We start from the raw sequence: 115343 nt of genomic DNA on the forward strand, positions 1-115343 counted from the left end.
CTGTGGCCCTGTCGCACCAGTTTCTCCTTTGTCTCCCTTATCCCCTTTCGGACCTGTAGCCGGCACACCAGTATCTGTGTCGCCAATGTACCAGTTTCCATTCATTCCGATATGAGGTGTGATACCGTCGTCACCTCTTGCCTTGACTCCCGTATCGTAGTTGTTGATAAACCAGTTCCCATTTTCACCGATATAAATTTCCGGTATGAAGCTTGTGTTTTCTTCCATTTTGTGTTCCTCCCTTTATTTTTGTAACTGCATATTACCAGTTTATTGGGGGACAAGGAGGGACAGATATTAATTACTATAACAGATATTTTCCACGTGATCGTCGTTATCCTTACCATTTTATCCTAATGTATAACTGCTGTGTTTGGTTTTACAAAGAGAGCCCGTCCCCAAGCTCTCACAGATTCTAAAAACTGTATTAAATTATCAAGCTTTTGTGGACAAATAAAAATACATATGTACCTGTTATGGTGTTTGCACCTATCCCCCAATTATTTGCGTTATAAATCCATCCATTATCATATAATATAACTCCGCTCTGCCCGTCTGGTCTGGCTGATACAAAATATGTATTATAGCCGGGCAAATCAGGTACAAAGTCAGTCCATTCAACACCCCAAAACTCATTAAACGATTTGGCAGCATTTGCAGTAACCATTCCAACATTCTGATTTGTTGTTTTAACGCTTATTCTGATCATTTTACTGTTTAATATATTCCCCTGCCGTGCATCGAGCGCATACCCTTCTTCCGTCGTCTCAAGGTTATTCGCGATATTTACCGGCCCGGCCGGTCCCTGTTCCCCCTTATCTCCCTTGTCACCTTTTGGACCTGTGGCTCCCTGTGGACCTGTGGCACCGGTCGGACCTTGTGGACCTGTCAGGCCCTGAGGACCCGTCAACCCCTGCGGGCCTATGGCGCCAGTTACACCCTGTGGCCCCACCGGACCGGGCTCTCCTTTGTCCCCCTTATCGCCTTTCGGACCGGTTGCCGGCACTCCTGTGTCTGTTTCGCCGACATACCAATTGCCGTTGGTACCGATGTGCGGTGTGATACCGTCGTCACCTCTTGCTTTGACTCCCGTATCATAGTTGTTGATAAACCAGTTCCCATTTTCTCCGATATAGATTTCCGGTATGAAGCTTGTGTTTTCTTCCATTTTGTATTCCTCCTTGTCATTTGATAGTCGTATATTACCAGCAACTGCCGGGACAAAGAGGGACACGTATTGAGTTTATTTCTCCAAAATCCATTCGTCGTTTGCATATTCATCAAATTTATTATCGCCAATTCATATATTTTGTAAATTCTTTACTTTTGTTTTTGTCCATGTCCTTCTATTTTGCAACAAAACGTTTACAATATGCCTGTAAGGTCAAAAGGAGCTAATATGGGCAAGGCCAGAACTTTATTACTTAGGCTCGGGATACGTTCTACACTGAAGGGATTTCACTTCCTGCTGTATGCGATGCAGCTTTGTTTATCGGACGACATGTACTTGCTGTCCGTCTATAAACACCTGTACGTAGACGTGGCTGCACATTTTGGTACAACCAGGGACAACGTAGACCACTGTATCCGCACTGCTATTTCAAACTGCTGGTATAAAGGCAACCGGGAACTGTTTATCAGCATTGCCGGTTATGAACTTAAACAAAAACCAGCAAATGGAGAATTCATAGACATTCTCTACAACTACTTATGTCAGAAAGGATAGGCCCGCACCGCGGGCTCTTTCCTTTTTCCAGTTAAGATTCAGCCATTTTCAATATATTTGTTACACCAATCTGTGACATCTCCTGTGTCTGTTTGTTCCTGTACTGCCGTCACTGCTGCAGATCTGTGGTAACATCCTTGTTTTCCACTGAATTCCCGATATCTTTTAATGTTTAAGTGCTTTGTCAAATGATTCTATTTCTATTTTCCTCCTGTCTTGTCATCTGCTTTTATGATTACTGAGTATTTTTTTATTTCTTTCATGTTATATACGTATTATGTCTGTCAGAGTATAATAAAAAAGTAGAGAGGGGTGCCTATGAGAAATAACATTAATCACGCTGACGATTACATTAAACTTGGACTGAATATTGCATATTACAGGAAACTTGGAGGTCTTACACAACTTCAACTGGCAGAGGCAGTCAAAATAAGCCGAACCCATTTAAGTAATATTGAAGCCCCGAATATGCCAACCTCTGTTTCCTTAGATACTCTGTTTGAAATTGCTAAAGTATTGGATATACCTGTCTGCATGTTACTTATGTTTAAAGAATAAAAAACTATTGTCAGCATCCTATATGCTGGCAATAGTTGAAATGCTATATATTCATATTGATGTTTTTAATATAAATGACTACTACCTCTTTTCGGTCCTCTAATATTGTATAAATAATCAGGTGATTTTTAATTATCAGTATCTTATATCCTCTATTGGCGAAAGTTCCTGTAACGACTTCTGAACCTCTCCATGGCATGACAGCTAGGGAGAGAATCCCTTGTTCAAGGGCAGAAATAAGATTTTCTGCTGTAGTATTATCTAATTATCTTTGACAGATATTAAAACAAATCAAATCTAACATTTCTAATGCTTCAGGCCTGATGGTAACAAGGTACTTATCCAAGATGTTTCCTCCTCAGTCCGTCAAGAACTTCTTGAGCGTTAAGAAACTTCGTGTCGGATACAACTTCGTTCTCAAATTTCGTAATAGAAGTATCAATTTCACTCTGCATTGTCATGGCATTATAAGTTTCCATACTCATCAAAACCATATCGCCGTAACCATTTTTTGTAATGAATATAGGTTCATCTGTATTATGGCAGGTTTCAGATATTTTGGTCGTATCACGTAATTCCTTTATTGGTATAATTGATGGCATGAATAGCACCTCCTTACTTTGTGTCATAATTATAGCATAATTATGTGCTATTTATAATTAAACTATTCGTTTTATCTAATACTAGATATCAAGAGATTTTTTTGACGGCCGCCATATAGCAGTCATCTGCCGGCATCCGCATACTTTAATAAGGATTTATCTCATCGTTCCTGTTCCAATGATCTTTTATGTGCTTCAGATACCCCTGGCATAGAAAAAGGCACAACTCCTGCCTCCTGCAGTTGTTGTGCCGATAACCGGGTTAGCTGCCCATACTCGGGAGTCATACCCAGCTGCCAAGGATTCCTTTTTCCGGTAGCAGCCGTATGGTAGCCGTAAATTCCCAGTTATTTTTATTCTCTATACCAATGCATCTAAATACTCTGTTACTCTTTCCAATATCAATCTTGCAGTTTCCACCTGAATTAGCGCCTGTTCTCTGGATGCTATGTAAAAATCATCATAGTCACTTTTTTCTCTTAATTGTTTCAATGTTGCAAGTTTTCGCCCCAATTCTCTTTCAAAAATTCCTGCTGCAACATAATGCTGATTAAAATATGCAATAACATCTTTATGCCGTTTAAAATCCACAGTGCCTAAAGCAAGAACCGCCTTGACTGCATAAAACGCAGAATAATAAGAGCGGTTAATAGAATCCTTATATAATTCTTCTCTCAAACAATGCTCTGCTACACGAAGACTGTCCTGCGCTTCTCTTAATCTATATCTGCTTAAATCTTTCTGTCTGTCATCCATTTATTAAAATCCCTTCTTTCTTCACATTATCATAGAATGGCAGTGCACCCAGCCAATAGTTAAAATGTTCTTCATTTTTTATAATTACACTGATTTCCACAAAATATCTCATCTCATAATCAAATGCAAGATCAAAAACTGTTGTCTCTACTTTCTCTATCTCGGCTTCCGTAAGCGTCGTCAAAATCATAATATCAATATCTGAGTTTACTCTTTCCTCACCGCGGGCATAAGAACCATAGAGTATAATCTTTGTAAGTTTATCTCCCAGTATTCTCTTAACATCCTGTGAGAAGCCCAAGAGAATGTCATGTATGCTATTCATAAAATATTCACTCCTTTATTTGCAAGTCTTTCCATGTTCATATTAGTTTCATTCAACATTTTATACTTTCGTAGTCCCATTATACCATGCAGATAAGCGATTCTCAATTTCAAACTTTTGGAACAGCAGCCGAAGGTTAGCCACATACTGGCAGCCATATACTTTAGAAAATTTATTTCCTCTTACATGCACCAACACTTTTACATGGTTCTCACCTGTCCCGGAGTATAAAAAAGGCACAACTCCTGCCTCCTGCAGTTGTTGTGCCTGTAATCGGGGTAACAGGATTCGAACCTGCGACCTCACGGCCCCCAGCCGTGCGCTCTAACCAAACTGAGCCATACCCCGTCACTTTTATCATTATACTCGAATCTTGTCGTATTTTGCAACCCTTTCGTCTATTTTTGTACCTCTTTTTTCATTATGCTCAGATTACGGAAAATCAAACCCAAAAATACAGCACATTTTACATAACTATGTTAAAATGTATTTATTACAGCATGCAATAAATTATACTTATGGAACTGTTCAGGTTCAATAAGATATGCGAAAGGAGTACGCATTATGAAAGTTATCGTAGTAGGCCCGAGAGGAAAAATGGGAAAATTGATCACACAGATTGCCGCAGGCCGTGAAGACATGGAACTGATCGCCGGTGTCGCGCCAAAGGGCAGGGATTACATAGGCCGCGACCTCGGGCAGGTTGCAATGACAGGCTGTGACCTGGGAGCGCCGGTCGTAGATGATCTGGCCTCTGTAATTGATTCCTGTGATGTTATCATAGACTTTTCCACGAAAGAGATGGCCATGGAGGTACTGGATCTGGCAATTGCATCTAAAAAGGCGCTTGTGTGCGGCACAACAGGATTTAATGCCGAAGAGATGCAGCGTTTTAAGGATGCGTCAGTCCATATACCAATGCTCTACGCCGCCAATACTTCAAAACTCGTCAATGTTATGAATAAGCTTCTCGAAGTGGCCGCGGCAGCGATTGGAGAAGAAGCTGATATCGAAATTCTCGAGATGCATGACCAGTGGAAAAAGGACGCCCCGAGCGGCACTTCAAAAGAAATGGGCGAGATCATGGCCCGCACCATGGGCAGGGAGCTGGATGATATAGCGGTATATGGCCGTCACGGCGTCTCTCCGAGAGAAAACGGTACGATCGGTTACCATTCTCTGCGGGCAGGAAACATACCGAGCAGCCATACTGTTTTCTTTGGCTTTATGGGCGAACGCCTCGAAATAACGCACCACTCTTATAACTGGGAATGTTTTGCCCGTGGAGCATGCGACTGCGCGGCATATTTAAGCGGGAAACAAGCCGGCTTTTACACGATCAAAGATGTTTTAAATTTATAGCTCACATAGAATGATAAATCACTTGCAATATCTGTTTCTAAGAGGTACAATTGTATTAATCAAATAATACAATCTATTCTTCAAGGGGGTAACGACATGATTTTAGTAAACACAGATTATATAACAGGTAAGAAATTTGAAATGATCGGGCTTGTCCGGGGTACAACTATACAGTCTGTACATATGGGCAAAGATATCATGAACAGTTTCAAAACACTCGTAGGCGGAGAACTTACTTCCTACACAGAGATGATGAACGGAGCCAGAGCTATTTCCACAAAGAGAATGGCAGATGATGCAGAAGCTATGGGTGCAGATGCGATCATCAATATCCGTTACACTTCCAGCCAGGTAATGCAGGGTGCCGCAGAGATAATGGCTTACGGAACCGCTGTAAAATTTATCGATTAGAACAAAGATTTAAAAGGGACACACTAAATATCAATTGGGGACGGAGGTATTTGAAAATACCTCCGTCCCCAATTGCATTCAGCACTATATTCTGTCTTTCACCAGGCTCATATCTTTCTCTGCCATGCGGATCAGTTCCAGCCGTTTGATTCTCAGATCCAGATCATTTCCGATCAGATATTCATAGACACTCTTCGGTACGAGATGTGCCCATTCTTCGTCTGTAGCGATACAGCTTCTTATCCACGACGCCGTAACCCCCTTCTCTTCCGGTTCCCTGCGCCAGAGGATCTCTGTCTCAAGTCCCAGACTCCGCAATATTTTGAACTTCTCCTCATCCCACTCGTCACAGACCCCCATATAATACACAGCGTCCTGCGGGGCATACTGCAGTATATATTCGGGACGGTTGATAGGAAATGGAATAAACTCATATTCCAGATCCGGCACATTAAACTCTCGGAGCGCGCCGCGGATCATCTGGCAGCGTTCGTAATATGTCAGCGGATTGGCCGATCTGGCGGAACGGTTTTCATCATTTACCGTTTCTCTCACATAAGTATTATCTGGATTAGTCAGTCCGATGTACAGCTTATTACAGCGCATTTTGGCCGCGAGCAGATACTCCATATGTTTTAGGTGGAATACCTGGAACCTTCCATTGACAACCCCTGTCTCTATCATCTGCATCTCCCCTTTTTATCAGCACGTATTCCGTCATATCTACTCTTTTAGTATACTCCGTTATTCCCGTAAAATGCAAGCAATGTACAAGTTTCGCTATTTCCGGTTTGCCGGTTCCACTTCCACCGGTTTTCCTTTTATCTTTGTGTGATTTACAGCACTTAAGACTTCCTTTGCATATTCCCTCGGGACCTCAACGAACGTATACTTGTCATACATATCGATCGTTCCGACTACCTTACCAGGCATACCGCTTTCTCCTGCTATCGCGCCAAGAATGTCTCCTGGTTTCGCCTTGTGCTTTTTGCCGATATTGATAAACAGACGCACCATTCCCGGTTCTTCTGCACCTGTATCTTCAAAATTGTCCACGTCCGTTTCTTCCGCCGTTCCGGTGCACATCTTAAGAAGCGCCGCTGCGATATCCATGCTCGTATAATCCGTATCGTTGATCTCTTCCTGCACAAGCTGGATAAATGTCCCGAGATCTTCCTGCTCTATGATGCGGGAAGCCTCTTCCATGACTTTTTCCATCTTCGTGTTGGCTACATCATCCAGAGACGGCACCTTCTGCGCATATATCTTTGTTTTGCAGTATCGCTGGATCTCCCTGAGCTTATACACTTCTTTGCCCGATACAAATGAGAAAGAACGTCCCACGCGGCCCGCGCGGCCGGTTCTTCCGATACGGTGCACATAGTATTCATCATCCTGCGGAAGGTCATAGTTAAATACTGCCTCCACTTCGTCTACATCAATTCCTCTTGCCGCAACGTCCGTTGCCACAAGAATATCCGTTTTACCGCTTCGGAAGCCCTGCATAACGCGGTCACGCTGCGCCTGCTTCAGATCACCGTGAAGTCCGGCGGCAAAATAGCCCCTGCCGAGCAGTCCGTTTACAAGAATATCCACCTGCTTCTTCGTATTGCAAAATACGACCGAGAGCTTTGGATTATAAATATCCAGAAGTCTTGACAGCACTTCTTCCTTATTTTTCGGCTTTACTTCATAATAGAACTGTTCAATATTAGGAACTGTCAATTCCTTTTTTGTCACTTTTACAATTTCAGCATGTTTCTGAAACTTCTTTGTGATATCCAGGATCGGCTTCGGCATCGTTGCCGAAAACAGTACAGTCTGGCGCTCCTGCGGAACACCTTCCAAAATGGTCTCAATATCCTCACGAAATCCCATGTTCAGCATCTCATCCGCCTCATCGAGGACTACCGTGTGCACATGCTCCATCTTCACTGTCTTGCGGCGCATATGATCCATGACCCGTCCCGGCGTACCTATCATGAGCTGCACACCACTCTTCAGTGAACGGATCTGCTTCACGATCTCCTGCCCTCCGTATATCGGAAGCACTTTGATCCCGTGCATATATTCCGCCAGCGTACGGATCTCATCCGCCACCTGGATGGCAAGCTCTCTCGTCGGACAAAGGACAACTGCCTGGAGTTTCTTATTCTTCGGGTCGATCTTTTCAAGCAGCGGTATGCCAAAAGCCGCTGTCTTTCCTGTTCCCGTCTGCGCCTGGCCGATGATATCCCTGCCTTCGCGCACAAGAGGGATAGCCTTTGCCTGGATCGGCGAAGCCTCCTCAAATCCCATCTTCTTAACTGCCTTCATGATCTCAGGGCATAATTCTAATTCTTCAAATCTCACTGTATCCATCTACAATTCCTTTCATTTTTCAAAGGGGTCAGACCCCTGCTGCGTCAGGGGTCTGACCCCTTTGGAAATTCTTTAAGTTATCTGATAATTCATGGAACAAAGCCTCTTATATCATAAAAATACTCTTTACCTGTTAACCAAGTAAAGAGCATTCACAAAGTCCCAAACATTATAATAACACATTTATCTTCCATCTGTCTACAGTTTTTTCTAACCGCATACCAGGACTTCTTATACTTCGCCTGTGGCCGGAACTTGACTTACCGTATTCTTCTCTTCCGTCCGCAAGGATGAATAGAGGGCAACTCCGAGTATGACGATCCCGCCGGCGATCTCCCGCGCTGTCGGCATCTCACCAAGGAGTATGAGCGCATACAAAACGCCATACACCGTCTCCATCCCTGAGATAATTCCCGCTGTCTGGGCTTTTACCCCTTTTTGCGCGGACACATACAGAGAATAGGCAAATGCCGTACATATGATTCCGATAAATGCCACGCCGAGGACATCTTTAAACTGCCAGCTCACTTTGACCCACGCAAGTGCCGGAAGCAGAACGACCGCGGCTGTCCCCTGTTCATAAAGACATATGATCCGGCCCGCGTACCGGCCGGAAAAGTACCGGTTGGCGAGCGTCATCACCGCATATGTCACACTGCACAGCATCCCCCATATAATGCCGACTGTTATATGATTGTCCAACGAAAATTCCGGAATAGTGATCACCACACCGATCAGCAGTATGACAGCTTTCATAATATTTCCCGCGCTGATCCTTTCACGGAAGACGAGCGGCTCCAGAAATGTCAGAAATAACGGAAATGTAGAAAATGTGATCGTCCCGACCGCCACCGTAGACACCTGGATCGACTGAAAAAACGTAGTCCAGTGCACTGCCATAACGATACCGGTCAGTATGATCAGTATATAATCCTTCCTGCAGTTCAGCCTGAGCCGTTCCTTTTTCACCAAAGCGATGACAAGAAGCAGCAGAGAAGAGCTTACTACCCTTCCAAGAGCTACCATGATGGCCGGGACATCCACGAACTGGGCGATCACCCCCGACACCCCGAATAACATTACTGCAATGTGCAGACATATCACATTCTTTTTATTCTTTTCTGTTTTTTTACTCTTCTCAGTTAGATCCCGTTTTCTGCTCATTTTTGCCCCACTCCTAATAATCGTTTTCTTTTACTATTTTATATCAAATCAAAGACTATAATAAAAGCCGAAATTATATAAAATGTATTGTATTTTTCAAAAATTCAATCAGCTTAATTTCTTGTTTAGTAAGTGTAGTATCAGAAAGAAAAACCGCACATACATTCATTTTAAACTCATTATCTATTATCGGAATATAACAAAATTCTGGATTTTTTGAATTAGATGTAAGAGTTAAAAGAGAAAAATATTTGTTATTCTTCAGCACTAAAAATAATTCATCTCTATTCTGTACCTTTAGAGAAAATTTAGAGTCATATATATTACTAAGTACAGATTTTTTGGGTACTGCTGTATAATAAGTCAAAGGATATTTTAGAGTTTCACTGATAGAAATACTTTTTTTGTTGGCGAGGGGATGAGTCTTACTGACAACAGCGTATATTTGTACAGCTTCAAAAAGCATAAGATATTGCAAATTATATTGCTTTATCTTCTCTATAAAGCCGTTTAAATCTAATTGATATATTGGCAAAATCCCGATACGGACTTTTTGGCATATGACATCACTTATTGTTTCAAGCGGTTCCGTTCTACGAAGCAAATTAGAAAGTAAAAGACCCTGTTCTTGAAATTCAAGAAGTGCTTCGAGTATATAAGATAAATAAATAAATGAAATAGAAACCATTTTATCTGAGGAAGACAACGCTTCTATTTTTTTATATTCCGCAATAATATTTTGGGCTATTTCAACAAATTTTTTTCCATTTTCCGTTAATTTAACTCCTTTAGGCGTCCTCATGAAAACTGTAAATCCCAATTCCTGCTCACATCGTTTTACGATATTGTTTAGCGAGGGTTGAGAAATGTACAGTTTTTGTGAAGCACTGTTAATCGAACCGCATTGAGAAATAGTAATTAGTTGTTTTAAATGATGTATTTCCATATTTTGATTTCCTTTTAGTTATAACATATTTGTTATAACAGATATAAAACTAAACTTCAAGACAAACATATGAAAAAGGGATAAAATAATTATCGTAAGAATTTTAAGAAAGAGAGGGAAAATATGTATTCTTCAATTTATGCTGAAAGCAGAAAAATGTATAACGAACTTATAAAATGGCGTAGAGAACTTCACAAAGTACCTGAATTGGGGCTTGAACTTCCTAAAACAGTTTCTTTTATAGAACAAAAATTGACGGAATGGGATATTCCATTTGAAACAAAAGTCAACGGAAATTGTGTTATTGGTTATATAGGTACAGGGGATAAATGTTTGCTTCTTAGAGCAGATATGGACGGACTTCCTATTCGTGAAGAAAGCCAACTGCCTTTTGCTTCGCAAAACGATAATATGCACGCTTGCGGACATGATATACATACGGTCGCATTGTTAGGGGCTGCCAAAATAATAAAAAAACACGAAAAAGAGTTAAAAGGAAGAATTAAACTATTATTTCAGCCCGGAGAAGAAACGTTCGAGGGAGCTAAGGCAGTTATTGCGGAAGGAGTATTGGAAAATCCTAAAGTAGACGCGGCTTTTGCAACTCATGTGGCGTCCGTTATCCCCGTAGGAACAATCGTTTATGGAACTATGACAGGAACATCCGTCTTTGGCTTTAAGATAACAATAACAGGAAAAGGTACACATGGTGCTATGCCTCAGAACGGAATAGATCCTATCAATGTTGGTGTTCATATTTATCAAGCATTGCAAGAGCTAATTGCACGTGAATGTACCCCGAGTAAAGAAGTAACTTTGACAATAGGGCAATTTAACTCTGGAACAGCAAATAATATTATTCCGGAAACAGCGATTTTACAAGGTTCACTTCGTACATTTGATAGTGAATTAAAACAATATTTAATTACGAAAATTGAGGAAATTGTAAATAATATTTCCAATGCTTTTCATGCAGAAAGTAAGATAGATGTTTTAACAGATATACCTGTACTATGCTGTGATGAAAAAAGAAATATGGAAATCGCTAAGGCGTTAAGTTCTATGAATACAGAATTTAACATAGTATCCGGGTTACATACAACTGGTTCTGATGATTTTGCAGTATATGCAAGTAAAGTACCATCTTCTTATTTTATAGTAGGCGCTAAAGCTGATTCAGATAATATTTATGCACATCATAATCCTAACGTATGTTTCAATGAACAAGTTTTGCCGATTGAAACTGCGGTATATGCATGTGTAGCTATGGACTGGAAATAGCTTAGGTTCGTGCAAAAGTCTCTGCATCAGCCGGCTGTAATGTATCCGTTCACGGATTATAGAAATCCCGCGTCAGCAGCGTGTCATCTCTGAGCAGTTCTTCTACTGTTTCAATGCCAAGTTCTTCCAGTATCTTACGCACATACGGATTCTCAAGAGGCGTTCTAAACGGCGACTCCTGCCCGTATTCATCTACAAGCTGCGTCCCGGTCTCTCTGTCGAGGATCGCCTTCGGCCCTCCGACACATCCTCCGACGCAGCCCATCCCCTCAAAAAAGTTGGCGTCTGTCTCTTTGTTTTTGATTCTCTGGATCATAGCCATACACTCTTTCGTACCGTTCGCCTGTTCACCGCGCACCGCAATGCTTCTATCCGGCCTTAACTGCTCCACCATCTCGGACACGGCTCTGCTCACCCCGCCGGTCCTCGCATAGAGGCGGCCGGCCTTAGAGGCATGTTCTTTCCGGCTGTCCTCAAATTCTTCCGGACGGATATCCGCCGCCTTAAAGATATCCAGCACTTCCTGGAACGTAAGCACATGATCCACTGCGTCACAGATATCCGGTTCCCTGGCCTCCTTCTTTTTCGCCAGACAAGGCCCTGCAAATACAGTGACCGCATCCGGGTGTATTCTCTTGATCATCCGCCCGCAGGCCACCATCGGCGACACGGCTCCCGGTACATGGGGCATCAGTTCATGGTAGATCTTTCGTATCATAGCGATCCATACAGGACAGCAGCAGCTTGTGAGCTGATAGTCTCCCTGCTTTTTCACATGCCGGTCAAATTCCAGCGCCTCCTTCAAGGTCAGTATGTCTGCAAACAGGGCAACTTCCACCATTCCGGTGAACCCCAGCGCCTTAAAAGCCATCCGCAGCTGACCGGGAGAAATACCGTCTCCAAACTGTCCGAGGAACGCCGGCGCGACCATCATATAGGCCGGCCCCTCGGCCTCTCTCACAGCCTTCATGGCAGGGAGTACGTCTCTGCCTGCGCTCAGGCGCTTCTCTTCGCACGCATCAATGCATACACCGCATCCGGTACAAAGAGACGGGTTGATCCTGGCTTTTCCGTCCCCGTCAATCTCAATCGCGTCAAAGATACAGCTTCGCAGACATGCACGGTCAAACGCACATTCCCTGCACTCCTTTTCCTGTACTACAGGCGCATACCGCTTTGGATGAAGCAGGCAGTCCAGATGCCGCGGGTCATATTCTGACGGCAGAGGCTCCTTAAGTGTTATCTTACGCTCAAGCACAGCCTGGTAAAGTTCTTCAAATGTCTTCATAGTCTATTCCTCTTTCTTTTCCGGCAGGGCAGTAAAAACACATGCCTTCACAGACATTATGGACCAAAAAAGGCATTTTCATCCACCCTGAAGGCACGTTTTCCCAACGTGCGCCAAATCATGCATTCACCGCGGGCCGCAGACACAGCGCGCACAAAACGATACCCCGGCAGAGGGAACTGCCGGGGTATCTGTCTATTTCTCATCGTACATCTTAACTTCTAACTCCTTTTTTTCAAAATCAATAAATAACTGGAACGCATAACCGTCGTCACTCGTATCCCATATTTCCACATATTTCGGCGACACCTCTATGAGGATCTCCGTATCTTCATGGCTGTATTTATTGTAACTCTGCCAGAGATATTTCCGGTAGCCCTGCGCGAACCGCTGTCCCGGCTCCTCTGCCACAAGTCCCTTGTTGACAGCTGTTCCTTCCACCTGCACTCCGCTCCAGCACATGGCCACATTCGGATTCTCAAGCAGCTGTTTTGTCTTGCGGAAATTCTTATCCGTCTTAAAATAAATCTTTTCGTCATAGAACAGGCAGCTTACATTTCTCACCATGACATAATCGTTCAGGCTGGAGGCAAGCGCCATGATCTGACTGTTCCCAAGCATCTCAAACATGCGGCTCACCGCCTGCTCGTACGTAATATCTTTGTCCAATGTAAATTTCATGATTTCTCTCCTTTATTTGTTTATGACCCCTTTTATCACACGGCTCAGCCTCTTATAAATGATAAATGTAACAAGAGAGGTGACGCCGTATTTGATCAGATTGAACGGCAGAATGCCAAACACTGCCATCGTGGCCGCGTTTTTCACTGCCGGGTTCACCGTACTGCACATGGCTATAATGTCGTCCATGGACATGCCGAACAGTTTTACATAAAATGGAATGATCAGATACAGATTTGTAAATACAGCCACGACCGCCACAAGCAGCGAACTGACCGCCATGCCCGCGACCGCCATCTTCCTGGACTTGTTCCTGTGATAGAGCAATAAGGCCGGCAGTACATAAGTACAGCTAAGTATCAGATTCTGCAGTTCACCTGTTCCGAGAGAAAAACTGCCCTGCATCACAAGCTGCAGCATGATCTTCACAATAATAATGCACAGAGCAGCCACCGGGCCGAACATAAAGCCGCCCAGCATCTCCATCAGGCCGGAAAAATCAAACGACAGGAACGGCGGCATAAAGGGGATCGGAAATCGGAACAGCATCAGCACCGCGCTGACCGCCCCCATCAGACCGATAAAAGCTATCTTCTTTACCCTCATCCGCGCGTCATCCCGCGTCTGTACTTTCCCGCCTCCGGTTACATTGATCGTCTCATTTGTCTCGTTCATACTGAATCCTCCTCAAAAAAATAACCCGGCACATCAAATACAATGTCCCGGGCGTGATTACGCAGAAAATGTCTTTTCTCATCCGGACTATACCGTCGGTTCTGGAATTCCCTTTACGGGTCACCAGATCAGCCGCTTTACGCGGGTCATGGACTATACCATCGGTAGGGACTTGCACCCTGCCACAAAGACTTCTTTATTCTTTTTTGAATAGGTGATTGCAGTAACATCATCTGCTGTTTCTTATTATATACCTGTCTTAAGTACGTGTAAACCAAAATTTTACATTACTGGATATTTACCGGATATCTCAGTCTTCCTGCTCCGGGGCGATCGCCCATACCCGCGCCGGAAGACCTGTTGCGCCTTCTATAGGCGGAAATGCCGCGATAACGATGGCGCCCGCCGGGGGCACCTGGTCGAGGTTACACAGAACTTCCACCTGCAGCTTCCCGCTGCCAAGCACATACCTCTCACACGCAAGGTCTCCGGCCCGCTCCGCAAGCGCCGAAGCGTCCGTATCCAGCGTCTCATGGCCGTTCGCCGCCGCATTCCGCTCCTCGTAGATATATTTCAGCGCCTCCATCGACCATCCGGGGGTATGTTCTCCCCCATCCTTGTCAAAATTACAGACCGCATCCATGGACGGCCAGCGTTTTCCCCAGTCTGTGCGGAGCGCGACGAAAGCGCCGTCCGGAATGTCTCCATACTGCTCTTCATACGCCTTGATATCCTCCACGGTGACCGCATAGTGCACATCTTCCTTAACCTTATCCGAGATATCGATCACGACAAGCGGATATACCATATCTCTGACGCCATACTTCTCAGACAGCTCTCTCCCTTTTACAAAATGTCCGGGAAAATCGATATGAGTTCCAAACTGTCCCGGAAATTTAAATGTCTGGATGAGACAATCCAGCATATCATTGCCCCAGTCAAAAACAGTCCGGGACAGATCCACCGCTCCGTCCGGAATTCCGCCCCAATACGGGCTTTCATTGTTCAGCGGATGAGACAGCTCGATCCACCGGCAGCGTTTCAGCCGCTCCAGGTCCTTCCACAATTGATACATCTTAACGCACCTCCTTTACTATGCATTATAACCTGATTATGAAGGTGCGGCAAGACGCCCGGCAACAATATTGATCAGAGCAGCCTTCCTTATACGACTCTCGTCATGGGCAGTTCATTATTGATCCCGTTCGTCATGACTATCTGGTGCAGATCTATGATGCCGTTGTGGAACGTCGCGGCGCAGGAGGCAAGATACAGTTCCCACATGCGCATAAATTCTCTCCCGTACTTCTCCGTTATCTCTTCTCTGTGCCTGAGCAGGTTCTCCCGCCAGCAGAGCAGTGTCTTTGTATAATGACGTCTCAGACTCTCCACATCCGTCGCATACAGCTTTCTGTCGCCCATCAGATGGATGATCTCCCGCAGACTCGGTATGACGCCGCCCGGGAAAATGTATTTCTTGATGAACGCATCTCCCGGAAATTCCTGAAGCGCGCTGATATAATGCAGCAGAAACAGGCCGCCCGGCTTCAGGACCGACTGCACACATTCGAGAAACAGCGGATAATTGCCTCTGCCCACATGCTCCAGCATACCGACACTCACCACTCTGTCAAACGAAAGACCCGATGCCTTCAGTTCACGGTAATCCATAAGACGCACGTCCAACCGGTCCCCGAGTCCCTCCTCCTCAATATCCTTACGGAACTTGGCGTACTGCTCCCGGCTCAACGTGATTCCGATTCCTTTCACTCCGTAATTTTTCACTGCGTGTTTCAGGAGAAATCCCCAGCCGCATCCGATATCGAGCACGGTCATTCCCTCTTCCAGATACATCTTATCCAGAATATGCTCCACCTTATTGACCTGCGCCTCATAGAGCGTATCAGACTCTTCCTTAAAGTAACCGCAGGAATAGCTCATCGTCTCATCCAGCCAGAGCCTGTAAAAGTCATTTCCGATATCATAGTGGGACGTCACCTCTTTTTCCTGGCTGCGGATGTTCTTTGACGTATATAAAATACGGCGCAGCGCTCCCCGGTTTACACGGAACTTTCCCATTTCCCCGAGAAAACTGTCAAGCACCTCAAACAAATCCTTATCCACATCAATATCTTCCCGCATATACGCCTCGCCGAGGGCAAGCGACGTACTGTTAAGGAGCGCCCGCTTTGGAATATCACGATTGATCTTTACGGTAAACTCAGGGACAGCGTCCCCGATCGTGATAAATTCTTCCGCCGTCTCCAGATTAAAACTGACCGGTATGATCTTCTGTAAGTATTCTGTAAAAAATTCATTCATAGCTCTCTCCTTTGCCAGACCGAATATACTTTTGGATTATTTCCATTTCTTCCAGAAAAATACACAATACGATTGACATACAGCTATCTTGTGATACAATATAGTTAAGAACATTGTAATGCAAGGTAGATGAAAGGAAGTAGCGGAAATGGACAAATCACAGCTTATGAAAGGTATACTGGAAGGCTGTATCCTGAAGATCATCGACCAGTCTGAGACCTATGGATACGAAATTGTCGTCAAGCTGCAGGAAAATGGATTCCAGGATGTAAAAGAAGGCACTCTGTATCCGCTGCTTCTGCGGCTGGAAAAGAAAAAGCTGATCCTGGCCTCCTACAAGCCAAGCCCCCTTGGCCCGAGCAGGAAATATTACTCCCTCACCCGGGACGGCCGGGAATATCTTGACAGCTTCTACGTTAACTGGCAGGAAACCTGCCTTTCTGTGAAACGAATTTTTAAGGAGGATAAAGTATGAACCCATTCAGAAACGAACTGAAGAAGTTAGACAGAGAAAACGATGAACAGTCTGCCTATATAGAATGCAGGGATAATTACGTGGCGGTCCAGAACATGGTCCGTTACCTATCCTCCTCTTCCCTGTCTCTTTTCCAGGTACAGATCATACGGAAGGACTTGATCGGCATGGCGGTTGAGGGTGAAAAGGAAGGACTTACAGTCCGGGAAAAGCTCGGCGTGGAACCGAAAGAATTCTGCGATGATATCATTCAGAGCGGAGACAATAACGCGCGCCGCGAGCATCTGCTCAATGCCGTTGTAAATACCGCCCAGTTTGCCGCCTTCTGGTTTACGTTCCGGTTCCTCGGCTTTTACGCAAACCCCGCCAGCTACACACTCACATGGGGAGACGTTCTGACCATCTTTTTGTATTATTTTATAGGCATCTTTCTGGCGACATACATCCGCAACAGGCTGTCCATATGCTCCAGTCCTGTGCTGCGCTGGCTTCCGTATCTAACGATCTTTTTCGTCGTCATATGCGGTTATACACTGTCAATGAAGTTTTACACTCCGATCAATGAGTCGTTCATCATCATGATAAACGGCTGGTATGTCGAATGCGCGGCCGTAGCGCTGGCCCTCGCTGTAACTTTGCTCGCCAACATGCACTGGCGCCGGTGCGCCCGGAAATATGCATGCTGACTGTCATCCGTCATTCTTTTTTCATCTTCCGGCCGGATCTGTGATATACTGTTTTAAAACAGTATAAATGGAAAGGAAAGGATGGTTCTATGCTGAAACAACAAGAAGATATTAAATTATTGAAAGAAACACTGACTTTCTGGAACCAGCTTACCGATATACAGCAGAAAATGCTCATTGAAAGCGCCGTGTCCAGTTCATACCCAAAGGGTAAAATACTCCACAGCGCCGACTACGAGTGCATCGGAACACTCATCGTCAAATCCGGCTCTTTGAGAGTCTACATACTCTCTGAGGACGGAAGGGAGATAACCCTGTACCGGATAAACGACGGTGAGATCTGCGTACTGTCCGCATCGTGCGTTCTGCAGTCCATCACCTTTGATGTCTACATCGACGTCGTATCTGACTGTGAACTGATACAGCTTTGCTCCAAAGCGTTCTCAGCTATCATCGAAGGCAACATATATGCGGAGGCATTCACATACAAGCTCACGACCGAACGTTTCTCGGACGTCATGTGGGCCATGCAGCAGATACTGTTCATGAGCTTTGACAAAAGGCTTGCCATATTTCTGCTCGATGAGGCGGCGTCTCTTCACTCCGATGAGATCAGGCTGACTCATGAACAGATCGCCAGACTCATGGGAAGCGCCAGAGAAGTCGTGACCCGTATGCTGAAATACTTTTCCTCCGAAGGATATGTGGAGCTTTCCAGGGGAACGGTCAGGATCACCGATAAAAACAGACTCAAAGCTCTCGTCTGACAGCAGAGATACAAGAAAGCCTGCCGGCTTTTACATACCGGCAGGCTTTCTTCTCTGCATTTCACTCTGTCCATACGGACTAGCTGTTATATATCTCTTTATTCAGTTCTTTCTCTTTTGCGTTCACGATCACATTTGTTGCGGCATCGCCGATAACGTTCAGCGGAAGCAGCGCCATCTCGACCGGACGGTTGATGGCGACCACAAGCGCATAACCGATGAGGCAGGCTTCGGTCGTCCAGCCCATTCCCGACAATACGGTAAATATCATCGTCGTACCTGCGATCGGTATGGCCGGCGTCCCCGCCGCCGCGCAGATAGATAAAAATGCCATGACGATAAGATTGGCCGGCGTTACGTCTATTCCCGCGGAAGTGGCGATGAAAGTGACCGCAAACATGTGCATGACCGTCGTTCCGTTCATGTTGATCGTCATACCGGTCGGAAGCACAAAGCTTGTAACTTCCTCACTGCATCCAAGCTCGTCTATACACGTCCTCGTGTTCAATGGAAGACATGCAGCCGAAGAATTGGTCGAGAATCCGAACACACCCACTTTTGCGATCTTCTTTAAAAATTTGAACGGATTCATCTTTGTCGCCAGATAGATGCCTGTGGGATAGAGTATGACAACGAGCAGGAACAGTGTCAGCATTGCCGATACAACGTAAGCTGCTGCCGGCGCAAGGTATTCAACACCGTAGATCGCGAATGTTCTGGATATGAGACAGAAGATCGCCACCGGACCTACCTTGTTGATAAGGAATGTCAGATACATCTGGATCACTTCATTCGCACTTTCCAGCACCTTTTTAAGAGGCGCCGCCTTGTCTCCAAGCTTGTTCATGCACAGGCCGATGATGATCGCCACGACAACGACCGCCAGAATACTGTTGTTCGTGCTGAACGCCTCCGTGATGTTGGAAGGCACCGCATTGACAATGACCGCCAGCGGATTAAAAGCGTCGATGGTAGACGCCTCGGTGACCGCTTCGCTCGGAAGTGTGACGTTAAAGAAACCGAGCGTCTTTACGGCATAGGCCACGACACATCCGAGAAAAGCGCCGCACACGTAAAAGCTGAAAAATCCGGCCAGCGTACGTCCCGCGATCCGGCCAAGCTTTGTAGAATTTGAAATGCTGCACATGGCAAGGCTCAAAGACACAAGCACAAGCGGTACGATCGCAAGCTGCAGACCCCTCATAAATATCTGCCCTACGATATAGAAGATACCAACTGCTCCGACACCGTCCTCCACCGTGATATCCTGGAAGAGGATCTTGTTGATGACATTCCATGCGGCTTCATTCCCGGAAGAGGTAAGCTGCTGGCGGATCAGCAGAAAACCGATACCGACGACCAGACCGCCTGCAAGGGCAATCATCATTTTCTTTACTACTGACATAGGTTCCTTTTTTGTCGCTTCTTTACTCATCTTTTTCTTTCACTCCTTTATCATTTTCATCTGTTTTTTTCGGAAAAAAGGTTGAAAAAAGCACCGGAATAAATCAACGCTGATTTTTCCACATCTTTCATTTCATTGATTTACCCCTGGTGCGTTACACTATCGCTGCAGACTTCTGATCTCTATCCCCTCATCAGCAAAGGTCTCCCGGATCCTCCGTACGAATGCCAGCGCCTTCGGTCCGTCGCCGTGTACGCAGAGCGTATCTCCCCTGATATCCAGTTCCTTACCGTTTATGGAAGTCACTTTCCCTTCCTTGATCATCCTCACACACCGCTTTATAGCCACTTCTTCATCGGTGATCATGGAGCCCTCCATCTTTCTCGGCACGAGTGAAAGATCGTCCATGTACGCGCGGTCCGCAAAGATCTCTGATGCGGCGCGCAGTCCTCTGCTCTCTGCTATCTGACCGAGCACCGCGCCTGCACAGTAATAGATGATAAGGTCTTTGTCGAATTCAGCTGCCGCTTCCACTATCGCCGTGGATATTTCTTCATCATACTGACACTGATTCCCCATCGCTCCGTGAGGGGCCACATGCTGCAGCTTCATGCCATTGCTCTGTGTGAACGCAGACAACGCGCCAATCTGATACTTCACATAGTTTTTTACTTCCTGAAAGGACAGCGCCATCTTTCTGCGGCCGAACCCCATCAGATCCGGATATCCCGGATGGGCGCCTACCATCGCGCCCTGTTCCTTTGCCAGGCGCACGACCTGATCCATGACCATCGGGTCGCCCGCATGCCACCCGCAGGCGACATTGGCTGTCGTCACGTACCGGATGATCTCCTCATCGCCACCAAGTCTGTATGCTCCAAAGCTTTCACCCATATCACTGTTCAAATCCACACTGTACATTTTTCTGACTCCTTTCCTGCCCGCAGCCGGTTTTCCCTATACCTCTTTACTTATTTACGACATTCTGCGGCGCTCCCGCCACAAAACATCGGAGATTTTCCACCGCAATGTTCATAAGCCTCTGGCGCGATTCTTTCGGCGCCCACGCGATGTGAGGCGTAAGGATCACATTTTTGGCGTCCAGAAGCGGATTGTCCATGCGGATCGGCTCTGTAGATACGACATCCAGCGCGGCTCCCGCCACCTTTCCGCTGTTCAGCGCATCCCGCAGATCCTCCTCCACAATGAGCGGACCTCTCGAATCATTGATGATCATAACTCCCGTCTTCATTCTCGAGATGGTGTCCTTATTGATGATCCCTTCCGTATCCGGGAACAGCGGACAGTGCAGCGAGATGACATCTGACTCGGCAAGAAGCGTATCCAGGTCCGCGTAACGGCATGTGTCACTTTCTAATTCCGGCTTTTTATATGCATCGTATGCCAGAACTTTCATTCCGAGCGCCTGTGCGATCTTTCCTGTATCCTGTCCGATCCTCCCAAACCCGATGACTCCCATCGTCTTTCCTGCCAGCTCAACGAGCGGGTATTTCCAGAAACACCAGTCAGGGTTACTCGTCCATTCTCCATTTTTCACCGCGTCGGAGTGCTCTCCAATGTGATGGCACAGTTCCAGAAGCAGCGCGATCGCGAACTGGGACACTGCCGCAGTCCCATATGTAGGAATATTGGATACCGGAATTTTCTTCTCCTTTGCCGCCTCTATGTCTACAATATTATATCCGGTCGCAAGCACGCCGATAAAACGGATCCCGCCGCATTTATCCAGCGTCTCCCGCGTGATCGGCGTCTTGTTCGTATATACAACTTCGGCGTCCCCGATCCTCTCCGCCACTTCCTCCGCCCGGGTACGGTCATAGACTGTAACGTCTCCGAGCGCTTCCATACCTTCCCAGCTGATATCACCGGGATTTAACGTATAACCATCCAATACTACGATCTTCATATTCATTTCCTCCATCTTTTCCTTTTGTTTTCATACTTCCATATACTGCCTTCACCGGCCCAGCTGCTTCTCCAGACGTTCCAGACTCTTAAGCCGCCTCACAAACAAGTTCTGCGCCAGTTCTATGCCGACCCTTACAAAACGGACCCGCATGCCCGGAACACTCTGTGTCAGTTTTGGCAGATCGACGGATATGACTGTGCCTATCTTGCTGTAACCGCCCGTGCTCTGTCTGTCCGCCAGCATAATGATCGGCTGTCCGTTGGACGGCACCTGAATAGAACCAAATGCGATTCCATCTGTTATGATGTTCCCGTCGCCGATATGCTTCAGCGGCTCTTCTCTTTCGAGCCTGCAGCCCATACGATCAAATTCATTCGTTATCTTTGCGCTGTACCAGAAGAAACGCTTCAGTTCCTCCTCTGAAAAGTCCGTATCCTGCGGGCCGGCCACTACTCGGAGCGTCAATTCGCCGGTCGGAAATCTCTCCGGCGCCAGCCTGCGCAGCGGCATATTCGGAAGCTCTGTCTTAGGGCTTGCAAAGCCGATGGCATCTCCCTTTTCCAGTTTCCTTCCCTCAATACCACCCAGATTATTGCGCATGAGAGTCGCCTTGCTCCCCATCACGAGGGGAACATCCAGCCCGCCGGCAAATGCCAGATATCCTCTGCTTCCATTGCCGTCCGTCATCCCAAAGGAAAGCGTATCTCCCGCTCTCACTAAAACTGCCTGATACATAGGCACCGGTTCCCCGTTCACGCACGGAGACATAGATGCTCCGGTCACCGCTATAATATTGTCTTTTTGGAACTTAAGCGTCGGGCCTGAAAAAGTCATCTCAAGCAGTCCTTCACTCCTTCTGTTCCCCGCCAGGATATTGGCCAGATAAAAGGACTGCGTGTCCATCGGTCCGGCCGGTGACACGCCGAACTGCTGGTACCCGAATCTCCCTTCGTCCTGCACCGTGGTCAGTATCCCCGGGTTCTCAACGATAATGCCCATTATTTCACCGCCTTTTCATATGTTTTCAGACGATATGTTCCTCTTCTTACATCTTCTTTGATCTTCTCATATTCCCGCCTACCTACCGGCACATATCTCACCCATTCCCCCGCATGTACGAGGAACGGATCTTTCTTCGTATGATCACAGATGGTAAGCGGTGTGGCGCCTACGATATTCCATCCGCATGGCTGGTCAAACGGAATGAGATTGGACAGGTTGAGCTGTACGACAATAGACTGTCCGGGTATCCTCACCCTCGGCGTCTCCCTCCTTTTAAAATGAAACGGTTCTTCAAATCTGGCCATATACGCGTGTCCGGGAGCAAATCCGAGCATATAGGTATAATACTCATGTTCTGAATGCATACGGATAAACTCTTTTGACGACACATTCTCAACAGCCGCACAGTCTTCAAGATCCGGTCCCAGTTCTCCTCCGTAGCAGATCGGGATCTCTTTCACGATACGGGATCCTTCTTCCACCTGCTCCATGCTCCCAAGCCGGCCTTCTATCTCCTCTTTCAGCCGGCTGTACTGTATCTTTTCCGGCCTATAATGTATCATCAATGAAGCATAGGTCGGAACCATCTCGACGATCCCCTCGACAGGATCGTTCGTAAGGTCCAGGAAAAGCATGCGCACGAGCTGATTCACCTCCAGGCTTATCTCACTGCCCATCTGTACGGAAACAGCCGAGTCACCTGATATAAGAAATTTTGCCTCCATCCGGTGTCCTCCTTTTATTTTGTGGATTATCACTATTTTGTCTGCCTTTTTTCGTTCATTTTTATGGATTGGTTACAGTATAGCACACGAATATTATTTAAAAAAATAAATTATTTAACTATAATATATTAACTTTTTCTATTATTGACCGGCAGAATCCCAGCCCTTCTGCCTCAGATATCCGTCCAGCCTGTCCTCAAACACCTGCACGGCTTTCAATGTCGCCTCATTCGGAAATTTGTGCTTTATCTTATATGTGATCCTCTCCGGAGGCTGGATCTGATTGCCGAGCTCACTTACATACACAGGCCGCAGACTGCGGATACGTTCCACCACAGAGACCGGTGCGATCGCCCACATCTGTTCTTTGGACAGGAGATGGAACAACAGCTCAAACGTATCGACCTGGATGCGCGGACGCTCTCCTCTGGACACCCACTGGTCATGCCAGATCTGGTAATTCGCCTCCCAGCTTACATATATCTCCCGCCCCAGATCGAGCTCATCGGTATGGATGACCGGTTTCCTGAGCCGCGTCTCATCTGCCTGTATAAGATACATCTTCTCCTTTAACACTGGTTCCGCCACAATATTTTTAAAATGCAGATGGTGGTATACAAACCCGAGGTCAATATCGTGATTTTCCAGAAGTCCGTATACCTCATAAGAGTAATGTGTCTTAATGAGCAGATTCATTATCATCTCTTCTTCATCCAGCATATCCCGGTAAAGGTCAAATAATATGGCACTGTTCAGCGTATCTGTACAGGCGCCCGTCAGGTTCAGCTTCTCCTGGCTGTCTTTCAGCCGCTGCATTTCCTGCCAGATCGACACCCACCGCTCGGCGATCGGGATAAACTCCTCGCCCTGTGCCGTAAGTTCGATCTGCTTGTAGCCCTTCTTTCTCGTTATGAGCTTCACTTCCAGTTCATCTTCCAGCGATTTCAGCCTGTGGCTTACCGTAGGCTGCGACAGGAACAGATTTTCCGCCGTCTTTGTAATATTCTTTGTCTTTACGATCATTAAGAAAGTTTCTATCTCTGACAGATTCATATATTTCCTCCTTTTATCTTCCCGTTTCCATGCATCTGTTAAATATAAATTTTATTAATATTATACAATGAAATTATTCATTTCTCAATTTTTATCGTTCATGCTATGATGAATTAAAAGATCAAAAAAACGTCCAGATAAGGAGGATGAAAGATGAACACTGAACATGGAATTTTATTTTCTGACGCGTATCAGAAAAGTTTAAAAGAACAATTTTATCATGCAGATGAAGACCCGGAGCACGGCACTCGCCTCTTTTTTGAGAACTCCGGCGGCTCTCTGAGACTGAAGAAAGCTGTGGAAGTTAAATGCGCTGTAGAACAGTTTCCGGACTGCCCGGAACGTGTGCGCGGGAGAGGCCTGGAATTACAGTCCTATGTAAAAAACGGAACAAAGGAGATCCTTGAAGTTGTATTCGGCGCGCTGCTGACAGAGCTGTCAGCTTCCCAGGCAATGTACCAGGCGGTCGGCGCTGTCATGGAAAATGTGAAATGGGGAACCAATGCGGTCACCTCCTCGCTGGAGCATCCGTCCGCGCATGATGCCGTGGAATACTACTGTAATAAAACAGGAAGAGAATTCCGCGTAGTCCCCGCCAACAAGACGACCGGAGGCATTGACCCGGATGAAGTGATGAAGTATGTAGATAAAGATACCTGTCTGCTTAGCATTATGGCCGCCTCCAACATCTCCGGAAACATTATGGATATCAAAGAGATCACCCGGCGCGCCAGAGAGATCAATCCTGACATCTATGTAGTGAGCGACGCTGTACAGCACGCGCCCCACGCCGTTATCGACGTGGAAGACTGGGGTGTGGATATCGCGAACTTTGCGCCTTACAAGTTCTTCGGCATCCGCGGATGCGGTTACGCATATGTATCAGACCGGGTAGCTGTAATGCCGCACCACAAATTAATACATAAAGAGGCTGATGTCTGGTCGCTTGGAACACCCACTCCGGCTAACTTCGCCGCAATGATGGCCGTCATCGACTATGTATGCTCCATCGGCTCGCATTTCTGCGACGCCGCGGACAGACGGGCGCTGTATGTGGAGGGTATGAACCGGATCCATCTGCAGGAGAGAGCGCTGCTTTACCGTATGCTGGAAGGAACGAAAGAAGTTCCCGGACTGCGCCATATTAAAAATGTTGAAGTATATGTGGATATGGAAGACCTGACATATAAAGATCTGATCATTGCCATGGGGATCCGGGGAATTGAATATTCCGAGTGTGTCCAGAAATATCTGGAGCATGGCGTCACCGTGTTTGAGCGCCTGAGAAGCAGCATGTACTCTAAAAGAATTGTAGAAGCGCTCGGTATCGAAGGAGCCATCCGCGTATCCCCGCTGCACTGCAACAGCGCCGATGACATCGACAGATTCCTGAAAATAACAGCAAAGATCGCCGAAAGCGTTTCCTGACGGCCGCGCATATGTGATATGCTTGATATATCAACAACCAAAAGGAGCATAGAAAAATGAAAGTTGTAATTGCTGTGGACTCATTCAAGGGGAGCCTGTCTTCCATGGAAGCCGGGCGCGCCGCGAAAGCAGGCATTCTTGCCGCCAGGCCGGATGCCTCTGTCATCGTGAAACCTCTGGCGGACGGCGGAGAGGGAACAACGGACGCTCTTGTAGAAGGCCTGAACGGGAAAAAAATTGACATCACTGTCACCGGCCCTTTGGGACAGCCGGTGTCTGCCAGTTACGGATATCTGGAGGAAACTTCCACTGCCGTGATCGAAATGGCCGCAGCGGCAGGTATCACTTTAGTCCCTCCGGATGAGAAAGACCCGCTTTCGGCCAGCACATACGGCGTCGGGGAAATGATCAGCGACGCCCTCGTCCGGGGATGCCGCAACTTCATCATCGGCATTGGCGGCAGCGCCACGAACGACGGCGGGATCGGCATGTTAAAAGCGCTCGGCTACCGCTTCCTGGACAGAGACGGCAAGGATGCCGGGGAAGGAGCGGCCGCCCTCGGACGTGTAATGTCCGTTGATACGGACGGGCGGAATCCTCTGTTGTCCGAATGCTGCTTTCAGGCAGCCTGCGATGTGACAAACCCGCTCTGCGGAAAGAACGGCGCTACGTATATCTATGGCCCCCAGAAGGGTGTGACGCCGGACATGCTGGAAACGCTTGACGCACATATGGCCCACTTTGCCGCAGTCACGTTCCGGACATTCGGCGCCGACCATAGCGGCGCGCCCGGCGCCGGAGCTGCCGGCGGACTCGGCTTTGCCCTTCTCAGTTATCTGGACGCTTCTCTCACACCGGGCATCGACCTGATCCTTGAAGCAGTGGATCTCGAATCAGAGCTTGCCGGCGCCGATATCGTCGTCACCGGCGAAGGCTGTCTCGATGCCCAGACCGCCATGGGAAAAGCCCCTGCAGGCGTGGCAAGGCTTGCGAAAAAGTACGGTATAAAAGTCATCGCGTTCGCCGGAAGTGTGACAAAGGAAGCATCGGCCTGCAACCAGGCCGGCATCGACGGCTTCTTTCCCATCGTGCGCGGCGTCACAACGCTGGAGGAAGCCATGAAGCCAGAAACGGCACGGGATAATATGGCTGCAGCGGCGGAGCAGGTATTCCGGATCATAGACAAATAAAAAAGGCCTCTGTCTTGTGATATGTACCCAGAAATCTGGACACATTACTTGACAGAGGTCTTTTTATCTGTTTTCTACACTTCCAGCATAGCCTTCAGTTCTTCTTTTGACTTGGCGCCAACTTCTGATTTTACTTTCTGCCCGTCCTTGAATACCATAAGTGTCGGTATGGACATGACACGGAATTCTTTCGCCAGCTCCATCTGCTCATCTACGTTGACCTTGCAGATCTTCGCGTTCTTCACTTCACCGGCCAGTTCCTCAACGATCGGCAGGACCATCTGACACGGTCCGCACCACTCTGCCCAAAAGTCTACGAGTACCGGAACTTCTGATTCCAGAACCTCCTGTTTAAAATTGTCCTTCGTTAAATGTATTGCTGCCATATGATTACTTCCTTTCTATCATTAATCTTATTTTGTTTTGATGTTGTCTCTATTATACACCATTTAAGAATCATTTCTGTGATTTGGTCACAATTATTTCTTCGTAAAACCTATTGGCGCACCCGATCACTTCTTCCGGGAAACCGATCTGCTCAAGAAGTCTTATGGCGTTCGTATTTTTATTGACCTCTCTGTGAATCTTATAGTCAAATATAACATCCTCCGCCTCCGGCTGCTCACTGAAATAATAGTAGTCATAACTGCTCCCTCTCAGCATTTCCAGAAGCTCCAGATCGTGTGTGGCCACGAGTACGATACAGTTCTTATCCTGCAGATACGATAGAATAGCCGCAGACGCCGCCAGCCGTTCGTCCGTGTTTGTCCCGCGGAGGATCTCGTCAATGGCACAGAATACAGGCAGGCGTCCGTCCACGCTGAACGCCGTTCTCTTCAGAGACTTGATCTCGCGGATATAATAACTCTCCCCTCCCATCAGGTTGTCCTTCACTGCCATGGACGATTTGACGTACGTGGCCGGAAGCATAAAACTCCGGGCCGTACACGTATGTATCGTCTGAGCTAATATCTCATTGACGGCGACAGCCTTGATAAACGTCGATTTACCGGATGCATTGGAGCCTGTGATGATCGTATTTTTATTCAGCCTGACACTGTTGTACACAGGATGGCCGATCAGAGGATGATATATATCCTCCATCTCAACAGACAGTTCCCTGTGGAATCCGGGTACGCAAAAGACGGGGAGACTTTTTCTGAATGATGCGACGCACAGAAGCATATCCAGTTCCCCGATCAGTTCATACAGCCAGATAAACGTATCCATCTTTGCGCATATCTCCCGGATGATCTTGTTATACACGGTAAAGTCAAGAAGAAACGCGCCCGTGATATATGCGGCCGCCATCTCCATAAAGTCGCCGGATGCCGACGTCCGCTTTCTGCCGAGCAGATATACAAACTTTTTCTCCGAATGCTTCAGTTCTCCGGCCACGCGGAAAAGTTCCGGAGATACCTGAGCGAACCGTCCCTGCCTGCTGTCCGTTATCTTCTGTGCGGCCCTCATCAGGCCGTAGATTCCTTCTATCACTTCCAGCTGCGTGTCATATTTCCCCTTCATTGTACCGTAAACGGCAAGGTTCACGAGAAACACAACACCCGCGGCCGCAAATATCCACTCCGTGCGCAGAATGAGGCAGAGCAGCAGGCTCACCAGAAAGACCGCCTGCATGATCCTGTAGCTCCAGACATGACGCATCCCGAATGCATCCGCATTATTGAAAAAAGAAGGCACATAATAAAAACTTGGCCGCTTTCCGATCTTGTGGAGTTCATACTGGATCTCTGCCCGTTCCTCCTGCTCAGCCTCAAAAAAGGCGATCTTCTGCTCATACTGTGCAAAACGTTCTTTGTCCTGTGACAAGATCCTGAGTGCTGCGTACAGATACTGCTCCCCGGCAAAAGAGCAGGCCGAATTGATCCGCCAAAACACCTCCTCCATATCGAGGTCGTTCCACGTCTCATCATCGACAAGCCCATTCTCATCACTATGCTCTGCCTCCGCATAATACATGCCGGCCAGTTTCAGATCCAGATCTCTTTTCTCCGGCTTTTTTCCGTACTGATCCCGGATAAAGTCCCGCAGTCTTTTCCGGGCTGCATATCTTGAACAGACCGCTATGACGATCACTGAAACTGCGGCTCCTGCAATAAGTGCAGCGGTATATACATCCATAACATGCCTCTCCTTTTCGTCATGCATTTGTGTTATTGTATTAACTCTTTAATACAGAATACCACCGCCCGGGAAGAAAGTCAACGGCGCCAGAGCGGAAGCCTTACTTTTATCCTGGCTCCTCCCGTCACCTTGCAGTTCCCGGTTTCCATAACTCCCCCCTGCTGCCGGATAAAACGATCCGCAATGTAGAGCCCTATGCCGTAATGACCTTTTTTATGCCTGCTCATATCTCCCTGGAAAAACTGTTCGGAGGCAGCTTTCAGTTCTTTCCCGGTGAAGCCGGGCCCGCTGTCGCAGACGATGGTTTCTACGTACGCCTGCCCGGCCCCGGTCTTTACAGCTGCCTCTATGGTGATAACACCGCCTTTTGGAGTGTACTCTGCTGCATTGGACAGGATATTCATAAATGCGCGGTACAGCTTTTCCTCCTGTACACGGATATCTGCCCCCTCCGTATGTATGGAAGCTTTGACCTGTATCTTCTTTCCCTTTCCGAGATGTTCCGCCTTTTTAACGATCTGGCGCAGAAATGCCTCCGCTTTCAGCACTTTCTCCTCCTCCCGGCCGCTGTTCCCCGTTCTAAGTGTATCCTGAAGAATGATCAGGTAATCTTCTATCTCCTTCACGCTCTCTGTCACATACCGGTTATATTCCCTTACATCCCCGTCACGGGCTGTCTCATGGATCAGTTCCGCATTGCCCCTGATAACCGTTAACGGAGTCTTTATGTCATGTGCAAGCGCGGATATCTGTTCCTTTTTCAGCTCCTCTGACTTCCATTGCTCCTCAAGCGATGTCTTCAGCGCCTCCTTCATCGTAAACAAAGATCCCAGTACATCATCGATCTCTCTGACATCCGAGTATTCCCGGTCAAACTCCAGGTTATTCTCGCGTATCCTGTCCGTCACCTCATTCAGCGTCCTGATCCGTCCGGACAGATATTTGCCGAATTTGCGCGCCGTCCACGCCGTCTGCAGCAGAAACAAAGCCAGTATGACCGCGCAGAACAGCCACTCTGCATTCGGCAGATGCTTCCGGAGGGAAGGATCCGCGAACTGGGCAAGTATGTCATAGCGCACGATGCACGTCTCTTTGTCCTCCCTCTCTATAAACTTGTAAAATGTCTTGAATGCTTTCTGCGTCTCCCCGTTCTCTTTACAGTTCCACGCCGTTCCCTGCTCTTTCTTCTCAAAATTACCGTACAGATAATTTCCGGCTTCGTCATAAACGCCGTACGCGGCGCCGTCAGGTATCATGCTCTCCCCGACGCGGCCGGCTGTCTCAATGTCCTTTGCGCCCTCCTCCAGCCTGTTCAGGGTATACACGGCCGGCTGCAGAAATCCCGTGTTGATCATTATATTCAGCGCGATATAAGCCGCGGCGGCCAGAAGCGCGGACTGCGCGAGAAAAGCCCCGAGATAAGTGAGAAATACCGTATATATTTTCTTCTTTCTTTTTATTTCCATCGGTACCCTATCCCCCACACAGTTTCGATCGGGGAAATACCGGCCGGCTGGCATTTCGCCCGGATGTTTTTGATGTGCTCCGTAATAGCTGTGCTGTCGCTCTCCTTCTCATACCCGAAGATATGTTCATAGATGCGCTCTTTTGAAAACACCTGCCCTTGATGGAGCGCCAGATATTCGCAGATCGCGTACTCGCTCTTCGTAAACGGTATCTCCTGCCCGCCGCACAGCGCTTTCTTTTCCCCCGGCAGAAACTGCATGTCGCCAACAGTCATAAGATGCCGCCTCTTCCGGCTCTCCCGCCTCAGATGGGCCTGCACCCTCGCGCGCAGTTCCCCGATGCCGAACGGCTTGGTAATGTAATCATCCGCCCCAAGGCCGAGTCCTTTCGTGATATCCCCTTCGCCAGTCTTCGCCGTAAGAAAAAGGATCGGGCAGTCTGTACCGCTTCGTATCTCTTCACACAGTGCATAGCCGTCCAGACCCGGCATCATCACATCAAGCAGGATCAGGCTGTACGGTGACAGGTCAAGGTGCAGAACCTCCTCCGGCACCGCCACCGTATCAACCATATATCCGTCCTTTTCCAGGGCGTTCCTTATAAGCATGAGTATATTTCTTTCATCATCTACTGCAAGAATACGTTCTCCCACTATTCCTCACACTGCCTTCCTTCATAATAGTGAAACCAGATAAAGATCCCGGCTGTAATAAGTACCGCCGCCGCTGCGCATACCGCCATCTGTGCCGGCAGTGACCGCGCCGCCGCACTCCACCTTCCCCGGTCCCCTGCCTCATATAATAACAGATAACTGCTCCATCTGCCACTCCACGCGCACGGGACCACAGGCCAGCACCCGTCCCCAAGACCGGTCAGCATAAGCGCGGCCAGGACCGCTTCTACGATACCGGCAGCCATAGACGCCGCCTTCCCGAAGCAAAGACTCAAAAACAGATGGAAGGCATACACCACCATCTGTCCTCCCCAGAGCGCGAGCCAGCCCAGTATATAGAAGTGCGCCGGATACGGGTTCTGTCTTAATATGAATTCATATCCTGCCGCGAACCCAGGAAAGGCGATGGCCGATGCCGCGAGGGAACAGAGGCCAAGCGCCAGCCATTTCCCGAGAAACAGACGGTACTTTCTCCGGCCTGACAGAAGAAAGGTCTGCATATGTCCCTCCTCTTCCAGTTCCACAGACATGGCGCAGACGAGTCCCGCCAGAAACGGATAAGCCACCGCCACAGACTCCATATATCCCTGCACTTTACCTTCCGCGCTCCACGGGGCATATCCATAATAAAGGAGAAAGACCGCCGCGCCTGCCGCCGGCACAAAAATGTGCATCCACAGCAGCTTTGTATGCCGCATCTTGATAAATTCTCCCTGTATAAGCCGCGTCAGTTCTCTCATACCGTCTCTCCTCCTTTTTTCCCGTACCACATTCTGGAGGCCGTCCACAGAATGACGAGCCAGAACAGGCATACGCACATTCCGATCGGCACTGCCTTCATATCCATAAGCTCCGGCGAGTATGTCACGTTCCCTTCCGCCGCCACAAGCCCGTTCGGCAATACTTTGATCAGCGGGCACATCGCTCTCGCCGTCACGGAATACGGGTTGATATACCAGCGTTCTCCAAGCGGGCCCGTCACTGTGCCGGCCACATTCAGCGCAAGATTGGCGAACAGCGCCGGATAAAGTCCAAATTTTTCATTCGCCCACAGACAGAGCGGAATCTGCCATATGCATCCTCCGATCATAACGAGCGCGGCGAGAGCTCCCTGCCGCAGCGTGACTTCTGCCAGCATCTCCATGTCAGCCACAGACTCCGTCAGAATCTGAGCCGCTGAAACAAATGCGAATAGCACAAGATTCCCAAGGACTGCCGCTTTTATGCAGACGAGCACTTTCGCGTCCCACACACGCCTCAGATCGACCGGCAGTACGGTCAAAGCGCGGCCTTCAAGCTTCGTGTCCGCCTGTCCGGTCATACAGCATACAATGGTCAGCATCCCGGGAAGCAGCGATGTATACCACCAGTTATAACCGTCGATGGCGCCGTAACTTCCGGTCAGCAGAAAGGCAGCCGCCACCGTGAGCGCCGGCATGATATAACACAGTTTTGAAAAGAGCGTATGCCTGCACTTCAGCTGCTCCGCTGCATAATAGGTCCGGAAAAATGCACTCATTTTACCATGCCTCCTTCCGGCCTCTGCCCACAGTCTTCATAAAGGTCTCCTCCAGCCGCCCCCGTTTTGGCATACCGCCCTGGAATCCAAGCACGCCGTCCGCCAGAATGCCTATATAGTCCGCCGTCTGCTCTACTTCGCTCAGTATATGGCTGGATAGGATGACTGTGATCCCCTGCTGTGCAAAGGAGCGTATCATCTCCCGCAGTTGTTGTATGCCGTACGGGTCAAGACCGTTGGCAGGTTCGTCCAGTACGAGCAGCCGGGGACTGTCAATAAGCGCAGCCGCTATACCGAGACGCTGTTTCATCCCAAGGGAAAAGTGCCGGGCTTTTTTTCGGCCTGTATCCTTCAGGTCCACGCTAAAGAGCACTTCCTCTATCCTTTCCTCTGAAAGCCCTAGTATCTTTGTGCGCACGAGCAGATTTTCTCTCGCCGACAAGTTCCCGTACAGCGGCGGCGTCTCGATCAGCGCCCCCATATCCCTCAGATTTTCCCTGCTCCACGCCTTTCCGCCAAACAGTATCTCCCCGGAGTCCGGGCGCATCATTCCGGTGAGCATCTTTAAAATGGTGGACTTCCCCGCCCCATTCGGCCCGAGCAGCCCGTAGACGCATCCTTCCGGCACCTGAAGCGACACGTGGGACACCGCCGGATGCCCTTTAAAAGACTTACACAGATCTCTCGTCTCCAGTAACAATCGTTCCATTTTACATATCCTCCTTACAACTATAAAATAAATTACAATTCTAAGGATTTTATAAGGATTACATAAAAATGATCAGGGACACAGCCCTGCCTGATGGCTGTGTCCCTGATCTTACTTCCCCAGACGGCAGACGGCCCGGCCCTGTTTGGCGTCGAGCATAAGCTCTGCATGGCAGTCTGATACATCGTACAGTTTTATTATCTCGTTCAGTTCGCTGTCGTTTGGCCACAGCTCCTGAAAAATGTCTCTGTGCTGTGTAAGAAGCCCGGGCTGGTAACATCTTGTCTTACTGTTGTCGTTGATGGCGCCGTAGTATACGTCGGCCTCCACCAGGTCCTGGAACATGTGGCTTCCGTAGGACAGTTCAGGATGATATCCGACCTCACTGTATGCCACTTCGCATATCGCGCAGAATTCACTGATATTGGCATAGACGACCGGCACCCCAAGCTCCGGGGATGAGGTGCCGATGCGCCCCGGCACGAGCAGAAGCATCTTCTTCTCCGCCTCCTCAAAATGCTGGTTGATCTCATCGATCCTGCGGGCTACGCTGAACTTCTTTGCATACGGATATTCATAATACTTCCGCGGATCTACCCATACGATAAGATCCAGCTTCTCTGTCTTGGAGCGGCGCATGGATGTCCTGCGCACGTCAAACAAGAATTCTTCCGCCTTGTCCTCCGGTATATGTATCTCCTCCGAAACGCTTGCCTGAAGAGGCCTGCACTGGAGCAGGTTCACTTTCCACTCGTCTTTTGCAAAGCTGTTGACGGCAAACTCCACATCCACCGGCCTGCCGTACTCCGCCTCCAGCATCTCAAGAATGTGCTTCATCAGTCCGATAAACCCGTCGTTGTTCACCATGCCCTGGCAGTCCGCAAAATACACTTTCTTGTAGACGCCCCGCTGCGCCAGCATATCCTCCGCGTCCGTGTCGTGGCTGAGCACGAGCTTCTTCTGCCATCCAGGCAGCGCTTCGATGACTTCCTCCAGCCGCCGTGTGCCAAGCGTACCCGTCTCGTGATCCATCACATCTACCTTCCGCTGTGAATATTTATGCCGTTCCGCCACGGTCGTCCTCAAGTTCGCCTGCGCCCGGTCCAGACACACGAGCCTCGGGTAGTCGCCGGGCGTTCGCTCCACAGCTCTTGTCCCGAGCCCCATGACCATACGGAGCATGCCCGCGTCGGGATTCATATTCTCCATCCATTTGTACGGATTGTAGGAACACCCCATGCCGGCAGCCACCGGCATATAGAACCCGTCGTATTTCTGCCCTTCTACCTTCTGGATGAGAAGCGCCATCTGCTCATCCGTATCCAGCAGCTTCCTTCTTCTCCTGTACTCGATGGCAGACGGATTCATCGTGCTGGCATACACGCTTCGTATGGCGTCCGTCAGTTCTTTGAGACGCTCCGTTTCGCTGCCCTGGTTCATACAGAAGGTAGATTCATATTTACCCGAAAACGCATTTCCGAACCCGTCTTCAAGAAAGCTGCTGGAGCGGACGATGATCGGAGTGTCCCCGTAATGCCTGACAACTTTTCTCAGCTCCTCCTGCACTTCCTGCGAAAATGTCCCTCCGCTTATGCGCCCGCGCAGCTCATCCGCCTCTTTAAACTTCTCCTTCTCCTCCATGTGGCGCCGCCGCAGTTCCATGCAGTCGTTGTCCACCAGATACTGATAGAACACGTCCGAGCCGACGAAGAAGGAATCGTGGGGCGCAATATGCTCCACATACTGCGGTGTCTTCACCTCGATCAGCTTCCGGGCGAGCAGCAGGCCGCACGCCTTGCCTCCGATCCTTCCGCCGCCGATGCTGCGCTCCTTCACGCGGACGTAATCTTCCGGCGTAAAATGTTCCACGATGAGCCGCTCCATCCGTATGTCCGTCGTCATCAATTCATTGCATATATATTTGCTCTCCTTAGCCGTAAGGCTCTCTCTATTTCTGATCTCCTCCCAGTTCACCGTACATGCCTCCCTTTCTCCTGAACATAACGTAATATGAAACGATCTGTCAAGATAGCCAAATGTCTATACTTCTTATATAAATATAAGTATTTGCTTCTATCATAACATTTTACATATAATTAAAGCAAGAAAACAAGGGCCGCTAAGGAGGAAAGTATATGAACGATACAAAGAAACCCAACACATCCCTGCAGGAGTTAAAGGACCAGTACGAAGCCGCCAGGGGAAAACATTTAAAACTGAATATGTCACGGGGAAAGCCGTCCCCCGGCCAGCTCGACCTGAGCAATGAACTGCTCGGTCCGCTGGATTCCTTCCTGACCGAGGATGGAACAGACGCAAGAAACTACGGTATCCTGGATGGGATCCCGGAATGCAGGACACTGTTCGCCGACCTGCTCGGACTGGACCGCGACAGAATGATAATCGGAGGGAATTCAAGCTTAAGCCTCATGTTTGACACTGTGGCCGCGTTGTGTCTCTTCGGCACAGGCGGCAACCGCCCGTGGCAGCATTACAAATACGCCGGGACTCCGGTCAAGTTCCTCTGTCCGTCCCCGGGGTACGACCGCCACTTCAGGATCTGTGAAGAACTCGGCATTGAGATGATCCCGGTACCGCTAAGCAGCGAAGGCCCGGACATGGATCTTGTGACCGATCTTGTCAGACAGGACCCTCTCATCAAAGGAATGTGGTGCGTACCGCTCCACTCCAACCCGGAGGGCGTCTGCTACAGCGACCGTGTGGTGGAGCAGCTTGCCTCCATGGAAACGGCGGCGCGTGACTTCCGTATCTTCTGGGATAACGCTTACGGGATCCATCACATATATGAAGAAGTAACGCTCATGAATATTCTGGATGCTTGTGAAAAGCACGGCCATCCGGAGCGGGCTTATTACTTCTTCTCCACGTCCAAGATAACGTTCCCCGGCGCCGGCGTCGCGCTCATCGCCTCCGGCCCGGACAATATAAGGGAGCTGAAAGGACACATGTCCGCGCAGATCATAAGCTACGACAAGCTGAACCAGCTGCGCCACGTAAAATACTTTAAAACGCCGGACAACATCCGGGCACATATGGCCCGCCTGGCAGACGAGCTCCGGCCCAAATTCGACCTGGTACTCTCCAAACTGGAAGCAGAACTTCGCGGTACCGGCCTCGCTTCCTGGAGCCATCCAAAGGGAGGATATTTCATCTCTTTGAACACGCTGCCCGGATGCGCAAAAAGGACGGTAGAACTGGCCAGAGAAGCCGGCGTCGTGCTGACGGACGCGGGGGCGACTTACCCATACGGAAGAGATGAAAACGACAGCAACATCCGCATCGCTCCGTCCTATCCGTCACTCGGGGAACTGGACGCGGCAATGGATATCTTTATCTTATGTATTAAAATCGCGGCACTGGAAACGAATAAAAAATAAATCAAATAAAAAAGGAGAACGAAAAATTATGAACAACACATACAATCCATACGACAACGTATTAAAGGTAGTATCAGAGGCAGCTAATATCCTCGGCTATACGGACAGTGATATCGAGGCGCTCAAATATCCGGAGAGAGAACTGAAAGTAGCCATCCCGGTCAGAATGGACGACGGCAGCACAAAAGTATTTGAAGGTTACCGTATCCAGCACTCCACATCGAGAGGACCTGCCAAGGGCGGGATCCGTTTCCATCCGGATGTCAATCTGGACGAAGTGAAAGCGCTCGCTGCCTGGATGACCTTCAAGTGCGCGGTCGTAAATATTCCGTACGGCGGCGGCAAGGGAGGCGTCGTGTGCGACCCGAACAAATTGTCCGAAGACGAGATCCGCGCCATCACGAGACGGTTCACGGCAGCGATCGCGCCGCTCATCGGACCGGAACAGGATATTCCTGCTCCTGATGTAGGAACAAACGCCGCTGTCATGGGCTGGATGATGGACACGTACAGTATGCTGAAAGGCCACTGTGTACACGGCGTCGTGACCGGCAAGCCGATCGAACTCGGCGGAGCGCTCGGCCGCAGTGAGGCGACAGGCCGCGGCGTTATGTTTACGACAAAGAATGTATTGAAAAAGCTCGGCATAGACCCGGAGAACACGACCGTTGCCATCCAGGGTATGGGAAATGTCGGGAGTATCACGGCCAAGCTTCTTCACCGGGAAGGAATGAAGGTCGTCGCTGTAAGCGATGTATCCGGAGGCATCTACAAAGAGAGCGGCCTCAATATACCTGAAATTCTCGACTACCTGTCCCAGAACAGGAAGAACCTGCTCTCCGGCTATGAGGAGGACGGCATGACACGCATCAGCAATGCAGAGCTTCTGGAACTGGATGTAAAAGTGCTCATTCCCGCTGCTCTTGAAAATCAGATAAACGCAGCCAACGCAGAACGTATCCGGGCAGATATCATCGTGGAAGCCGCCAACGGACCGACTGCCTCTGAAGCCGACGACATTCTGGCCGGAAAAGGCGTCCTTGTCGTACCGGACATTCTGGCAAATGCCGGCGGTGTCGTCGTATCTTACTTCGAGTGGGTACAGAACATCCAGTCTGTGAGCTGGACCGAAGAGACTGTCAACGAAAAGCTTAAGAATATCATGGATCCGGCCTTCGAGGCTGTCTGGGACATTTCCCGCAAAAATAACGGGACGCTGCGCACCGGAGCGTACCTCATTGCCGTGAAACGGGTCGTGGAGGCAAAGAAAGCAAGAGCCATCTGGCCGTAAAGAATACTCATTAACAACAAAGCAGCACATTGTATGCGTTCTGTCCGCATACAATGTGTTGCTTTCGCCTTAAAGCAAAGTTATAATAGAATCAACAACAAAACCGGAGGAATCTTGAGATGTTTAATTCCATGAATTACATATACGAAGTATACAAGGAACGCAGTTTTTCCAAAGCCGCCGCCAATCTTTACATAAGCCAGCCATCCTTAAGCGCCGCCGTCAAAAAGGTGGAGGAAAAGATCGGCGCTCCCATATTTGACAGAAGCGTAAGCCCGATCAAGCTCACGGAATGCGGACGCCATTACATAAAAGCCGTGGAAGAGATCATGGATATTCAGAATCAGTTTGAAAATTATATGACTAATATAAACGAACTTAAGACAGGACAGATCGCCATCGGCGGGAGCAACCTGTTCGCTTCTTACATCCTGCCCCCGATCATCACAAGATTTACCAAGAAGTATCCGCTCGTAAAAGTACATCTCATAGAAGCCAATACCCCCCAGCTCATCGACCAGCTGTTCCACGGCGCGCTGGACCTTGTGATAGACAATTCCTCCTTTCCGGACACGATCTACCAGCACCACCTCTACACAAAGGAGACGCTGCTGCTGGCTGTGCCGCGGTCCTTTCCTTCCAATCAGGAAGCCTCCTCCTTCCAGCTTACGATAGAGGACATACTGGCCGACCGGCACCTGATAGAAGACACGCCATGCGTGCCTCTTTCACTTTTCGAGCATGAACCTTTTGTCTTTCTGCGCTCAGGCAATGACACCCGCTCCCGCGCAGATAAGATCTGCCAGTCACAGTCCTTTCTTCCGAATATCGTATTAAAGCTTGACCAGCAGGTCACCGCATTCAACGTGTGCTGTTACGGCATGGGCGTGACTTTTGTGAGCGACTCCCTCCTGAAGCACATGCCGGACAAAAGAGACTGTTATTACTATAAAGTGGATGACAGCCATACAGGACGAAGCATCTGCTTTTATCATAAGCAGACGAAATACGTGACGAGAGCTATGGAGGAATTTCTGAAAACTGCCCGGGAACAATCCATGGGAGAGACGCAGCTGTGAAATATGAGCCTCCATGATCACGCTTTTTATGCAGAACAGAAAGAACAGGAAGACAAGATAGACGAACGTGCCGGGTTATGTTAAAATGAAAAGAAGACATCCACACGTCTCGCATTATAATGGAGGAGCAATCAATTCATGGAAAACAAAAATATGTCAGAGAACAAAACGGAAAAAGCAGGCCAGACCTCCAGTTATGATCACGATACACAGTATTTTCAGATGATGATGGAGGAATATGACGGAAATATCTACATCAGCGATATCGAGACCTATGATCTGCTCTATCTGAACCAGACTGCCTGCCGTTCTCTTGACCGACACCTGGAAGAAATAATAGGCTGTAAATGCTATAAAGTGATCCAGGGAAGAAACGATCCCTGCCCCTTCTGTACCAACGATAAACTGCGTGAGGACGAGTATTACGAGTGGGAATTTTACAATCCGGTCCTTGAGCGGACATTTATGATAAAAGACAGGCTCATCAACTGGAACGGCCGTATGGCGCGGATGGAACTGTCCCATGATATGTATACGAGCAAATTCAAACTGGAGAAAAAGAGCCGGGAACAGGACGCGCTGCTGCGCTCCGTGCCCGGCGGTTTTGCCCGTCTGGATGCGCGGGACTGCAGCACCGTGCTCTGGTACGGGGCGGATTTTCTCGGTATGATCGGATATACGGCAAAACAGTTTGAACAAGAACTGGACAGCCAGTGCAGCTACCTTCATCCGGACGACCTGCAGCGCATTATCCCCATCCTGCATGAACTGGAGACTTCCGGGGGCAGCGCGGTGACCGAGGCACAGGTCATCACCCGCAGCGGCGAGACAAAGATCCTGACGATCACTCTGTCTTATGCCAGCGGTGAGGAGAGCTGGGACGGGATCCCATCATTTTATACGATCGGGATCGACATCACAAAAGAGCGCATGGAGCAGGAACGCCAGCGGAAAATGCTGGAGGACGCCTACAAGACGGCCCGGATCGCAAGCGAAGCCAAAACTAATTTTCTTTCTTCCATGTCCCACGATATACGCACGCCCATGAACGCCATCATGGGAATGACTGCCATCGCCGAGGCGAATCTTTATACCCCGGACAAGCTCAAAGACTGCCTGTCCAAGATCAATGCTTCGGCCCAGCATCTGCTCGGACTGATCAACGAAGTTCTCGATATGTCCAAGATAGAGAGCGGAAAGATCGATCTGACCTTCGGGACGGTCTCTCTGCCGGAGCTGTTTCAGAATATATCAGATATGTGCCGGCCCCTGGCGCAGGAGAAAAATCAGAAGTTACAGCTCAGCGTTGATGATGTGTGTCATAAAACCGTCATAACAGACGGGGGACGGCTCCAGCAGGTTCTCATGAACCTGCTCACGAACGCGATCAAATATACGCCTGAAGGCGGCGCGATCAGCCTGCACGTCCGGGAGATCCCGTCCGATGCCGTATATAAGGGACAGTACGAGTTTATTGTCACAGACAACGGAATCGGTATGACCGCCGAATACATTCCCCATATATTTGAACCTTTCAGCAGAGCCGAAGACACAAGGATCAATAAGATTCAGGGAACCGGACTCGGACTGGCTATCACGCAGAATATCGTCAATATGATGAACGGCACGATAGAGGTACAGAGTGAGCCGGAAAATGGGAGCCGCTTTATAGTCGCCGTCCCTCTTGATCTGTACAGAGAAGACATGACAACGAGCGCGCAGCTTAAAAGTCAATCCGTAACCCCGGATGAAGAGGCAGCGCGGCTCGTGGAGGAAGAACCGCCCTCTTCTCTGTCGGGCAGACGGATATTGCTCGTCGAAGATAATGATCTGAACCGGGAGATCGCTTCTGAGCTGCTTGAAATGCATGGATGTTCCATTGAAGCGGCTGAAAACGGGAAGCTTGCGGTGGAAAAATTTGCACGTTCCGCCCCGGAAGAATACGACTGTATTCTGATGGATATACAGATGCCGGTAATGGACGGATACGAAGCTGCCAGAGCAATACGCGCTCTGAAACGGGATGACGCGCGGACGGTCCCTATCCTTGCCCTGACAGCCAATGCCTTTGCGACTGATCTGGCAAAGGCTCATAATGCGGGAATGAATGACCATATTGCAAAACCGATCGACGTAGAACGTCTCTTAGAGACTCTTAACCGATGGATGGTGTGATCCGCGCCTTTTGTCTGAATACAGATACACACAACTAAAAAGGAGCCGCTCTTCATTCAAAGAGCCGGCTCCTTTTCACTTTTTTACCGGATCCACTGTTCCTCATCTGAGTATGGGATGACCGGCAGGTTGATATAAGAATTGTGTACGCTGTCCACAAATATCTTGTATTCAATATCCTGGCTGTTCGGCAGCTGTACCATCCAGTGGTACGGGTTCGCATCGTAGTTTTTCACTTCAACTTCTATGCGGTGGCCTTTGCGGAATACATTGGATGTGTTCATGATCTCGATCGTGTATTCGTTGATCTCGCCCGGAACTACCGGAACTTTTCTCGTATGGTCGTTATTAAGCTCCCACGGCTTCAGTTCCTTCTTCTCCAGTCCCCGGTGGGAAGCCCGCAGATTTCCAGTCACAAGGTTCAGAGGGCGCCCTTCGCCTTCCGGCGGCACGTCATTGAGCATGACCGTAAAGTTGGCGTCCGTCTTGTCGATGGCGCACATAAGATGCATGACGATCGGTCCTGTAACCTCAACATCTTCCTCCAGCACAGGTGTGCGGAACACGACATTGGGTACTGCGTATGTCTCATTGGAGCCGCCTTCATACGGGCTCTTATGATTTAAGACCGTCGGCTTTACATGCTCATCCTTTTCTTTTTCGGTGGAGAGCAGTCCGCCGTCTCTTAAGTAATATTTCGTCCACTGCGTACGTGCCAGCGGCCATTCATATTCATAGCGGAACTTGTTGATCCCTCTCACGAGAAGCTTCATCGGAGGTTCATCCATAACACCTGTATCAATGCCTTTGAGCCAGTAATCATACCAGCGCAGATATTCCGGCGTCATGATACGGTGCGGCAGATGCAGCGCGTCATGCTCTTCCGGAGCAGCGAGCTTTCTCGGCACCGACATGTCTCCGTGTGTGAACAGGAAGAACGGCCCCTGTGAAAATCTTCCGAGTTCATAGTATTCTGAGATGAGATACATAGGAACCTTGATGTCCTCAGGGTGGCTCTCAATAGAACGCTCCCTCCAGAAGTCACTGTCATCATCGTGCAGAAGCATATCAAAGAAATATGTCTGATTTCTCGGCGGCCAGCAGTTCAAAATACCAGAGTAAAGCGCACTGTGATTGATATCCGGATCGGACAGTCTCTTTTCAATGCGTGCTTTCAGCTCTTCTGTCGTATATGTGCGCTCCGCCGTGGACATAGAGTTTACGTCCGGACAGAAATCTGTGTACATAAAGGAACGGTTCACAAACACTCCGCCCGGATAGTTATGGTGATACATGTTGTCTACGACTTCTACCATCATGATAGCCTTCAGGTGTGGCGGCTGCAGTGCTGCCACTACCGGCTGCAGTATTGAGAAGTATGAAATACCTATCATACCTATGTTTCCGTTACAATAAGGAAGCGCTGCCGTCCATTCAATAACGTCATAACAGTCCTCCTGCTCCTGTCTTCCGTAGAGGCCGTCCCAGGCTCCCTCGGACTTGCCGATCCCTCTCGGGTCAGGCACTACTACGATATAGCCGTGTTTTACATACTCATATATGTCTCCGGCTTCTATCGTATGGTCAAACAATACGGTCTTGAACTGCATGGAGATACGGTCCATTGTCTGAATGGATTTTCCATAGGCAGAAAAAGCAACGAGTCCCGGGAACTTAATGTCCTCCTCTGTGTCAGGACGGTAGATATCCACCGCCAGTGTGACACCGTCTCTGACCTGCATCCGTACATCCTCTTCCTTGAGAACGTCATACATGCGCGGCGTCATCTTCTCAATGCCGTCCATATAACGCTCATCCCAATATTTTGGCTTTTCGTCCAGACCGACGATTTCTAATTTTTCTTTATTTTCCATTGCGTCCTCCTACTCTATTCCACCCAGTTTTTCTCACCGTTTACGATCGGAAGTTCGATCCATGAGGCAGCTTCGCTGTCCACGTGGATGTCAAAGTTTACTTCCCTTGCAAGCGGATGCGGTCCTGCCACACGTCCGGATGTATACAGCCTAGGCAGGCTGGCCATTTCGTTAAAGTCAAAATACTGCTGGTCCATCGTCTTGAATTCTACTTCGATCTGATGGCCTTTCTTAAAGAGATTGTCGACAGGGGCCAGTTCAAAGATATATTCATACACTTTGCCCGCCTCCACCGGTTCATCCTTTGTATGTGCATGTTTCGGCCGGTGCTCTGTGCCGGATGGATCCAGCTCTCTGTGAGAACACTTGAGATAACCGCAGGAGAGCAGCGTGCGGTATCCGGTCTCGGCGTCTTTATCCCAAAGCTTCATGGCCAGATGGGCATCGTCCGTATCGATCGCAGCCTGAATGCATCCCGTAACAGGACCGCATATTTCCACCTCTTCTTTCAGAGGAGCCGACGTGTACGTAAGAGCAGGCACATCTTCCGGCATCTGTGAGAGACGTGTCGGCGGAATATGACGGATCTGGTCCGGCGCCGCTGTTCCTGTCTCTTTTTCCTCTGTCAGGCGGCTTTCCTTCCTGAAATACATCTTCTTATATTCTGTGTCTGCGCATGGCCACTGTGTATCATAGCGGTATCTGTTCTCTCCCATGACGAGAAACTTCATCGGAGGTTCATCCATAATGCCGGTATCCATCCCCTTCAGCCAGTGATCATACCATCTGAGCTGCTCTGCCACAGGTTTCTCATACGGAGACGTCTTGGCGGAAGCCGGGTCTATCATCAGCAGCTTCTTCGGAACATTGTCATCGATCTTATTATAAATGTCATAGGCTGATATAGTCGTATGGCCATATTCATAATAAAGTCCCACTATATAGGACGGTATCGTCACCTTCCGGTCTTTGAAGCTTCTTCTGTCCCACCACTCGCCACTGTACGGATGGAGCATAATGTCAATATTCCATGTATAGTGTCTCGGCGGGAAGCTGTCCAGACCTCTGTAATAGTAAGAGTTCGTGGCGATCTCCGGCTGCCTCCTCGCTTTCGCGAGCATCTCTTTCAAGTCCTCTGGACTGTTCTCCATCTCTGCCTCAGATATCGTATTCGTGTGCGGAATGTAACTGCAGAGCGGATAGTTGATATCACTTAATATCCCGCCCGGATAGCAGTCGAGGTACATGTCATCGATCACATCCACCGGCATGACTGCCTTCAGATAAGGAGGATTCATCGATGCCACAAGAGGCTGGATCTTTCCTGCATAGCCGCATCCGATCATGCCTACGTTTCCGTCAGACAGATAATGTCCCGCCCAGCGGATAACTTCACAGCAGTCGATCTGATCCTGTCTGCTCAGCACTCCCGTCCATATGCCTTCTGAGTTCTGGATCCCCCTCGGGTTCACCACAACGACCGTATAACCACGGGATGCGAAGAAATCAATGCCTCCGACTTCGATGCCCTGTTCATACATGAATTTCCCAAGCTGGATCGGATCACGCCTTCTTCCTGCTTCCTGAGCCGCTTTACCAAACGGGGAAAAGCCCACGAGCACCGGATGCTTCTCTTTGTCATCCGGCCTGTAAACGTCGCAGTAGAGTCGGATATCGTCTTTCATAACGATCGGGCGGTCTTTTTCCACCCTGATCTCATATTCTGGTTCTCTAATAATTTGACTGTTCACGTTTTACCTCCAATCACATCACCTTATTAAACTTATATTTTTATTCCCTGTTAAAGCCATTTTACACTTTTCCCTCCGGGGCAAAGTCAAGACTTAATTTTTCAGCAGCCCGTACAGATTTTCCGCCGTCTGTCTCACATCTTCAAAACTGCTGAAAAGCGGTGAGAACGCTATGCGCACCTGATCGTCCGATGATGCGGCAGTGCCGGAATCTCTCTTTTCTTTTACCGCGGCTCTTAACTTATCCGTCATCCGGGAGCCGCTGTCGAGAAATTCTGTAATGTCCGGGGCTGCCGCGTGCAGGATCGTCACATGCCCGCCTCTTCTTGCCTCTTCCCGGGGCGTGAGTATGCTGATGCCGCAGTCAGACGGCATTGCATCCAGAAGCTCCATAAAATAACCGGTCATGGCAAGAGACTTTTCACGGATCGCGCCGATCCCCGCCTCATTCACCATATCAAGCGCTCCCTCAAGCGGAGCCATGTTCAGAATGAGGGGCGAGCCGTGCTGCCATCCGCCGGCTCCGGTCTCCGCCTCAAAATAAGGAAGCTTCTGAAACTGGCGGCTCTTTACATAACCGTGCCATCCGGGCATGGCCACCGGGAGATCAAAGTTTTTTTCATGAATAAAGATAGTTGCCGGACAGCCGAGACCTCCGTTCAGATACTTGTAATTACACCACACGGCAAAGTCCACGCCCCACTCATGAAGCTTGTGAGGCACGACACCCGCGGAATGGCTCAGGTCAAATCCCACCGGGATCCCTCTTCGCTCGGCCTCCCCGGCCAGACGCTCCATATCGAGAAGCTGGCCGGTGGAATGGACGACAGAAGGGAAAAAGGCAAGCGCCGTCTCCTCTGTCATATGTGCGATCAGATCCTCTTCATCCAGGATGGGACCGTCTCCTCCCGCCAGGACAAGCGCTTCTTCCGGGTCAAGTCCTTTAAGTCTTATCTGAGCCTCCACCGCATATCTGTCGGAAGAAAAGATCTGACTGTCACAGAGCAGCTTTGTCCGCTTTCCTTCCGGGCGGTAAAATGCGGCGAGCACACTGTGGATATTCGTGGTGGTCGTCCCGTTGATAATGAGCTCTCTCTCCTGCGCTCCCACAATTCCTTCTTCCATGGCGGCGATCCGCTCCGGGTAATAGAACCATGGGATCTCACCGCAGAACCATCCTGCCACCAACTGATTCTTCCACTCGTCCGCCACCCGCTTAAGTGTCTTCTCCGAACGGCGGGACATAGGTCCCAGGCCGTTCGCTTCATAATACAGGTGATCGGGAAGATAGAACTCTTCTTTATATCTGCTTAACTTATCTTTTTCGTCCAGGCAGGATGCATATTCCCTGCTCATTATATCCGCCATTTTGTAACCTCCCAGGCAAAAGTGCCGTTTTTAAATATTCTACTCTTCTTCCCAGCTGACTTCTACTTTGACCTTTCCTGACTTATACCGGACAACCATAAAGATGAATGTCAGCACGAGCAGTATGATATTGCCGATAATGATCTCAGGCGTATTGTCTTCGATCAGCAGATAATTCTGGAAGATGAGGAGCGCGCCGCACAGGTAGCATACCACCTTCAGAACACCGTCGGATATCTTAAACGTAGACTTTGCCCACGCCTCCGGAAGCAGCTTCGGAAGCCGCGCTGTCGCCACTACAACGAGGAATGTAGTGATATTCATAAGGATCATGGACATGTTGGCGATACGGTCTATATCAAGTCCTGCGACAACCGGTATGAGACCTACGATGTAGAATAAGATCAGCAGGTAATGCGGCGTACCGTATTTATCGTTGATCTTGCCGAGCTTCTTTGGAAACCATCCGTCGACACATGCCTGAAGCACCGGCTTTGTCACCCATCCGAACGTTGCGTTCAATGTCGTGGAAAGCGCCAGGAGCGCGCCGCCCGTCACAAAGAATACATACAGAGCCTTCGGAAGGAATGCGCCTGCCGCTACGCTGAGCGGCTGATACATAACTTCTTCCACCGGAAGCACACCTGCAGCCACAAATCCGATCACAGCGTAAAGCGCGGTAACGATCAATGTGGAAAGTACGATCGCAAACGGGACGTCTTTTGTAGGATTCTTACATTCACCGGAAAAGTTTACAAGATTTCCGCCGCCGGTCGTTGCAAATGAGGTGAAGATCGCGGCCATGCAGAAGCCTTTCCATCCTCCCATGAAAAGCGGAGGCTCTACGTTTGTAAAATATCCTGGTTCTACATTAAACACACCTACTGCCGCAAATACCGCAAGTGCGGCCGCAAGGATGATAACGAGAATATTCTGGATAAATGCGGCGTCTTTTACACCGAACAGATTGATGACAAAGAACAGAGTCAGCGCGGCGACCGCCAGCGGAACTCTCGGTATCCCCGGAACGAGCGCCAGCAGATAGTCCGCAAGGGACAGTGCATACATTCCGATCGATATATTGCCGACGATATAGATAATTATGTAAAAACCAGAAAAACGTTCACCGAGCAGCAGGCTTGCCATCGTATACTGTCCGCCTCTTAAGCGGACCGCGCTTCCGGCAAAGATACTCGGTATCGTTACTGCCAGTGAGAACAGCGCTCCGAACAGGAATGCAAACACAACAGAACGTCCTGTGAACCCGATAGCCACGCCGGTCAGTGAAAATACGCCGGAGCCGATGATCTGCCCAAGCCCCATGGAGATCAGTTCTTTTTTCCCTAATACACGGCGCAGTTTTTTGGTCGTATATTCCTCAGTTACATTAGCTGTTGCTTCATTAGAATTTCCCATAAAATTACCCTCCTTCTCTCTCTTTCTCTGTTTATCCTTCTGCCACACATACCGCGCGTACCGGTGAACCGTCTGCCTCGATCAGTTTCAGCGGCAGGAAGGAATATGTCGCCGCTTCTTTTGGCAGCTCATCCAGATTGCACAGATATTCTACGATCAGACACTCATTTCCAAGCAGAGCCGCATGGGCTTCATTCTTGATATTCTCACGCTCAATATTTTCAAGGATCTCTGAAAATGTCGGGTTCTCAAGCCGCTTCGCCGTTGAAAATCCGTAGGCCGCATCCGCGGAGCTTCCGTCCGTCCCGACGATCTTTATCCCCAGCTCAACGAGGGCCAGCGCAGCGTCGCCGCTTAAATACGGGTGGCGGAAGAAATCCCATGTCCCGTAGTATTGTGCCCATCCGGTATTCAGGATCGCAAAATCCACTTTTTTAAGTTCTTCCGCGCGGGCCATAATATCCTCGCGGGTGATCTCATAGATCTCACCTTTATCGCTGAAGTCCAGAACAATGCCTTTCCCGACAAAGCGTTCCACCGGGAAATCATTCAGGTTCTTCCCGTCTTTGCTGATATGGTACGGCGCGTCAATATGTGTGGAGGTGTGCGTCCCCATTTTCATAAACTTTACATTAACGCCCTCCTCTTCTGTCGTCGCATAATCCTCCACGACCGGCACTTTGTCGCACGGGCACACCTGGGTATCGTTGTTGATCTCCCTTGTCAAATCAATAAATCTCATTTTGCCTCCTCCTTCCTATCTGACAAATTCCTCTCCTCTTTTCTGGACCGGAATCTGTATCTCTGTTACAAATTCTTTTGGATCGTCTGTCGTAAAATCGTCCATATGGAATTCTTCACGTATATTCCCCACGACTTTATATCCATTCTCCTCAATCCACGTAAGTATCGCTTCATAGGAGTCGATCACGCTCTCATGTTCCCCCGTATGCAGAAGATATGCGACCTCTTCATATCCTTCCTGTCTCTTGTGCCGGATCCTCTCTGTCTCCGGAAACGGAGCCAGAACCCTCTTGAGGATCTCGACCTGGATCTCGTCACTTTTGTATACGGAATCGTAATAGATGGTGTATCTTTCATTCCCTACCTTTGCCCTGCATTTGTTCAGATACTCGAGCAGCTCCGCCCAGAGTGCGTCCTGTGTGGAATAAGTGCTGATAGACGCCTTCAGGCTCGCCACCTGCATCTCTTCGACCTTCTTTATCCCCACCTTGAAGGATGACAGCTCGATCCCTCCTTCTTTGTCCAGCTTCTTTTTCAGCAGCTCGATCGTCTGCTTCTTTTCATTCAGCTCCTGGATCTGTCGGTCAAACTCCAGCTGTTTAAGCTCCAGCACCCCTTTCAGCAGGGTATGATCTTTATCAACCTCCTCTTTCATCAGATAAGTGATCTCCTTCAAAGAAAGCCCCATCTCCTTAAGCAGGAAGATTTCGTTTAATACAGGTATCTGTGATGATGTGTAATAGCGGTAGCCTGTCGCCTCATCTACGTATTTGGGCCTCAAAAGTCCAAGCTCGTCGTAATACCTGAGTGTCTTTCCGGAGATTCTGTAAATACTTGCCAACTGTCCAATCCGAAACATATCTTCGCCTCCTAGCGCCTGAATCATATGTTTAAATTGTATGCTCACATTGTAAAAGATTTCCCCAAGGGTAAAGTCAATACTATTTTGCAATTTAAACTATAATCCTAAATTTTACGGTAGTTTTTAGTGCATTTTATACAAATTATCACTGTTATTTTTACTTATTCTTTCCAAAAAAGGAAATACAAACACACTATCTACTATAAACTAATATTCATATAATGTCCTTATATAGTTACATTTTGTCCTTAAACAGATGCTTTTACTTGAAAATATTTTATTCTTTTGTAACGAAACGTATTCTCGTGCGTCTAATGTACAAACCAGATGAGACAAAGGCATTGACATTGAAAGAGATCTGGTTAAAAATCAAGTATACTTGTACTAGACTAAATTCAGCCGGCCGGCATACAAAAGGGGGGTGGCGGACTAAATGGACATAGATTTTGAAGAGATATATAACCGCTATTTCAAAGATGTCTATCTCTTTATACTGACGCTCAGCAAAAATCCGGAGCTTGCGGAAGAAATAACACAGGAAACGTTTTTTAAGGCATTAAAGGAAATCAGACATTTCCGCGGCGGCTGCAGTATAAAGTCGTGGCTCTGCCAGATCGCCAAAAACATTTATTTCTCTCACATGCGCAGACAGAAATTTACAGCAGACAGAGATGTGCCGCTGCCGGCCTCCTCTGCAGACGTCGAGCAGTCATATCTGAATAAGGAAAAAGCGCGTTCCATCTATCAGATACTGCATACACTGGAGGAACCGTACAAGGAGGTATTCCTGCTTAGAACACTCGGGGAGCTCAGCTACAGAGAAATAGGTGATATCTTCTCCCACAACGAAAGCTGGGCCAGAGTCACATACCACAGAGCAAAGCTGAAAATACGCGAACAACTTACAGCGGAATAGAAAGGAGGACGTTCAATGGGAAATATACCGTGTGATCTGATAAAAGATCTGCTGCCCCTGTATACAGATGACGTATGCAGCGAACAGACAAAACATACCGTTGAAGAACATCTTGCCACATGTGAAAGATGCCGGGAAATATATGAGGATATGCAGGAAAAGCTGCCGGGAGAAAAAGAGATTGGGCTGGACGCTGAGCTTAAGGACGATATTGCTTTCATCCGCAGTGTAAAAAGACAGCTTACACGCCGCCAGCTTACGCTTATCTTTATACTCATACCGGTGTTTGTCGTGATACTCATACTGACGCCGACTGTACTATCCGAGCTTTCCACGGTACGTGCGGATGATATTAAAGTGACTGAATTATATGAATTGTCAAACGGAGATATCTACTGTACGATCAAAAGCAAGAAAGCCATATCCACTCTTTCGGCGGGAAATCTTATGTCAGGTGAAAAAGATACGAAAGGGAGGGAATACTGTGACGGAGTCATAACGGCCGGCTTTCCCTCTGCCTTCACAACGCTTTTGGATATGCAGAAAGACCGGTTTCCTGTTTTGATCCGGTCGCAGAGTTTTATATTTACTACCGACAAGATCGTAGAATACGGCGGAGCGACGATAGGAGGCAAGGATACCGACAGCCACTGCCGTTCCATCAAATACAAAGGAAGGCATAAAGAGGAACTCGTCATCTGGAAGGAAGGCCAGAAACTTGAGCCCGCTCCTGAACAGATAGAAAAGATGCTTAAGGAAAGCGAAGTTCCGGATCCGGCCGTAACGGTAAGTACCGAGCAGCTTAAAATCGGTGATGTGCTCGTTATCTATTAGAGCAATATGACAAAAAGCAGGTGCGTCAGCTACACAATGTATAGCTGACGTACCTGCTTTTCTTTATTTTTGTCCTGCACTGTGACCGCGGACTTATCTAAAGAACACCCAGATATGTTCCGACCATCTCAAATTCATCTGCGTACACACAATTCTTCAGCGTGCCGTCTTCCATTCTTTTCCTGCATTCCTCATAATCTATCCAGACCACTTCTTCTACTTCGGATTCCTGCAGTCTAAGTTCCCCGGCCCTCACCGGTTCCGCGTACACGTACACAGCGCTCAGTTCCTCATCTTTAAACGGCCTCCCGTAAAATACATCCTCAAACCCGCCGCGGTGTATCCCCACATACTGCAGTTCGCTCTCTGACGCTGATATCCCAAGCTCTTCTGAAAGTTCTCTGACCGCGGAAGGGAGATAATCTTCTCCGGCCGCGATATGACCCGCAGATGATATATCATAAAAGCCGGGATGGGAGTCCTTGGATGCGCTCCTTTTCTGAAGCAGCACATCAAATCCGCTCTTGTCATTCTCCCGCACGACCCATATGTGGACGGTGGCATGCAGACTTCCCTCGCGGTGCGCGACACCGCGCTCTCTGACGATCCCCGACGGACTTCCGTCCGGGTTCCTTACATCGAACAGCTCCATCGGCTCGCCGTTCAAAGACGCTGAGACGAGTTTGTCGTGGCCGTCGTAGACAAGCTTGAGCGAGAAAAATTCCTTCTGCTCGTCCATAAGGCGGAAAAATATTTTATCGCCTTCCCATATGTTCAGCTTCCAGACGTCCTCAATGCCGACCCATGCAAGCTCTCCCTCGTCGCACGGTATCGGTTCCCCTTTAAAACCATCTGCCGTAAACAGAGACATATATTCGGTGACGCCGTTTCCTGATACAAAGGTGACGATACCCCGGTACCGGTAGGAAGTGAGCGTGTACCCGGTCTCCTCCCGCACTTCCCTGAGCAGGCATTCCTCGGGGCTTTCGTCCGCCTCGAAATGTCCGCCCACACCGATCCATTTGTCCTGATTGACATCATTTTTCTTCACCGTCCTGTGAAGCATCAGATATTTGCCTTCACGCTCGATATAGCAAAGTGTGCTCAGACTTGTCATTCCTGTTCCCTCTCTGCTTTCTGTTTGATCTTACGGCGTTTATAGATTATGAGACCAAGCGAAACGACAGCGATTATGCCTGCCAGCACCTGGGACACCGGCCAGCCGGCTCCCGGGATCAGAAGCTGGTCTGTGCGCAGCCCTTCGATCCACGCGCGCCCGATGCCGTAACCGAGCAGATAGACGAGGAACACTTCGCCGTCAAACTTTTTGTATTTTCGGTATATGAGCATAATGATCAGCACCATAAGACACCAGAGCGACTCATACAAAAAAGTCGGATGCACCTGGATATACGAGACGCCCCCTGTATTCTCCATATGGCTGCGCATAAGCTCCGTGATGTCAGAACCGCGCACCGCGTCCACCGGCAGCCGCATGGCCAGCAGATTATCTGTGTATTCGCCAAAGGCCTCTCTGTTAAAAAAGTTGCCCCAGCGTCCGATCATCTGTCCTGCCACGAGACCAAGCCCGGCAGTGTCAAAGATAAGCGCCGCGGACAGCTTCTTGATCCTTGCGTATATGAACACCGTGATCACGGCGGCAATGACGCCTCCGTAGATAGCGAGTCCTCCCTGCCGGGTGTTAAAAATACTGAGCAGGTTATCTTTATACATATCCCATGAAAACGCGACGTAATAGATCCTGGCGCCGATTATGGAAAAGATCACCGCATAGATCGCCAGATCAAAATAGTCGTCCGGATTCTGCCCGCTCCGCTTCGCCTCCGCGGCGGCTATGAATATCCCGGCCAGAATGCCAAGGCCGATTATCATACCGTAAAAAGCAATATCAAAACCAAATACCGTTATATGGTCTCCGACAGACTTCAGATGAATCCCGATATTCGGAAAGTCGATTGTCCTGTGCATTTATCATCCCCTCTTCCCTCTTATACGTTGAACCTGAACAGCATGATATCACCGTCCTTGACAACATACTCTTTTCCTTCCAGCCTGACGAGCCCCTTCTCTTTTGCCGCCCCGTGGCTGCCGCACTCCATCAGGTCATCGTAAGACACGACCTCCGCACGGATAAAGCCTCTCTCAAAATCGGTGTGGATCTTGCCGGCTGCCTGCGGCGCTTTTGTCCCTTCTGTTATCGTCCACGCGCGCACTTCCGGCTCTCCCGCTGTCAGATAGCTGATGAGCCCGAGCAGTCTGTAGCTGGCTTTGATCAGTTTCTCAAGACCGGATTCCTCAAGACCAAGCTCTTCCAGAAACATCTTCTTCTCCTCGTCATCCAGCTCCGCGATCTCCTGCTCGATCTGGGCGCAGACTACGAACACCTCGCTCGCTTCTTTAGACGCATATTCGCGTACCGCCTGGACTCCCGCATTCTCCGCCCCGTCGTCTGCAAGGTCGTCTTCCGCCACATTTGCGGCATATATGACCGGTTTATATGTGAGAAGATTATAGCTTTTAAGCCACTCCTCTTCCTCCTCATCCTCTGTCTTGTCGAACGTTTTCGCCAGTCTGTTTTCCTCCAGATGTGCCTTTATCTTTTCGAGAAGCGCAAGCTCTTTTGCCGCTGTCTTGTCATTTCTCGCCACCTTTGCCGTCTTGGAGATTCTTCGCTCCAATATCTCCAGATCAGAGAATATGAGCTCCAGATTGATCGTCTCAATGTCACGCAGCGGATCTATGCTCCCGTCAACGTGTACGATATTGCCGTCCTCAAAGCAGCGGACAACATGTACGATGGCGTCCACCTCGCGAATATTGGCAAGAAACTGATTGCCGAGACCTTCCCCCTTGGAAGCGCCTTTTACGAGTCCTGCGATGTCTACAAACTCTATGGCGGCCGGGATGATCTTTTTCGTGTGATACATCTCTCCCAGTACATTCAGTCTCTCGTCCGGCACCGTAACGACGCCGACGTTCGGATCTATCGTACAGAACGGATAGTTTGCCGATTCTGCCCCTGCTTTTGTCAACGAATTAAATAATGTACTCTTTCCTACATTAGGTAATCCCACAATTCCTAACTTCATCTGTAATGTCCTCTCTTTGCATATATTTTTAAGAGGGGCCTGACCCCTCCTGAAAAGGGTCAGACCCCTTTGCTGTCTCTTGTCTCCATAAGTATGACCATACCGCCGCCAAATTCTATGACAACCTCGTCGGCTTCGATCTGGTTGCTCACGCAGAGACTGTCATACGGAGTGAGCGTATGGTCCTTCAACGGATATTTTGCTCCGGTTATGTTAAATCCATACACCGTCTCCCCAAGCGGGAATACGGAAAAATACGGGCCGTACGCGTCTTCTTTTTTCAGGTGCGTCTCTTCGCCGATAAGCCGGATCCGGTTCTGCGTATCAATGATATATGCATCCACGCCTGCCTTAAAAGGTACGGTGAGCGTCTGCACATTTGCCCACAGATGGTCGATCCGTCCTCCGGTTGCCCCGAGGATGATCAGTTCTTTTCCCCCGAGCGTCATGGCCAGCCTCACAGCGATCTCCGTGTCCGACGCATCCTTTACAGGGTTGAACTCTCTTACCGGCACATTCGTCTGCGTGCGGTAATACGCCGCTATCTCAGGGTCCGTACTATCAAAATCTCCGACGATATAATCCGGGGTGATGTGATGACTGTAGAGAAACTCCATCCCTTTATCCACACCTATCACATAGCTGCCGCCCTTTTCGTCCAGATAGGACAGCGCCAGCTGCTCGTCCAGTTCACCGCCGCTTACGATCACGATCTTCTTACTCATAACTTTTTAATATCTCCATAAATTCACTTGTGTTCCTGCCCGGGTCTCCATTAAATACTGCGGAACCGGCCACAATGATATTTGCCCCGGCGTCCAGCACTTCACGCACATTGCTCAGATATATGCCGCCGTCAACCTGAATATCCAGGCCGAGCCCCTGTTCCGAAGCCATACGCCGAATGGTCCTGATCTTATCAAGAGATTCCGGGATAAACTTCTGGCCGCCGAAGCCGGGATGTACACTCATCACAAGCAGCATATCGATATCTTTGAGATACCGCTCCACCGCCGAAGCGTCAGTCTCCGGGCAGACGGACAGGCCTGCCTTCATCCCGCATTCCCTGATCTTATCAAGCGCAGCTCCAACATCTTCACATGCCTCCAGGTGGACCGTCACGATATCGGCCCCGGCATCTTTAAAATCCTCCACATAACGTATCGGGTCCTGCACCATAAGATGGGCATCCATCACCTGGTCTGTCACATTGTGAATGGATCTCAGAACCGGCATGCCAAATGAAATGCTTGGCACGAACATGCCGTCCATCACATCAAAATGCAGATATTTCGCCCCGTTTTCTGCTGTGCGTTTCATCTCCTCGCCCAGCACGGTAAAATCGGCCGCCAGTATCGACGGCGCCAGAATATATTCCATGAATCAGTACCTCCTCTTTTTCTTCAGTTCCTCATACATATCAACATAGTTTTTATAGCGGACACTGTGGATAAGCCCCTTATCAAACGCTTCCTTTACACCGCAGCCCGGCTCATGGATATGGTCACATCCGTGAAACCGGCACGTCCCTTCAAAAGGAGCAAATTCCGGAAAATACTGTTTCAGCTCCTCTTTTTCAAAATCATTCACATACAGAGAGCTGAAGCCCGGCGTGTCCATGATGTATGCATCCTCACCGACCGGAAACAGCTCCGTATGCCTCGTCGTGTGCTTTCCCCGCTCTATCTTCGTGCTGATCGCGCCTGTCTCCATATTGGCTTCGGGCTGCAGAATATTGATGAGCGACGATTTTCCTACGCCGGACGGCCCTGCCACCGCCGTCGTCCTGCCCTTCAGCACTTCCCTCACCTTGTCTATGTTCTGTCCCAGCCGCGCACTCGTAAACAGAAGCGGGTAACCGCAGTCCGCATAGATCTCCTTCAACTCTTTCACCTGGGGATCCGTCGCGATATCCTCCTTGTTAAAACAGAGAATGACCGGTATACCCTTGCTCTCCATCATCACAAGAAATCTGTCCAGCAGGTTGAAATGAGGGCTTGGCCTGGCGATCGCAAAGACGACGAGCGCCTGGTCAATATTTGCCACCGCCGGCCTTATAAGCTCATTGCGCCTTGGCAGTATCTTTTCAATATTCCCTTCTCTGCCTGATTCACTTAAGACTTCTATCTCTACGTCATCCCCCACGAGAGGCTTTATCTTCTCTTTCCGGAAGACACCTTTCGCTTTACACTCATAAACACCGGATTCTACTACGTGAACGTAGTAGAATCCGGCAATTCCTTTTATAATCTTTCCCTTCATGCTCTTTCCTGTCCCACTGTATCCACCGCCGTTACTGCGAGTCACTGTCGTCGGGGTTCTCCACAGGCGGCTGCTGCTGTGCCCCTGTACTGATAACGAGATTGATCTTTGTCCCCTTGGATACGCTGCTTCCTACACCCGGGTCACAGCTCACAACAAGTCCGGCGCCGACACTGTTATTCGACTGGTATGTGACGGTTCCCACGGACAGGCCCGCATTGCTGATAAGCTGTCTGGCGTTGCTCTCCGATACACCGGTGACGCCCGGAACACTTATCTTCTCCTCCGGCTTCTTCCCGCTGCTCACCGCAAAATCTACCGAGGTTCCTTTGGAAACTTTCTTTCCGCCGTTCAGGCTCTGTGATACGACGTTCCCTTTCTCTACACTGTCATTATAGTCATAGGTCACGGTCCCCACATTAAGGCCCGCATCTGAAAGAGCAGTTCTGGCCGCGCTCTCGCTCATACCGCGGATATCCGGCACTGTCTTCTTCTCAGAGCCCTTGCTCACCTTCATGATGATCTCCGTATCCTTCGTGACCTTAGCATTTGCGGACGGGGTCGTGCCGATGACATCGCCTTCCGCCACATTATCATCATAGACGAATTCTGAGCTTCCGACCTTCAGCCCTTCATCCTCAAGAGCTTTCTGGGCATCTGCCTCACTCATTCCGCTGACATCGGGTACTGTGATCTCATCCCCCACGAGGTCCGAGCTTACGACTACTTCCACCGTTGAATTCTTCTTTACTTTCTTACCGGCCTCGGTCTTCTGCTCGCTCACTGTGCCCTTTTCGTATTTCTTTGACTCCTTGCGGGCGACTACCTTCATGCCGAGCCCTTTCTTCTTGAGCGCCGCCTTCGCGTCGTCCTCAGTCATGCCTACCACATCAGGCACTTTCACTTTGCCGGTATCCGTCTCTTCTGTATTCATTTTCGGGCCAAACTTAAAGATACCTGCCGCTTTCCCAATCGTGAATATGAGGATGAACACGATGATAACAACAACCACGATCGTAAGGATCTTCATGATCTTATTCATCCGCGGATTTACTTCATCTGAATTCTTTCCTCTTCTGCCCCGCTTACCATCTTTTCCGCCGTATTCGTCATCATCGTCATCGTACTCGCCGTCACCATATTCATCGTCATCATACTCGTCGCCGCCGTACTCATCGTCATCGTACTCGTCTTCATCATACTCGTAGTCGTCTTCGTCGAGCTCTTCTTCATCGTAGGAGCTTCGGATATCATCCAGCTCCTCGTCCGTGATGATGACCGTATCCGCATTGCGAAGCGGCGGAATAACGACAAAATCCCCATCCGGATCCACGAGAGAACGTTTCAGGTCCTGGATGAGTTCTGTTGTACTTGCGTATCTTCTCTCCGCATTCTTCTGTGTACATTTCAGGATGATCTGTTCCAGACTGTACGGAATGTCAGGTACAAGTTCCGACGGCGGCGTGATCTCTTCCTGCAGATGTTTGATGGCGACCGCAACTGTAGATTCTCCGTCAAAAGGCACCTCTCCCGTAGCCATCTCAAACAGAGTGATCCCTATGGAGTAGACATCACTCTTCGCATCGCTGAAGCCGCCTCTGGCCTGTTCCGGGGACGTATAATGCACGGAGCCCATGGCGTTTGAACTGATCGTATTGGACGTCGTCGCCTTGGCGATGCCGAAATCTGTCACCTTCACCTTCCCGTCCCTGGAAATTATGATATTCTGCGGCTTTATATCTCTGTGTATGATATTGGCATTGTGTGCCGCGCCGATTCCGGTACACATCTGTATCGCGATGCTGATAACTTCCTTGTGGGATAATCTCCCTTTCTTCTCTATATAATCCTTCAGCGTGATCCCTTCCACCAGTTCCATCACCATATAATACAGGCCCCGGTCTTCGCCGACATCGTACACATTGACGATATTAGGATTCATAAGTCCGGCCGCCGCCTGTGCCTCAGAGCGGAACTTGCGGACAAAATTATCATCTTCTTTATATTCTTTTTTTAACACTTTGATTGCCACGTAGCGATTGAGCATATGGTCCTTGCCTTTATAGACATCGGCCATCCCCCCGGCACCAATCTTACTAAGCACCTCATAACGTTTTCCTAAATAAATTCCATCCTTTACCATGTACTCACCTCATCTGAAAGTGGCTCCGCCATAACAACCCCTATGTTATCTCTCCCGCCATTACTGTTTGCCTTTTCGATCAACATCTGCACTGCTTCCACGATATCTCTCGCGCCCTTTACGATGTCGAACATATCCTCATCTTCTACCATATTGCTGAGACCGTCCGTACACATCAGTATCGTGTCCCCCTTTTTCAGACGGTACTCATATACATCCGCTTCCACATCCGGCTTTACGCCGATGGCCCTCGTGATGATATTTTTATCCGGATGATTTTTGGCTTCCTCTTCTTTTATGCCGCCAAGCCTTACCATTTCTTCCACGAGAGAATGGTCTTTGGACAGCTGGCGTATTTTATCGTTGATCAGGTACAGACGGCTGTCTCCTACATTGGCAAAATAGAGCGTATTGCCCACCACTGTCGCCGCCACGAGCGTTGTACCCATACCTTCCAGTTTCACATCGGCGGCCGCGGCTTCTATCAGCATATTATTTGCTGTCGCCACCACCCCCCGCAGGATTTCCTCCGGACGGCCGACAGATGTCTGCTCCAGTTCTTTCCTGAGCACCGTGACTGTATATTTTGACGCAAAGTCGCCGGCTTTATGGCCGCCCATTCCATCGGCAACCGCCAGCAGGTTCGGAAACGGCCCGATGGGCTTATCCGTCACGTATACATAATCCTGATTGACTTCGCGCTTTCTTCCCACATCAGTCATCGCATATATCTTCATCTGATTCTCCCTCTGTCACCGCAGTGTAACGTCTGCGGAGCTGTCCGCAGGCTCCGTCTATATCCGAGCCTCTTTCCCTTCTTATAGTAACATTAATTCCGTTTTTTTCAAGTTTATTTTTGAATTCATGGGCATTTTTACTGTCCGGGCGGACAAAATTACGCTCCTTTATCGGATTTACCGGAATCAGGTTCAGATGACAGTTCCGGCGCTTCAGTAACGCCGTCAGCTCTCTTACATCTTCCGGCTGGTCATTTACCCCCTGTACGAGACTGTATTCAAACGTGATCCTGCGTCCTGTCTTCTCAAAATAATAGTCACATGCCTCCAGCACTTCTGCCAGTTCATATTTATTCGCCACCGGCATGAGGGCCTTCCGCTTTTCCTGCGTGGAACCGTGCAGCGACAGCGCCAGCGTGATCTGAAGATCCTCCTCTGCCAGCCGCCTCATGTTCGGTACGATGCCGCACGTTGACGCCGTAATATTTCTCTGGCTGATGTTGAGTCCATGTTCATCGCTGACCATACGGATAAACTGAAGAAAATTATCATAGTTGTCCAGCGGCTCTCCCGTTCCCATCACAACCACATTTGATATCCGCTCTCCGATAAGCTTCTGGATCTGGTATATCTGCCGCAGCATCTCGGACGGGGTCAGATTCCGCATAAGCCCGTCCAGCGTCGATGCGCAGAAACGGCAGCCCATGCGGCAGCCTGCCTGAGATGAGATACAGACGGAGTTGCCGTAACTGTAACGCATGAGAACACTTTCGACCATATTGCCTTCACAGAGCCTGAACAGGAACTTTTCCGTAGGATCGACCGAGGAGATCTGACGCTCTGTCAGCGTCACTTCCCGTATCTCATACTCTGCGCTCAGCTGCTCCCTCAATTTTTTGGAGAGATTGGTCATTTCATCAAAACTGTCCGCAAGCCTGACATGAAGCCACTCATATATCTGTCTGCTGCGGAAGCTCTTTTCTCCCATCGCCTCTATCTCATTTTTCAGTTGTCCGTGATCGTACGAACATATATCCTTTTTAATCATGGTTCTCCTTCTGGAACAGAGCTATATAGAATCCGTCTCCTTCATCCAGGCCGGGGATCATCTGCTTTTCCCTCACGAGGCTGAAGCCGGGGTACGTATTTTTGAACCACCTGGCATTTCCCTCGTTCTCTTCCCAGCTGACTGTACATGTACTGTATACCAGCTTTCCTCCCGGTTTCACATAAGCCTGCACAACAGACAGTATCTTCCGCTGAAGCGCTGCCAGCTCTTTCTGCATTTCCTCCGTCATCTTATATTTAAGATCCGGCTTCTTTCCTATCACGCCAAGCCCGGAACACGGAAGATCCGCGATCACGATGTCTGCTGATTCCGCAGCAGACCGGTCGGGCACCGTCGCGTCCCATTTCACCGCTTCTATATTCTTAAGACCGCTCCGCTCAATATTTTCTTCAATAAGCCTTACTTTATATCCTGTCAGGTCTCTCGCCTCCACATGGCCGGTGCCGTGCAGCCGCTCCGCCATATGAAGCGCCTTGCCTCCCGGCGCCGCGCACACGTCTATGACCGTATCCCCTTTCCTGGGAGCCGCCCAGTGCACAGTGCGCATGGAGTTGATATCCTGCACATAATAATATCCTCTGCGGAAACTCTCAAGCCCGCCGAGATAATTATAGCCATATATATGGAGCGCAGCCGGGAACTCCGGTATCTCCTCTGTGCGGACTCCTTCTTCCTTCAGCATCTCTGTCAGCGCTTCTCTGCTTATGCGGTCCGGGTTGAACCGGATCGTCACCGGCTTTTCTTTCAGAAAATCCTCAGCCATGACAAGGACATTGTCTTCCCCGTAACGCTCAAGCCACTGTTCCAGTATCCACTTCGGCAGTGAATACCTGACCGACAGATGCTCTATGTAATCCTTCGGGTACGCGATCTTGTTCATATTCCGGCTTATATTGCGAAGGACGCCGTTCACAAATGCCTTGAGACTTGCAAAGCCCCTTTTTTCCGCAAGCTTCACCGCCTCATTGCACACAGCGCTGTCCGGCACACTGTCCATATATTTCAGCTGGTACACACCGCTTCTTATGATGGCGCCTATGACCGGTTTCATTCTGTTTACTTTTACTTTTGAAAACTGATTGATAATATAATCGATTTCTATAAGATGTTCCAGCGTGCCGTTTATCACTCTCGTGATAAACGCACGCTGCTTTTTATCCAGATACTGGTACTTCTCGAGCACATTGCGCAGGGCAATGTGGCAGTATTCACCTTCCCGTGTTATCTGCAGCAGTGTATCCAGTATCAGTTCTCTTTCATTTACCGATGACGCCATATTTTATTCCCCCTCATATGGATTAATCGTTTCTTCTTCCTCCTGTGAGGAGGAGTATCCTAAGCAGCTGAAGTATGGCAGACGCCGCGCCGGCCACGTACGTCAATGCAGCCGCAGTGAGCACCTTCTTCGTGTCGGCGATCTCGCTTTCATACAGCAGTCCCGTGCTCCCGAGCATCTTGACCGCCCTGCTCGATGCGTTAAATTCTACCGGCAGTGTGATGATCTGGAAAAGTACCGCCAGAGAGAACGCAATGATCCCAAGATTGAGCAGAAGCGCGGAAGAACTGCTGTTAAACAGCAGTCCGATCAGTATGAGCGGCCAGGCGATCGCGCTTCCGAAATTCGCCACGGGCACGAGCGCACCCCGCAGGGAGAGCGGCGCATACCCCTGCGCATGCTGCATCGCATGTCCGCACTCATGGGCGGCAACTCCGATCGCCGCCACGGACGTAGAATTGTATGTCGCGTCGGACAGCCTTAACACTTTGCTTCTCGGATCATAATGGTCTGTCAGATTCCCCTGAACATGCTCTACCTTTACATCATAGATCCCCGCCCCTCGCAGAACATGTTCCGCCGCATCTTTACCGGTCATGCCTGTATGACTGCGGACACGGGAATATTTATTGAATGTGGCGTTCATCTTCGCCGATGCCAGAAGACATATGATGACACCTATCAGAACAAGAAAATACGTTGGATCAAAATACATCATTGGATATATCATTTATTAGCCTCCTTTAACATGTATAAGACTTATTATATATGAAAAAGAGGAAAAATAGCGGTTCTTCATAAAATTTTAACACTTTTTAACCAAGTTCACACCCTTTTTCTATCTTATAGCCTCTGAGAAACGCGCCTGCCTCCATCCGCTTCTTCCCCGGGATCTGAAGCGAACGCACCTTGAGAAGTCCGTCTCCTGTCTGTACGCAAAATCCGTCTTTTTCTACCGATACGACCGTTCCCGGAAGCGTCTGGGTATTCTGTGCCACAACATCTGCCTCCCAAATCTTCATCACTTTATCGTCCCACCGCGTATATGCGCTGGGCCACGGGTTCAGTCCCCGGATAAGCCGTTCGATCGTCTGCGCGTCTTTCTTCCAGTCGATACTTCCCATGTCTTTATCGAGCATCCGGGCATATTCCGTCGTAGTCTCTCCCTGCTTTTCAAAGGAAGCGCTTCCTTCTTCCAGCGCCTTAAGCGTTTCTACGCAGAGGACCGCGCCGGCGGCAGACAGTTTGTCAAACAGACTGCCGCCGGTCTCCTTTTCATCCAGCACAACTTCCTTCTTTAAGATCATGTCGCCCGTATCCAGACCTTCGTCCATCTGCATCGTCGTAACTCCGGATACGTCCTCTCCGTTTATGACCGCCCACTGTATGGGCGCGGCTCCTCTGTACTTCGGAAGCAGTGACGCATGTACATTGACGCAGCCGTAGGGAGTCATCTCCAGAATCTCTTTCGGCAGTATCTGTCCAAACGCGATGACGACCATAATATCTGCCCCGTAACGGCGCAGCTCTTCTATACACTCCGCCTGCCGTACTTTCTTTGGCTGAAAGACAGGTATCCCGTATTTCAGCGCAGTCTCCTTGACAGGAGAATACTGCATCTTCCCGCCTCTGCCCTTCGGCTTGTCAGGCTGCGTCACCGCGAGCACGATTTCATGACCAGCCTCAATGAGCGCCTCAAATGTCCCGACCGAAAAATCCGGCGTTCCCATGAAAATAATCTTCATCTTACTCTTCCTCCCCGGCTCCTACGTCATGAAGTCCGTCCTCTGTGAGCTCCACATACATATTGCCGTCCAGATGGTCTATCTCATGGCAGAATGCCCGGGCCAAAAGCCCGGTCCCTTCCAGCTCTCTCTCCTGCATATCTTCGTCAAGCGCCCTCACCCTGACATAATCCGGCCTTGTGACGATCCCGTATTTTCCGGGAACACTCAGGCATCCTTCCTCCCCTGTCTGTTCCCCGGACGTCTCTATGATCTCCGGATTGATAAGTACGATCGGACCTTCTCCCACGTCGATCGTGACGATCCTTTTGAGCACGCCCACCTGGGGCGCCGCAAGCCCTACGCCGTACGCCTCGTACATCGTGTCAAACATATCGTTGATGAGCACTTTTGTGCGCAGCGTAAGTTTATCCACCGGCTTACATGTTTTTGTCAATACCTCTTCGCCAAGTTCCCGAATCTTTCTCGTTGCCATATGCTTTCCTCTCCTTAAAATACATTCATGGGATTGAAATCAAACTGTATTCTCAGCGTCTGAAATCCCCTGTTGATCTCTATATATTGTTCCAGCCTGTTCTTTGCTTCCGTGAGCAGACGGTACTCCCCGCATTTAATGTAGAGCACTTTACGGTACACGTCATTTACCTTTCCCACGCCCGGACTGGCGGGACCTATCACCTGGAGCCGGCCGCCGCGGCCGATCCTGACGACGTACTCTTTCACATACCCGGCCGCTTTTTCAAGCAGCTGTTCATCCCGCCCTGTCATCAGCACGGCGAGCAGCTGTTCCACCGGAGGGTATCCCATCAGTTCCCGGTATTCCATCTCCGCCTCATAAAACCCTTCATAGTCCTGAGCGGCAGCCATTCGGATACTGTAGTGGTCCGGACTGTATGTCTGAATGATAACTTCTCCTTTGCCGCTGCCTCTCCCGGCTCTCCCGGCCGCCTGTGTCAGCAGCTGGAACGTCCGCTCTCCCGCCCGGTAATCATTGGAATATAATGACATATCTGCGGCCAGGATCCCGACAAGTGTAACGTTTGGAAAATCGTGCCCTTTCACTATCATCTGGGTGCCGATGAGTATATCCGCCTCTCCGGACGCAAACGACTCAAGTATCTTTTCATGGCCGTCCTTCTCCCTCGTGGTGTCCATATCCATGCGGAGGACCCTGGCTTTTGGAAATGCTTTCTTAACGATATCCTCGATCTGCTGTGTCCCCGCTCTGAACCCGCCGATAAATGTGGAGCCGCAGGACGGACACGCACTCACCGAAGGCTCCTCGTGTCCGCAGTAGTGGCACACAAGCCTGCCGTTTCTGTGAGCTGACAATGACACATCACAATGAGGACATTTTACTACATATCCGCATGCTCTGCAAGAAATGAAACCTGCATACCCCCGCCGGTTCAGGAAAAGCATCGTCTGCTCTCCCCTTTCAAGCCGCAGGGCGATCATCCCCTTCAGACGGTCGCTCAGGATAGAGCGGTTGCCGTTCTCAAGCTCTTTTCTCATATCTACGGTATAGACGTCCGGCAGCTCGAGACTCTGCGTCCTGTTCCTGAGCTCCAGCAGCGTATATTCTTTCCTTCGGCAGCGGTAAAAGGATTCAAGCGACGGCGTTGCGGAGCCAAGTACCACGCTGGCCCCCTCAATAGCCGCCCGCTCGATCGCAGTCTCTCTGGCGTGATATCTCGGAACCTGCTCGCTCTTGTATGTCGTCTCGTGTTCCTCATCAAGCACGATCAGGCCAAGATCAGAAAACGGAGTAAACAGCGCCGAACGCGGCCCTATCATCACATCGACCGCACCGGATCTGACACGCTCCATCTGATCGTAGCGCTCTCCCTGGGAGAGCCTCGAATTCAGTATGGACACCCGGTCTCCGAACCGCCCGTAAAACCGCATCACAGTCTGGTACGTCAGCGCGATCTCCGGAATGAGCACGATGGCCTGTTTTCCTTCCTGCACGACCCTGTGGATCATCTCCATATATACTTCTGTCTTACCGCTTCCCGTGACGCCGTATAAAAGGTACGTTCCTCTTATCCCTTCTCTGTAGTCTCCCCAGAAAGTATCTATGACATTCCGCTGTTCCTTCGTATATTCCACTTCCTGCCGCTGTTTTACCCTCTGCCGGACCGGATTGCGGAATTCTCTCTCAGAATCAAGCGCAAGTACCCCCTGCTCTTCCAGCGCCCGTATCACCGGCATGGTAATGTTCAGCTTCTTCGTGACGAGCTCATACTCCTGTTCCGGCTGGTCCAGCAGCCCGGCGAGCAGGCGGGCCCTCGCTTTCTGGTTTTTGTGAAGGTATACATCCAGCTGTTTCTTTCCTTCCTCCTCATCAAGAAGCAGTCTCACACGTCTCTTTTCCCTCGGCTGCTCTTTTCTCTTAATGGGCAGCACAGTCTTCAGCGCCTGGATCATCGTACCGCCGTATTGCTCGTGCATCCATGCCGCCAGCGCCACCAGTCTGGACTCGATGGCCACGCTCTCATCCGCAGCCCGGATGATCTCTTTCACTCTGGACAACTCGTAATCCGTCTTCTCTGAGAATCCAACCACATACCCCCGTGTCTCCCGGTTGCCGCGGCCAAAAGGAACGATAACCTCCGTGCCTACTTCAAGCGCCCCTGCAAGCTGTTCGGGGACCCGGTAGCAGAATACTCTGTCCAGTTTTTCATGTGTTATGTCGATAATGATATCAGCGAACATGCGCGCCTTGTTCCTCCAATATTTCCGCAATGAGCACCCGGTCGTCCATATCGTACTTAACGCCCTTTATTTCCTGATATGTCTCATGCCCTTTTCCGGCAAGAATAATGACGTCTCCCGGCCGGCCGTTTTCGATCGCGTATCTGATCGCCTCTTTTCTGTCACAGATCGCCGTGTATTTCCCATCTGTCCTTTCTATCCCGGTAATAATATCATCTATGATAGCCTGCGGCTCCTCAAATCTTGGGTTGTCGGACGTGATAACGGTAAAGTCCGCAAGCTTTCCGGACACCTCTCCCATCTCAAACCGGCGCGTCCTGGAGCGGTTGCCGCCGCATCCGAACACCGTTACGAGCCGTCCCGGATCATAGTCTCTCAGCGTGGCGAGCAGACTCTCAAGGCTCATGGCGTTGTGCGCGTAATCTATCATAAGGGTAAAGTCATCCGACACTTTCACCATCTCGATCCGGCCCTTGACCTTCGCCACTTTCAGCGCTTTTTTTATCTCCTCAGCAGGGACGTCAAAGTGCCTGCACACCGCGATAGCTGTCAGTGAGTTGTACACACTGAATTCTCCCGGTATATCTATCTCAACGTCAAAATCCATCAGCCCGCTGACGTGATATTTGACCCCAAGGTACCCTGGTCTTGAGATATGTTCCACATCCGTGGCCCTTAGATCTGCCTTTTCAGAAAAACCAAACGTTTCCGTCCGGCACGTCGCGTTACGGAATACATCCTCAAACCACCGGTCATCCACATTGGCGATCCCCAGTCTGCACTGTGTGAACAAAATACCTTTGCAGCGCTTGTAGTCCTCAAAATCCTTGTGTTCATTCGGTCCGATATGATCTTCCCCGAGATTGGTAAAAATGCCGATCTCAAACTCGATCCCCGCCGTCCTGTGAAGCATCAGCCCCTGGGACGATACTTCCATCACGACGCAGTCGCACCCGGCGTCCACCATTTCTTTAAAATACTTGTGTATCGTGAAGGACTCCGGCGTCGTATTGCTGGCCGGTATGGCCTTACCGCCTATCAGCGTCTCGATCGTTCCGATCAGCCCGACCTTGTGCCCGACGCCTTCCAGAATGGATTTCACCATATAGGTCGTCGTTGTCTTCCCTTTTGTCCCCGTGATCCCGATCACCTTAAGCTGCTCGGCCGGATATCCGAAATATGCGGCCGACATGAGCGCCAGCGCATAGCGCGTATCGTCCACATGGATCACTGTCACCCCATCCGGCGCCTCCACCTGTTTCTCCACGATCACTGCCTTTGCTCCCTTTTCAGCGACCTCTTTTACATAGGCGTGCCCGTCTGACACGGCGCCGCTGATACACACGAACGCGCTGCCCGGGACCACTTTCCGGGAATCGTTGGTCAGCTCTGTCACTTCCGCCTTCTCGCTTCCCTGTACAACTTCATATTCTAAACGTTCTAATAAATCGGTTAATCTCATGTTCTTCCTGCCTCCTGATTTAATCTCATCAATGGTATTATAACATTAAATATTTTCAAATACCATACCCACTGTTTACAGGGAGACAGAAGGTCAAACGAGGGTGGATTTCCCGTCTCATATGCGGTACAATGAAGTCAGAATATTGAAAGGGGAATGAAACTTTGAAAGCTTATGAACGACTGTTAAAGTACGTGGCAGTACGTACGCCGAGCGATGAGAACAGTGAGACTGTGCCATCCTCACAGTGCCAGTTTGATCTGGCAAAAATGCTGGAAGAAGAGATGAAAGCGCTGGGGCTTACCGGCGTTCATACGGACAGCCAGTGCTATCTATATGGAAAAATACCGGCCACCCCGGGATATGAGGACAAGACTGCCATCGGTTTTATCGCTCACATGGATACCGTATCTGATTTCTGCGGCCATGAGATCAAACCTGTCATCACAGAGAATTATGACGGTAAAGATCTCGTACTTGGGGAAAGCGGCCGCGTACTGAGCTCAGATACATTCAGCCACCTGAAGGGCCTGAAGGGACGCACGCTTATCACGACCGACGGCACTACCATTCTCGGAGCGGACGACAAGGCGGGCATCGCAGAGATCCTGACGATGGCCGAGCGCCTGCGGGATGAGAATATACCGCACGGACCGGTCAGCGTCGCCTTCACTCCGGACGAGGAGATCGGAACCGGCGCCGCACACTTTAATGTAGAGGACTTCGGCGCTGAATATGCATATACGCTGGACGGCGACACTGAGGGCGAGATCCAGTATGAGAACTTCAACGCGTGCAAAGCGCGGTTTGATATCAGAGGATTCAATGTACACCCTGGCTCCAGCAAGGATACGATGATCAACGCAAGCCTTTTGGCCATGGAGATCAATTCACTTCTTCCAGGCATGGAGACGCCGAGGGGCACCGAAGATTATGAAGGCTTCTACCATCTCATGAGCATGTCCGGCGAGTGCGGGGAGGCGCAGCTTAACTATATCGTCAGGGATCATAACAAAGAATTCTTTGAGGCGCGCAAACATACGCTCCGTCTTATCGAAAAGAACATGAACGAAAAATGGGGGGAAGGCACGGTCAAACTGACGATCACAGAGCAGTACAAGAATATGGCCGAGATCATAAACGGATGTATGCATCTTATAGACAATGCAAAAACGGCTTGTGAGAGGGCCGGTGTAAAGCCGCTCATCTTACCGATCCGCGGAGGCACAGACGGCTGCCAGCTCAGTTTTAAGGGACTTCCGTGTCCGAATCTCGGTACCGGCGGACATGCCTATCACGGCCCGTACGAACATATCACTGTAGAAGGTATGGACAAGAGCGTGGATATTATCATGGAGCTCGTTAAGCTTTATGCTGCAGGAATCTGAAGCATTTAACAAAAACCGGCGGCTGCGGACCGCCGGTTTTTGTTATTCTGTCGATGAATGCCATATTACAATTCTTTGATCTCTTCTTTAAATCCTTCGCCGACCACCTCATTTGATTCCATTATGATCGTAAATGCCTGCGGATCTATATTGTGCACCATTTTTTTGATCGTGTACATCTGCTTGTTATTGCACGCGCACATAACGACATCTTTCTTTTTCTTGGAATAACTTCCCATACCCTTCAGGATGGTGGAGCCTCTTCCCGAGTATTCGTCGATCTGTTCTGCCACGTCCTCCCCGTGCTCTGTGACAATAAACGTCATCTTGCCCTCGTCGATCCCGTACATGATCCTGTCCATCACAATGGCCATCAGATAGGTCACGATAATGCCGTATATAAGACCGTCAACATCCTTGAAGACGAGCACACTTCCGAGAATGATCGTCAGTATGTCAAGCGCGAAGGTTATGATGCCAAGTGTCATGTGCGGTCTCACTTTCTTGATCGCCACGCTGATAAAATCCTGCCCTCCCGTCGATGAGCCGCGCATAAATATCATGGCGTAGCCGATGCCGCACAGCACTCCCATGCAGAGCGCGGCCAGCAGTCTGCTGCCCTCATATACGGGCAGGTACGGCGCCACATAGTCCATCAGAAAAGAAGATATGATCATAGATTTCAGCGACTTCAGGAAGAAATTGCGTCCCAAAAACTTATAGCAGAAAATCGCCACCGGTATATTCAGTATGATCGTACCTGCGCCGACCGGCAGCCCGAGCAGATGGTACATGACAATTGCGATGCCGGAGAAACCGGCCACGGGGAAGTTGGCGTTCAGAGCAAAATTATATACGCCTATGGCGATTACCATGCCTGCCGCAATATCCACTAGAATATCGATCCCGGTTTCTTTCCAGTTAATTTTTTTCATCTTCATTTACCTCTCTTTCCCTGTTTTTATCTTTTACGTCTGTCCTAAAAGTTTGGACAGCCTGATTTTACACACAAAAAGGCAGCCACAAACTATAAATATATAATTCGCAGCTGCTCTTATGCTTATAAGTATATCTACAGATTATTTTTTTGTCAACACCATTCTCTGCATTATTCAATGCGTTTCGTTATCTCCCTGTTCCTTGTCGTGAGCAGCTTCCAGAAACCTTCCCCGCCTGACCACGTCCCTGCCATACTTTTTTTTGATCTCATCCAGCGCCCTGTCAAGCTTCTTCTGCTTCTCGTCTCTGGCAGCATCCGTCTCTTTACTGCTGCTCACAGGGATATCAAAGATCGTCATCTGCTCGGGTTCATCCTGTTTCACAAGCTTGGAGCTGCGTATACCAAGCAGACGGATCGGTACTTTTGTCCACAGTTCCCGGAACAGCTCCACCGCTGTGTGATAGATGACCGTATCGCTGTTGGTCGGCTTTGGGATCTGTCTCTGATGGGAGGCCGTCTCAAAGTTATAATATTTTATCTCCACGCTCAGCATACCCGCCTTCTGTTCTGCTTCGCGCAGTCTTGCCCCCACGCTCTCCGCAAGACCGAGGAGCACCTTTTTCGCCTCTTCCTCCGTCACGGCATCCTTTGAAAGCGTCGTGGAATTACCGATCCCTTTCGCCTCCACCTTTTCTGTTATCACTTCCGAGTTGTCGATACCGTTGGCAAACTCCCACAGTTTTCTGCCGTGGCTCTTCAGATGAAGCTCAAGGATCTCCGGATCTGCCTGGGCCAAGTCTCCGATGCTGCGTATCTCCAGCTTCTGGAGCGTCTCAACGCTTGACTGCCCCGCCATGTACAGCTCCCACACCGGGAGCGGCCACATCTTTACCTTTATCTCTTCTGGGAATAATGTGTGCACTTTGTCCGGCTTCTCAAAATCAGAAGCCATCTTGGCAAGAAGCTTATTCGTAGATATCCCGATATTGACTGTGAAACCGAACTTCTCATATATTCTGTTCTTTATCTCCAGCGCGCCTGAGACAGGGGACGTAAATCTTCCGGATATCCCTGTAAAATCCATATAACACTCGTCAACGCTCACCTGCTCTATATCCGGCGTATATGTCCGAAGAAATGTCATCATCTGGCTGCTGTACTCATGATACAGCTTATGATCCGGCGGCTCCATGTGCAGACTTGCGCACTTGCGAAAGGCATTCGCGACAGGTTCTCCCGTCCGAATGCCGAACTTTTTTGCAGGCAGCGACTTTGCCAGTACCACACCGTGGCGGGACTCCTGGTTCCCGCCGATAATAGCCGGTATGGTCCTGATGTCTGTCTCTGCTCCATTTTTTAATTGTTCTACAGCCGTCCAGCTCAAATAAGCTGAATTTACATCTATATGAAATACGATACGACGCATGCCCCAACCTCCTGAGAAACCGCTTCCTCCTGTGCTGCTTTTATTCTAGCATGCAGAACATACGTTTACAAGAGATTCTTCCGGGCGCCTGCCGCAAGTTTCCCGTTTTCCACATCGATCACGATGGTCTCCCCCGCCCCGATGTCTCCCTGAAGCATCAGCTTAGCGGCCAGTGTCTCCACATTCTTCTGAAGGTACCGTTTCAGGGGCCTTGCCCCGTAGGTAGGATCATAACCGCCCTCAACGACCATATTCTTTGCAGCCTCGGTAAGAGAGATCGATATCTCCTTGTCCGCAAGCCGTTTATTTACATCTTCCGTCAATAAATCTATGATGGCGTAGATATTTTCCTTTGTCAGCGGCTTGAACATTATCATTTCATCCAGCCGGTTCAGGAACTCCGGCCTGAAATGTGCCCTTAAGTCGTCCATCACCGCATTCTGGCTCTCCTGGCTTATATTGCCGGCTTCATCGATTCCGTCCAGCAGGTATGCCGAACCAATATTGGACGTCATAATAAGAATGGTATTTTTAAAGTCCACCGTGCGTCCCTGGGAATCTGTGATCCGCCCGTCGTCCAGCACCTGAAGCAGTACATTAAACACATCCGGATGCGCTTTTTCCACCTCGTCAAAGAGCACGACCGAATACGGTTTCCTCCTGACTGCCTCCGTGAGCTGGCCGCCCTCGTCATAACCGACATATCCCGGAGGCGCTCCGATCAGTCTGGATACGGAATACTTCTCCATATATTCACTCATGTCGATACGCACCATATTGTTCTCGTCGTCAAAGAGGCTTTCTGCCAGCGCCTTGGCCAGCTCCGTCTTGCCGACGCCTGTCGGGCCGAGGAAAAGGAAAGAGCCTATCGGTTTTCCCGGGTCTTTGATCCCGGCTTTGGAACGGATGATCGCCTCTGTGACAAGCTCCACCCCTTCTTCCTGTCCGATGACACGCCTGTGAAGCTCATCTGCCAGATGAAGCGTCTTGCTCCGCTCGCTTTCGTTCAGCCTTGCGACCGGAATGCCGGTCCATCTTGACACGATCCTTGCGATCTCTTCGTCGGTCACACTTTCATGGACGAGGGATCTCTCCTCATCTTTTATTTTGCCCTCTTCCTCCTCCAGCTGCTTTTTAAGCTGCGGCAGCCTTCCGTACTGAAGCTCCGCGGCCTTTTCCAGATCATAGGACTGTTGTGCCTTCTGGATCTCCTTGTTCACCTGCTCTATCTCTTCGCGCACCTTCTGTACCCGCTCTACTTTGACCTTCTCATTGTCCCACTGCGCTTTCTTTCCCGCAAATTGTTCCCGAAGCTCCGCAAGCTCCTGCTGAAGGTGTCCAAGCCTGTCTTTACTCAGGCGGTCCTCCTCTTTCTTTAGCGCCGCCTCTTCAATCTCCAGCTGCATGATCTTCCGCTGCAGTTCATCCAGTTCCGCCGGCATGGAATCCAGCTCCGTCTTGATAAGCGCACATGCCTCATCCACAAGATCGATCGCCTTGTCCGGGAGAAAACGGTCCGAGATATACCGGTCAGAGAGCGTGGCTGCCGCCACGAGGGCTCCGTCTGTGATCTTTACTCCGTGGAACACTTCATATCTCTCTTTTAATCCGCGGAGGATGGATATGGCGTCTTCCACCGTCGGCTCATCTACGAGTACCGGCTGGAAACGCCGCTCCAGAGCCGCGTCTTTTTCTATATACTGGCGGTATTCGTCCAGTGTGGTGGCGCCGATACAGTGAAGCTCGCCTCTTGCAAGCATCGGCTTCAGCATATTTCCGGCGTCCATAGCTCCGTCTGTCTTTCCCGCGCCTACGATCGTGTGCAGCTCATCGATGAACAGTATGATCTTCCCGTCGCTGTTCTTCACTTCCTCCAGCACTGCTTTCAGACGTTCCTCAAACTCACCGCGGTATTTGGCGCCGGCCACAAGAGCGCCCATGTCCAGCGAAAATATCGTCTTATCCTTCAGCGCCTCCGGGACATCTCCCCTCACGATACGCTGCGCCAGCCCCTCCACAACCGCCGTCTTGCCGACTCCCGGCTCTCCGATAAGCACGGGGTTGTTTTTTGTCTTCCGGGACAGAATGCGGACAAGATTGCGAATCTCCGAATCTCTGCCGATCACCGGGTCCAGCTTCTGGTCTCTGGCCCGTTCCACCAGATCAGAGCCATATTTATTCAGCGTGTCATACGTTGCCTCCGGGTTATCGCTCGTGACTTTCTGGCTTCCTCTCACTGTTGCAAGCGCCTGAAGAAACAGATCCCTCTTTATTCCGAGCTCCCGGAAGATCACCTTCAATTCTTTGTTCGGATATTTCAGAAGAGAGAGGAACAGGTGCTCAACAGACACATACTCATCCCCCATCTGCTTTGCCTCATCTTCTGCATGAATGAGCGCTTTGTTGAGATCCTGGCCGACAAAAGCCTGACCGCCCTGCACCTTCGTGCGCTTGCGGAGTCCTTCCTCCACACGGTTGATAAAGACGGTCTTCTCTACACCCATCTTTTCCATCAGTTTCAGTATGAGACTGTCATCCTGCACGAGCAGCGCATAGAGCAGGTGCTCCTGCTCGATCTCCTGATTGCCGTACTCCATTGCAGTGCGCTCGCAGTCCTGCACAGCCTGAAGTGACTTCTGCGTAAATTTATTTATATTCATAGTGACTACCTCCTCACCTGCGTAGTTCTTTATTTGTTCTATTCGTACTATAACAAATATTGTCAGCACTGTCAAGCCTCGAGTGCTAATTGAATTATAAAAAAATTGTGAAGCTTCATTTTTTAATACTTCACAATCTTTTCCGTACCTTTTTCATAAATCTTTTTTTACATCCGTGAGCATAAGGCGGATAGAGATGGATGACCGCAGTTCCCCCTCGTATATTTTGTTCCGGCGCAGATAAACTTCCACCATTGGAAATTCTTTTAAGAGTTTTTCCTTGACGAGGACTGCGCAGCGGGCGTACTCTCCCTCCCTGAGCGCCTGTATGAGCGCATCTGTAAGCTGTACATCTGCCAGTTCCAGTTCCGTTGTCTCATTCTTCGACCCCCGCAGAGGATAGCCCCAGAGAAACAGGCCGAATATCCTGGCATATATTTCTCTCACGCTCGATAACGTACTATACCGCGCCGTCCAGATCAGCATGTGCCAGAGCGACTTTGCGCACTGACCTGTATTCCTGTTTTCCTCCAGACAGTCAAGCAGTTCTTCTCTCTCACTTTGCCTCATCTCCACAAGAAGTCTGCCGAGTACCTCCTCGCAGGAATAGATGAGCAATTCAAAAGACTGGAAGAAAAGGGCAAGATTCTGCCGTACGGCCAGACTTGACAGGTCAGGTTCCCGGCAGCGCTTCCCCATGGAAAAGATGCGGGTCCCGACCCCATTGACAGACTCTGCGGCTCCTACCTGGTTCAACACATTGATGGTCCGGCGCACCGTGCTGAGCGACACATTGAATCTCTGAGCCATCTTTTCATAGGAAGGAAGGTATTCCCGCTCTCTGAACTCTCCCATATAGATCTCATATAATATACGGATCGCCAGACTGCAGCAGAGCTGAGGACGTTCGCGGTAGATCCTCCACACAAAAGAGACCTGTTCCTTCCCGGGCCTGTGCCGGACGACCGGTTCCAGATAGGCGGCCACCCGGCTGACGTCGCCTCTCTGATATTCAATAAGAGAATTCCGCACAATATCCCACTTTTTTTCCTGCGCCGCCGCAAGGAGTGTGTTCATTCTCTGACGGACCAGTTCCGCGTCATAGCAGAACTGACACTGTTTCATCCTGGCAAACGGGAATCCCCAGAACAATGTGATTTCCCAAAAAAGATTCAGCGCCAGAGGATTCTCTGCCTTCTGCAGTATATAACGGAAAAACTGCATCAGATCCTCGGCAAAAGCCCGCTTTGCAAGCTTACGGACATACTGAAAATCTTCAGGGACCATCCGGCGCATTCCTTCCATCATTATGGGAACAAGTATAAGCTCAGATGATTCATAGAGATCAAAAAATGCTTCCCACCGCTCGGAATAAAAATGTACTGCGAAATCGCCGAACTCCTCCTTACTCTGCTGAAAGATAACTTTCGTCGCCTGCCCGTTGCGCATCGAGATATAGCCCTCCGCCCGCAGCCGGCGCAAAGCAGCCTTGACGGTCTGGTCGCTGACATTAAATTCATGGCACAGTATGTCGATGGCGGGCAGCGTATCGCCGTATCGGTAATATCCGAACCGAAAACGCAGAAAAAAGTATTCATATATCAGATTAGAAAATTGTGTGCCCTCTTTCAACTCTGTTGTCTCTCCTTTGTATATAGTAAGTATTATTTTATCATTTTTCCAAATAAAATACTATAAGTCCATTGAGAATCATCAGGTGATATGCTATGCTTTAAAGAAGATAACATGAACAAGGTTGTGATGGAAAATACAATACATTAGGAGGACTTTTTAAAATGACAGATCAGGGGAATGAAATCTTCTCAGAAGGCAGCAAGACAAATTTTACTCCGGCTGATTATGAGTACAGCACACTTATGCGGCTTTTAGGTGTCAGCGTGAGCAAGCATCTGCTGGATGAACATTTTACGCTTGTCTGGGCCAATGAATTTTACTATGAATTCACAGGCTGGTCAAAAGAAGAATACGAGACCACATTTCACAACCGTCCTGACCTGTACTATAAGAAGGATCCAAAGGAATGGCAGGAACTTACAAATGTAGTTTATAACGCTATCGCAGCCGGGGAAAAAGGATATAAACTTCTCTCACGGTTCCGGAGGAAAAACGGAGATTATATCTGGATACAGCTTTCTACTCAATTCTCTGATGAGTATATAGACGGGCATCAGGTCGCCTATACCGTTATGACCAATATAGACGATGTAGTGCGTATGCAGAAAGAGCAGTCTGTCACCTATGAAAGCCTGCCCGGCTTTGTGGCAAAATACAGAATCGACCCCCATCTCAACCTGACTCTTCTGGAGGGTAATTCCCGGTTTATGGAATATTTTGGAGCCGGTCAGGACAGTGACAACTCACTACATAAGGAAAATATCACAAAGAATCTGGATGTCATTCTGTCACAGCGTGAAAACTTTCTGTCAGGCAAGCCTGCTCATTTTGTTATGAAAGTGCAGAGCCGGACGGGTCAGATGCTGTGGCTGCAGGTCAATGCCTCCTGCGTTGACTGGCAGGAAGGATGCCCGATATATCTGGCGATCTTTATTGATATCACCGATATCACAGAACTGCGTCAGATGCAGAAAAAACTGACAGAACAGGCAGACGCCCTCAGAGATGCCCTGTCTGTCGCAGAACATGCAAACCAGGCAAAAGCAGACTTTCTCTCCCGGATGTCCCATGAGATCCGCACGCCGATGAATGCCATAACAGGCATGACGACTATCGCTGCGGCTAATATAAACGACAGGCAGCGCGTCGCCGACTGTCTGGAAAAGATCGCATCTTCTTCCAAACATCTGATGACGCTGATCAACGATGTGCTGGACATGTCCAAAATAGACGCCGGCAAGATGAAAATAGCACATGAAACATTCGACCTGCAGAACGTGACGGAATCTATCACTGCCATTATATATCCCCAGGCAGACGCCAAGGGTCTGAAATTTTCAGTGCCGCTTGTGGACATTACCGACACTGTGTTGACAGGCGATGCGCTGCGGCTGAACCAGGTGCTCATTAATCTGTTGTCCAACGCCCTTAAGTTCACACCGGAAGGCGGCGCCGTCCGTCTTGAGATCCGGCAGCTCCAGAAAAAGGCCGGCCGCGTCCGGCTGCGCTTCACCGTGAGCGATACCGGCATCGGAATGAGCCAGGAATTCATGAAACATCTGTTTACACCTTTTGAGCAGGAGAGTACAGCTACAGGACGATCAGCAGGGGGGACCGGTCTTGGCATGCCGATAACGAAGAATCTCGTCACACTGATGGGCGGAACTGTTTCCGTCAGAAGCGAGCCTGGAAAAGGCAGCACTTTCATCGTTGAACTTGACTTCGATCTGCCTGACGGCAGGAGCAGCGAGCTGCCGCAGATGAGACAGACTGTGGAATCCCTCAAGGTGCTCGTGACTGATGACGATAAAGACAGTTGTATTTACACGGCTCTCATGCTGAAGAATCTTGGGATCGAGTCTGACTGGGTGCTGACCGGCCAGGAATGTCTGGAAAGCGTCCGGCGCGCCCATATGGACGGCTCAGACTATGACGTATGTCTGATCGACCTTAAGATGCCGGATATGAACGGCATAGAAGTGACACGGCGCATCCGTGAACTGGCAGATCCGGATACGACTATCGTTATCATAACTGCCTATGACTGGAGTTCCATCGAGAAAAATGCGCGCCAGGCAGGTGCAGACGCTTTTCTATCCAAACCGGTTTTTGCCTCCACACTCTATGACACTCTGCTGTCTGCCACTACCGGGGCCAAAAAGATCATCTTGCTCCCTTCTTCCGGGATAGAAAAGCACTGGCCCGGACTTTCAGGCCGCCACGTCCTGCTCGTGGAGGACAACGAACTCAACCGTGAAATCGCCACCGAACTGCTTAAGATGACGGGCGTCATGGTTGACTGCGCCGCTGACGGCAGACAGGCGTTCGATATGTTTCTGGAGCACGGGGACCGTTATGACCTTATTCTTATGGATGTACAGATGCCGGTCATGGACGGATACAGGGCCACCGAAGCAATACGAAGCTGCGGACATCCGCGGGCAGCAAGTATTCCCATTATAGCCATGACTGCCGACGCCTTCCACGAGGATATCGTAAAAGCGGGGGATGCGGGAATGAACGGACATCTTGCCAAACCGATCGACCAGGAACTTCTGTATAAGACACTGACAGATATCATTTCCAAAGTTTCATCCTGATCTTCATACTGTTACTACAATGAATATACCCACATAGCGGCGATCTGGTCCTGAATCTCACTGAACTTCCATGTGCGGCTGCTGTTCTTCCGGCTGAACGGGTCATTTATCGTCACCTCACCGTTGTTATAGCCTGTGAGCACGATAAAATGACCGTTATCCGTAAAGTCACCCGGCCCCACACTGCAGATCACCGGGTGGCCTGCCTGAAGTTCAGCCGCGATCTGCTGTTCCACAAGCGGAAGTTCCTTCACAGACACATTCCAGTTCGCCGGCGCCTCTTCCATAAAACGCCAGTACGTATTGTTTTCCTCATCCACATACCCATTCTCCGTACCGTAGGCCGCAACCTTCGCCGGGGTGACCGACCAGTCTCCCGTGAGACCGCTCACCACCATGGAAAGACACGTCGGACCACAGCCGCTCACAGCTATGATACTCGTACCGTAGGGCGCATATCCCCACCGCTCGTCCCACTGAAGCAGCGGTGGTATCTGCCCCTTTACAAATCCCGCGCCTATATTATCTGCGTATGGCGCGTCTTTTTTCTTTTCATATTCTTCTACAAATTGAACCGTCTCCTCATTCTTACTGAGCAGTTCTATGACGCCTTTCGGATACCCGGCTGCCGACGCCTGCTTCTTTACACGGGCGAGACGTTCTGCTGCCGTCTCCTTCTCAGGTTCTATATTTTTATGCTCTGTTTTCTGTTCATCCTTCTGTTCTTCTTTTTCTTCTATCTTTGCCGCTGCCAGCGCCTCATCCTTTTTAGAACGTTGTGTGCTGAACCCGATCACCGTCGCCGCGATCAATACGACAAAGCCGCCAAGAATAACAAGCTGTCTGCGCACCTGCTGCCTTCTCCTTCTGTTGTTTGCCATGACTTTCCCTTCTTCGCATGTATATTTCATGAACTTTATCTGTCCATCACCATTTCTTTTTATGGTGATTATTATACAATAACGCTAAAGCCGCCGCAACTTAATACACCTTAAGATTTTATTATGTTCCGGCCGGACGGGCCGTATGAAGTAAGACGTTAAAACGGTGGAACCCCCTGTATATATGGCCCTTCCCGTGAATCACACAACTGTGATCCGGGCAGATACCGCGCGGTGGATTCCCATATATTACCGGCTGGTTTCTGCCATATCAAGTAAAATTACGCAGATATAACAGCCGGCTGCCCGTTGAAAATGGACGGATTCCATGATACTATTGTGACACCGGCAGTTACGTATTACAATTTGACAGGAGGTTTATATGAATATTGTATTTCTGGACGCCAAGACAATTGGCGATGACATTGACCTATCCGGATTTGAAGCGCTCGGAACGGTAAGGAAGTATCCCTTTTCCACTTCTGAACAGGTGCCTGAGCGGGTAAAAGATGCAGACGTTATCATTATAAACAAAGTGCAGATCAACAAAGCCACCATCGGTGACGCCCGCCGTCTGAAACTCGTCTGCGTCACCGCCACGGGGACAAACAATCTGGACAAAGAATATCTGGACAGCCATAATATCGCGTGGCGCAATGTAGCCGGATATTCTACAGAGTCGGTGGCACAGCACACATTTGCCATGCTGTTTTATCTGCTTGAAAAGCTGCGCTACTACGATGATTATGTCAAAGAAGACCGCTATACAAACGATACCGTATTCACACATTTTGAAGAAGTGTTTTACGAGTTATCCGGCAAGACATGGGGGATCATAGGACTTGGCAATATCGGAAGACGTGTTGCCTCCATCGCAGAGGCTTTCGGGGCCGAAGTGATCTACGCCTCACCATCGGGGAGCGCACCCCAGGAGGGCTATCATCAGACGGATATGGACACCCTTCTGCGAAGCTCAGATATCATTTCAGTCCATGCCCCGTTAAATGAACACACAGAAAATCTCATTGATTCGGATAAATTGAGCAAGATGAAAAAAAGCTGTATCTTTCTGAACCTTGGGCGCGGCCCTATTGTCGTGGAAGAAGACCTGTGCAGCGCGCTGGAAAACGGTGACATCGCGGCCGCAGGACTGGATGTCCTGCGCACAGAGCCTATGAGTCCCGGCAATCCGCTGCGGCGGATCAAAGACAGCCGCAGGCTCTTTATCACCCCCCATGTGGCATGGGCCAGTGTAGAGTCAAGAACAAGGCTTATGAATATTATTCTCGGACAAATAAAAGAGTTCTGGGCGGATTAACGCCCGGAACTCTTTATTTTTTCAGCTTTACCTTTTTTACCTGCTCCGATAATTCCCTCAACTCTTCCCTGGACATCTCCTCGAGATGTTCCAGCTTATACAGAAATTCTTCCGCGCTTTCCCTGGCGCGGATCTTGACGACCTCCATATAATAGCTGGCTACGACGCCCGGTATGAGGGCAAGGACGATCACTCCGTAGATCCCAAGAACAATGGAAGCGGTCCTTCCCAGCACCGTCACAGCCGTAAAATCCCCGAATCCAATTGTCGTCACCACGGAGAAGCAGTACCAGACCGATTCTCCAAAACGGTGAATCCCCGGTTCCACGAGCATGATAAAAAACGCGCTGACGAGAAAATACACCCCAAATCCGGCCGCGATCTTATCCGTATTCGTCCGCTTTAAGATCGACCAGAACACCCTTCCTTTTTTCATACGCACCTCACAGGGGTCACGCCCCTTTTGAACGGGGCCCGGCCCCTGTCAATAATTTCCCCAGAGTCATAACGGCCAGTCCCGCCACGATACATAGATCTGCCAGATTCACGGTGAGTCTGGACAGAAAATCGTTTTTGCTTTTGAATCCTATGTAATCTATCACCTTTCCTCTGACGAGCCGGTCAAATATATTGCTGTATGCGCCCGCGCTGAATATGGCCGTGCCGGCCTTCTCCACGCGGCGCCCCTTTTTCCCGGACAGCAGCACATCATATATGAAAAGCACTGCTCCTAAAAAGGCGGCCGATCCCCTGACCAGCCATGGATATCTCTCCAGCGCATGCAGCATAAATCCTTTATTATACACTTTGCGCAGTATGACCTTACCTTTGACGGCCTCTTTTTCTTCCCCGCAGTCCATGTTCTCCTCCACGTACTGCTTCAGCAGCAGATCCACGCCAAACAGGAGCGCCGCTATGCCTGCAGACAGTATGATCATCTACACTTCTCCTCTGATTCTTGAAATCTCTTCTTCCTGTTTTTCTATCTGTATATCGCGCTTCTCGATCTCCTCACAGAGCGTGATACAGTCTGTATCATTGATCTCACCCTTTTGAAATTTATCATAGATCATCCGGCCGATGTCCATCAAATCTCTTTCGCTGGCCCGCCTCAGAGTACGGATATCACTTTTACGCCTCTGAATCTCCAGCGTATCTTCTGTCTTCTTTCCGATGTCATTTGCCACATCGGATATCCTCTTTCCTAAATCCTCAAAAAAATCTGCCATATCTGACGCTCCTTTGTCCTTCATTTTGTCTTATCATCACAGCCGTCTCAGCCGGTCAAGTGTCTGGTACAGATCCAGCGTTCCGTATCCCCACTGCCGGTTCGGATATTCCAGTAAAGGCCTCTGCTGTGCTCCGAGCACGAACAGATTTCTGATCTCGCTCGTACCTACCCCAAGATTTACCGTCTGCTCTCTCACCACCCATTCTGCCAGAAGCGCGGAGGCGCCGGCAGTTATGGCCGCGGCAACGCTTGAACCTGTTCTCTTTGTAAATCTGCCCCCCGGTACGGCGCCGGTCACGCCCACTCCCGGAGCGGCAAAGTCCGGCTTGATAATACCACTTCTAGTATACCCTCTCCCGGAATTAATATCAATACTATTGTCCGTTCCGTTATAGTAGGCCACTGTCATACCGCCGACCGTGCTGCCCGGTTCTGTGATGGTCGTCTCCGGGTCAGCCTCCAGGAAAAATACTTCTCCGGATAAAAATTCCTGCATAGGCAGCCACAGATGGAACACACCGTCCGAAAGCTGGAGCGGCTGCACAACGATCCTCCAGATGCCCTCCGACGGCCCGTCAAAACGCATAAAGATAAGCTGTGAGTCGTTGTTCTCTGTCAGCAGCCTGTATTCCGCCGTAACTATCGTCTGGTCAAAGGTAAACGTATATACGTATCTGCTTCCCTGGCGGACCGAGATGACCGGCGTCCGCTCGCCGGAAGGTGACACGATGGAAATGGTCATCAGATTCGGCACAGAAGTCCACAGCTCTGTCACAAAGCCTCCTACGCCCGCGCCCACCCGTATCTCGACCTCTCTTCGTTCTCCCATATCCTCAAATCTTCCGGAGAAATGATGCCGCTGGTTCGCCTCATTTCCGTTTCCGATCACCACGATTCTGTCCATAGTCATAGAGTAACTGTTCAATATGCTCGACAGAAGCGTCGCGCTGTTGTGCCCCCCGAAGTTCGTACCGAGGGCAATGCATATGACAAGAGGCATGTTTCTTTCCTCTGCCAGCGTGCTCAAATACCTGAGCCCGAGCATGATGTCATTTTCCTGATAGCAGACTGCCTCCGGATCAATGGAATAAAACGCCTTCAGATAATCTTTCGCTTCTTTCAGCTTAACAACGGCGATGGTAGACTCGGGCGCCGCGCCGAGAAACTGATTTTCCACGTCCGCCCCTCCTGCCGCCACACTGGCCAGAAATGTACCATGGCTGTTTGTGTCCACGGTAGGAACAAGCTCTTCTGGCGTCTCTGAACGGAGCGCTTCGTTGATCGCTTCCTCCGTGTATTCACTTCCGTATGCAAATTCCTCAGGCGGCGTACCGTCATGGACCGTCTGATCCCAGATTCCCGCGATGCGCGTGCTGCCGTCCAGATTGCGGAATATCGGATTCTTATAATCGATCCCGGTGTCCACAAATCCGATCATTATATTTGCTCCCATCAGCTGCAGCGCGGGATAATTCTGGGCCGCGGTGATGCCCGACTGGTTCAGCGCTTCCATATCAATGAGACTGTAGCAGTTGGGGATAGAGTTGTACCAGTACCTCTCAATACTCAAAGGTTCCATTCCTTCGCTGTTTATGTATATGGCTTTATATCCGTAATCCATATTCTGTATACAATACCGGTCATCCTGAATCCCCATATCGCTGAGGCTGCGGTACCCGGGAAAAATAAAATCCCAGTACCCCTGGGATAGTATCTGTTCTTGGCACGTTTCTCTGTCCATAAAAAATCCTCATATACTTTTTAATAAAGTATATGAGGAAAATATGCATCTATGTACACCGCTTTTTTATTTTTCTTCCCCCCGCAGTATGGAGGCGCCTTCATAGTAACTGGAGACTTCCTTCTCCTTGGCTACCGGAAGATCCGGCCCCTTCTTGAAGATGATCTTCAAAAGGATCGGCGTGATGATGGTCGTAAATACAACCATGATCACGACAGGGCCGAGGAAGGCGGAACTCATAAGTCCCATGGCAGAACCTTTGCTCGCCACGATCAGGGCAACCTCGCCCCGTGATATCATGCCGACGCCTATCCGCCTGCACTGATATGGCTTATAGCCGCATGCTTTGGCTCCGAGCCCGCAGCCGACGATCTTTGTCAGCACCGCAACGAGCATAAGCAGCAGGGAAAAGGCGACGATCATACCGCTCATCTTCGGAAGTATGACCTTCAGCCCGATACTCGCAAAAAACACCGGAGAAAGCAGCATATAGGAAAGCGTATCAAACTTCGTCTGGATAAACACAGACCGCTCCGTATTGGATATGATCAGGCCCGCAATAAACGCACCGGTGATATCGGCCACTCCAAAGTATTCTTCCGCGATATACGCCATGAGAAGGCAGAACACAAACGCGATGATGACATGTCTGTGCAGTCCTCTGGACGCGCCTTCCGTCCACGCCTTGTACACCTTATAGAAGATAAAGCCGGCCACGCCGGAGAATACGAAAAAGCCGGCGATCTTCAGCATGACTGTCCCAATATGTACAGAAGGGTCGGCCATACTCGTAACAACCGTCAGTGCAATAATACCGAGTATATCGTCGATGATGGCCGCTCCGAGAATGGCATTCCCGGAACGTGTCTTAAGCTTCCCCATCTCCTTGAGCGTCTCAACCGTGATGCTGACGGAGGTGGCTGTCAGTATGATCCCTATAAAGATATTCTGGAGAAAAATGCTGGCATCGGCATCAGACGCAATCATGTCCGGCCTGTTGAAAAAGTATGCCAGTCCGAACCCTCCCGCAAGCGGCACGAGCACGCCGCACAGCGCAATGACGAAAGAAGCCTTTCCGCTCGCTTTAAGCTCCTGTATATCGGTCTCAAGACCTGCGCAGAACATGAGAACGATCACGCCGATCTCGGCAACCTCATGGATAAAACTCGTCTCCGTGAGCACTCCGGCCACCGCCGGCCCGAGCAGAAGTCCCGCAAGCAGCGCCCCCACGACCTGAGGCATCTGTACCTTCCTTGTCGCCAGCCCCAGAAGTTTTGTACACAATAAAATAACTGCCAGATCCAGTAAATAACTATAACTATTCATTATCTCAACCTCATGGCTTCCTGTCCTCTGAGCATGATGACAGGTCCTCCCGTTCCTTCTATGTATTCTTTTGTGATCGTCACTTCTCCGATATTGTCATCCTTCGGAATCTCATACATGATATCAAGCATAAATTCTTCGATAATGGCACGCAGCGCCCTTGCTCCGGTATCTTTTTCCATCGCTTTTCCCGCAATGGCCTGCAAAGCTCCCTCATCAAAATCCAGCTTCACCTCATCCAGCGCAAGCAGCTTCTGATACTGCTTCAGTATCGCGTTCTTCGGCTCTTTTAATATCTTGACGAGCATATCCTGATCCAGCCCACGCAGCGTAAATATGATCGGAAGACGGCCGATAAACTCCGGTATCATCCCGAAGTTGCGAAGATCTTCCACGGTAACCTTCTCAAGGATCGTCTTGTCGTGGTCATATTTGTCTTTCAGATCCGCCCCGAATCCGATGGAAGACTGCTTCGTCAGACGTTCTTTTATAATACCTTCCAGATCCGGAAATGCCCCTCCGCATATGAATAATATATTTCTCGTGTTCACCGTCGTAAGCGGCACCATGGCGTTTTTGCTGTTCGCGCCGACCGGCACTTCCACGTCGCTTCCCTCGAGAAGTTTGAGCATTCCCTGCTGGACAGACTCACCGCTTACGTCCCGCTGGCTCGTGTTCTTTTTCTTGGCAATCTTGTCGATCTCATCGATAAAAATAATACCCTGCTCCGCCTTCTCCACGTCGTTGTCCGCAGCCGCCAGAAGCTTGGATACGACACTTTCGATATCGTCCCCTATGTAGCCCGCCTCTGTAAGGGAGGTGGCGTCCGTGATCGCCAGCGGCACATCGAGAAGCCGCGCCAGCGTCTTTACAAGATATGTCTTGCCGGAACCGGTAGGTCCGATCATGAGCATATTGGATTTCTCTATCTCTATGTCATCCATCGTATCCGTTGCCACTCTTTTATAATGATTATACACCCCGACAGACATGACCTTCTTGGCGTACTCCTGTCCTACCACATACTCGTCCAGGCTCGCCTTTATCCTGTGGGGCGCCGGAATCTCTCTGATATCGATCAGGGGCTTTTTGTCCTCCCCCTCTTTTTTCTTCTTGATCTTCTGCTGTTTCGGAATATTCTGCTGCTCCATATCGGCCATGTTGAACACCTGGACGCCCGGCATGTTCATAAGCTGGCTGTAGTCGATCTGACCGTTGCTCATGGCGTCAAAGCTCTTCTGCATACAGTCGCTGCACACCGATATATTGTTCGGCAGCTCTATCATCTTGCCCGCGGTGCTCTCCGGACGATGGCAGATAAAGCAGACTTTTTCGTACTCATCGTCCTCTTTTTTCGTCTCTTCCACTTCGACGTCGGTACCGTCCACTTTTTCTATCTCTGTCTCGTTCGGTTCATTTTTCTTATCTTTATCAGACATTTTTTCCCTTCTTTCTGTCAGCCCTGACTTTCACCGAGCATTTCCAGGAAATCTTTTTCAGATATGATGGGAATTCCCAGTTCATTGGCTTTCTTATTTTTGGATGATGTGGATGTCACATCATTATTTATGAGGTAATTTGTTTTGGAAGTCACGGAACCTGTCACCTTTCCGCCGAGGTTCTCGATCAGTTCCTTTATCTCGCCCCGGTTTGCAAAGTGTTCCACACTCCCGGTTATCACAAAGTTAACGCCCGCGAATCTCTGCTCCTTCTGTTCTGTCTCCTCTGCCGGTATCGTGAGTTCTTTTAAAAGGTCGCGGAATATGCGCACATGCCTTTCATCTGAAAAATAATCGACAAAGGCTCCGGCGATCACGCCTCCCACGCCCTGGATTGCACTTAATTCCTCCGGTCCGGCGGCAAGCATTTTGTCTGTGTCACAGCCGAATTCACTGCATATCATCTTTGCGTTTGCCAGGCCGATGTTGGCGATCCCAAGCCCGTAGATCACTTTGGGCAGTGTGGTAGTCCTTGCTTTCTCTATGCTTTCTATAAGATTGCGGTATGATTTTTCCCCGAACCCTTCCATTTTTTCTATCTCATCCTGGAAGCGTTCCAGATGAAAAATATCTGCATACTCTTTAATATACCCCTTTGCGATGAATTTTTCCAGTGTTGCTTCAGATAATCCTTCAATATTCAGCGCGTCTCTGCTCACAAACAGAGCGAAAGACTTCAGATGCTTTGCCTGACAGTCCGGATTGATGCAGTACAGCGCCTTTGCGTTGCTCACCTGTTTGACCTCTGTATCGCCGCCGCACACCGGACAGTGCAGAGGAATATCTTTCACACCGCTTCTTGTGAGATTCTCCGCGATCTGGGGGATGATCATATTTGCCTTATATACTTCTATCTCATCGCCCACGCCGAGTTCAAGTTCCTCCATGATACTCAGGTTATGGACGCTTGCCCTGCTGACCGTCGTACCTTCAAGTTCTACAGGCTCGAATATGGCTACCGGATTGATCAGTCCTGTCCTGGATGGACTCCACTCGATCTCGAGAAGCTTTGTCTCCTTCGTCTCATCCGCCCACTTAAATGCAAATGAATCTCTCGGAAACTTGGAAGTCCTCCCCAGTGAGCGTCCATATTCCACATCATCATATACTAACACAAGTCCGTCCGATGGAAAATCGTTTTCCGCTATTTTTTCGGAAAATTTAATAACTTCCGCCTCCAGCGTATCCTTTGTGACTTCGCAGAATTCCACCACTTCAAATCCTTGTTCTCTCAGCCACTCCATCTGACAGACACGGGAATTATGAAAATCAACGCCGTCTGCCTGTACGAGCGTGAACGCATAAAACCTGACATTGCGCTTTGCCGTGATCTCGTTGTTCAACTGGCGTACAGAGCCGCTGCAAAGATTGCGGGGATTTTTGTATCTGGCGTCCACATCCTCTATCTCCCCGTTGATCTTCTCAAAATCTTTATATCCGATGACCGCTTCTCCCCGCAGTATGAGTTCTCCTTTGTAGGCGATCTGGAGCGGAATGTTCCTGAACACTCTGGCATTGTTCGTGATGACTTCGCCCACCTCCCCGTTGCCTCTCGTAACCGCCTTATACAACGTTCCGTCACGGTATGTGAGTACGATCGTCAGACCGTCCAGCTTCCACGACATCATAACTTTCTGGCCGCCGGCAAACTTCTTAAGTTCCTCCACATCCTTTGTCTTATCCAGTGACAGCATGGGACTGTCGTGCCTCTCTTTGGGCAGTTCACTTAAGACTTCATATCCTACATTTGCCGTCGGGCTGCCCGACAGCGTTATTCCAAGCTCTTTCTCCAATGACACGAGTTCGTCATACAGTCTGTCATACTCGTAATTGCTCATGATCTCTTCCGCGTCCTGATAATAGGCCTTCCCCGCCTTATTCAGCTGTTCTACCAGTTCCTGCATTCTTGCCTTTTTCTGTCTGCTCATATAATTCATTTAACTCCTGCTCTGTCAGTTTTCGGTAAGCACCGGGTTTCAAATTTCCCAGTTCGATATTCATAATACGTATTCTAACCAGACGCTTCACCTTATATCCGAGCGCCTCGCACATTCTCCGGATCTGGCGGTTCAGCCCCTGGGTCAGAATGATCGTAAATATATAAGTCCCGCACTGTCTGACCTCGCACGGTCTCGTGACTTCATCGAGCCCTTTCTCTTTGTCGACCAGCCGGACACCGGACGACATGCGGTTTACAAATTCCTCTGTCACCGGTTTATTGACCCATACCTTATATTCCTTCTCATGCCCGTATCTGGAGCGCATCATACCATTGATCAGTTCCCCGTCGTCCGTCATGATGAGAAGCCCTTCGGACTCTTTGTCCAGCCGCCCTGCATACGTGATCCGCTCCGGATATTTTAAAAAGCGGATAATATTGTTCTTTACCCGCTTATCTTCTGTACATACGATACCGGCGGGCTTATGCACCGCCAGTACCGTCTTTTTGTCTTTACTTCTAATGCGTTTTTTTCCGACGCGCACCTCGCTTGAGGGATCCACCTGCATGCCCGGTACGGCCTTTTTCCCGTCCACAGTCACGCGGCCTTCTTCGATCAGTCTGTCGGCCTCCCGCCTGGAACAGACGCCCGCCTCACTTAAGAATTTATTCAGTCTCATTATTTTTCAGCACTCCGCTTATACTGTTATCTTCCACAAATGTGTTACCGTTATACAAAAACAATATATCTGTGATCTTATTTTCTTCCATCACCTGATGGATATCTCCATAATAATACCTTGGGTCAATAATTATAATCTCCCTGAAGAACGGCGTCAAGAAGGGGACGAGACAATTCGCATAAGAATCTTTGACAAGCAGCAGGCGTTCTGTAGAAGCCGCAGTCGTCTTGAGGTCGATCACCGCGTGATTGCCGCCGAGGAACATGGCATACTGGTCTTTTTCCTTCAGCTTTGAAGCGTCATAGAGACTGGCTGTTTTTTTCTGTTCATCCACATAATTGAGGACAATGTCCGGTGATTTTTCCCCCTTCTCTGGCACATAAATGTGTATCGGCTCTCTGTAGCCCTGCTCATATCCGCTCGTGGCCGACAGCGTACCGTTAAAGTCATTGCTCACCGTATATTTTTCCCACTTTGGACCATTGGCAGTATCAAGCCCCATGGCCTTGGCGAGCTCTTCATATGCGTAGCTTGCCCCGAGTGTTGTCCAGTGATGGTCTGTGTGATAGTAGATATCCTCATTCCGGTGTTTCTTCAACACCTTCTGAACATCGACCCAGTTGATCTTGCCGCCCAGTTCCTTCCGTATATTTTCAAACTGCTTTTCCTGTGCCTCTGTCTCTGCCAGAGCCGGCAGCTTGTCCGACATGACATTGGCTGCATTCGGGACAAGAGCAAAGTAGACGGGAATATCCACATAAGACTGCTCAAACGCCCTGATCGCCTCGATATTTTCCTCAAGCTGCTCTTCATTGGGCTTTGCAATGTCTTCCAGCAGATAGTTTTTCTTTCCTTTGAACACGCCGTTGGAATCCCGCCTGCCCATAAGTAGATCTACATTTGTTTTCAGCGACACCCAGAGATCCCTCGCGGCAAACTGGTCTGATTTATACGACTCATACTGTTTCATATACCGGCCGCCTGTGACGCCGGACAGGGTAAACGCAGGCTTCTGTTCCAGCATACGGTTCTCTTTCTGTGAGAACTCCTTGTCTCTGTGCACAAGATTCACGAGGCAGATAACGGCGAGCATGGCCAGAAACAGCAGCGCGGCCGCTTTTTTTATTTGCACTTTTCTTTTTCTTCTATCTGATTTCTGCTTCATTTCCTGCTCCTAAAACCTAAAGTATAAAAATGGATTATATGTCTCCGTCACGAGATACGCAATGCACAAAAGGAACAAGATCCCGTACACAGTACAGTTGACGGCGATCCTGTTCTTCCCGGACCCGTATACAAAACGTTCATACAGATCATGGACAGCCGGAGTTGAGCCGATGACCGCAGCAGCCCACAGTACAAGGTTCGTCACAAGCAGATAGAACCCCTCCTTATCGGCCAGTCCGCTGCCGCCTCCGAACATAAGCTTCAGATACTGAACAGCGCTCCCAAGCGTAGGGCTGAAGAAAAACACCCAGCCGACCATGACGAGCACAATGCTGTAAACATGCCTCAGAAAACCGGGCAGCCTTTCAAGCACACGGTACAGGAGATATTTTTCGGCGAGGAGCAGTATACCATAGTACAGGCCCCACACGACAAAGTTCCAGCTCGCGCCGTGCCAGAGCCCGGTGAGCAGCCACACGACAAGTATATTGCGCACATGCTTCCCTGTGCCGGCACGGTTTCCCCCGAGCGGTATATAGACGTATTCTTTGAACCATGTGCTCAAAGATATATGCCATCTGCGCCAGAATTCCGTTATACTTTTCGATATATAAGGATAGTCAAAGTTCTTCAGAAACTGGAAGCCAAACATCTTACCGAGCCCGAGCGCCATATCTGAATAACCACTGAAATCAAAGTATATCTGGAACGTATAAGCGGCACATCCAAGCCACGCCGTGAGCACCGAAGTATCCGCGGCTCCGAGGGAAGTCACTTTCGTAAATATCATGCCGGTAGTATTCGCGATCAGCACTTTTTTGGCAAGGCCCCTGATAAAGTACAGCGCCCCGTCTCCAAACTTGCCCCAGGATTCCTGTCGGATACGGAGCTGCCGCTGTATGTCTGCATATTTTACGATCGGCCCCGCGATCAGCTGAGGAAACATACTTACATACAAGGCAAAATCCAGGAGGTTCCTCTGCACTCTCACATTTCCTCTGTATACATCGATTATATAGGACAATGTCTGGAATGTGTAAAAGGAAATGCCGATCGGAAGCGCCAGCTCCCGGTAAGGTATGTCGACCGGCAGCACGGAATTGATACTGTCGAGCACAAAACCTTCGTATTTGAAAAATCCAAGAATACACAGATTTACGGCAACATTAAAAATGAGGCTCTTCCTTGCCTCATGCCTGTTGTTCAGATGTCTTGCAATATCTAGTCCGCTGATATAGTTAAACAAAATAGAAAGTATCATGAGAAAAATATAGAACGGCTCCCCCCATGCGTAGAAAACAAGACTTCCCGCAAGAAGCACCGGATTCTTGAACTTTCCCGGAACAAGATAATACAAGATCAATATGATCGGTAAAAACGTAAATAAAAATACAATACTGCTAAATAGCATGACTTCCGTATCCTTTTCTATAAACTCTTTCTGTAGGCTGTCTGGACGGCATCTGCCTTTCCGGTCACCGCCATCAGTACATAGTCCCCTCTGCTCTCAAGCACCGCGGAACTGATCAGTTTTGTCTGGGCGGCTCCGTAGCCCTCAAAACTCTTCTTCTGTGTATCCAGTCTTTTCTGTGCCGCCGTCTCCACAACGTCCGCCTGACTGTCGTCTTCAAGTCTTACGATAAGCAGTTCCTTAACCCCCATGACATCATCAGGGATATACAATGTCACACCTTTGTAGTCGTCTGCGTTCAATCCATAATATTTCTTCAGATCCTGCGTAGTACCTTTCTTCATCCCTTCTGTCCCCATAACAGAAACGACATTTTTACTCACTGTCTTTATCGGCGTCTTCGTGCCGCCTTCTCTGGAGACCAGCAGAATAACGTAGGCGGCCAGTAACAGTACCATGCCGTATTTCAATATATTAATGTGATCTATCCTGACTTTTTTCTTATTTTTCATTATAAATCTGCCGCCTCCGCCATGTTCTCGACCCAGCCCGGATAATAGTCCGGCGCCTGGTGAATGCCGTCGTCCGCGTAATACTCTTCTTTTACGAGCCCCGTGTTGTCTATGAAGATGACGTCTTTCTCTTCACAGATCTCTTTCAGCTTCTTATTGTATTCCGGGATATTGCCGTACCACTCATTATTGTCCACCGCCTTCCTGCTGGCCGGCAGGACGCAGTTAACATACACCTTTGTATCCGGCATGGCCGCTTTGATCTCATCCAGAACTTTGCCGTACCCTTCCGCGAATACCGCGGCATCCCCTCTGGCGGCTTCCACGTCGTTCATTCCAAATGTAAGGAACAGATTCTGCGGTTTTGCCTCCTGCGCCTTCCTGATCATATCAAGCGTTCCTGTATCTTCCGCCCTCGTAACTTCCGCGCCCTTTTCTGCAATGACAAGCGACTGGTCCATCACCCCGAACTCGTAAAGCCCCTGAGTGATAGAGTCTCCAAGCACAAGAGAATTGGCAAAGCGTTCGTTGACCGGGCGGCTCTTCCGCTCCTCGTCCGCTGCACGCTCTGCCTTCTCCAGCTCTTCTATTTTATTTTCCGCAGCTTTTAAGTCTGCTTTTTCAAGTTCCTCCAGCTTCTTCGTACCCTCTGTTATATCTTCACGGGGATTCATAAGCTTTACCGCAATAATAATACCGCCTGCGATCAAAAGAATAATGACAGTGGTGACTGCCATACGCAGAACTTTATCTTGCTCTTCTCCACTGCCCCATGTTTTTTTATTTTTATCTTTCACTATAACTGATTTCTCCTTCATGCACCATATTCCCGCGCGCCGCATCGCTTCGCATGCCTGAATATACAAGGTTATTGTAATGTTTTCAACTGTAAAAGTCAAACTTATAATGCATTATGCGACAGTAATTGGTATAATATTACTATCCGCAGTATGGAGAACAGTTCAGACACAACTGTTACAGCCATTGTGCGTATATAAAACAAAAAGGAGCGCTATCCATGATCACACTGACCCCGGACACTAAGACATGCATGTCCCACCTGCTTTTAAAAGATACGTTCGATTCCCTCTCTCTCATAGAGGGAGAGATCACAACATACAACAAATTCTCCATTGACGGACACATTCACAAAGACTTTTTTGAAGACGCTCCCGACAGAGACTACTCTTACTGGCATGAACTGAGGAGTTACTGCCTGTCCCTCATAAAAGGAAAGCGCACCCCTCTCGGATTTAAGTTCGTCCTGTCCCTCGGAAAAGAGAAATTCACCGGCTTTCTCACGGAGAATGGACTTACGTTCCAGCCGGGAGACATCCAGGGCCTTTATATGAACCTGAGGTATGACGGCACGCGCCTCGTCTGCGTGACAGGCACTTCCATGAATACGTTCACGATGGACAAGTCACTGGATGAAGCCTGGGACCGGTGGGTGCGTACATTCTTCTCAGATGCGGGAATCGCTTTTGAGGGAGATATGTGAGCCTCAAATAAACAGAGATAAACGGAAAGGGAACTGCGCAGCCGGCAGTTCCCTTTGTTTATGAAATCTTTTATTTTGTCAGAAGCAGCATGATCTCGTTGCTTCTCTGCATGAATGCTGTCATTTCTTCCGGACTCAGCGGCTTGTGTGCCAGCATGGCCAGATCATAAAGCTGCCTGCAGATCACCGGCACGCTTTTTGCACGCCTGTGCTCTACAACAAACTTCACGAGCGGATGGTTGGCATTGAGTATGAGTGTGCTCTCCCCGCCGAACATACCGGCGTCCATACCTGCCATACCGTACATTTTCATCATTTCCTGCATACGGCGGTTCTGTTCCGACAGTGTGATCACTGCTGCCGTATTGTCGTCCTTTAATTTCTCAACTTTCACATCCAGTTTGTCATTTTCGAGTTCTTTACGGAAGATCTCCACAAGACTGTCTGTTATCTTCTGGAACTCTTCTTTTTCTTCCTCCGCGACCTCTTCTTTGGCCGAATCTGTGATATCTGCGTCAATACGCTGGAAGCTCAGGCTCGGATTGCGCTGTTCCATCTGTGTGATAAACGCAGAATCAATGTTATGGTTAAGGATGACCGCGTCCTGCCCCTGTGCCTTGAACAGATTGATATACTGGCTCTGCTGCTGTTCGTCCGTCACATAGTAGATCGTTGTCTTCTCTTCTTTGCTCTCTGCATTTTCTGCGTCTTCAGAAGCAGTGTCTTCTTTCTCTTTCGGCTCTTCCAGCGTTCCGCCGTTGGCCTCTGCGCACTCTTTTAATGTCAGATATTTATGGTCAATGTTCTTAAACAGAATAGAATCTTTCATCTTGTCGCAGAACTTTTCATCCTTCAGACAGCCAAACTTCACAAACGGGCTGATATTGTCCCAGCACTTCTCATACTCTTCCTTCTGTGTCTTGCACATACCGTTCAGTTTATCGGCCACCTTCTTTGATATATAATCCGCTATTTTATTTACAAATCCGTCGTTCTGCAGCGCGCTTCTTGATACGTTGAGCGGAAGGTCCGGACAGTCGATCACGCCTTTTAACACCATGAGGAATTCCGGAATGACTTCTTTGATATTGTCTGCAATGAACACCTGGTTGTTGTACAGCTTGATCGTACCTTCGATAGAATCATACTCTGTATTGATCCTCGGGAAGTACAGGATCCCCTTTAAGTTGAACGGATAGTCCATGTTCAGATGGATCCAGAACAACGGCTCTTTATAATCCATAAATACCTTGCGGTAAAAGTCGAGATAATCTTCTTTTTCGCATTCGTTCGGATGCTTTGTCCAGAGCGGATGGATATCGCTCAAAGATACCGGACGTTTGTTGATCTTCACCTTTTCCATGGCAGGAGATACTTCTACCATCTCCTTCTCGCCGTTTTCATTTTCTTTCTCTTCCATTTTGGCTTCTTCATGGATATGTTCAACTACAACGTCATCCTCTTTCAAGTCCGCCTCGTCGATCGTCTCATATTCCTGTTCTGCGTCCACATTGGAGAGGAATATCTCCACCGGCATGAAAGAACAATACTTTTCAACTACTTCTCTCACACGGTACTCATTGGCAAACTGGACGCTGTCCTCATTAAGATACAATGTGATCTCCGTGCCGACGCCTTCCTTAGTGCCGTCTTCCATCTCATACTCTGTCCCGCCTTCGCTTACCCAGTGTACCGGAGCCGCTCCTTCCTTATAGGAAAGTGTATCAATATGCACTTCATCCGCCACCATGAAAGCAGAGTAAAAACCGAGACCGAAGTGCCCTATCATATCATCCTCAGTCGTCTTATCCTTATATTTCTCAAGAAATTCCGTAGCTCCGGAAAAGGCGATCTGCGTAATGTATTCCTCCACCTCGTCCGCAGTCATGCCGACACCGTTATCGATAAACTTCAGCGTCTTTTCCTTCGGGTTTACGATGATCTGGATCGATGGTTTATAATCGTCAGGTATCTGATATTCTCCCATCATATCAAGCTTTTTAAGCTTTGTGATAGCGTCACATCCGTTGGACACCATCTCGCGTACAAAAATATCGTGGTCTGAATATACCCATTTCTTTATGATCGGGAATATATTCTCACTGCTGATAGATAAATTACCTTTTTTTCCTGCCATTTATATCACTCCTATTTTTAATAATAAATGCGGCCGCTTAATAAAACGCCGTTTTATCTTGTCTAACAGTTATAATAATACGCTGTTTTTTAAATGTCAATAGAAAATTAGCACTCTTTTCAAAAGAGTGCTAACAATCGTATTGTTTCTGTTATTCTATGCTCTTTAATGACTCTACCATATCTATCCTTCTGAGCTTAAAATACATGACCCAGTTGACGATCGCGGAGAAAGCCACCGTAAACAGAAGACTGTATATATAACTCGGGAAATTGATATTTCTACCGAACATTGCCGCATCCACCTCCACTGTCCGGATGACGAACAGATGCAGAAGTCTTCCCATTATCATACCTGTACCGGCCCCCATCAGTGTCAGTATGACATTCTCCCTGTATACGTAAGCCGCCACTTCAGGATCATAAAAGCCGAGTACCTTGATCGTGGCCAGTTCCCTCTGACGCTCCGTTATATTAATATTGTTCAGGTTATACAGTACAACAAAGGCGAGCATGCCGGCAGATACAATGAGGACAACGATCACGAGATTCAGACTTTTGAGCATATCGTCGAGCTGCTTCTGGATATCGCTCATATAGCTGATGCTCAGCACGCCGTCCTGCTTCAGTATCTCCTGCCCCGTCCTGGCGAGCGCTGATTTGGACGGATCCTCTGCCTTGAAGAAATAACAGTTATACTCCGCAGGCTTTCCATATACCTCCTCATACAGAACAGGAGTCAGATAGATATAATGTCCCATATAATTTTCGCAGACCGTCTGTATCTTTACAGGCCGGTTTCCGTCTTCTTCATCCTTGATATATATCGTATCACCCGCCTTGACCCCGAGAAGCTTTGCCGTCTTTTCGCTCACGACAGCTCCCTCATCGGTGAGCGTATATTTTTTATGGCTCCTTCTGTCCCGGAAGTTGATGAACTTCTCAAGCTCCTTTGCCGACCCGGGAACGACTTCATACGCGTCTCTTTCCCTGCCGCCGTTCACGAGTGTCACATTGCGCATATTGACCTCTGTATACTGCCGGACATCTGCATTGTTTTTCAGGAAATCCTCCACTTCCTTCTCTTTTGCTTCCGGAATATTTTCTTCAAGGTAAGCCATGCCGTCGTACACCTGTATTTCACTGTACTGAAGCTCAGATATGGCAAACACGGAATCCTTGATTCCAAACCCGACGAGCATGAGCGCCATACAGCCTCCGATGCCGAATATAGTCATAAAGAAACGTTTCTTATAGCGCATGAGATTGCGCACGGTGGACTTCCACGTAAAGCTCAGCCGCTTCCAGATAAAGGTGACGCGCTCCAGGAATACCCGCTTTCCGTTTTTCGGGGCGGGCGGTCTCATAAGTACCGCCGGCTCTGCGGAAAGTTCTTTATAACAGGCGGCAAGCGTGGCGCCCAGCGTGCAGGCCAGCGCCGCAAGCGTCGCTGCCGCGGCATAAGTAAGATTATACGGCGTAAGAATATCCGGGATATGGTGGTACATGATGCCATAGGCGTATATGATAATATAAGGCAGCACTTTCTCTCCGAGAAGCACACCGAATATACTCCCTCCAAGCGTGGCCAGGAGCGCATAACCGAGATATTTGGAGGCTATGGTCAGCTTATTGTACCCGAGCGCTTTCATCGTCCCGATCTCTGTCCGCTGCTCTTCCACCATCCGAGTCATGCTCGTAAGGCTGATCAGCGCCGCAACGAGGAAAAACAGCACGGGAAATACTTTTCCGATCGCCCGCATCCGGTCTGCGTTGTCACCGTAACCGGCATACTCAGCCAGCGTATTCCGGTCGTACACATACCATTTTGGATCCTTGATCTTACCGATCTCATCTTTTGCATCCGCGATCTTCTGCTCACCGTCGGCCAGTTTCTGCTCTGCCTTCTCTTTCGCAGCCTCGTACTCCTTCCATCCGTCCGCAAGCTCTGCGGCGCTTGCTGCTATCTCTGACTCCGCGTCCGCAAGTGCGGCTTCCTGCTTCTCGATCTGCGCCCACCCGCTGTCGATCTGCGCCTGGCCGTCCTGTATCTGGCTCCATACAGACGAAAGCGCCGCCTCACTGCCGGAAAGCTTTGTCTTCGTGTCATTTAACTGTGCCGCGCCGCTGTCCAGCTTCTGCGCATAGACCGCAAGCTTGCTGTCCGCATCTTTTCTGGCAGCATCGTACGCTTTCTGAGACTGGCCGTACAGCGTCCTGCTTTCCTGAAGGTCCTTCTGTGCGTCCGGAAGCTTATTGTCCCTCAGGTCATTACGGTCTGCCTCCGCCTGATTCTTTTGGGATTCCAGACTATTATATTTCTCTGCATACTTCGGATCTGTTATGTCAAGCGCGTCCATCTCCTGCTGAAGCCGGGCCGCTGTGTCCGCCAGATCCTTTATCTGCTCCTGCATCTGTACAACGGCCGCTTCCTTTGCATCGCAGAGCCCTTTCAGCTGGTCAAGCTTCTCTTTCTGCGGGGCAAACTGCGCGTCCACATCCGCCTTCTGTCTGTCAAATGCCGCCTTCTGTGCGCCAAAATCCGCCATAGCCTTCTCATAGGCGGTCCTGCCTTCCTCCAGCTGTTTCCTGCCGGATTCATATTGTATTCCGGCGCTGTCCAGTTCTTTCTGCTTTGTGGTGAGCGTTGCTTTTCCTTCCTCCAGCTGTCTGCGTCCTTCCGCAGTCTGCTCCCTGGCGCCGTTAAGTTTTGTCTCCCCGTCTGTGAGCTCCTGCTCTGCTTTCAAAAGTTCTAAGTCGGCCTCTTCTCTTCCGTCGGCCAGCTCTTTTTCCGCCCTGCCAAGTTCTTCTTCCGCCTCATCCGTCAGTTCCTGTCTGCGTATGCTGCCTCTTTCCCCGGTGATCGCCTTTATATTGTCCTGGATCTTTTTGATCCTGTTCTCATACGCATCTGTGTAAGCGGTCAGCTTTTTTGCTCCCTCCGCCTGCACATAAGCTTCCGTGTACACATCCATGTCAAATGTGGAAGCCGGCACAACAAAGAAGCCCGTCAAACTCCCCGTTCCGATCGTTGTATTTCCCCGGTTGAATGAAATATAACACGGACTGTTCCCCGTACCTACGACGGTCAGCGTATCGGTCGTGAGCGTATCGGTGACTTTCGTTCCGTCACCCGACTTCAGCACGACCGTATCTCCCACTTTATAATGCATCTCGTCATCTGCCAGACATTCGCCCGGTTTTTCCGGAAGACGCCCTTTCGTCACAGTCACCTTGTTCATGGACGGGAGCATGGACATGACATGTACCGCGATCTCCCGGTCTTCACCCTGACAGAGAAAATCCGCGCTGTAACCGCCCTCCGCCCGTTTCACGCCGTCCACCTTCCCGATGGAGCGGATGTCATCCTCTGTTATTCCAAGCGTACTGACGGTCTTGATATCCATCAGATCCGCCCCGTCAAAATAAGCGTCCCCCGTAGCCCGCATATCGGGCTCCGAAGAACGTATTCCTGAAAAGAACGCAACTCCGAGCGCTACAATAAAGAAAATCGAAAGGAACCGCCCGAGGCTTCTGCGTATCTCCATATAAAAATCTTTGCGCGTTGCCTTTGTCCCCATTTAAATTACCCTACCACTCTATAGAATCTACCGAAACAGGCTTGTCATTTTCGATCATTCTGGACACTTTTCCATTTTTTATCTTTATCACACGGTCAGCCATCGGTGTGATCGCCTGATTGTGCGTGATCAAAATAACAGTCATTCCTTTTTCCCTGCACGTATCCTGCAGAAGCTTCAGTATTGATTTACCGGTGTTATAATCCAGCGCGCCGGTTGGCTCGTCACACAGAAGAAGCTTCGGGTTCTTGGCAAGCGCCCTTGCTATGGACACCCGCTGCTGCTCTCCTCCCGAGAGCTGGGCCGGAAAGTTGGAAAGCCGCTCCCCAAGCCCTACATCCCGGAGCACTTCCTCCGCGTCCATAGGGTCTCTGCATATCTGAAGCGCAAGCTCCACATTCTCAAGCGCGGTGAGATTGGGAATGAGATTATAGAACTGGAACACAAACCCGATATCGTCTCTCCGGTATGCGGTAAGCTGCCTGGCATTATATCCGGATATCGTTTCCCCGTCTACCTGAACACGGCCCTCCGTGGCAGTATCCATGCCGCCCAGTATATTGAGCACGGTTGTCTTCCCCGCGCCGCTTGGCCCCACAACTACAGCAAATTCTCCCTTTTCTATCTGGAAATCAATGCCGTCTGCGGCCACGATCTCCACCTCTCCCATATGATAAACTTTCCGCACGTTATCCAACGTCACAAAACCGCTCATACAAGTCCTCCCAAACATGCCGCATTTTATGACAGGAACTGTAAATAAAGGGGTCCTGCCAACTAAAAATAAAATTCATTATTGTCTGTTTTTATTATATCACTTATAATAACTCATGAATACTATTGATTTTAAGTTGACAAAGAGAAAGAAACAGGAGTGATCAAGATGAGTCAGACAAGATTGGTCCCGGCCGTAACAGACAGCGAGATACATGATATCGCCGTGCTTGCGGAAGAGATCTGGCACGAACACTTTACGGATATTATCGGGGAAGAGCAGGTAAACTATATGGTAGATAAATTCCAGTCATACCCTGCCCTGAAAGAACAGATCCAGAACGGATATGAATATTATCAGATACACAGCGGCTCCACAATGGCAGGCTATACCGGCGTCCACGAAGACGACGGCGCGCTGTTTTTGAGCAAGCTCTACATAAAAAAGGACTGCCGCGGGCAGCACCTTGCCTCTGAAGCCTTCCGTTACCTTACCGCTCTCTGCAGAAAAAGAGGTCTGTCCAGGATCTGGCTCACCTGCAATAAACATAACGCCAATACTCTGGCGGTCTACAGCCATCTCGGCTTCAGCATAACTGATGAGCAGGTGGCGGATATCGGCAATGGGTTTGTGATGGATGATTATATCCTGACATATGAAATGGGGATTTAGTTCAAAACAGGAGACATCAGGGGCCGGAATCTTCCGAATCCCGTGATGTCTCTTATTTTATGATCTGATCTTATAATGCTTTCCTGTAAAGTTCTTCCACATCCTTCACAGTCGTCTGTCTCGGATTCGCCAGTATATTCCCGCTCTTCATGGCATCTTTTGCCATGGCCGGAATCGTCTCTTCCTTCACTCCTACTTCTGACAGTGATTTCGGGATTCCCAGATCTGCGTTCAATTTTATGACCTCTTCTACGAGCATCTCCGGCTCAAATCTTTCTGCGTTCCCGCTGCTCTCACGGATATAGTTATATATCACTTCATAACGCCCCTTATCCGCAAGCGCGTTGTACCGGAGGACGGTCGGCAGAAGGATGGAATTGGCCACACCGTGTGCAACATGAAAGTATGCGCTTACCGGGTGGCTCATGGCATGCACATTGCCAAGTTTCGCCCACGCAAATGCGATCCCCGCAAAATTACATCCCGCCATCATCGCACAGGCCGCATCTTCATCCTTCCGGTTCGCCACAAACCGCCGGATATTACGGCCGATCAACTCCATTGCCTTTTCAGCCATCGCATCTGAAAATGGGGTGGCTTTTACAGATATATACGCTTCAATCGCATGGATCAGAGCATCAACCCCGCAGGAAGCGGCGATAGACGCAGGCGCTGTCATTATGAGTTCCGGATCCAGCACTGCATATTTCGGAAGAATCTCATAACTGATCACGGACAGCTTATAATTCCTCGATTCATCCGTGATCACAGAAGAAGCCGTCACCTCGCTCCCTGTTCCCGCCGTTGTAGGTATGGCGATCATCGGCACGATCGGTCCCGGGACCGTATCAAATCCTTCGTAATCCGTAATATCTCCGCCGTAATTTACAAGCACCCCGACAGCCTTTGCCACATCCATGGAACTCCCGCCGCCAAGAGCAACGACACTGGTCGCCTTGCACTCTTTATAAAGAGCCGCAGCGTCATTTACGATATCCACTGTCGGATTCGGTATTACATCCAGATACGTGGTACATTTGATACCTCCGTCTAAAATAATGTCCTGAATCTTCTTTACTACGCCAATGCTTCCCAGTCCGCGGTCAGAAACAAGCAGAACATTGTCCGACTTGTTCTTTTTCAGTATTTCCGGAAGCTTCTTTAAACTCCCTATCCCAAACTCTATATTCTGCGGAATTTTAAAACTATAATCTTTCATCACACTTATCCTCCTTAACCATGCGCGATCATCCGTCGATCTGCGGTTCCAGCGACTGCAGCCTGCCCCCGGTGCGCCTGTTATATTCATCCATAAACTCTACGATCTTGCCAAGCGTAGGGCAAATCACGGCTCCCGCATCCTCAAGGGCAGCGATCTTTGACCGCACCGTTCCCATCCCCCCGCTCACTATCGCTCCCGCATGCCCCATACGCTTATTTTCAGGTGCGTACATCCCTGCGATATAGGCACATACCGGCTTTTTAAGGTTTAATTCTTTGATCTTGGCCGCGGCCATCTCTTCACTCGTACCACCGATCTCTCCGATAATGACGATCGCGTCCGTCTCATCGTCCTGTGCAAAATATTCGATCACATCCGCGTGGTCCATACCGACTACAGCGTCGCCGCCGATACCTACGCACGTAGAGAGTCCGAATCCTTTGAATGTCAGATTGGACGCCGTCTCATGTGTGAGCGTACCGCTGCGGGATATGATTCCGATATGCCCTTTACCATAAATATAGTCGGGCATGATCCCAAGCTTTGACTTACCGGGAGAGATAACACCGATCGTATTGGGACCTACCACCTGTGCGTCAAGCGCTTTTGCCTTGTGTACGATCTGGAGCGCGTCCATGACCGGAACAAATTCCGTGATGACGGCAAGCAGCCGGATCCCTTCATCCAGCGCCTGAAATGCCGCATCCCGCACGAACTGCTTCGGGACAAGGAGCATAGCCGCACGGATCTCCGGGAATACGGCACGGGCGTCAGCTACGGTCTCGAATACCGGAACGCCCTCAACAGACTGGCCGCCCTTTCCGGGAGCTACGCCTGCAAGGAGCCTCGCTTTACTCTCCAGTGTACGTTTACAGTGGATACGCCCCTGCTTTCCCGTGATACCGATAATCAGCATAGCGGTATCCTGATCAATTAATATACTCATTCTGCCTCGCCTCCTTCACCTTGAGAAGTGTCTGTACCGCCTCATCTGTTGTGCCGTACTTTGTCTGAGGAAAACCAAGCTTTTCATAGATAGACCACCCCTGCTCCTGGTTGAACCCCCGGCTCTTCACAACAACGGGCTTTCTGATGCCCAGTTCGGTGTAAGCCCGGGCAATGCCTTCCGCCATATCCGCACAGTTGTTGATACCTCCAAATACATTGACAAAAACATAGTCTGTCGACTTATTTTTTAGCAGAATACACATTGCCTGATAAGTCTTCTCCGCCGTAACGCCGCCCCCTAAATCGAGGAAATTATTTACACGGCCGCCATAGTGGCGGATCGTGTCCATCGTCGCCATGCCGATGCCGGCGCCTCCTGCCATCGTTCCTATATCTCCTTTTGCGTCAAGTTCCACATACGTGAGGTCATGTGCCTCTGCCTCCGCTTCCTGCGGAGTTTTTTCCTGCTCAGTGCGGGGAAGTATGATATAGTCGCCCTGACGGTACAGACTGTTGTCGTCAATGACAAGCTTCGCGTCAATGGCGATCAGCCTGCCGTCCTCAAGCACGGCGAGCGGATTGATCTCGATAGTTGTCGCATCCAGCGCAAAGCAGGCGCGGGCAAGCTTTCGGGCAATATCGGCAACCTGCTCCATACGCGCAGCCGGAAGGTCAAAGACTGCCGCGGCCATTCGGAAAGCTTCCGCGTCAAATCCCTCCGTACAGTCAAATCGGAGCAGTTTTTCAGGTGCAGCCGCCGCAAGTTCTTCAATATCCATTCCCCCGAACGGAGTAAAAAGCATGATCACCGCACGGTTTTTTACATCCAGCGTCATTCCCAGATAATACTCCTCTGAAATAGGCAGGAAATTACAGGCGATCACCCCCTCCATCGTGTGTCCGTTGATGCTGATACCCTCAATGATCTTCTTGACTTCGGTCAGTTCCTCTTTAGACTTTACAACACGCACTGCCCCTGCTTTTCCACGTTTTCCTGCAAGAATCTGCCCCTTGAGCACACACGGATATTCAATGCCGTCCGGTACTTGATCGTCTGTCAAAAGTATACTTTCATTAACAGGAATCCCAAAGCGTTCCAATTGAGCTTTACCTTCAATTTCCAAATAATCCATAGGCCGATTTCCTTTCTGTATGCCGCAGCACCGCAGCTTGATACGGCGCTGCAGCAAATACTTGATACCTTCATTTTACTTTTATGATCACGTTTACAGCCAGGCAAGTTCCGGGTCCGGCAGATAGGACTCTTCGTACGGGTATCCAACGCGTGTAATGTTCATAAGATGATCGTAATTCAAGTTCCCGCTGAAGCTGTTGTTCCCCCATGATCCGCATCCAAGCGTCGTCGTCGCGGTGAAACCGTTTGTAGGGCTGCCGCCGCCTGTTGTTCCGGCAGGCTGATTAACGATCACACGGGAGACCGAACACTGCAAAGCGGCATATTCCACGTGTTCCGGAGTGTTGGAGTGGATGCCGATACTGTGCCCTTTTCCTTCACACTCAAGGTTTTCTACCATCATGGCGACACCTTCTTCAAACGTACCGTACGGATAGACGGCGAGGACAGGACACATCTTCTCACGGCAGAGCACGTCGCCATGTCCGAGTGCTCTTGCTCTGGCAATAATGATGCGGGTGCCTTCCGGGACGTCCAGGCCGATCTGCGCCGCCACCTTCTCTGCAGTAAGGCCGACCACGTCCCGGCTGATAACCCCACCGCCCGGAAAGATACCCTCACGCAGCCGGTCTGCCAGTTCCGGCTCTGCGGCATAATAACCGCCCTGCTTCTCCATTTCTTTTATAAATGCGTCAAACTTTTCTTCCGGAATGAAAACAGTCTGCTCGCCGAGGCAGATAAGGCCATTGTCAAAGCTCCGGCCGATTATGATCTTAGATGCCGCTTCCGCCAGGTCTGCGTCTCTGTCCACAATGCACTGCACATTTCCCGCGCCCACCCCCAAAGCAGGTTTTCCGCTTGAGTAGGCTGCCTTTACCATGCCCATACCTCCAGTGGCCACAATGACGTCTGCCAGGCTCATGAGTTTTCCGCTGTCTTCGATAGAGACCTGCTCTAACCCAAGCACAAGATCCTCAGGAAATCCCAGCTTTGCAAGTTCTGTGCGGAACATACCGACGAGGAGCTTCGTGCATTTTACAGCCCGGGGATGAGGGGCGAATATAATAGAATTGCGAGTCTTTAACGCGAATGCCGCATTGCTCATCGGCGTCACGACAGGATTGGTCGACGGGACGATACTCGCGACGACCCCCATCGGTTTTGCGATCTCGATCATACGGCGGTCTTCCAGTCTATTGATGATGCCAACTGATTTCTTCCCCTTCAGGCTGTGCCAGATGAGCGCGGATTTCATGCGGCATTTTGTGACTTTATCTGCCTCACTGCCAAGACGCGTCTCCTCGGCGGCCAGAGGCCCTAACATTTCAGCATTGTCATAGATCACTTTACATACTGCGCGTGCCGCCGCATCCGCCTGCTCCTGCGTGGCAAACGCAAATTGTTCCTGTGCTGCTTTTGAACGTGACACCAATCCTTCTACCGTCATTACTTCCTTCTGTTTTGTTTCATTCATGTCAGACCATCTCCAATCTTTTAATATTATTAATTAACGAGGTACGAAAGCTCTCCGAAAGCCGGCCAGAACTGCATGGCCAGATAACCGAAGATAATGACCACGACCATACTGATGATCGTCATCGGAGTGCCGGCCTTCAGCATCTTATTTGCGTCCAGCCCGTAAGCGACGGGTATCGCGCGGACACTGAGGGGAAGCAGAAATTCTGCGTTATACGCCAGTGTAGTGATAAACCAGTAAGGTATGGGGTTGAGACCAAGTTCACTCGTGAATCCGAATACGATCGGAATCGAAACAGCTGCGGCAGTTGTGCCGTTTGTCACTTCGGAAATGATACGGGTAAAAACGACCAGGATCACGATAGTCAGCAGGCCGCCGTCCAGTGCCAGTCCGGAAACGATATCCGCTATGCGGGCAGTCGCTCCAGAATCATTTATAAGTTTCCCAAGTGCCATACCGCCTGCAAAGAGGATCATCATTCCCCACATCATGCCATTTTGGGCGGTATCCCATGTGAGAAGGAAGCCTTTATCCGCAGCTACGATAAAGAAGCAGAGACAGCCGAGCGTCAGATATACATAGGCAGGCGCCAGTGCCGGCAGGATATCGGCGTAAAGAGGACGGGTAAATGCAGCTAACATGGCCACGAGAAAAAGTATGGAGCATATTTTTTCGTCCCGTTTCATAGGACCGAGTTCCCGGTAGCTGTTGTTAAAATACTCTCTCGTGCCGTCTAATTTTTTAACCTTCATCGGCATCAAAAGCATAGAACCAAGAAGAACAAGCGCGGCTATGATGAGATATGGGGCGATGCGGATGACCCAGTCTATGTACATGAACTCGTGTCCGGTCAACTCTTCCAGATAGGAGATCGCAACCAGATTCATAGCGCCGCCGAGAGGTGTTCCGGCTCCGCCAAGGCTCACCCCCCATCCGATGGCAAGCAGAATAGGAACGGCAGGAGCACATGTCGGAATATCATCATACCCCGCCGCCGATAGCATCGCGATCGCGATCGGAGTAAACAGGGCGCAGACCATGACATTTGGAAGAGCCATAGAAAGCGCGATGCTGGCCAGCAGCCAGACTGTGATCTGCGACTTCATCGAAGGCCCTATAAGAGACAAAGCCTTCAGCGCCACCCGTCTGTCCAGGCCGCATGCTTTCCATGGCAGACAGATAAGTGTAGAACCAAAGATAAGAATTATACTGTCGGATGCGTACTGCGCAGTGACGGATGCCATGGGTACGATATTAAAGACCGCGTTGGCGACAACCGGCATTATTCCCGTGATCGTGATGTGAACAGGACGTGTGATCCACCAGAAGATCAGCCAGAACGCAACACCCACTGCCTGTGCGCCGCGCATGGTCAGGGCATTTGACAGCAGCAGAACTGTCAGGGCAAAAATAACGGGCCCTGCCAGGATATAAATGAAGCGTCGTTTAAGAGTCATGATTGATTCCCTCCTCCGTATATTTTTAACTTGCCTGTATTATAGCGGGACAGGGCGGCCGCCCGCAATACAAAGCGCCGCTTTTTCCCGTGAGCGAAACAGGTTTTCAAAGCACAAACCCATGTCTCACATTCTGCATATTCATTTGCATATGATGCAACCATTTTTTACATAAATGATTGTTCGCGCAATAAAAAAACTGCCGTAAAATAGTTTCGCACTATTTTACGACAGTATTTTTAATTTATCATTTCGGATAATAACCGAGCTTACCGGATATTTTGCCCGCGACAGCCATCACCGCTTTTGCAAGCTCCCGCTCGCGCTGCGGCTGGCTGATGCTGTGCGCGCTTGCCGATACGCTGACAGCGGCGATCGGAAGACGCTCGCGGTTAAATACCGGCGCCGCGATCGAGCCCTTGCCCTCTGTAAGTTCGTTGAGAAGAAGGCAGTATCCCTTCTGTTTCGTATGAATAAGCTCCTGGCTGATCTCCCAGAGGTCAACTTTCGTCTCCGGGGTACGTTTTTGAAGATCACTGTTCTTCAAGATATCCTGTGCCTTCGCATACGGCATGTATGCCAGCAGGGCGCGTCCCATGGCGCAGCAGTACATAGGCTGCCGGTGCCCCATCGGGATAAACAGCTCCATCGTTCTTTCGGATGAACTGCTGATCAGATGGGCGACTTCCGTCTTCCGCGGAATACCCATATGACCGTGCACACCATATTTATAAGAGAGACGCTGGAGCTCCGGGAACGCATGACGAAAGACGTCGTTGTTCTGCAAAGCAGCTCCTGCCAGTGCAACGATCTCAAGTCCCGGGTAATAGAAGCCGGTGGAGTCATCACGCTCCAAAAACCCCCAGTCCAGCATTGTGTTCAGATGGCGGGAAACTGTACTGATATTCATATCCAGCTTCATCGCGATATCAGAGGTACGCTGCATGGGCGTCGTCTCATCAAATGTCGACAATATGGCGAGAGTCTTACTGACACTTTTAGTCTTTGAAGCTTTGTGCCGGCTTTCTTCTGGCTGCGTCATAGTATATAGATCCTTTCTTCAGGAAAGTCCTTAAGACCGCCCTGAATGTTGTTTAATGTAAGAAATCTTTGTTTTAGTAAGTGTATCATTGTTTTGCAGATTATGCAACAATCCACCGTCCGTAAAAAAGACATGGAACATACCATGTCTTTTTTGCGTTATCGTTTAATTTTCTAATTAGATCTTCTGTTTTTTCGGGCACCCGGTCACTTTTTTCTCCACATCTTCTATTGTGACAGTCTCAAGATAATCCTTACACTGTGCGTTCATCTCACTATAGATTCCATCCATCATCCCTGCCATTCCGGATGCTATCATGCAGTCCATGTCTATACTGCCTGATTTCCAGGACGCTTTAATTACCTCTTCCTCCAACGCATCACAGACGCACCGCAAGGTCACCGCACTTGCGTCCGCCGCCATGTGATAGCCTCCTTTGATTCCTTCTTTTGTCCCAACAAGGGCCTTTTTCTTGAGTTTGGCCATTACCTTTCTCACACGCGCCGGATTCGTGCAGATATTCTCCGCCAGCTCCTCGCTGGAAACTACCGTATCCTTATGGCGCAGATATACAAGGGCATGCACTGCGATCGCAAATTCACTTGTCATCGTATTTCCCACTCCTTTTACTCTCTTCCTCTTCCTTTGTTCCACCAAAACCAAACGCCAGCACTATACCTATAAGGGTTCCCATCACGACAGCCCCGACCGGGCTTGCGGTGACCCCTCATCCGCCGCTTCTGCATCCGATAAATACATAGTACGCAAATCCTGACGCGGCGCCGAGCAGCACAAAGCTAACTCTTTTCATGTGTTTTTTCATGGCAGCCTCCTTTCCCTCTTTTTATGGCCTTTGTCGGACACGCCTTCACACAGTCGCCACAGCGGATACATTCCGGACTGTTAGGCTGTTCCCATACTTTAATATCCATCTTGCATGTCTTCCGGCATTTTCCACATTTGATACAGTCGCTCTCTTCTACCTGGTAGCGGTATAACGCAACCGGGTTAAAGAAGCTGTATAGCGCGCCGAGCGGACAGAGATACTTGCAGAACGGGCGGTATACCCACAAAGCCAGCACTATTATGAGCACGAGCAGAGATACCTTCCAGATAAACAGGCCGCCGACTGCGTTCTGAAGCGATTCATTGAGCAGTACAAGCGGGATTCCTGCCGTCAGTGTCCCGCTCGGGCATATGTACTGGCAGAACCACGGACTTCCCTGTCCGATGACGTCAACCACGAGAAGAGGAAGTAATATAACAAACAGAACGAGTATGACATATTTCATCCACTTGAGCACCTTATGTCCCGGCAGGTTCTTTCTTTTCCTGAAAAACGGTATCTTATACAGCAAGTCCTGAATCAATCCAAAAGGACAGAGCCAGCCGCATATGAACCGTCCGAACAGAGAACCGAAGAATATCAAAAAACCGGCCACATAAAATGAAAACTTGTAGTCTCTGCTTCCAAGCACCGCCTGAAGCGAACCGATCGGGCACGACCCGAGCGCTCCCGGACAGGAATAACAGTTGAGTCCCGGCACACAGGCTGCTTTTGTGGGCCCTGTATAAATCTTTCCGGTGAGGAACCCGAAAAGATATCCGTTGGTCACCGCCGTGAATATTATCTGAACACACAGCCTCATCCTGTTTCTGATTGCTTTTATCATCTTAACCAATTCCTATACACTCCAAACAAATATTTACAGCTTTTGTCAGCACTGTTCCCGCCTCCCCGCGTGTGATCCCGATAATGAAAAACAGCGCGGCGGCGGTAAACAGCACGATACGGATCCATCTTACTTTACGGCTGCTCATTGCTGCACCCCGTTCAACAGCTCATCTATAATGCCCGCCCACTCGTCTTTGTCCCGGGCGCCGGAATATACATCACCGACCTGATTTCCTTCTTTGTCAACAAAAATAGTCGTCGGCACCACATTGACAGAACCAAGTATTCCTGTCATCAGATCCTGAGATGCGATTATATGTGTATAATCTGCCTTTGTAGTGGAAACAATCTCTTCTGCCTTCTCGTCTTTCGCTTTCCCTACGTCACTGACAAGCCCCACGATCTGTACGCCTTTGTCCGCATACTCGCGGCTCAGCTCGCCAAGATCAGGCATCTCGCGGATACATGGACCGCAGAATGTCCCCCATATATTTACCATCGTAAGGTCTGCTTTGGAAAATATCTCATCCGATACTGCTTCACCTTCCAGCGTCTCGGACTCAAAAGTACCGAATATCTTCTTCGAGGCTGAAGATGACGACGTGTCGGAAGCTTTTGACCCTTCAGAGCTCTTGGAACTTCCGGCATCCGCTTTTTCCTCCTTCCCGCTGCCGCAGGCGGTAAGCAGTAATACAAGACTCAACGTTAAAATTGTGATCGCTTTAGCTCTTTTTCTCTTCATCATCGTCTCCTTTACAATCTGTAACTTTTTTATTTTCAGTTTGTATTGTAATTATACTTGTTACAGTTGTATTTGTCAATGGATAAAGCAGCAAAAAAAGTCGAGAGAAATCTTAATTTTTTCTTTATAATAAGATCAGGAGGTGAAAGAATGAAGGAACAGATAGAGGCAGTTCAAAGGATGCAGAATTATATAGCCGCTCATCTGTATGAGCAGATAACGCTGGCAGAGCTTTCCGGGGCATCTCTGTTTTCTCCGTGGCATTCATACCGGCTGTTCAAAAAGTGGACCAACCTGACACCGGCGGAATATATCCGGAGAATGCGGCTGTCGGCATCTGCTCTGCGGCTGCGGGATGAGGGCTGCCGGATAACGGACATCGCGTTTGAGATGGGTTTTGGGAGCGTAGACGGCTACCAGAGGGCATTCTACAGGGAATTCGGCTGCAACCCGAAAGAATATATGGAAAATCCGGTTCCTTTATACTTGTTTACCCCTTACGGCGTTATATACAGAGAAATCAGAAAGGAAGAACAGACAATGGAACATGTTAAAAGTGTATTTGTACAGCCTGTCGAAAAGCCTGTACGCAAGGTGATCATAAAAAGGGGAGTCAAGGCGGAAGATTATTTCCCCTACTGTGAGGAAGTAGGCTGCGATGTGTGGGGGCTTCTTATGAGCATCAAATCTCTGGAAGGAGAACCTGTATGCCTGTGGCTTCCCGATGCGTACCGGACACCGGATACCTCCGTATATGTGCAGGGTGCGGAAGTGAGCGCAGACTATGACGGACCGGTACCGGACGGCTTTGATGTCATCACACTGCCCGCTTCCACTTACCTTATGTTCAAAGGAGAACCGTTTGAAGAAGAGGATTACTGCCAGGCAATTGAAGAAGTACGGGAAGCAGTCAATAAATACGATCCGTCCGCGGCCGGTTATGAATGGGATACAGACAATCCGCGCATTCAGCTGGAACCTGTCGGCACACGGGGATATATAGAGTTACTGCCCGTCCGCAGAAAATAGAAATGCCGACATGCACAGAGGGAGCAGGCCAGCCGGCCGCTCCCTCTGTTCTTTTATAAGTATACTAAATGGAGCGTCCATACGCCTGACATTCTATACCTTCCGGTGCTGCGCCGCTCTGATAATCCGTGATTCCCTCCCCTGTATTCGGATGTTTTGATGAATACAACGTGTCAGCGGCATATACACAAAGTAAAAGCAGACAGACCGGAATAAGTTTCCTCGTCTGTACCTTCCTTATAATGTTATCCAGCAGAGGGGCCGCCACATATACGATAGCCATGCCGCCGACCCCGAATACGAGCAGGCCTTCCGCGCAGATCCTGCCGTGAAGGTTCAGAAAATATCCGGTGTAATCCCACCACTTCTGGCCATTGTGCGTCAGCTCCAGATAATAGGACGTAAAATATTCCACGCAGCCGCACAGGACCACTATGCCGGCAAACTCAGCCGCAGGGTTGATCCTGAGCCTGTTGAGCACGACAAGAATAAGTACGCCGCCGCTTCCGTAGATCGGAAGCCATGGCCCGTGAAGTACGCCCCGGTTGACAAACGCGCCGTCATTGACAAGGTGAAGACTCACTTCCCACACCCAGCCGGTAAAGGAAAAGATAAAGAACAGCATGATGAGCGACCAGACAGAATAGTGGCGCATGTAATGTATCGTCTCTACTTTCTGCCGTTTCTCCACCTCAGGAACCGGCGACAGGCGGCTCGGATAGCATTTTAATTCCACAGCCCCTTTGAGTGAATATATCCGGATCCGCTCAGCCTGATCTTCTTCGTAAGCTCTCTCCTCTTTGCTTGGGAAGAGCAGGATACCGAGATACTCTGCAAAGAATCTCCGGATTCCTCTCAACTGCCGGATCCCTTCCTCTGGCTTTTCCAGAACAGCGATCACATCTGCATATACAGCCTCGATCTCACCGGACTGTGCTTTTTCAAAGAGATATGTGTCGCAGAGCAGTTCTGCTCCCGGGATCTCTTTTTCTTTTGCCTGCCTTCTCAGCTGTACGTAATATTCTGTAAATGAAGCAGTCTGATACAGATTAGAATAGAACACTGCCGACAATCCAAGCGTGAAGATACGCAGAATATACCAGCCCGCAAAAGTCATACCAAATACAAAGCATTCCCACTTATGGCCTTTCATCATTTTTCTGGACAGCCTTATCGCCTCTCTGGCCGACACATCCGGATTTTCTGCCACGATATATGGGACGAGAAAATAAGAAAATGTCTTGATGACGCCCCCTATGACGGTAAACATCCATAAAAACCTGAAAACATATGTCACAAACATGACCCAGGCCGCTTTCGTCCATTTTTTAAGCCGCAGCAGATAAAGGAACCGCTGTATCGGAACAGCCTCGTAGCAGCGCCCCTCGAGAAAGATCCGTCTTGATATAACAACGTACAGATTTTTTATAAAAAACCAGAACGCAATAAGGAAAAGCATTCCCCCGATAATAAAGATAAAAAGTGTGATCTCATTCGATCTGACGAGAGAATTGACGGAGGCCGTCACCGTCACAAACACAGAGCCTGACGTCACTGCATTCACAGCGTGAGCGAGCACTCCGCGGCTTCTGCCCAGCACCGGACTGCCGCTTTTTGACTGTTCTATCTGCTGTTCCTTGATCTTACGGGATAATTCTTTCCCTTCTTTTTCTCTTCCTTCCAGAATATCCCAGGCGACATCCATCGCCCCAGCCTGCTGTCCCGCAACTCCTTCAAGCTTCACGGAAGACCCGGACTCGGACGTCTCCTGCACATTTTCTCCGAGCAGGTCAAGAGTTCCTGAGAACTCGGAATTGAGGAAAGCCGCGATAAGGCACACTGCCACGAACAGTATATAATGACTTCTCACATTCCTTTTCGCCGCTTTCTTCATCTCTTTTCTTGTCATCATTCGTACATACCTTTCTTGCCTGTTTCCACACTCTACAGCATTTCTTTCAGCAGTCTGCTGACGAGAGCAGGATCTGCCTTACCCTTCATGGCCTTCATCGTCTGCCCCACGAGCGCGCCGAGCGCTTTTTCCTTTCCGCCTCTGTAATCGGCCGCCGCCTTCGGATCATTCTCTATCACTTTGGAGACAGCCTCCCGGAGCGCACCTTCATCGCTCACCGTCTTTAATCCTCTCTCCTCCACATACAGCTTTGGATCCACGTCCGCTTCAAATACTTTCTCAAATACTTCTCTGGCAACCGTGCTGTTGATCGTACCTTCATCTGCCAGTCTGATAAGCTCTGCCAGACTGACAGGGGAAAACGTAATGTCTTCCGGTTCCATGCCGTGCTCTTTCAGAAGGCGCATGGTATCGACCATGAGCCAGTTGGCAGCCTTTTTCGGCTTGCCGCACAGCCTGGTCGTCTCCTCGAATATATCTGCCAGCCGCTTGGAGGCTGTGATGATCTCTGCATCATACTGCGGTATGTCAAATTCTTTTCTGTACCGCTTAAGTTTCTCATCTCTAAATTCCGGCAGGCCTGCGCGGACGCGGTCTGTCCATTCGTCGTCTATCACCACGGGCACAAGGTCCGGCTCCGGAAAATATCTGTAATCCTGCGCGTCTTCTTTTGAACGCATGGCATAAGAATACTCTTTATTGTCATCCCATCTTCTCGTCTCCTGGACGACCTCTTTCCCGTCTTCCAGCAGCTCGATCTGCCGCTGCCGCTCTCCTTCTATGGCCCTTGTGACCGCCTTGAAGGAGTTCAGATTCTTCATTTCCGTTCTTGTCCCTAACTTCTCTGTACCCGCCTCCCGGACAGACAGGTTCACATCCACGCGCATGGAGCCTTCCTGGAGTCTGCAGTCGGACGCGCCCAGATACTGTATCATTGTGCGCAGCTTTTCCAGATAGGCGGTGACTTCCTGCGCAGAACGCATATCCGGTTCCGATACGATCTCAACGAGAGGCACTCCGCTTCTGTTGTAATCAACGAGAGAAGTGTCGTCCCATTCATCGTGGACGAGCTTTCCGGCGTCTTCCTCCATATGCATCTCATGGATACGGATTTTCTTTCTCTTACCGCCGGCCTCTATCTCCACATGACCATCCCTCGCGATAGGGAGATACAGCTGGGATATCTGATAGTTCTGCGGATTGTCCGGATAAAAATAATTCTTCCGGTCAAACTTGCACTCCCGCGTTATCGTACAGTTTGCCGCCAGCCCGATGGCCACGGCATACTCCACTACCTGCTTATTTAACACAGGCAGCGATCCCGGCATCCCCGTACATACCGGACACGTATGTGTGTTGGGCGCACCGCCGAATTGTGTGCTGCAGGAGCAGAATATCTTTGTCTTTGTGGCAAGTTCTACGTGCACTTCCAGCCCGATGACTGTCTCATACTGTTTTGACATTTTTATCCTCTCCCTTCTGCCGCTTCTTCTGTGACTGGTGCACCGGACGGCGCTGTCCTCACATATTTTTTCTCAGTCGCGCATTCGTACGCGTAAGCCGCGCGGATGATATTATCTTCCCTGAAGCAGTCCCCGATCAGCTGAACGCCTATCGGCAGCCCTTTGCTGTCATGACCCGCAGGCACGCTTATGCCCGGCAGGCCGGCCAGGTTCACGGAAACTGTGTATATATCTCCAAGATACATTTTAAGCGGGTCGCCCAGACTGCTGCCAAGCTCCGGCGCCGTCGCCGGAGACGCCGGCCCCAGTATGACATCATACTGTCCAAACGCTCTGTCAAACGCCTGCTTTATAAGCGCTTTTACCCGCAGCGCTTTCAGATAATACGCGTCGTAATAACCGGAACTGAGCACAAAGGAG

The 115343-nt window shown here is 49.5% G+C and carries 104 protein-coding genes, 1 tRNA gene, 1 pseudogene and 1 riboswitch (2 of these 107 only partly in view); of the genes and pseudogenes, 22 read left to right on the forward strand and 84 right to left on the reverse strand.

What is annotated here, in order from left to right:
* A protein-coding gene (locus tag LAJLEIBI_RS18710) for a collagen-like domain-containing protein (protein ID WP_006442584.1) crosses the window boundary here: on the reverse strand, positions 1-228 show its 5' portion. Its footprint begins 615 nt before the window's first position; the window shows 228 of its 843 coding nt (coding positions 1-228); the start codon lies at positions 226-228; the stop codon falls past the left edge of the window.
* A 199-nt stretch (positions 229-427) separates the two neighbouring features.
* Positions 428-1168: a collagen-like protein gene (locus tag LAJLEIBI_RS18375; RefSeq protein ID WP_050765487.1), complete on the reverse strand. Its 741-nt coding sequence runs from the start codon at positions 1166-1168 to the stop codon at positions 428-430.
* Between the two features lie 231 nt (positions 1169-1399).
* Between LAJLEIBI_RS18375 and LAJLEIBI_RS13140 the strand changes: the two genes are divergently transcribed.
* Both LAJLEIBI_RS13140 and LAJLEIBI_RS13145 read left to right on the forward strand, forming a co-directional pair.
* The gene (locus LAJLEIBI_RS13140; protein ID WP_040434866.1) at positions 1400-1726 is read left to right on the forward strand and encodes a sporulation initiation factor Spo0A C-terminal domain-containing protein; all 327 of its coding nucleotides are present in this window, start codon (positions 1400-1402) and stop codon (positions 1724-1726) included.
* Positions 1727-2044: 318 nt separating this feature from the next.
* Positions 2045-2284, forward strand: coding sequence for a helix-turn-helix domain-containing protein (locus tag LAJLEIBI_RS13145; protein ID WP_006442589.1), 240 nt, complete (start codon positions 2045-2047; stop codon positions 2282-2284).
* A gap of 43 nt (positions 2285-2327) precedes the next feature.
* Here the strand turns inward: LAJLEIBI_RS13145 and LAJLEIBI_RS19800 are convergent.
* From LAJLEIBI_RS19800 to LAJLEIBI_RS13170, 5 genes and pseudogenes are all read right to left on the reverse strand, one after another.
* A pseudogene (locus LAJLEIBI_RS19800) lies at positions 2328-2528 on the reverse strand (type II toxin-antitoxin system RelE/ParE family toxin); the annotation flags it as partial.
* A gap of 94 nt (positions 2529-2622) precedes the next feature.
* On the reverse strand, positions 2623-2886 hold the full coding sequence (locus LAJLEIBI_RS13155) for a type II toxin-antitoxin system Phd/YefM family antitoxin (protein ID WP_040434871.1): 264 nt from the start codon (positions 2884-2886) through the stop codon (positions 2623-2625).
* Positions 2887-3246: 360 nt separating this feature from the next.
* Complete coding sequence (locus LAJLEIBI_RS13160) at positions 3247-3642, reverse strand: HEPN domain-containing protein (RefSeq protein WP_006442592.1); 396 nt, start codon at positions 3640-3642, stop codon at positions 3247-3249.
* Positions 3635-3967, reverse strand: a complete 333-nt coding sequence (locus LAJLEIBI_RS13165) for a nucleotidyltransferase domain-containing protein (RefSeq protein ID WP_006442593.1) — start codon at positions 3965-3967, stop codon at positions 3635-3637. The genes LAJLEIBI_RS13160 and LAJLEIBI_RS13165 overlap by 8 nt, the downstream gene beginning before the upstream one ends.
* 273 nt (positions 3968-4240) lie before the next feature.
* Positions 4241-4315: transfer RNA gene (locus LAJLEIBI_RS13170), tRNA-Pro, on the reverse strand.
* A gap of 216 nt (positions 4316-4531) precedes the next feature.
* Here LAJLEIBI_RS13170 and dapB point away from each other — a divergent pair.
* Both dapB and LAJLEIBI_RS13180 read left to right on the forward strand, forming a co-directional pair.
* Positions 4532-5329 carry a 4-hydroxy-tetrahydrodipicolinate reductase gene (gene dapB, locus LAJLEIBI_RS13175; protein WP_006442596.1) on the forward strand — a complete coding sequence of 266 codons (798 nt, stop codon included), beginning with the start codon at positions 4532-4534 and terminating at the stop codon, positions 5327-5329.
* 96 nt (positions 5330-5425) lie between these two features.
* Positions 5426-5740 carry a YbjQ family protein gene (locus LAJLEIBI_RS13180; RefSeq protein WP_006442597.1) on the forward strand — a complete coding sequence of 105 codons (315 nt, stop codon included), beginning with the start codon at positions 5426-5428 and terminating at the stop codon, positions 5738-5740.
* 84 nt (positions 5741-5824) lie between these two features.
* Here LAJLEIBI_RS13180 and LAJLEIBI_RS13185 read toward each other — a convergent pair whose 3' ends face one another.
* From LAJLEIBI_RS13185 to LAJLEIBI_RS13200, 4 genes are all read right to left on the reverse strand, one after another.
* The gene (locus LAJLEIBI_RS13185; RefSeq protein ID WP_040434875.1) at positions 5825-6424 is read right to left on the reverse strand and encodes a nucleotidyl transferase family protein; all 600 of its coding nucleotides are present in this window, start codon (positions 6422-6424) and stop codon (positions 5825-5827) included.
* Between the two features lie 96 nt (positions 6425-6520).
* Entirely contained in the window at positions 6521-8101 is a 1581-nt protein-coding gene (locus LAJLEIBI_RS13190; protein WP_006442599.1) for a DEAD/DEAH box helicase, read from the reverse strand.
* 231 nt (positions 8102-8332) lie between these two features.
* Complete coding sequence (locus LAJLEIBI_RS13195; RefSeq protein WP_006442600.1) at positions 8333-9265, reverse strand: DMT family transporter; 933 nt, start codon at positions 9263-9265, stop codon at positions 8333-8335.
* Between the two features lie 73 nt (positions 9266-9338).
* Positions 9339-10211, reverse strand: coding sequence for a LysR family transcriptional regulator (locus LAJLEIBI_RS13200; protein ID WP_006442601.1), 873 nt, complete (start codon positions 10209-10211; stop codon positions 9339-9341).
* A 123-nt stretch (positions 10212-10334) separates the two neighbouring features.
* Between LAJLEIBI_RS13200 and LAJLEIBI_RS13205 the strand changes: the two genes are divergently transcribed.
* Positions 10335-11492 (forward strand): M20 metallopeptidase family protein, encoded by a 1158-nt coding sequence (locus tag LAJLEIBI_RS13205; protein WP_040434877.1) that lies wholly within the window; start codon positions 10335-10337, stop codon positions 11490-11492.
* A gap of 49 nt (positions 11493-11541) precedes the next feature.
* Here the strand turns inward: LAJLEIBI_RS13205 and LAJLEIBI_RS13210 are convergent, their stop codons facing one another.
* The 5 genes from LAJLEIBI_RS13210 to LAJLEIBI_RS13230 all read right to left on the reverse strand — a co-directional run bounded on the left by LAJLEIBI_RS13210 (position 11542) and on the right by LAJLEIBI_RS13230 (position 16458).
* Complete coding sequence (locus tag LAJLEIBI_RS13210) at positions 11542-12780, reverse strand: [Fe-Fe] hydrogenase large subunit C-terminal domain-containing protein (protein ID WP_006442603.1); 1239 nt, start codon at positions 12778-12780, stop codon at positions 11542-11544.
* A gap of 195 nt (positions 12781-12975) precedes the next feature.
* Entirely contained in the window at positions 12976-13461 is a 486-nt protein-coding gene (locus LAJLEIBI_RS13215) for a pyridoxamine 5'-phosphate oxidase family protein (RefSeq protein ID WP_006442604.1), read from the reverse strand.
* 12 nt (positions 13462-13473) lie between these two features.
* On the reverse strand, positions 13474-14136 hold the full coding sequence (locus tag LAJLEIBI_RS13220; RefSeq protein WP_006442605.1) for an ECF transporter S component: 663 nt from the start codon (positions 14134-14136) through the stop codon (positions 13474-13476).
* Positions 14137-14202: 66 nt separating this feature from the next.
* Positions 14203-14332, reverse strand: a riboswitch (FMN riboswitch).
* 114 nt (positions 14333-14446) lie between these two features.
* Positions 14447-15211, reverse strand: a complete 765-nt coding sequence (locus tag LAJLEIBI_RS13225; RefSeq protein ID WP_006442606.1) for a cyclase family protein — start codon at positions 15209-15211, stop codon at positions 14447-14449.
* An 89-nt stretch (positions 15212-15300) separates the two neighbouring features.
* Complete coding sequence (locus LAJLEIBI_RS13230) at positions 15301-16458, reverse strand: SAM-dependent methyltransferase (protein WP_006442607.1); 1158 nt, start codon at positions 16456-16458, stop codon at positions 15301-15303.
* 148 nt (positions 16459-16606) lie between these two features.
* Between LAJLEIBI_RS13230 and LAJLEIBI_RS13235 the strand changes: the two genes are divergently transcribed.
* The 3 genes from LAJLEIBI_RS13235 to LAJLEIBI_RS13245 all read left to right on the forward strand — a co-directional run bounded on the left by LAJLEIBI_RS13235 (position 16607) and on the right by LAJLEIBI_RS13245 (position 18386).
* Positions 16607-16933 carry a PadR family transcriptional regulator gene (locus LAJLEIBI_RS13235; protein ID WP_006442608.1) on the forward strand — a complete coding sequence of 109 codons (327 nt, stop codon included), beginning with the start codon at positions 16607-16609 and terminating at the stop codon, positions 16931-16933.
* Complete coding sequence (locus LAJLEIBI_RS13240; RefSeq protein ID WP_006442609.1) at positions 16930-17619, forward strand: hypothetical protein; 690 nt, start codon at positions 16930-16932, stop codon at positions 17617-17619. Before LAJLEIBI_RS13235 ends, LAJLEIBI_RS13240 begins: the two co-directional genes overlap by 4 nt.
* A gap of 89 nt (positions 17620-17708) precedes the next feature.
* Positions 17709-18386: a Crp/Fnr family transcriptional regulator gene (locus LAJLEIBI_RS13245; protein WP_006442610.1), complete on the forward strand. Its 678-nt coding sequence runs from the start codon at positions 17709-17711 to the stop codon at positions 18384-18386.
* A 79-nt stretch (positions 18387-18465) separates the two neighbouring features.
* On the opposite strand, the gene LAJLEIBI_RS13250 is transcribed toward LAJLEIBI_RS13245, so the two are convergent.
* The 6 genes from LAJLEIBI_RS13250 to LAJLEIBI_RS13275 form a co-directional block, all read right to left on the reverse strand.
* Positions 18466-19791 (reverse strand): dicarboxylate/amino acid:cation symporter, encoded by a 1326-nt coding sequence (locus LAJLEIBI_RS13250; protein WP_243126302.1) that lies wholly within the window; start codon positions 19789-19791, stop codon positions 18466-18468.
* 159 nt (positions 19792-19950) lie between these two features.
* Positions 19951-20712, reverse strand: a complete 762-nt coding sequence (locus LAJLEIBI_RS13255) for a LamB/YcsF family protein (protein ID WP_006442612.1) — start codon at positions 20710-20712, stop codon at positions 19951-19953.
* A 46-nt stretch (positions 20713-20758) separates the two neighbouring features.
* On the reverse strand, positions 20759-21718 hold the full coding sequence (locus LAJLEIBI_RS13260) for a D-2-hydroxyacid dehydrogenase (RefSeq protein WP_040434878.1): 960 nt from the start codon (positions 21716-21718) through the stop codon (positions 20759-20761).
* Positions 21719-21769: 51 nt separating this feature from the next.
* Positions 21770-22720: a 5-oxoprolinase subunit C family protein gene (locus tag LAJLEIBI_RS13265; protein WP_006442614.1), complete on the reverse strand. Its 951-nt coding sequence runs from the start codon at positions 22718-22720 to the stop codon at positions 21770-21772.
* Complete coding sequence (gene pxpB / locus LAJLEIBI_RS13270; RefSeq protein WP_006442615.1) at positions 22720-23448, reverse strand: 5-oxoprolinase subunit PxpB; 729 nt, start codon at positions 23446-23448, stop codon at positions 22720-22722. The genes LAJLEIBI_RS13265 and pxpB overlap by 1 nt, the downstream gene beginning before the upstream one ends.
* A 141-nt stretch (positions 23449-23589) precedes the next feature.
* Positions 23590-24501 carry a LysR family transcriptional regulator gene (locus LAJLEIBI_RS13275; RefSeq protein ID WP_149301924.1) on the reverse strand — a complete coding sequence of 304 codons (912 nt, stop codon included), beginning with the start codon at positions 24499-24501 and terminating at the stop codon, positions 23590-23592.
* A 153-nt stretch (positions 24502-24654) separates the two neighbouring features.
* On the opposite strand from LAJLEIBI_RS13275, the gene LAJLEIBI_RS13280 reads away from it, so the two are divergent.
* Both LAJLEIBI_RS13280 and LAJLEIBI_RS13285 read left to right on the forward strand, forming a co-directional pair.
* On the forward strand, positions 24655-25929 hold the full coding sequence (locus LAJLEIBI_RS13280; protein ID WP_006442618.1) for an aminotransferase class V-fold PLP-dependent enzyme: 1275 nt from the start codon (positions 24655-24657) through the stop codon (positions 25927-25929).
* 56 nt (positions 25930-25985) lie between these two features.
* On the forward strand, positions 25986-27119 hold the full coding sequence (locus tag LAJLEIBI_RS13285) for a glycerate kinase family protein (protein WP_006442619.1): 1134 nt from the start codon (positions 25986-25988) through the stop codon (positions 27117-27119).
* A gap of 74 nt (positions 27120-27193) precedes the next feature.
* Here the strand turns inward: LAJLEIBI_RS13285 and trxA are convergent, their stop codons facing one another.
* The 8 genes from trxA to LAJLEIBI_RS13325 form a co-directional block, all read right to left on the reverse strand.
* Positions 27194-27505 (reverse strand): thioredoxin, encoded by a 312-nt coding sequence (gene trxA / locus LAJLEIBI_RS13290; RefSeq protein WP_006442620.1) that lies wholly within the window; start codon positions 27503-27505, stop codon positions 27194-27196.
* A 70-nt stretch (positions 27506-27575) separates the two neighbouring features.
* Positions 27576-29258: a MutS-related protein gene (locus LAJLEIBI_RS13295; RefSeq protein WP_040434879.1), complete on the reverse strand. Its 1683-nt coding sequence runs from the start codon at positions 29256-29258 to the stop codon at positions 27576-27578.
* An 80-nt stretch (positions 29259-29338) separates the two neighbouring features.
* On the reverse strand, positions 29339-30727 hold the full coding sequence (locus LAJLEIBI_RS13300; protein ID WP_006442622.1) for a sensor histidine kinase: 1389 nt from the start codon (positions 30725-30727) through the stop codon (positions 29339-29341).
* Complete coding sequence (locus LAJLEIBI_RS13305) at positions 30718-31335, reverse strand: response regulator transcription factor (protein WP_050765538.1); 618 nt, start codon at positions 31333-31335, stop codon at positions 30718-30720. The genes LAJLEIBI_RS13300 and LAJLEIBI_RS13305 overlap by 10 nt, the downstream gene beginning before the upstream one ends.
* Positions 31336-31379: 44 nt before the next feature.
* On the reverse strand, positions 31380-32141 hold the full coding sequence (locus LAJLEIBI_RS13310; RefSeq protein ID WP_006442624.1) for a lantibiotic immunity ABC transporter MutG family permease subunit: 762 nt from the start codon (positions 32139-32141) through the stop codon (positions 31380-31382).
* Positions 32138-32920 (reverse strand): lantibiotic immunity ABC transporter MutE/EpiE family permease subunit, encoded by a 783-nt coding sequence (locus LAJLEIBI_RS13315; protein ID WP_006442625.1) that lies wholly within the window; start codon positions 32918-32920, stop codon positions 32138-32140. The genes LAJLEIBI_RS13310 and LAJLEIBI_RS13315 overlap by 4 nt, the downstream gene beginning before the upstream one ends.
* Before the next feature lies 1 nt (position 32921).
* On the reverse strand, positions 32922-33629 hold the full coding sequence (locus tag LAJLEIBI_RS13320; RefSeq protein WP_006442626.1) for a lantibiotic protection ABC transporter ATP-binding protein: 708 nt from the start codon (positions 33627-33629) through the stop codon (positions 32922-32924).
* A 111-nt stretch (positions 33630-33740) separates the two neighbouring features.
* A complete protein-coding gene (locus tag LAJLEIBI_RS13325; RefSeq protein WP_006442627.1) occupies positions 33741-35603 on the reverse strand; it encodes a PEP/pyruvate-binding domain-containing protein in 1863 nt (620 codons plus the stop codon).
* 161 nt (positions 35604-35764) lie between these two features.
* Here LAJLEIBI_RS13325 and LAJLEIBI_RS13330 point away from each other — a divergent pair, with 161 nt between their 5' ends.
* The 4 genes from LAJLEIBI_RS13330 to LAJLEIBI_RS13345 all read left to right on the forward strand — a co-directional run bounded on the left by LAJLEIBI_RS13330 (position 35765) and on the right by LAJLEIBI_RS13345 (position 41572).
* Positions 35765-37027 (forward strand): aspartate aminotransferase type Ic, encoded by a 1263-nt coding sequence (locus tag LAJLEIBI_RS13330; RefSeq protein WP_006442628.1) that lies wholly within the window; start codon positions 35765-35767, stop codon positions 37025-37027.
* 28 nt (positions 37028-37055) lie between these two features.
* Entirely contained in the window at positions 37056-38318 is a 1263-nt protein-coding gene (locus tag LAJLEIBI_RS13335) for a Glu/Leu/Phe/Val family dehydrogenase (RefSeq protein WP_006442629.1), read from the forward strand.
* 119 nt (positions 38319-38437) lie between these two features.
* Entirely contained in the window at positions 38438-39397 is a 960-nt protein-coding gene (locus LAJLEIBI_RS13340) for a LysR family transcriptional regulator (protein WP_006442630.1), read from the forward strand.
* 138 nt (positions 39398-39535) lie between these two features.
* Positions 39536-41572, forward strand: coding sequence for a PAS domain-containing hybrid sensor histidine kinase/response regulator (locus tag LAJLEIBI_RS13345; RefSeq protein WP_006442631.1), 2037 nt, complete (start codon positions 39536-39538; stop codon positions 41570-41572).
* Positions 41573-41655: 83 nt separating this feature from the next.
* Here LAJLEIBI_RS13345 and LAJLEIBI_RS13350 read toward each other — a convergent pair whose 3' ends face one another.
* From LAJLEIBI_RS13350 to LAJLEIBI_RS13375, 6 genes are all read right to left on the reverse strand, one after another.
* Positions 41656-43446 carry a CocE/NonD family hydrolase gene (locus tag LAJLEIBI_RS13350; RefSeq protein ID WP_006442632.1) on the reverse strand — a complete coding sequence of 597 codons (1791 nt, stop codon included), beginning with the start codon at positions 43444-43446 and terminating at the stop codon, positions 41656-41658.
* A gap of 14 nt (positions 43447-43460) precedes the next feature.
* Positions 43461-45197 carry a CocE/NonD family hydrolase gene (locus LAJLEIBI_RS13355; RefSeq protein ID WP_006442633.1) on the reverse strand — a complete coding sequence of 579 codons (1737 nt, stop codon included), beginning with the start codon at positions 45195-45197 and terminating at the stop codon, positions 43461-43463.
* A gap of 93 nt (positions 45198-45290) precedes the next feature.
* The gene (kynU, locus tag LAJLEIBI_RS13360; protein WP_006442634.1) at positions 45291-46565 is read right to left on the reverse strand and encodes a kynureninase; all 1275 of its coding nucleotides are present in this window, start codon (positions 46563-46565) and stop codon (positions 45291-45293) included.
* Between the two features lie 39 nt (positions 46566-46604).
* Positions 46605-47981 (reverse strand): APC family permease, encoded by a 1377-nt coding sequence (locus LAJLEIBI_RS13365; protein ID WP_040434880.1) that lies wholly within the window; start codon positions 47979-47981, stop codon positions 46605-46607.
* A gap of 31 nt (positions 47982-48012) precedes the next feature.
* The gene (locus LAJLEIBI_RS13370; RefSeq protein ID WP_006442636.1) at positions 48013-48723 is read right to left on the reverse strand and encodes a cyclase family protein; all 711 of its coding nucleotides are present in this window, start codon (positions 48721-48723) and stop codon (positions 48013-48015) included.
* A gap of 15 nt (positions 48724-48738) precedes the next feature.
* Positions 48739-49584: a MerR family transcriptional regulator gene (locus LAJLEIBI_RS13375; RefSeq protein ID WP_040434882.1), complete on the reverse strand. Its 846-nt coding sequence runs from the start codon at positions 49582-49584 to the stop codon at positions 48739-48741.
* Between the two features lie 436 nt (positions 49585-50020).
* Here LAJLEIBI_RS13375 and LAJLEIBI_RS13380 point away from each other — a divergent pair, with 436 nt between their 5' ends.
* Positions 50021-50503 carry an RNA polymerase sigma factor gene (locus tag LAJLEIBI_RS13380; protein WP_006442638.1) on the forward strand — a complete coding sequence of 161 codons (483 nt, stop codon included), beginning with the start codon at positions 50021-50023 and terminating at the stop codon, positions 50501-50503.
* A 15-nt stretch (positions 50504-50518) separates the two neighbouring features.
* Positions 50519-51337, forward strand: a complete 819-nt coding sequence (locus LAJLEIBI_RS13385; protein ID WP_006442639.1) for a zf-HC2 domain-containing protein — start codon at positions 50519-50521, stop codon at positions 51335-51337.
* A gap of 97 nt (positions 51338-51434) precedes the next feature.
* Here LAJLEIBI_RS13385 and LAJLEIBI_RS13390 read toward each other — a convergent pair whose 3' ends face one another.
* The 15 genes from LAJLEIBI_RS13390 to LAJLEIBI_RS13460 form a co-directional block, all read right to left on the reverse strand.
* Positions 51435-52454 carry an NUDIX domain-containing protein gene (locus tag LAJLEIBI_RS13390; RefSeq protein WP_006442640.1) on the reverse strand — a complete coding sequence of 340 codons (1020 nt, stop codon included), beginning with the start codon at positions 52452-52454 and terminating at the stop codon, positions 51435-51437.
* The gene (gene lgt, locus LAJLEIBI_RS13395) at positions 52451-53326 is read right to left on the reverse strand and encodes a prolipoprotein diacylglyceryl transferase (protein ID WP_006442641.1); all 876 of its coding nucleotides are present in this window, start codon (positions 53324-53326) and stop codon (positions 52451-52453) included. The genes LAJLEIBI_RS13390 and lgt overlap by 4 nt, the downstream gene beginning before the upstream one ends.
* A 20-nt stretch (positions 53327-53346) precedes the next feature.
* Positions 53347-54447, reverse strand: coding sequence for a redox-regulated ATPase YchF (gene ychF, locus LAJLEIBI_RS13400; RefSeq protein ID WP_006442642.1), 1101 nt, complete (start codon positions 54445-54447; stop codon positions 53347-53349).
* Positions 54448-54506: 59 nt separating this feature from the next.
* Positions 54507-55172, reverse strand: a complete 666-nt coding sequence (locus LAJLEIBI_RS13405; protein WP_006442643.1) for a thiamine diphosphokinase — start codon at positions 55170-55172, stop codon at positions 54507-54509.
* The gene (rpe, locus tag LAJLEIBI_RS13410; protein ID WP_006442644.1) at positions 55165-55827 is read right to left on the reverse strand and encodes a ribulose-phosphate 3-epimerase; all 663 of its coding nucleotides are present in this window, start codon (positions 55825-55827) and stop codon (positions 55165-55167) included. Before rpe ends, LAJLEIBI_RS13405 begins: the two co-directional genes overlap by 8 nt.
* A 3-nt stretch (positions 55828-55830) precedes the next feature.
* The gene (gene rsgA / locus LAJLEIBI_RS13415) at positions 55831-56709 is read right to left on the reverse strand and encodes a ribosome small subunit-dependent GTPase A (protein ID WP_006442645.1); all 879 of its coding nucleotides are present in this window, start codon (positions 56707-56709) and stop codon (positions 55831-55833) included.
* 31 nt (positions 56710-56740) lie between these two features.
* Entirely contained in the window at positions 56741-58852 is a 2112-nt protein-coding gene (pknB, locus tag LAJLEIBI_RS13420) for a Stk1 family PASTA domain-containing Ser/Thr kinase (protein WP_006442646.1), read from the reverse strand.
* Positions 58846-59589, reverse strand: a complete 744-nt coding sequence (locus LAJLEIBI_RS13425; protein WP_006442647.1) for a Stp1/IreP family PP2C-type Ser/Thr phosphatase — start codon at positions 59587-59589, stop codon at positions 58846-58848. Before LAJLEIBI_RS13425 ends, pknB begins: the two co-directional genes overlap by 7 nt.
* Entirely contained in the window at positions 59567-60637 is a 1071-nt protein-coding gene (rlmN, locus tag LAJLEIBI_RS13430) for a dual-specificity RNA methyltransferase RlmN (RefSeq protein ID WP_006442648.1), read from the reverse strand. Before rlmN ends, LAJLEIBI_RS13425 begins: the two co-directional genes overlap by 23 nt.
* On the reverse strand, positions 60630-61934 hold the full coding sequence (gene rsmB / locus LAJLEIBI_RS13435; protein ID WP_006442649.1) for a 16S rRNA (cytosine(967)-C(5))-methyltransferase RsmB: 1305 nt from the start codon (positions 61932-61934) through the stop codon (positions 60630-60632). Before rsmB ends, rlmN begins: the two co-directional genes overlap by 8 nt.
* Before the next feature lie 22 nt (positions 61935-61956).
* The gene (locus LAJLEIBI_RS13440; RefSeq protein WP_006442650.1) at positions 61957-62664 is read right to left on the reverse strand and encodes a zinc metallopeptidase; all 708 of its coding nucleotides are present in this window, start codon (positions 62662-62664) and stop codon (positions 61957-61959) included.
* Between the two features lie 85 nt (positions 62665-62749).
* A complete protein-coding gene (gene fmt, locus LAJLEIBI_RS13445; RefSeq protein WP_006442651.1) occupies positions 62750-63679 on the reverse strand; it encodes a methionyl-tRNA formyltransferase in 930 nt (309 codons plus the stop codon).
* 1 nt (position 63680) lies between these two features.
* Positions 63681-64154 carry a peptide deformylase gene (def, locus tag LAJLEIBI_RS13450; protein ID WP_006442652.1) on the reverse strand — a complete coding sequence of 158 codons (474 nt, stop codon included), beginning with the start codon at positions 64152-64154 and terminating at the stop codon, positions 63681-63683.
* Positions 64155-64168: 14 nt separating this feature from the next.
* Positions 64169-66397 (reverse strand): replication restart helicase PriA, encoded by a 2229-nt coding sequence (priA, locus tag LAJLEIBI_RS13455; RefSeq protein ID WP_006442653.1) that lies wholly within the window; start codon positions 66395-66397, stop codon positions 64169-64171.
* Positions 66387-67859, reverse strand: coding sequence for a UDP-N-acetylmuramoyl-L-alanyl-D-glutamate--2,6-diaminopimelate ligase (locus tag LAJLEIBI_RS13460; protein ID WP_147570460.1), 1473 nt, complete (start codon positions 67857-67859; stop codon positions 66387-66389). Before LAJLEIBI_RS13460 ends, priA begins: the two co-directional genes overlap by 11 nt.
* Before the next feature lie 164 nt (positions 67860-68023).
* On the opposite strand from LAJLEIBI_RS13460, the gene pepT reads away from it, so the two are divergent.
* Entirely contained in the window at positions 68024-69247 is a 1224-nt protein-coding gene (pepT, locus tag LAJLEIBI_RS13465; RefSeq protein WP_040434885.1) for a peptidase T, read from the forward strand.
* A 65-nt stretch (positions 69248-69312) separates the two neighbouring features.
* On the opposite strand, the gene LAJLEIBI_RS13470 is transcribed toward pepT, so the two are convergent.
* The 4 genes from LAJLEIBI_RS13470 to LAJLEIBI_RS13485 all read right to left on the reverse strand — a co-directional run bounded on the left by LAJLEIBI_RS13470 (position 69313) and on the right by LAJLEIBI_RS13485 (position 75905).
* The gene (locus LAJLEIBI_RS13470) at positions 69313-70182 is read right to left on the reverse strand and encodes a YitT family protein (RefSeq protein WP_040435459.1); all 870 of its coding nucleotides are present in this window, start codon (positions 70180-70182) and stop codon (positions 69313-69315) included.
* Positions 70183-70359: 177 nt separating this feature from the next.
* Positions 70360-71613 carry a Y-family DNA polymerase gene (locus LAJLEIBI_RS13475; RefSeq protein WP_006442657.1) on the reverse strand — a complete coding sequence of 418 codons (1254 nt, stop codon included), beginning with the start codon at positions 71611-71613 and terminating at the stop codon, positions 70360-70362.
* Between the two features lie 65 nt (positions 71614-71678).
* Positions 71679-74273: an ATP-dependent chaperone ClpB gene (clpB, locus tag LAJLEIBI_RS13480; protein WP_040434886.1), complete on the reverse strand. Its 2595-nt coding sequence runs from the start codon at positions 74271-74273 to the stop codon at positions 71679-71681.
* A 153-nt stretch (positions 74274-74426) separates the two neighbouring features.
* Complete coding sequence (locus LAJLEIBI_RS13485) at positions 74427-75905, reverse strand: GntR family transcriptional regulator (protein ID WP_006442659.1); 1479 nt, start codon at positions 75903-75905, stop codon at positions 74427-74429.
* Positions 75906-76069: 164 nt separating this feature from the next.
* Between LAJLEIBI_RS13485 and LAJLEIBI_RS13490 the strand changes: the two genes are divergently transcribed.
* Entirely contained in the window at positions 76070-78508 is a 2439-nt protein-coding gene (locus LAJLEIBI_RS13490) for a response regulator (protein WP_006442661.1), read from the forward strand.
* A gap of 14 nt (positions 78509-78522) precedes the next feature.
* Here LAJLEIBI_RS13490 and LAJLEIBI_RS13495 read toward each other — a convergent pair whose 3' ends face one another.
* Complete coding sequence (locus LAJLEIBI_RS13495; RefSeq protein ID WP_040434888.1) at positions 78523-79389, reverse strand: C39 family peptidase; 867 nt, start codon at positions 79387-79389, stop codon at positions 78523-78525.
* Between the two features lie 382 nt (positions 79390-79771).
* Between LAJLEIBI_RS13495 and LAJLEIBI_RS13500 the strand changes: the two genes are divergently transcribed.
* A complete protein-coding gene (locus tag LAJLEIBI_RS13500) occupies positions 79772-80707 on the forward strand; it encodes a D-2-hydroxyacid dehydrogenase (protein WP_006442663.1) in 936 nt (311 codons plus the stop codon).
* Between the two features lie 13 nt (positions 80708-80720).
* Here the strand turns inward: LAJLEIBI_RS13500 and LAJLEIBI_RS13505 are convergent, their stop codons facing one another.
* From LAJLEIBI_RS13505 to LAJLEIBI_RS13560, 12 genes are all read right to left on the reverse strand, one after another.
* Positions 80721-81143: a potassium channel family protein gene (locus LAJLEIBI_RS13505; protein WP_006442664.1), complete on the reverse strand. Its 423-nt coding sequence runs from the start codon at positions 81141-81143 to the stop codon at positions 80721-80723.
* A gap of 16 nt (positions 81144-81159) precedes the next feature.
* The gene (locus LAJLEIBI_RS13510; protein WP_006442665.1) at positions 81160-81645 is read right to left on the reverse strand and encodes a signal peptidase II; all 486 of its coding nucleotides are present in this window, start codon (positions 81643-81645) and stop codon (positions 81160-81162) included.
* Positions 81646-81936: a hypothetical protein gene (locus tag LAJLEIBI_RS13515; RefSeq protein ID WP_040434889.1), complete on the reverse strand. Its 291-nt coding sequence runs from the start codon at positions 81934-81936 to the stop codon at positions 81646-81648.
* A 36-nt stretch (positions 81937-81972) separates the two neighbouring features.
* On the reverse strand, positions 81973-83679 hold the full coding sequence (locus LAJLEIBI_RS13520; RefSeq protein WP_006442667.1) for a S8 family peptidase: 1707 nt from the start codon (positions 83677-83679) through the stop codon (positions 81973-81975).
* Between the two features lie 66 nt (positions 83680-83745).
* On the reverse strand, positions 83746-85005 hold the full coding sequence (locus LAJLEIBI_RS13525; protein ID WP_006442668.1) for a cation:proton antiporter: 1260 nt from the start codon (positions 85003-85005) through the stop codon (positions 83746-83748).
* The gene (gene clpX / locus LAJLEIBI_RS13530) at positions 85005-86444 is read right to left on the reverse strand and encodes an ATP-dependent Clp protease ATP-binding subunit ClpX (protein ID WP_006442669.1); all 1440 of its coding nucleotides are present in this window, start codon (positions 86442-86444) and stop codon (positions 85005-85007) included. Before clpX ends, LAJLEIBI_RS13525 begins: the two co-directional genes overlap by 1 nt.
* 17 nt (positions 86445-86461) lie before the next feature.
* Positions 86462-88432, reverse strand: a complete 1971-nt coding sequence (gene ligA / locus LAJLEIBI_RS13535; protein ID WP_040435461.1) for an NAD-dependent DNA ligase LigA — start codon at positions 88430-88432, stop codon at positions 86462-86464.
* On the reverse strand, positions 88380-89123 hold the full coding sequence (locus LAJLEIBI_RS13540) for a pseudouridine synthase (protein WP_006442671.1): 744 nt from the start codon (positions 89121-89123) through the stop codon (positions 88380-88382). Before LAJLEIBI_RS13540 ends, ligA begins: the two co-directional genes overlap by 53 nt.
* A complete protein-coding gene (locus LAJLEIBI_RS13545; RefSeq protein WP_243133306.1) occupies positions 89110-90258 on the reverse strand; it encodes a DHHW family protein in 1149 nt (382 codons plus the stop codon). The genes LAJLEIBI_RS13540 and LAJLEIBI_RS13545 overlap by 14 nt, the downstream gene beginning before the upstream one ends.
* A gap of 42 nt (positions 90259-90300) precedes the next feature.
* Entirely contained in the window at positions 90301-91704 is a 1404-nt protein-coding gene (locus tag LAJLEIBI_RS13550) for an MBOAT family O-acyltransferase (protein ID WP_006442673.1), read from the reverse strand.
* Between the two features lie 17 nt (positions 91705-91721).
* A complete protein-coding gene (locus LAJLEIBI_RS13555; RefSeq protein WP_006442674.1) occupies positions 91722-92216 on the reverse strand; it encodes a DUF4358 domain-containing protein in 495 nt (164 codons plus the stop codon).
* Positions 92216-93034, reverse strand: coding sequence for an SGNH/GDSL hydrolase family protein (locus LAJLEIBI_RS13560; RefSeq protein WP_006442675.1), 819 nt, complete (start codon positions 93032-93034; stop codon positions 92216-92218). Before LAJLEIBI_RS13560 ends, LAJLEIBI_RS13555 begins: the two co-directional genes overlap by 1 nt.
* A 200-nt stretch (positions 93035-93234) precedes the next feature.
* On the opposite strand from LAJLEIBI_RS13560, the gene LAJLEIBI_RS13565 reads away from it, so the two are divergent.
* Positions 93235-93717: a DUF5721 family protein gene (locus LAJLEIBI_RS13565; protein WP_006442676.1), complete on the forward strand. Its 483-nt coding sequence runs from the start codon at positions 93235-93237 to the stop codon at positions 93715-93717.
* A 70-nt stretch (positions 93718-93787) separates the two neighbouring features.
* Here LAJLEIBI_RS13565 and htpG read toward each other — a convergent pair whose 3' ends face one another.
* The 3 genes from htpG to LAJLEIBI_RS13580 form a co-directional block, all read right to left on the reverse strand.
* Positions 93788-95854: a molecular chaperone HtpG gene (gene htpG / locus LAJLEIBI_RS13570; protein WP_006442677.1), complete on the reverse strand. Its 2067-nt coding sequence runs from the start codon at positions 95852-95854 to the stop codon at positions 93788-93790.
* 151 nt (positions 95855-96005) lie between these two features.
* Complete coding sequence (locus LAJLEIBI_RS13575; RefSeq protein WP_006442678.1) at positions 96006-99434, reverse strand: ABC transporter permease; 3429 nt, start codon at positions 99432-99434, stop codon at positions 96006-96008.
* A 10-nt stretch (positions 99435-99444) separates the two neighbouring features.
* Positions 99445-100149 (reverse strand): ABC transporter ATP-binding protein, encoded by a 705-nt coding sequence (locus tag LAJLEIBI_RS13580; RefSeq protein WP_006442679.1) that lies wholly within the window; start codon positions 100147-100149, stop codon positions 99445-99447.
* 168 nt (positions 100150-100317) lie between these two features.
* On the opposite strand from LAJLEIBI_RS13580, the gene LAJLEIBI_RS13585 reads away from it, so the two are divergent.
* Positions 100318-100821 carry a GNAT family N-acetyltransferase gene (locus tag LAJLEIBI_RS13585; protein ID WP_006442680.1) on the forward strand — a complete coding sequence of 168 codons (504 nt, stop codon included), beginning with the start codon at positions 100318-100320 and terminating at the stop codon, positions 100819-100821.
* Positions 100822-100891: 70 nt separating this feature from the next.
* On the opposite strand, the gene LAJLEIBI_RS13590 is transcribed toward LAJLEIBI_RS13585, so the two are convergent.
* The 10 genes from LAJLEIBI_RS13590 to LAJLEIBI_RS13630 form a co-directional block, all read right to left on the reverse strand.
* A complete protein-coding gene (locus LAJLEIBI_RS13590; RefSeq protein ID WP_006442681.1) occupies positions 100892-102040 on the reverse strand; it encodes an iron-containing alcohol dehydrogenase in 1149 nt (382 codons plus the stop codon).
* Positions 102041-102068: 28 nt separating this feature from the next.
* Positions 102069-102989, reverse strand: a complete 921-nt coding sequence (sucD, locus tag LAJLEIBI_RS13595; RefSeq protein ID WP_006442682.1) for a succinate--CoA ligase subunit alpha — start codon at positions 102987-102989, stop codon at positions 102069-102071.
* Complete coding sequence (locus LAJLEIBI_RS13600) at positions 102973-104124, reverse strand: ATP-grasp domain-containing protein (protein ID WP_006442683.1); 1152 nt, start codon at positions 104122-104124, stop codon at positions 102973-102975. The genes sucD and LAJLEIBI_RS13600 overlap by 17 nt, the downstream gene beginning before the upstream one ends.
* A 93-nt stretch (positions 104125-104217) precedes the next feature.
* Positions 104218-105600, reverse strand: coding sequence for an aldehyde dehydrogenase family protein (locus tag LAJLEIBI_RS13605; RefSeq protein WP_006442684.1), 1383 nt, complete (start codon positions 105598-105600; stop codon positions 104218-104220).
* A gap of 29 nt (positions 105601-105629) precedes the next feature.
* Positions 105630-107060, reverse strand: a complete 1431-nt coding sequence (locus LAJLEIBI_RS13610) for an SLC13 family permease (protein WP_006442685.1) — start codon at positions 107058-107060, stop codon at positions 105630-105632.
* 247 nt (positions 107061-107307) lie between these two features.
* Positions 107308-108102: an IclR family transcriptional regulator gene (locus LAJLEIBI_RS13615; RefSeq protein WP_006442687.1), complete on the reverse strand. Its 795-nt coding sequence runs from the start codon at positions 108100-108102 to the stop codon at positions 107308-107310.
* A 177-nt stretch (positions 108103-108279) separates the two neighbouring features.
* The gene (locus tag LAJLEIBI_RS13620) at positions 108280-108711 is read right to left on the reverse strand and encodes an RrF2 family transcriptional regulator (RefSeq protein ID WP_006442689.1); all 432 of its coding nucleotides are present in this window, start codon (positions 108709-108711) and stop codon (positions 108280-108282) included.
* Positions 108712-108899: 188 nt separating this feature from the next.
* A complete protein-coding gene (locus tag LAJLEIBI_RS13625; protein WP_006442690.1) occupies positions 108900-109775 on the reverse strand; it encodes a 4Fe-4S binding protein in 876 nt (291 codons plus the stop codon).
* A gap of 1 nt (position 109776) precedes the next feature.
* Entirely contained in the window at positions 109777-109923 is a 147-nt protein-coding gene (locus tag LAJLEIBI_RS18115; RefSeq protein ID WP_006442691.1) for a CD1871A family CXXC motif-containing protein, read from the reverse strand.
* Positions 109920-110522 (reverse strand): TlpA family protein disulfide reductase, encoded by a 603-nt coding sequence (locus tag LAJLEIBI_RS13630; protein ID WP_006442692.1) that lies wholly within the window; start codon positions 110520-110522, stop codon positions 109920-109922. The genes LAJLEIBI_RS18115 and LAJLEIBI_RS13630 overlap by 4 nt, the downstream gene beginning before the upstream one ends.
* Before the next feature lie 147 nt (positions 110523-110669).
* On the opposite strand from LAJLEIBI_RS13630, the gene LAJLEIBI_RS13635 reads away from it, so the two are divergent.
* Positions 110670-111548 carry a helix-turn-helix domain-containing protein gene (locus tag LAJLEIBI_RS13635; RefSeq protein WP_040434892.1) on the forward strand — a complete coding sequence of 293 codons (879 nt, stop codon included), beginning with the start codon at positions 110670-110672 and terminating at the stop codon, positions 111546-111548.
* A gap of 64 nt (positions 111549-111612) precedes the next feature.
* Here LAJLEIBI_RS13635 and LAJLEIBI_RS13640 read toward each other — a convergent pair whose 3' ends face one another.
* The 3 genes in view from LAJLEIBI_RS13640 to gatA are tightly spaced (at most 32 nt apart) and all read right to left on the reverse strand, a layout consistent with a single transcriptional unit that may run on beyond the window.
* Positions 111613-113460 carry a DUF975 family protein gene (locus LAJLEIBI_RS13640; RefSeq protein ID WP_006442694.1) on the reverse strand — a complete coding sequence of 616 codons (1848 nt, stop codon included), beginning with the start codon at positions 113458-113460 and terminating at the stop codon, positions 111613-111615.
* A 32-nt stretch (positions 113461-113492) separates the two neighbouring features.
* Positions 113493-114923: an Asp-tRNA(Asn)/Glu-tRNA(Gln) amidotransferase subunit GatB gene (gene gatB, locus LAJLEIBI_RS13645; RefSeq protein WP_006442695.1), complete on the reverse strand. Its 1431-nt coding sequence runs from the start codon at positions 114921-114923 to the stop codon at positions 113493-113495.
* A gap of 2 nt (positions 114924-114925) precedes the next feature.
* Positions 114926-115343 carry the 3' portion of an Asp-tRNA(Asn)/Glu-tRNA(Gln) amidotransferase subunit GatA gene (gatA, locus tag LAJLEIBI_RS13650; RefSeq protein ID WP_006442696.1) on the reverse strand. 1085 nt of this gene lie beyond the right edge of the window, so 418 of the gene's 1503 nt are visible here — the last part of the coding sequence; the start codon falls outside the window, past its right edge — the gene reads right to left on this strand; its stop codon occupies positions 114926-114928.

It is taken from the genome of [Clostridium] hylemonae DSM 15053, from assembly GCF_008281175.1.
Lineage (GTDB): Bacteria > Bacillota > Clostridia > Lachnospirales > Lachnospiraceae > Extibacter > Extibacter hylemonae.

Bases quoted from the DNA above. Each gene is read 5' to 3' on its own strand.
- LAJLEIBI_RS13200 (WP_006442601.1), bottom strand. From the start codon at position 10,211: ATGGAAATACATCATTTAAAACAACTAATTACTATTTCTCAATGCGGT.
- ychF (WP_006442642.1), bottom strand. From the start codon at position 54,447: ATGAAGTTAGGAATTGTGGGATTACCTAATGTAGGAAAGAGTACATTA.
- LAJLEIBI_RS13580 (WP_006442679.1), bottom strand. From the start codon at position 100,149: ATGAGCGGTTTTGTGACGTTGGATAACGTGCGGAAAGTTTATCATATG.
- pknB (WP_006442646.1), bottom strand. From the start codon at position 58,852: ATGGTAAAGGATGGAATTTATTTAGGAAAACGTTATGAGGTGCTTAGT.
- LAJLEIBI_RS13180 (WP_006442597.1), top strand. From the start codon at position 5,426: ATGATTTTAGTAAACACAGATTATATAACAGGTAAGAAATTTGAAATG.
- sucD (WP_006442682.1), bottom strand. From the start codon at position 102,989: ATGAGTATATTAATTGATCAGGATACCGCTATGCTGATTATCGGTATC.
- LAJLEIBI_RS13185 (WP_040434875.1), bottom strand. From the start codon at position 6,424: ATGATAGAGACAGGGGTTGTCAATGGAAGGTTCCAGGTATTCCACCTA.
- LAJLEIBI_RS13540 (WP_006442671.1), bottom strand. From the start codon at position 89,123: ATGAGACTGAATAAATTCTTAAGTGAGGCGGGCGTCTGTTCCAGGCGG.
- LAJLEIBI_RS13275 (WP_149301924.1), bottom strand. From the start codon at position 24,501: ATGAATCTGTCAGAGATAGAAACTTTCTTAATGATCGTAAAGACAAAG.
- LAJLEIBI_RS13220 (WP_006442605.1), bottom strand. From the start codon at position 14,136: ATGAACGAGACAAATGAGACGATCAATGTAACCGGAGGCGGGAAAGTA.
- LAJLEIBI_RS13165 (WP_006442593.1), bottom strand. From the start codon at position 3,967: ATGAATAGCATACATGACATTCTCTTGGGCTTCTCACAGGATGTTAAG.
- clpB (WP_040434886.1), bottom strand. From the start codon at position 74,273: ATGAATATAAATAAATTTACGCAGAAGTCACTTCAGGCTGTGCAGGAC.
- LAJLEIBI_RS13145 (WP_006442589.1), top strand. From the start codon at position 2,045: ATGAGAAATAACATTAATCACGCTGACGATTACATTAAACTTGGACTG.
- LAJLEIBI_RS13590 (WP_006442681.1), bottom strand. From the start codon at position 102,040: ATGAAAGATTATAGTTTTAAAATTCCGCAGAATATAGAGTTTGGGATA.
- LAJLEIBI_RS13245 (WP_006442610.1), top strand. From the start codon at position 17,709: ATGCTGAAACAACAAGAAGATATTAAATTATTGAAAGAAACACTGACT.
- LAJLEIBI_RS13630 (WP_006442692.1), bottom strand. From the start codon at position 110,522: ATGATGAAGAGAAAAAGAGCTAAAGCGATCACAATTTTAACGTTGAGT.
- LAJLEIBI_RS13475 (WP_006442657.1), bottom strand. From the start codon at position 71,613: ATGCGTCGTATCGTATTTCATATAGATGTAAATTCAGCTTATTTGAGC.
- LAJLEIBI_RS13195 (WP_006442600.1), bottom strand. From the start codon at position 9,265: ATGAGCAGAAAACGGGATCTAACTGAGAAGAGTAAAAAAACAGAAAAG.
- rsmB (WP_006442649.1), bottom strand. From the start codon at position 61,934: ATGGCGTCATCGGTAAATGAAAGAGAACTGATACTGGATACACTGCTG.
- LAJLEIBI_RS13295 (WP_040434879.1), bottom strand. From the start codon at position 29,258: ATGGATGTATATACCGCTGCACTTATTGCAGGAGCCGCAGTTTCAGTG.
- LAJLEIBI_RS13310 (WP_006442624.1), bottom strand. From the start codon at position 32,141: ATGAGAGAACTGACGCGGCTTATACAGGGAGAATTTATCAAGATGCGG.
- LAJLEIBI_RS13230 (WP_006442607.1), bottom strand. From the start codon at position 16,458: ATGAATGAATTTTTTACAGAATACTTACAGAAGATCATACCGGTCAGT.
- LAJLEIBI_RS13470 (WP_040435459.1), bottom strand. From the start codon at position 70,182: ATGAAAAAAATTAACTGGAAAGAAACCGGGATCGATATTCTAGTGGAT.
- LAJLEIBI_RS13625 (WP_006442690.1), bottom strand. From the start codon at position 109,775: ATGATAAAAGCAATCAGAAACAGGATGAGGCTGTGTGTTCAGATAATA.
- LAJLEIBI_RS13205 (WP_040434877.1), top strand. From the start codon at position 10,335: ATGTATTCTTCAATTTATGCTGAAAGCAGAAAAATGTATAACGAACTT.
- LAJLEIBI_RS13505 (WP_006442664.1), bottom strand. From the start codon at position 81,143: ATGAAAAAAGGAAGGGTGTTCTGGTCGATCTTAAAGCGGACGAATACG.
- LAJLEIBI_RS13225 (WP_006442606.1), bottom strand. From the start codon at position 15,211: ATGTATCAATTGTGGAAGGACCTGGAGCGGCTGAAACGCTGCCGGTGG.
- LAJLEIBI_RS13520 (WP_006442667.1), bottom strand. From the start codon at position 83,679: ATGGACAGAGAAACGTGCCAAGAACAGATACTATCCCAGGGGTACTGG.
- LAJLEIBI_RS18115 (WP_006442691.1), bottom strand. From the start codon at position 109,923: ATGAGCAGCCGTAAAGTAAGATGGATCCGTATCGTGCTGTTTACCGCC.
- LAJLEIBI_RS13380 (WP_006442638.1), top strand. From the start codon at position 50,021: ATGGACATAGATTTTGAAGAGATATATAACCGCTATTTCAAAGATGTC.
- LAJLEIBI_RS13140 (WP_040434866.1), top strand. From the start codon at position 1,400: ATGGGCAAGGCCAGAACTTTATTACTTAGGCTCGGGATACGTTCTACA.
- LAJLEIBI_RS13365 (WP_040434880.1), bottom strand. From the start codon at position 47,981: ATGGGAAATTCTAATGAAGCAACAGCTAATGTAACTGAGGAATATACG.
- LAJLEIBI_RS13460 (WP_147570460.1), bottom strand. From the start codon at position 67,859: ATGAGATTAACCGATTTATTAGAACGTTTAGAATATGAAGTTGTACAG.
- LAJLEIBI_RS13490 (WP_006442661.1), top strand. From the start codon at position 76,070: ATGACAGATCAGGGGAATGAAATCTTCTCAGAAGGCAGCAAGACAAAT.
- LAJLEIBI_RS13560 (WP_006442675.1), bottom strand. From the start codon at position 93,034: ATGAAGGAGAAATCAGTTATAGTGAAAGATAAAAATAAAAAAACATGG.
- LAJLEIBI_RS13320 (WP_006442626.1), bottom strand. From the start codon at position 33,629: ATGGAACGATTGTTACTGGAGACGAGAGATCTGTGTAAGTCTTTTAAA.
- LAJLEIBI_RS13215 (WP_006442604.1), bottom strand. From the start codon at position 13,461: ATGAAATTTACATTGGACAAAGATATTACGTACGAGCAGGCGGTGAGC.
- dapB (WP_006442596.1), top strand. From the start codon at position 4,532: ATGAAAGTTATCGTAGTAGGCCCGAGAGGAAAAATGGGAAAATTGATC.
- LAJLEIBI_RS13550 (WP_006442673.1), bottom strand. From the start codon at position 91,704: ATGCTATTTAGCAGTATTGTATTTTTATTTACGTTTTTACCGATCATA.
- LAJLEIBI_RS13260 (WP_040434878.1), bottom strand. From the start codon at position 21,718: ATGAAGATCGTAGTATTGGATGGTTATACGTTAAATCCCGGTGATATC.
- LAJLEIBI_RS13315 (WP_006442625.1), bottom strand. From the start codon at position 32,920: ATGAGTGCATTTTTCCGGACCTATTATGCAGCGGAGCAGCTGAAGTGC.
- rlmN (WP_006442648.1), bottom strand. From the start codon at position 60,637: ATGATTAAAAAGGATATATGTTCGTACGATCACGGACAACTGAAAAAT.
- LAJLEIBI_RS13340 (WP_006442630.1), top strand. From the start codon at position 38,438: ATGTTTAATTCCATGAATTACATATACGAAGTATACAAGGAACGCAGT.
- rpe (WP_006442644.1), bottom strand. From the start codon at position 55,827: ATGGAATATATTCTGGCGCCGTCGATACTGGCGGCCGATTTTACCGTG.
- LAJLEIBI_RS13555 (WP_006442674.1), bottom strand. From the start codon at position 92,216: ATGAAAAATAAGAAAAAAGTCAGGATAGATCACATTAATATATTGAAA.
- LAJLEIBI_RS13350 (WP_006442632.1), bottom strand. From the start codon at position 43,446: ATGGAAAATAAAGAAAAATTAGAAATCGTCGGTCTGGACGAAAAGCCA.
- LAJLEIBI_RS13640 (WP_006442694.1), bottom strand. From the start codon at position 113,460: ATGATGACAAGAAAAGAGATGAAGAAAGCGGCGAAAAGGAATGTGAGA.
- LAJLEIBI_RS13335 (WP_006442629.1), top strand. From the start codon at position 37,056: ATGAACAACACATACAATCCATACGACAACGTATTAAAGGTAGTATCA.
- LAJLEIBI_RS13510 (WP_006442665.1), bottom strand. From the start codon at position 81,645: ATGATCATACTGTCTGCAGGCATAGCGGCGCTCCTGTTTGGCGTGGAT.
- trxA (WP_006442620.1), bottom strand. From the start codon at position 27,505: ATGGCAGCAATACATTTAACGAAGGACAATTTTAAACAGGAGGTTCTG.
- LAJLEIBI_RS13515 (WP_040434889.1), bottom strand. From the start codon at position 81,936: ATGGCAGATTTTTTTGAGGATTTAGGAAAGAGGATATCCGATGTGGCA.
- LAJLEIBI_RS13345 (WP_006442631.1), top strand. From the start codon at position 39,536: ATGGAAAACAAAAATATGTCAGAGAACAAAACGGAAAAAGCAGGCCAG.
- LAJLEIBI_RS13425 (WP_006442647.1), bottom strand. From the start codon at position 59,589: ATGAAGATATATGCGATGACTGATGTGGGAAGAAAGCGCGAAGTCAAT.
- LAJLEIBI_RS13390 (WP_006442640.1), bottom strand. From the start codon at position 52,454: ATGACAAGTCTGAGCACACTTTGCTATATCGAGCGTGAAGGCAAATAT.
- LAJLEIBI_RS13565 (WP_006442676.1), top strand. From the start codon at position 93,235: ATGATCACACTGACCCCGGACACTAAGACATGCATGTCCCACCTGCTT.
- LAJLEIBI_RS13610 (WP_006442685.1), bottom strand. From the start codon at position 107,060: ATGACTCTTAAACGACGCTTCATTTATATCCTGGCAGGGCCCGTTATT.
- LAJLEIBI_RS13300 (WP_006442622.1), bottom strand. From the start codon at position 30,727: ATGGAAATAAAAAGAAAGAAGAAAATATATACGGTATTTCTCACTTAT.
- LAJLEIBI_RS13525 (WP_006442668.1), bottom strand. From the start codon at position 85,005: ATGAATAGTTATAGTTATTTACTGGATCTGGCAGTTATTTTATTGTGT.
- LAJLEIBI_RS13265 (WP_006442614.1), bottom strand. From the start codon at position 22,720: ATGGGCATTATCGTTGAGAACCCGGGGATACTGACCACGGTGCAGGAC.
- def (WP_006442652.1), bottom strand. From the start codon at position 64,154: ATGGCAACGAGAAAGATTCGGGAACTTGGCGAAGAGGTATTGACAAAA.
- LAJLEIBI_RS13240 (WP_006442609.1), top strand. From the start codon at position 16,930: ATGAACCCATTCAGAAACGAACTGAAGAAGTTAGACAGAGAAAACGAT.
- LAJLEIBI_RS13250 (WP_243126302.1), bottom strand. From the start codon at position 19,791: ATGTCAGTAGTAAAGAAAATGATGATTGCCCTTGCAGGCGGTCTGGTC.
- LAJLEIBI_RS13235 (WP_006442608.1), top strand. From the start codon at position 16,607: ATGGACAAATCACAGCTTATGAAAGGTATACTGGAAGGCTGTATCCTG.
- LAJLEIBI_RS13285 (WP_006442619.1), top strand. From the start codon at position 25,986: ATGAAAGTTGTAATTGCTGTGGACTCATTCAAGGGGAGCCTGTCTTCC.
- LAJLEIBI_RS13280 (WP_006442618.1), top strand. From the start codon at position 24,655: ATGAACACTGAACATGGAATTTTATTTTCTGACGCGTATCAGAAAAGT.
- LAJLEIBI_RS13330 (WP_006442628.1), top strand. From the start codon at position 35,765: ATGAACGATACAAAGAAACCCAACACATCCCTGCAGGAGTTAAAGGAC.
- LAJLEIBI_RS13210 (WP_006442603.1), bottom strand. From the start codon at position 12,780: ATGAAGACATTTGAAGAACTTTACCAGGCTGTGCTTGAGCGTAAGATA.
- fmt (WP_006442651.1), bottom strand. From the start codon at position 63,679: ATGAAGATTATTTTCATGGGAACGCCGGATTTTTCGGTCGGGACATTT.
- htpG (WP_006442677.1), bottom strand. From the start codon at position 95,854: ATGGCAGGAAAAAAAGGTAATTTATCTATCAGCAGTGAGAATATATTC.
- LAJLEIBI_RS13620 (WP_006442689.1), bottom strand. From the start codon at position 108,711: ATGACAAGTGAATTTGCGATCGCAGTGCATGCCCTTGTATATCTGCGC.
- kynU (WP_006442634.1), bottom strand. From the start codon at position 46,565: ATGGCGGATATAATGAGCAGGGAATATGCATCCTGCCTGGACGAAAAA.
- LAJLEIBI_RS13500 (WP_006442663.1), top strand. From the start codon at position 79,772: ATGAATATTGTATTTCTGGACGCCAAGACAATTGGCGATGACATTGAC.
- LAJLEIBI_RS18375 (WP_050765487.1), bottom strand. From the start codon at position 1,168: ATGGAAGAAAACACAAGCTTCATACCGGAAATCTATATCGGAGAAAAT.
- priA (WP_006442653.1), bottom strand. From the start codon at position 66,397: ATGTTCGCTGATATCATTATCGACATAACACATGAAAAACTGGACAGA.
- rsgA (WP_006442645.1), bottom strand. From the start codon at position 56,709: ATGAAGGGAAAGATTATAAAAGGAATTGCCGGATTCTACTACGTTCAC.
- LAJLEIBI_RS13635 (WP_040434892.1), top strand. From the start codon at position 110,670: ATGAAGGAACAGATAGAGGCAGTTCAAAGGATGCAGAATTATATAGCC.
- LAJLEIBI_RS13190 (WP_006442599.1), bottom strand. From the start codon at position 8,101: ATGGATACAGTGAGATTTGAAGAATTAGAATTATGCCCTGAGATCATG.
- LAJLEIBI_RS13585 (WP_006442680.1), top strand. From the start codon at position 100,318: ATGAGTCAGACAAGATTGGTCCCGGCCGTAACAGACAGCGAGATACAT.
- LAJLEIBI_RS13440 (WP_006442650.1), bottom strand. From the start codon at position 62,664: ATGATATATCCAATGATGTATTTTGATCCAACGTATTTTCTTGTTCTG.
- LAJLEIBI_RS13615 (WP_006442687.1), bottom strand. From the start codon at position 108,102: ATGACGCAGCCAGAAGAAAGCCGGCACAAAGCTTCAAAGACTAAAAGT.
- LAJLEIBI_RS13495 (WP_040434888.1), bottom strand. From the start codon at position 79,389: ATGGCAAACAACAGAAGGAGAAGGCAGCAGGTGCGCAGACAGCTTGTT.
- LAJLEIBI_RS13375 (WP_040434882.1), bottom strand. From the start codon at position 49,584: ATGTTTCGGATTGGACAGTTGGCAAGTATTTACAGAATCTCCGGAAAG.
- LAJLEIBI_RS13305 (WP_050765538.1), bottom strand. From the start codon at position 31,335: ATGCTTATAAGGAACGCCCTGGAAAAGGACGGATATATGGTTGATACG.
- LAJLEIBI_RS13160 (WP_006442592.1), bottom strand. From the start codon at position 3,642: ATGGATGACAGACAGAAAGATTTAAGCAGATATAGATTAAGAGAAGCG.
- LAJLEIBI_RS13605 (WP_006442684.1), bottom strand. From the start codon at position 105,600: ATGAATGAAACAAAACAGAAGGAAGTAATGACGGTAGAAGGATTGGTG.
- ligA (WP_040435461.1), bottom strand. From the start codon at position 88,432: ATGAGCAGACAGAAAAAGGCAAGAATGCAGGAACTGGTAGAACAGCTG.
- LAJLEIBI_RS13255 (WP_006442612.1), bottom strand. From the start codon at position 20,712: ATGTACAGTGTGGATTTGAACAGTGATATGGGTGAAAGCTTTGGAGCA.
- LAJLEIBI_RS13575 (WP_006442678.1), bottom strand. From the start codon at position 99,434: ATGGGGACAAAGGCAACGCGCAAAGATTTTTATATGGAGATACGCAGA.
- gatB (WP_006442695.1), bottom strand. From the start codon at position 114,923: ATGTCAAAACAGTATGAGACAGTCATCGGGCTGGAAGTGCACGTAGAA.
- pxpB (WP_006442615.1), bottom strand. From the start codon at position 23,448: ATGGAGGCAAAATTTCTTATATCAGGTGACTCGGCTGTTTCCGTACAG.
- lgt (WP_006442641.1), bottom strand. From the start codon at position 53,326: ATGCACAGGACAATCGACTTTCCGAATATCGGGATTCATCTGAAGTCT.
- LAJLEIBI_RS13385 (WP_006442639.1), top strand. From the start codon at position 50,519: ATGGGAAATATACCGTGTGATCTGATAAAAGATCTGCTGCCCCTGTAT.
- clpX (WP_006442669.1), bottom strand. From the start codon at position 86,444: ATGTCTGATAAAGATAAGAAAAATGAACCGAACGAGACAGAGATAGAA.
- LAJLEIBI_RS13405 (WP_006442643.1), bottom strand. From the start codon at position 55,172: ATGAGTAAGAAGATCGTGATCGTAAGCGGCGGTGAACTGGACGAGCAG.
- LAJLEIBI_RS13600 (WP_006442683.1), bottom strand. From the start codon at position 104,124: ATGGATTATTTGGAAATTGAAGGTAAAGCTCAATTGGAACGCTTTGGG.
- LAJLEIBI_RS13370 (WP_006442636.1), bottom strand. From the start codon at position 48,723: ATGAGATTTATTGATTTGACAAGGGAGATCAACAACGATACCCAGGTG.
- LAJLEIBI_RS13155 (WP_040434871.1), bottom strand. From the start codon at position 2,886: ATGCCATCAATTATACCAATAAAGGAATTACGTGATACGACCAAAATA.